The following is a 112,633-nucleotide window of genomic DNA, read 5'->3' as shown; positions in this document are numbered from 1 at the left end:
GGCCGTGACCTGGGCCTTGTCCGAGGTCGAGCCCTTGTCCGCCTTGGTGGTGGCCCACGCGGGCCTGGTCCCGGCCAGCGGGTCACGGGTGGGGCTCTGCGCGGCGTGCGCCGCGGGTATGCCGAGCGCCAGCGCGCCGGCGATCATGGGCAATGTCGCTGCCATGCTCGCTCCGGCGCGCAGCGCGGCGCGGTTGGATCTCATAGGACCCCCTGTATGTGGCCTGTGTGTTTCGACGCGAGAAGATCACTCGACGTCCGGCCACTCTTGCGATGAACCGTTCATGCCAGGGGAATGCGAACGCCAAGAAGACCCCAAGTTACCGCTTACTGGGGTGATTTGACGGATACGTCCATGAAATCGAGGGAAAACCCTATGGGTTGGCCTAGTTGGCCTCCGGCACGGCTATGGCTTGGCCCCTCGTGCTTTCAACATGCCTGTCATCAGGTCGATTTCCGACTGCTGCGCATCGACCATGCCCTGGGCCAGTCGCTTCTCCACGGCCACCGTGCACTTCTGCACACAGCCCTCGGCCATATGGATGCCGCCCTTGTGGTGGGCGGTCATGAGCTGCAGGAAGAACACCTCGGCCGCCTTGCCGTTCAGCGTCCCGAGTTTCTTCAGTTCCGTGTTGGTGGCCATCCCGGGCATGAGCGCGCCGTCCTCGCCGTCGCTCATCGCGCCCATCCCCATCCAGGTCATGGGTCCGTCGGCCGACACCTTCGGCAGCGCCCACAGATCCAGCCACCCGAGCAGCATGCCGCGCTGGTTGGCCTGGGTCTGCGCGATGTCGTACGCGAGCCGGCGCACCTCCTCGTCGGTCGTGCGGTCCCGCACGATGTACGACATCTCGACGGCCTGCTGGTGGTGCACCGCCATGTCCCGGGCGAACCCCGCGTCGGCGGAGTCGGCGGCGGGGGGCGTGACGCCCGACCCGCCCTCCCCGGCGACGGAGTAGGTGACGGCCCCGGCGGCGACGAGCACTCCGGCGACGGCGACCGCCACTCCCGCGTACCTCACTGCGGCAGGCCGCCCGTGCAGGCCGCGCCCGGCTCGGGCGTCTGCTCGCCCTGCACGAACTTCGCGAAGAACGCGTCGACGTTCGCGTCGCTCGCGCTCGTCACCGTGCGCTGGTTGCCCCACGCGGTGAGCATGATCGGATCGGCCTGGGCGTCGTTCGGGCTCATGAAGGTGTACGGCGTCTTCTTGACCTTGGCGGCGAGGGCGGCGACGTCGGCCTCGCTCGCCTTGCTGTTGTACGACACCCAGACCGCGCCGTGCTCGAGCGAGTGCACGGCGTTCATGTTGTTCAGCGCCTTGGTGTAGACGTCGCCGTTGCAGTTCATCCACACCTGGTTGTGATCGCCGCCGACGGGAGGCTCGGTCGGGTACTTCACCGTCTTGGCGACGTGCGTGCGGCCCAGGGTCCCCTTCCACGTCTTGACCCCGTCCGAGCCGGTGACGAACTTCCCGGAGGACTTGGAGTCGGCGGCGGCAGCGGTGTCGTCGTCGCCGGACTGCGCCTGGACGACGAACACGCCACCGGCGACCAGCGCGACGACGGCGACGACGCTGCCCCCGATCGCGAGAAACCGGTTACGCCGCTCACGGGCCTGCTCGGCCCGCCGCATCTCCTCTATCCGCGCCTTGCGCGTCGCGTTGCTGGTCTGGTCGGCGGAACCCATGAGGCCTGTCCTTCTGGGGAAAGGGGCGGGACGGTGGAGGCGTAAGGGCATACGGGCATACGAGTCCGCTGATCGTAATGGGGGAGGCGGGGTATTTCGTAGGCCGGTCACGGCCAAGGGGTGGCCGAGGGTCGGCGCAGAGATAATTTGAAGTACAGATGTGTATTATCTACCCTTCACCTTATGCGGCTCCTACGATCCACCGACCTCGCCCTGCGCATCCTGATGAGACTCGCCGCAGCCGGCGACTCCCCGGAGATCATTCCGACGACCCGTGATGTGGCCGCCGCGATGGTGGTCCCCTATACGCACGCGGCCAAAGTCGTGGCCGAGCTCCAGCACATGGGCCTGCTGGAGGCCCGCCGCGGCCGGGGCGGCGGCCTGGCGGTCACGGAGAAGGGCCGCACGGCGTCCGTGGGCGGCATCGTCCGCGCCTTCGAGGGCGAGGGCGACGTCGTCGAATGCGAGGGGGCCAACCCGTGCCCCCTGAACTCGGCCTGCCGTCTGCGGGGCGCGCTGCGCCGTGCCCAGGAGGCGTTCTTCGCCTACCTGGACCCGATCACCCTCACGGACGTCGTGGCGTCGCCGACGGGACCCCTGCTGCTGGGCCTTCCTAGCGTTTCCGGGCCCGGTAGTGCTTCAGCAGGGCGGTGATCCGCTCCGGGTCCGCCCGGCCGTTGAGCTCGTCCAGCAGGCCGTCCGGGCACAGCTCGTAGAGGTCCCCCCACCACCGACGCCCCCGGTTGTCCCAGATCCGGTACCCCCCGGGCACGCCTCTGGCGACGTAACGTCTCCTGCTCATCGTCCCGTTCCCCCCGAGATGTCTTGGCATCGCCATTGATCGCAGCCGGTGGGCCGGATTGGATGCCCCTATGGAACGCATCGAAGCAGAGCTGTTCACCGACGGCGGCAACAACGCCGTGGTCCGACTGCCGCATCGGCGGTTTCCCGGGGTTCTGGTGCAGGGGGACTCGCTGTACATCCTCCGCACCGACGTGGCCGAGCTGGTGGAGGCCTGCGAGCGCGGCGACCTGGCCGACGCCCGCGACGGCGCGGGACTGCTCCTGGCCGGCCTGGACGCGCTGCTGGACCGCTACGCGACGGCGCTGGCCGAGCACGAGATGGCGCGACCGTACTGAGTCGTCGGGACGGATCGTCCGAATCGGCTGGCCGACGCCCAGGAGGTTGCCGTCGATCTCGGCGATGCCGTCGACGGTCCGGAGACCGGGGACGTCGACCTCCTCGAACTCCACGCCAAGCAACCGGAGTTCGGACATCGTGGCCTCGAAGGCGATTCGAGCTCATACGTCCACTGTGCCGGGCACGGCGGCCGGAGCGGCGGAGGCGGGTTGTCGGTGGGCCGGGGCATCATCGGGCGGATGCGCTACCTACGTTGGACATCCGACCGCGTGTTCGTCTCGTACTGCCAGTACTACCTTCAGGGCGACGAGTTCCTCACCGAGTACGACGACTCCGACACCGTCGAGCGGATCTTCGCGGGCAACAGCCTGGCGGCCGGCGGACCGGAGCACCTCACGCTGTTTGCCGGGACGCACACCGGACGGATTCGGCTGACGACCGAACAGTGCGTGCAGGAGCCGCCGTCGGCCGGTGACGCGGAGTGGGAGACCGTTGTCGACGTGAGCGTCTGCAGCACCAGCGGGGCGCTGTGGCTGTGCCGGTGGGGCGGGGACGTCGAGGCGGACGCGGGGAACTTCGCCACCGCCGGAGCCGGGTGGTACCGGGTCCGCGCCCGGGCGCGGGGGCGGGACGCGGGCGCGCACCCGAGTGAGGACCCGGGTGACGAGCCCGTCGAGGAGCACTTCCTGAGCGTGTGGCCCGCCCCGCCCGGGCCGGACGTCGTCCACCGCGCGGACGACGCCTTCGCCCGCGCCCACTACGATCCAGCCCGGCCGCCGGGCCTGCCCATCGAGCCCTGAGTGCGGCCGGGTCTGGAGGGAGCCTGGCTCAGGCCTTCGCCAGCCAGAGGTCCGGGCCGAACACCTCGTAGTGCACGTCGGCCGGGGCGACGCCCTTCTCGATCAGCTGGGCCCGCACCGCCCGCATGAACGGCAGCGGACCGCACAGGTACGCGCGCGTGCCGGGCGCGACGGGGACGTCGGTGAGGTCGGTCCGTCCCGCGCGGGCGTGCTCGGGGGCCTCCTGCTCGTACCAGAGGTGCAGGGAGGCGTCCGGCAGCTTCTCCGCGTAGGTCTCGTGGTCGGCGCGCAGGGCGTGGGCCGCGGGGGAGCGGTCCGCGTGGACGACCGTGACCGGAGCCTGGTGGCCCGTCGCCGCAAGGTGCGCCAGCATCGCGACCATCGGCGTCACGCCGATGCCGGCCGAGGCCAGCAGCAGCGGCGTGCTCTCGCTGCTGTCGAGCACCAGATCGCCGTACGGCTCGGAGACCTCCAGGACGCTGCCCACGTCCACGCGCGCGTGGAGGTGGTTGGAGACTTCGCCCTGCGGGGTCGTCGGGCCGCCGGGCTCCCGCTTGACGCTGATCTGGCGCACGCCCGAACCCGGTGCGCCGGAGATGCTGTACTGGCGGGTCTGGCGGGCGCCGTCCGGGAGTTCGACGCGGACGGACACGTACTGGCCCGCGCGGAAGTCCCGGACCGGGGAGCCGTCGAGCGGGCGCAGCCGGAAGGTGACGACGTCCGGGGTCTCCTGGATGCGTTCCACGACCTCCCACTCACGCCGGGTGCCGTCGCTGCCGCTCTCCTCGTACAGCCGCTTCTCGATCGCGATCAGCGCGTTCGCCATCAGCCAGTAGACCTCGGTCCAGGCGGCCGCCACCTCGGGCGTCACCGCGTCGCCGAGCACCGCCACGATGCCGCCGAAGAGGTACTTGTAGACGATGGCGTACTGATCGGGGGTGATGCCCAGGGAGGCGTGCTTGTGGGCGATGCGGCCGAGCATCGCGTCGGGCCGGTCGTCCGGGTGGTCCACGATGTAGGCCGCGAAGGCGGCGATGGATCCCGCGAGGGCCTGGCTCTGCGCGCCGGAGGCCTGGTTGCCGCGGTTGAAGACGTCGCGCAGCAGCTCCGGGTGGGCGGCGAACAGGTCGCCGTAGAAGCGTTCCGTGATCTCGCCGATCGCGCCGCCCACGGCGGGGAGCGTGGCGCGGACGGTGGCTGCGGACTGCTCGGACAGCATCAAGGCCTCCTCTGGCATCGCCGGCCTGGTCTGGGCTGCCGGCGCTCTGTGCAGGACACTAGCTAAAGTTGCATCTGAGATGCAAATTAAGTGGGCGGGGTGAGACGGAGGGGGTCGGGCATTACGGATGTCGGTCCGAGCAGGCAAGATGGGCGGCAGAGCAGTACACCTGCCCGACGCGAGGCGTTCAGGCCCCGGTCGCCGAGGCGATCATGGTCGGCAACGCGCACGAAATGGTGTTGTGGTGTGATGCTCGGGTGCCCGACCGCCGCTCCGTGGGACGCGAGACAGGCGGCCTGACCAGCAAGGATGGGGAAGCGGAAGATGGACAAGCAGCAGGAGTTCGTGCTCCGGACGTTGGAGGAGCGCGACATCCGGTTCGTACGGCTGTGGTTCACGGACGTCCTGGGCTTCCTCAAGTCCGTCGCCGTGGCCCCGGCCGAGCTCGAGCAGGCGTTCGACGAGGGTATCGGCTTCGACGGCTCCGCGATCGAGGGCTTCGCCCGGGTCTACGAGTCCGACATGATCGCCAAGCCGGACCCGTCCACCTTCCAGGTGCTGCCCTGGCGCGCCGAGGCCCCCGGCACCGCCCGCATGTTCTGCGACATCCTCATGCCGGACGGCTCCCCGTCCTTCGCGGACCCGCGCTACGTCCTCAAGCGGGCCCTCGCCCGCGCCTCCGACCTGGGCTTCACCTTCTACACCCACCCGGAGATCGAGTTCTTCCTGCTGAAGGACAAGCCGACCGACGGCTCCCGCCCCACCCCGGCCGACAACTCCGGCTACTTCGACCACACTCCGCACAACGTCGGCATGGACTTCCGCCGCCAGGCGATCACCATGCTCGAGTCCATGGGCATCTCGGTCGAGTTCTCCCACCACGAGGGCGCCCCCGGCCAGCAGGAGATCGACCTGCGCTACGCCGACGCGCTCTCCACGGCCGACAACATCATGACGTTCCGCCTGGTCATGAAGCAGGTCGCACTGGAGCAGGGCGTCCAGGCGACGTTCATGCCCAAGCCGTTCAGCGAGCACCCCGGCAGCGGAATGCACACCCACCTCTCGCTCTTCGAGGGCGACCGGAACGCGTTCTACGAGTCGGGCTCGGAGTACCAGCTGTCGAAGGTCGGCCGGTCGTTCATCGCCGGTCTGCTGAAGCACGCCGCCGAGATCGCCGCCGTCACCAACCAGTGGGTCAACTCCTACAAGCGCATCTGGGGCGGCTCCGAGCGCACGGCCGGCGCGGGCGGCGAGGCGCCGTCCTACATCTGCTGGGGCCACAACAACCGCTCGGCCCTGGTCCGCGTCCCCATGTACAAGCCCGGCAAGACCGGCTCCGCGCGCATCGAGGTCCGCTCGCTCGACTCCGGCGCCAACCCGTACCTGGCCTACGCCATGCTGCTCGCCGCCGGCCTCAAGGGCGTCGAGGAGGGCTACGAGCTTCCGCCGGGCGCCGAGGACGACGTCTGGGCGCTGTCGGACGCGGAGCGCCGCGCCATGGGCATCGAGCCGCTGCCGCAGAACCTCGGCGAGGCGCTGACGCTGATGGAGCGCAGCGACCTCGTCGCCGAGACGCTCGGCGAGCACGTCTTCGACTTCTTCCTGCGCAACAAGCGCGCGGAGTGGCACGAGTACCGGTCCGAGGTGACCGCGTTCGAACTGCGGAAGAATCTGCCGGTGTTGTAGTTGTAGTTGTAGGGGTGCGTTGGGGCGGGGGGCCCGATGACGCAGTTCCCGGGGCCGACGGTTGTGGATCGTCGGCCCCGTGGTGTTCGAAGCGGGGGTTCGGGGTTGCGTCGGTCGGTTGACTGCGTCGATCTGTCACCGATGTACTTGCGGGCATGTCAGGGACGGATGACGGTCAGTCGCTCGAAGCTCACCCCGCTGTCTCCCGGTCTGTCGCCGCGGCGCAGGACTACGTGGAGGGAAGGCTGGACCAGTACCAGAAGTGGTACGACAGGAAGGCCGTCAAGACGAAGGCGATGCATCTTCGGATGCGGACGATCTCCGTCGTCGGGGGAGCCTTGGTCCCTGTGCTGGTCAACCTCGACCTGTCCTTCGCGAAACTCACCGCCACGGTGCTCAGTCTGATCGTCGTCGGCTCCGTCTCACTGGAGAGCGTGTACCGCTACCGGGAGCAGTGGAAGAACTACCGGTCGACCGAACAGCTCCTCGGGCACGAACGCATCTACTTCGAGACCAAGGTGGGGCCCTACGCGGGGCTCTCGGAGAGCGAAGCGTTCACCACCTTGGTCGCTCGTACGGAGAGCGCCATCGCCAACGAGAACTCCGCGACCCTCAACGTGATGACCCTGGGCGGGCAGGTGAGCGCTGATGTGCAGACGCCGCCGGGTATTCCCGGCGCCCGGCGCGAGTCTCGGTAGGAGCCAGGAGGACCTTCGCGTGGGAGCTACTGGGCTGCCAGGTTGGCGAGCAGTTGGTGCAGGGGCTCGGTCTCCCTGCGCTTGTACTCCTGGATCGCCCAGCCGTTGCCGTCCGGGTCCTTGAAGTACATGAAGGTCGCTCCGTCCTGGGGCGAGAACTGCTGGGGTTCGGTGACCTCCAGGCCGCGGGCCGTCAGCTCCTCGTACGCCGCCTTCGCGTCCGTCACGCAGAGTTGCATGCCGTGGTACGTGCCCGGCCGCGGGGTGCCCGTCGGGACCTCCAGGCCGTCCACCAGGGCGATCGAACAGCCCGATCCCGGCGGGGTGAGCTGCACGATCCGTACGCCCTCCATCACCTCGCCGTCGAGATCGACGTGGAAGCCGACCTTGTCCCGGTAGAACTCCTTGGCGCGGTCCACGTCCGACACCGGCAGCAGGATCACTTCGAGGGTCATGTTCATGGCGTTCTTGGGGCTCATGCGGGACTCCTTCGTGGCGAACTGCGCGTACTCAGCCCACAGAACCCGAAGCCGGCCCGGCGCGCCACCCTGAGGTGCGGGTTACGCTCGACCGGACGACCTTGATCGCACGAGGAGGCCTGTGATGATGGCGCCGGGGCGCAGGAGCAGCACCTTCACCCGACTGCTGCGGCACGGCTTCACCGACCCCTCCGCCGCCGAGCGGCTCCTGGACGGGCCCGAACTGTCCCCGGTGCGCGACGATCCGTTTCTGCTGGAGGCCCTGGGGGGCACCGCCGATCCCGACCTCGCGCTGCACGGCCTGGTCCGGCTGCTGGAGGCGCAGACGGGGCCCACCGCCCGGCGGGAACTGCTCGACACGTTGATAGCGGCCAAGCCGCTGCGGGACCGGCTGCTGGGGGTCCTGGGGGCGTCCGCCGCGCTCGCCGACCACCTGGCCCGGCATCCGAGGGACTGGGAGGCACTGGTCACCTACGAGCCCCGGGATCTGCATCCCGGGGTCGAGGAGTTCGAGCGGGGCCTCGCCGAGGCCACCGATCCGGTGCTGCTGCGGGTCGCCTACCGGCGCTGCCTGCTGTCCATCGCGGCCCGTGATGTGTGCGGGACCACCGATCTCGCCGAGACCGCCGCCGAGCTCGCCGACCTCGCCACGGCGACCCTGCGGGCCGCCCTCGGTCTGGCGCAGGCCGCCGCTCCCGACGACGCCGCCTTGTGCCGGCTCGCCGTCATCGCGATGGGCAAGTGCGGGGGCCATGAGCTCAACTATGTCTCCGACGTCGATGTCATCTTCGTGGGGGAGTCCGTGGACGGGGCCGACGAGGGCAAGGCGCTGCGGGCCGCCACGAAGCTCGCCTCGCACATGATGCGGATCTGCTCCGAGACCACCGTGGAAGGGTCCATCTGGCCCGTCGACGCCAACCTGCGGCCCGAGGGGCGCAACGGGCCGCTCGTGCGGACGCTCAGCAGCCATCTCGTCTACTACCAGCGCTGGGCCAAGACCTGGGAGTTCCAGGCATTGTTGAAGGCGCGGCCGGTGGCCGGGGACCTGGAGCTGGGGGCCGCGTACGTCGCCGCCGTCGAGCCCCTGGTGTGGAAGGCCGCCGAGCGGGAGAACTTCGTCGTCGACGTGCAGCGGATGCGGCGGCGCGTCGTCGAGAACATCCCGGCCGCCGAGGTCGAGCGGGAACTGAAGCTCGGGCCCGGGGGGTTGCGGGACGTCGAGTTCGCCGTGCAGCTGTTGCAGCTCGTGCACGGGCGGGCCGACGTCTCGTTGCGGAGCGGTACGACGCTGGACGCGTTGCAGGCGCTGGCCTCGGGTGGGTATGTGGGGCGTGCTGACGCCGAACAGCTCGACGTCGCCTACCGGTTTCTGCGGTCCATGGAGCACCGGATCCAGCTGTACCGGCTGCGGCGCACCCATCTCGTTCCGGAGGGCGAGAGCGACCTGCGGCGGCTCGGCCGCTCTCTCGGGCTGCGCACCGATCCGGTCGTCGAGCTGACCCGGGAGTGGAAGCGGCATGCGGCGGTCGTGCGGCGGCTGCACGAGAAGCTCTTCTACCGGCCGTTGCTCGATGCGGTCGCCCAACTCGCGCCCGGGGAAGTTCGGTTGAGTCCGGAGGCTGCCAGGGAGCGGCTCGTGGCTCTTGGGTACGCCGATCCTGCTGCTGCGTTGCGGCATATTGAAGCGCTTGCCTCCGGCGTCACGCGGAAGGCCGCCATCCAACGCACCCTGCTGCCTGTGCTGTTGGGCTGGTTCGCGGACTCCGCCGATCCGGACGCGGGGCTTCTGAATTTTCGGAAGGTGTCCGACGCGCTCGGCAAGACGCCTTGGTATCTGCGGTTGTTGAGGGACGAAGGGGCTGCCGCGGAGAACCTTGCGCGCGTGCTGTCCGCCGGGCGGCTCGCCCCTGATCTGCTGATGCGCGCTCCGGAGGCCGTTGCGCTGCTCGGTGACGGTGACGGCGGGGGGCTGGAGCCTCGCGGGCGGGAGCAGTTGGAGCAGGAGACACTTGCTGCGGTGGGGCGGGCCGAGGGTGTGGTGCAGGCCGTCACCGCTGCACGCGGGGTTCGTCGGCGTGAGTTGTTCCGTACCGCTGCCGCGGACATCGTCGCCTCCTACGGGACCGAGGCGCATCCGGTCGAGGCCGATCAGGGTGCGCTGGTGGATCTGGTGGGGGGCGCGGTCTCCGATCTCACGGCCGCTACGCTGGCCGGCACGTTGCGGGCTGTGGTGCGGGACGGGTGGGGGGACACCCTGCCCACGCGGTTCGCGGTGGTGGGGATGGGGCGGTTCGGTGGTCATGAGCTGGGCTACGGGTCCGATGCGGATGTGCTGTTCGTGCATGAGCCCCGGGACGGGGTCGATGAACGGGAGGCCTCCGAGGCCGCCAACAAGGTCGTCTCCGAGATGCGACGGTTGCTGCAGATTCCCAGCGCCGATCCGCCGCTGCTGGTCGATGCCGACCTGCGTCCGGAGGGGAAGTCCGGGCCGCTCGTACGGACGTTGAACTCCTACGAGGCCTACTACCGGCGGTGGTCGCTGGTCTGGGAGTCGCAGGCGCTGCTGCGGGCCGAAGTCGTCGCTGGTGACGAGGAGTTGGGGCGGCGGTTCATTGCCGTCGTCGATCCGCTGCGGTATCCGGCGGACGGGCTCTCCGAGGACGCCGTGCGGGAGATCCGGCGGCTGAAGGCCCGGATGGAGTCGGAGCGGCTGCCCCGGGGGGCCGATCCCAAGCTGCATACGAAGCTCGGGCCGGGTGGGCTGTCCGATGTGGAGTGGACCGTTCAGCTCGTTCAGATGCGGTACGGCGCGACGCATCCGGGGCTGCGGACCACCCGGACCCGTGACGCGCTGGCCGCTGCGCGGGCGGCCGGGCTCATCGGGGAGGAGGAGGCCGCGATCCTGGACGAGGCGTGGGTGCTGGCCACTCGGGTGCGCAACGCGGTGATGCTGGTGCGGGGGCGGGCCGGGGACACGTTTCCGTCCGGCGCGCGTGAACTCGTCGCGGTGGGGCGGTACTTGGGGTATGGGCCGGGGCGGGTGGGGGACATGCTCGATGACTATCGGCGTACCGCTCGGCGGGCTCGGGGGGTTGTCGACGAGCTCTTCTATGGGGGGTAGCTCGGGTTTCGTGGCTGGCTCGCGTTGTTCGGCTTACGCGGCGGAGGGCAGTGGGGGGTCGGGGCCGTGGCGGTGCGTCGAGCCCGTCGCGTGTTGGGCGTACTGCTGCCCGCTGCCACAGTCGGACTTGGCTGTGACGAGCTAAGCGACGGGCTGCGACGCACCGCCACGGCCCGCTCCCGTTGCTTTGCCGGTGAGCGTCGTAGGGGGTGACTCCTTGCGGTCCCTTGTGCGGGTCAGGGCCACTCCCAGTAGTACTACCGCCATGCCTGCCATGACTCGGGGGCCGATGTGTTCGTCCAGGATCGCTGCGCCCAGGGCTATGGAGACCACCGGGAGGAGGTAGCCGACCGTTGCCGCTGTGGTGGGGCCCTCGTCCGCTATCAGGCGGTAGTTGAGGTAGAAGGTGAGTCCTGTGCCCAGCACGCCCAGGGCCGTGACCGTCAGGAGCGCGATGACGTCGGGGTGGAAGGCGGTGGCCGTGGGGAGGGCCAGGGTGGTCCAGGCTGTGGCGGCGAGGAGTTGGGCTGCCGACATGGCCAGGGGGGCGTCCTGGGTCGTCAGATGGCGGGCCATGTAGGCGAAGGCCACCGCGTAGCTGGCCGCCGCGGCCAGCAGGGCCAGGGCGGGCCAGGTGAGCAGGCCCTCGTGGTGCCAGGGGGCGAAGATCAGGACCGTGCCGGCGAAGCCCAGGAAGAGGCCGGTCAGGCGGGCGGGGTGGGTGGTGCGGTCCGTGCCCAGGGTGATGCCGATGAGCAGGGACCAGAGGGGGGTCGTGGCGTTCAGGACGCCGGCCAGGCCTGAGTCCACGTGTTGCTCGCCGAGGGCGAAGAGGGTGAAGGGGATCGCGTTGCAGAACAGGGCGGCCACCGTCAGGTGGCGCCAGGTGGTTCTGGAGCGGGGGAGTCGTTGGCCTGCGCGGTGGGCCAGGAGGAGGAGTACGGCTGTGCCCAGGGCGCAGCGGATGATCGTGATCTGGGCGGGGGTCAGGCCGTGGGTCAGGGCAACCTTGATCCAGAGGAAGCCGGAGCCCCAGAAGAGGGCCAGCGCTGCCATGCGGAGGGCGGAGGACATGCTCTCTACGGTGGGCTGCGCGATGTGTGAGGACAAGTGAAATGTTCTTGATGGTTCGTTAAGCTGGGCTGCATGCTTGATGTGCGGCGGATGCAGGTGTTGCGGGCGGTCGTGGGGAGTGGGTCCGTCACGGGGGCCGCGGGTGTGCTGGGGTATACGCCGTCCGCCGTCAGTCAGCAGATCGCTGCCCTGGAGAAGGAAGCCGGGGCTGTGTTGTTGGAGCGGGTGGGGCGGGGGGTTCGGCCCACCGCCGCCGGGTTGTTGCTCACCGAGTACGCGGACTCCATCGGGCGGCAGGTCGCCGAGGCCGAGGCCGCGCTCGCGGATCTGCTGGCCGGGCGTACCGGGCGGCTCTCTGTGCGGTACTTCGCCACGGCGGGGGCCGGGCTGGTCGCGCCGGCCCTGGCCCGGTTGCGGGCGGGGCATCCCGGGGTGCAGATCGATCTGAAGCTGACCGGCGACCCCGCGGACTCGCTGGCCGCGGTGCGGGAGGGACGGGCCGATCTGGCCCTGCTGGTGAAGGGGGAGGGCGGGGTGGGGAGCGGCCTGCGCGTCGTTCCGCTGCTGGACGATCCCTACCTCGCCGTGCTGCCTCGCGGGCATCGGCTTGCCGGGCGGCGGAGTCTGCGGCTGGTCGAGTTGGCCGCCGAGGCGTTCGTCGGGAGCGAGTGGCCCGGGCCCTGTCTCGACGCCCAGCTCGACGCCTGTGCCGCTGTCGGGTTCCGGCCCCGGTTCGTCGTCGAGAGCGAGGACTACGTGACCGCCCAGGGGTTCGTCGCCGCGGGGCTGGGCGTGAGTCTCGTGCCTCGGCTGGGGCTGGGGAGTCGGCATCCGGGGGTGGTCGTGCGGGAGGTGCGTGATCCGGTGCCGGTGCGGGGCATCTGTGCGGTGGTTCGGGAGACGGCACCTGAACAGGCCGCCCTGGATGCGTTCATCGATGCGTTGCGGGTTGCCTCCCATTCCGATTCCGGTTCGGGTTCGGGTTCGGGGTCCGGTTCCGGTTCCGGATCTGGCTTCGGCTCCACCTCCGGTTCGGGTTCGGGTTCCACCTCCGCCTCCGGTTCGGGTTCGGGTTCCACCTCCGCCTCCGGTTCGGGTTCGGGTTCCACCTCCGCCTCCGGTTCGGGTTCCATCTCCGGTTCCACCTCCGGCTTCGGTTCCACCTCCGGCTCCGGCTGCACCTCCGGCTCTGGCTCCGGCTGCACCTCCGGCTATGGCTCCGGCTCCGGCTCCGCGTCTGCTGGTGCGTTGTTTGACGGCTGACGTCGTCAGTCGTCGCCGCCGTGCTGCTGGCCGGTGCGATAGGGCTCGTCGTCACCCATATCGACCTGTTCACCGGGGCCTCCGACGCCGTGAACACGCTGCTGATCGTCCTTGCGCCCGTCGTTTTTGTTGTGGGGCTCGGGCTGGCCTGGTGGCTGCGCCTCACGCGGCCCCTCGTGTACGCGAACTTCGCCGCCGAGCCTGTGGAGCCGGCGGATTCCGTCGAGCCCGCCGAACCCGTAGAGGAGCTCACCTCGTGACCGTCCCCGACCTGATCCTCGTCGGCGCCCACGTGCGCACGCTCGATCCCGCCCGGCCGTACGCCACCGCCGTCGCCGTGCGCGACGGGGTGATCGCGGCCGTCGGCGACGAGAACGACGTACGCGACTGGCGCGGGTCGGGCACCGAGGTCGTGCCCCTGACGGGCGCCCATCTCGTGCCGGGGCTCGTCGACGCGCACAGTCACCCCGTGTGGGGGCTGGACCTGGCGACCGGCGTGGATCTGTCGGGGGTGGCCGATCTCGCGGGGCTGCGGCAGGCCCTGGCCGGCGCCGAGCGGATCGACGGGTGGGTCGTCGGGTTCGGGCTCGATCACAACGCGTTCGAGGGGCGGGCCGTCGACCGGGCGCTCGTGGAGGACGTCCTCGGCGGCGCGCCGGCCTTTGTGCGGCTGTACGACGGGCACTCCGCGCTGGTCAGCGGCGCGGCGCTGACCGCGGCGGGCGTGACCGGGGCCCGGGACTTCGCGCAGCGGTCGGAGGTGGTCTGCGACGGAGATGGGCGGCCCACCGGGCATCTCGTCGAGCACGCCGCCGTGGAGCTGGTGGCGCGGGTCGCGCCCCGGCCTTCGTACGCGGCCCGGCGGGAGCGGCTCGTCTCGCTGCTCTCCGCGATGGCGGCCACCGGGCTGACCGGGGCGCATGTCATGGACGCGGGGGATCCGGAGCTGGTCGCGGAGGTGGCCCGGGAGACCGTGCTGCCGGTGCGGCTGCGGTTCGCGCCCTGGTGCATGCCGGGCGTGGACGCGGCCGGGCTGGCGGAGCTGGTGGCCCAGCAGGGGCGGGGCGGACGGCACTGGGTCGTCGACGGGGTGAAGTTCTTCATGGACGGGACCGTGGAGGGGGGAACCGCGTGGCTGGAGCATGCCGACTGCCACGGACAGGGGACCGCCGCGTTCTGGCCGGATCCCGGGGCCTATGCCGAGGCGGTGCGGTCGCTGCACGCGCGCGGGGTGCGTACCGCCACCCATGCCATCGGGGACGCGGCCGTGCGGCATGTGCTCGATGTGGTGGCCGGGCTGGGGGCCGGGGCCCGGGGGCGGCACCGGGTCGAGCACATCGAGAGCGTGCCCGACGCGGTGCTGCCGCGGTTCGCCGAGCTGGGGGTGGCGGCCTCGATGCAGCCGCCGCACACCGCCTACACGCGGGCCGACGGCACCGACGAGTGGTCCCGGCGGCTCGGCGCCGAGCGGGCCGGGCGCGCCTGGCGGCTACGGGATCTGCGGGACGCCGGCGCGACGGTCGCCCTCGGCTCGGACTGGCCCATCGCCCCCTACGACGTACGCGGCGTGCTGGCCGACGCCCGGGCGCCGCGCGGCGCCGCTGCGGCGCGGGCGGGGCTGACAGGTCTGGAGGCGCTGGAGGGGTGCACCACGCATGCCGCTCGGGCCGCGGGGGAGAGCGAGGTCGCGGGGCGCGTCGCCGTCGGTCTGCGGGCCGACCTCACCGCGCTGGGACTGGACCCTGTCGAGGCTCCCGCGGACGAGCTGGCGCAGGCGCCGGTGCGGCTGACGGTGACCGGGGGGTGTGTGGTGCATCGAGGGGACGGTTGAGGTTCGGGCTGTGGCGGGCGGCGGCGGTGGGGCCCCGTCGTCTGCGGGCCTACCTGAGGGTGACTGGGGGTGCGCGGTGGCTGAGGCTTATGCCTTGGTCAGGGACAGCGGCTTGTTTCGTTTCTTCGGCGGAGCCAGTCGGGGCAGGGAGTACGGCAGGGCTCCGTACCAGACACTGGCCACCGTGAAGCCGAAGGCCAGGCAGACGACGCCGCCGACCGCGTCCAGCCAGAAGTGGTTGGCGGTGGCGACGATGACCACCAGGGTCGCCGCCGGGTACAGCAGGCCCAGGACCCGTACCCACGGGACCGACGCGAGCGCGAAGATCGTCAGACCGCACCACAGGGACCAGCCGATGTGCATGGAGGGCATCGCCGCGTACTGGTTCGACATGTGCTTGAGGTCGCCGGAGGCCATCGAGCCCCACGTCTGGTGGACCATCACCGTGTCGATGAAGTCGCCGCCCGGCATCAGGCGCGGCGGCGCGAGCGGGTACAGGTAGTAGCCGACCAGGGCCACCGCCGTGGTGGCGAAGAGCACCAGGCGCGTCGCCGCGTAGCGGCCCGGATGGCTGCGGTAGAGCCAGACCAGGACGGTCAGGGTCACGATGAAGTGCAGCGTCGCGTAGTAGTAGTTCATGCCCACGATGAGCCAGGTCACCGAGTTCACCGCGTGGTTGACGGACTCCTCCACGGCCAGGCCGAGATGGTGCTCCATCCGCCAGATCCAGTCCGCGTTGCGCAGCGCCTCGGCCCGTTGCTCGGGGACCGCGTTGCGCACCAGTGAGTACGTCCAGTAACTCACCGCGACGAGCAGGATCTCGAACCAGAGGCGAGGGCGGCGGGGGGTGCGCAGGCGGTCCAGCCGCCGGGGCCGGGTCCCGGCCGTGACGGGCTGCGGAACGGCCTGGTCACGGCCTTCCAGTGGCGTCACAGTCGATTCACCCATGGACATAAAGTCTGCCAGATAAGCCCCCTCGGCCGATCATCCCTCGGTCGGGTTCGCCGCGCACGTTCTACGGCGGGAGGATGCCTTCGTCTGCTACCGACGCATTGGGGGAGACCCCGACGTCTCCGCCTTACGGACGATTCCGGTCCCCGGGGGCCGAAGCCGTCGAACCGCGCACCACCAGTTCCGGCATGAACACGAACTCGCTGTGGGGCGCGGGAGTCCCGCCGATCTCCTCCAGGAGCGTGCGGACGGCGGCCTGGCCCATCGCCGGGACCGGCTTGCGGACGGTCGTCAGCGGCGGGTCGGTGAAGGCGATCAGCGGAGAGTCGTCGAAGCCGACCACCGAGACGTCCTGCGGGACCGCGAGGCCGCGCTGGCGGGCCGCCCGTATCGCGCCGAGGGCCATCATGTCGCTCGCGCAGACGACGGCCGTGCAGCCCCGGTCGATCAGGGCCGTGGCCGCCGCCTGGCCGCCCTCCAGGGTGTAGAGGGAGTGCTGGACCAGCTCGGTCTCGATCGTCTCCGGGCTCAGCCGCAGCTGCTCCTGCATCGCCCGCACGAAGCCCTCGATCTTGCGCTGGACCGGCACGAACCGCTTCGGGCCGAGGGCCAGTCCGATCCGGGTGTGGCCGAGCGAGACGAGGTGGGTGACCGCCAGGGTCATCGCCGCCCGGTCGTCGGGGGAGATGAACGGCGCCTGGACCTTCGGGGAGAAGCCGTCCACCAGGACGAACGGCACGCCCTGCGCCCGCAGCTGCTCGTAGCGCTGCATGTCGGCCGTGGTGTCCGCGTGCAGCCCGGAGACGTAGATGATGCCGGCCACCCCACGGTCGACCAGCATCTCGGTCAGCTCGTCCTCCGTGGAGCCGCCCGGGGTCTGGGTGGCGAGCACCGGGGTGTAGCCCTGGCGGGTCAGCGCCTGGCCGATGACCTGGGCCAGGGCCGGGAATATCGGGTTCTCCAGCTCCGGCGTGATCAGGCCGACCAGACCCGCGCTGCGCTGACGCAACCGGACCGGGCGCTCGTAGCCCAGGACGTCCAGAGCGGCGAGCACGGACTGACGGGTGGTGGCGGCGACGCCAGGCTTGCCGTTGAGGACGCGGCTGACGGTCGCTTCGCTCACCCCCGCCTGCGCAGCGATGTCGGCAAGCCGTGTGGTCACAGGGGTGGACTGTACCGGTCGGGTGCCTGCTTGCACACCGACGGGACGCCGCGGACGACCTGGTGAACGACTCGCGCCGGGCTGCTGCGTCATCGAGCTCCCTCGTGAAAGTGATGGCAAGAGCTTGCAGAGTCTTGCACAGCAGCCGTGTGCCCTGCCGCAAGGCCGTTCAACCGCGACAACAACGGTCTCACGGCGGTCGAGGGGAGGTTACGCAGGGGTCACGTGCGGATAACTTCGGGGGTGTCTTGCACTTTTTTGCTGCAAGGTCTTTCGTGCCGCTTACATCGCTGTTACGTTCACGTCGCCCGGCTGCGTCCCCCACTCTCGAACCGACTCGAGCGGGAGGGGCCCCCATCGGCGCGGTCGGCAAGTCGGCAAGGCGGCAGGGCTGCGGACGGGACCGCTTCCTGTGGCTCATACGGGCTTTCACCCTCAAGGAGAAACTCATGCGGCGTGGCATAGCGGCCACCGCGCTGGTGGCGTCCTTCGCCCTCGCGGCGACGGCCTGCGGCGGGGACGACAGCGGCAGCGACAACTCGTCCGGGCCGGTCACCATCACCTGGTGGGACACCTCCAACGCCACCAATGAGGCGCCGACGTACCAGGCCCTGGTCAAGCAGTTCGAGGCCGCCAACAAGGACGTCAAGGTCAAGTACGTCAACGTGCCCTTCGACCAGGCGCAGAACAAGTTCGACACCGCCGCCGGCGCGTCCGGCGCCCCGGACGTGCTGCGCTCCGAGGTCGGCTGGACCCCCGCCTTCGCCAAGAAGGGCTACTTCCTGCCCCTGGACGGCACCGACGCCCTCAAGGACCAGGCCGAGTTCAAGCCGAACCTGATCGAGCAGGCCAAGTACGAGGGCAAGACGTACGGCGTGCCGATCGTCACCGACACCCTCGCGCTGGTCTACAACAAGGCCCTCTTCACCAAGGCCGGCATCACCGAGGCCCCCAAGACCTGGGACGAGCTGAAGACCGCCGCCGCCACCATCAAGGACAAGACCGGCGTCGACGGCTACTGGGGCTCCACCCAGGCCTACTACGCCCAGTCCTTCCTCTACGGCGAGGGCGCAGACACCGTCGACGCCGACGCCAAGAAGATCACCGTGAACTCGGCGGCGGCGAAGAAGGCGTACGGCACCTGGCTCGGCCTCTTCGACGGCAAGGGCCTGCACAAGGCCGACACCACCGCCGACGCCTACGCCCACATCCAGGACGCCTTCGTCAACGGCAAGGTCGCCGCGATCGTCCAGGGCCCGTGGGAGATCACGAACTTCTACAAGGGCAGCGCCTTCACCGACAAGGCCAACCTCGGCATCGCCACCGTCCCGGCCGGCTCCACCGGCACGGCGGGCGCCCCGACCGGCGGCCACAACCTCTCGGTCTACGCCGGCTCCGACAAGGCCCACCAGGCCGCCGCGCTGAAGTTCCTCAACTTCATGACCTCCGCGAGCTCCCAGGCCACCATCGCGCAGAAGAACTCCACGCTGCCGACGCGCGACGACGCCTACACCGCCGCCGTCAAGGCCGACCCGGGCATCGCCGGCTACCAGACCGTCCTGTCCGCCGCCCAGCCGCGCCCGGCCCTGCCGGAGTACAGCTCCCTGTGGGGCCCGCTGGACACCGAACTGCCCAAGATCGCGGGCGGCAAGGAGACCCTCGACAAGGGCCTGAGCAACGCTGAACTCGCCATCGCCAAGCTGGTGCCGGACTTCAGCAAGTGAGCCCCGCGTGGCCGCCGGATCTCCCACGGACAGCGGGGGGAGAGATCCGGCGGCCACCGGCCTGTACGCCGTACGCCCCATCGAAGACGCAGCGTGAAGATCCAGAAGGTGTCGAACCATGACAGTCGCCATCGACCGCGCCACCGGCAAGCGCCGCGGTGACCGTGAGCCAGGACCCGGCCGCGCCGGACGCCTCAAGCGCGGCTATCAGAAACACTGGTACGCCTACGCCATGATCGCCCCGGTGGCGGTCGTCCTCGGCGTCCTCGTGCTCTACCCCCTGGCGTACGGCCTCTACCTCACCCTCACCGACGCCAACAGCCTCAACACCGCGCGCACGATCGGCGTCAACCACATCGACGCCACCTACACGTTCATCGGCCTCGACAACTACGCCGACATCCTGTGGGGCCCGACCGCCTACGACCGCTTCTGGTCGCACTTCATCTGGACGATCGTCTGGACGGCGTCCTGCGTCGCCCTGCACTACGGCATCGGCCTCGGCCTCGCCCTGCTCCTCAACCAGAAGCTGCGCGGGCGCACCCTGTACCGGCTGATCCTGGTCCTCCCATGGGCGGTGCCCACGTTCGTCACCGTGTTCGGCTGGCGTTTCATGCTCGCGGACGGCGGCATCATCAACTCCGGGCTCGACCTCCTCCATCTGCCCACGCCGCTCTGGCTGGAGGACACCTTCTGGCAGCGGTTCGCCGCGATCATGGTCAACACCTGGTGCGGTGTGCCGTTCATGATGATCTCGCTGCTCGGCGGCCTGCAGGCGATCGACGGCTCCCTCTACGAGGCCGCCGAGATGGACGGCGCGAGCGCCTGGCAGCGTTTCCGCTACGTCACCCTGCCGGGCCTGAGGTCGGTCAGCTCCACCGTCGTCCTGCTCGGCATCATCTGGACGTTCAACCAGTTCGCCGTGATCTTCCTGCTGTTCGGCACCACCGCCCCGGACGCGCAGATCCTCGTCACCTGGGCGTACTACCTCGGCTTCGGACAACAGCCGCGTGACTTCGCCCAGTCGGCCGCGTACGGCATCCTGCTGCTGGCCATCCTGATCGTCTTCACCTCGTTCTACCGCCGCTGGCTGAACCGCAACGAGCAGCAGCTCGCGATCTGAGGCAGGAGTTCCCATGAGCACCACCACCGCAGAGACCTCCGCCCAGGTCGTCGGAGAGCAGAGCCGTCCGAAGGCCCCGCGCCGGGCCCGCAGGCGCGGCGAGATCAGCCTCGCCGGCTCGCTCGGCTCGCACGCCGTCCTGATCGTCGCGAGCGTGATCGCGCTCTTCCCGATCGGCTGGCTCGTCTATCTGTCCCTCGGCCCGGACAAGGACGACTATCTGCACCCGGGCGGCATCTGGGGCAAGATGACGTTCGACAACTACACGTTCGTCCTCGAACACACCAAGTTCTTCGACTGGTTGAAGAGCTCGCTCATCGTCACGCTCGGCACCACCGCCATCGGCGTGCTCATCGCCGCCACCACCGGTTACGCCGTCTCCCGCATGCGCTTTCCCGGCTACAAGAAGTTCATGTGGGTGCTGCTGGTCACCCAGATGTTCCCGGTCGCCGTGCTGATGGTGCCGATGTACCAGATCCTGTCCGACCTTCAGCTCATCGACAACTACTTCGGCCTGATCCTCGTCTACTGCACGACGGTCATCCCGTACAGCGCCTGGCTGCTCAAGGGGTACTTCGACACCATCCCCTTCGAGATCGACGAGGCCGGACGCGTCGACGGACTCACCCCCTTCGGCACCTTCTTCCGGCTGATCCTCCCGCTCGCCAAGCCCGGCCTCGCGGTAGCCGCCTTCTACAACTTCCTCACCGCCTTCAGCGAGGTCGCGTTCGCTTCGACGTTCATGCTCAGCGACGACAAGTACACGCTTGCCGTGGGCCTGCAGTCGTTCGTCAGCGAGCACGACGCCCAGCGCAACCTGATGGCCGCGACGGCGGTGCTCATCGCGATACCGGCCGCGCTGTTCTTCTACCTCGTGCAGAAGAACCTCGTGACCGGGCTTACCGCGGGCGGCACGAAGGGCTGACCGCCAGTTCGGCGTCGTGGGCCGTCTTTTGTCTGCGGCTTTCGTCGTGGCTGGTCGCGCCCGCGCGGCGGAGCCGCATATCAGATACAGCCTCGCGCCCCTTAAGCGCCCCGCACACTCGAGGTGGTCGCGGTGTCCTCCCCCAGAGGGGGGACCCCCAGACCCCGCCGGCATCGCGGCCGCCTCGTCCTCCCTCTCCTCCGTCCCCTACTTCACCTGATCCCATGACCCCGTTAGGTACCAAGGACGCCATGAGCCAGCAGCCCTCCGCAGCCCCGGCCCCCTCCGCCACCTCGGCCGTCGCCACCGTCGCCAAGCGCCGTGACTGGTGGCGCGACGCGGTGATCTACCAGGTGTACCCGCGCAGCTTCGCCGACAGCAACGGCGACGGCATGGGCGACCTGGAAGGCGTACGCTCCCGCCTGCCGTACCTGCGCGACCTCGGCGTGGACGCCGTGTGGCTCAGCCCCTTCTACGCCTCCCCGCAGGCCGACGCCGGCTACGACGTCGCCGACTACCGCGCCGTCGACCCCATGTTCGGCAACCTGCTGGACGCCGACGCGCTCATCCGCGAGGCCCGTGAACTCGGGCTGCGGATCATCGTCGACCTCGTCCCGAACCATTCCTCCGACCAGCACGAGTGGTTCAAGCGGGCGGTGGCGGAGGGCCCCGGCTCGCCGCTGCGCGACCGCTACCACTTCCGCCCGGGCAAGGGCGAGAACGGCGAACTCCCGCCCAACGACTGGGAGTCCATCTTCGGCGGCCCGGCCTGGACGAGGGTCGCGGACGGCGACTGGTACCTCCACCTCTTCGCGCCCGAGCAGCCCGACTTCAACTGGGAACACCCGGCCGTCGGCGACGAGTTCCGCTCGATCCTGCGCTTCTGGCTCGACATGGGCGTCGACGGCTTCCGCATCGACGTCGCCCACGGCCTGGTCAAGGCGGAGGGCCTCCCCGACCTCGGCTCGCACGAACAACTCAAGCTGCTGGGCAACGATGTCATGCCGTTCTTCGACCAGGACGGCGTCCACGAGATCTACCGACAGTGGCGGTTGATCCTCGACGAGTACTCCGGTGAGCGCATTTTTGTGGCGGAAGCCTGGACGCCGACCGTCGAGCGGACCGCCAACTACGTCCGCCCCGACGAGCTCCACCAGGCCTTCAACTTCCAGTACCTGGCCACCGAGTGGGACGCGGCGGAGCTGCGCGAGGTCATCGACCGCACGCTGGAGTCGATGCGCCCGGTCGGCGCCCCCGCCACCTGGGTGCTGTCCAACCACGACGTGACCCGGCACAGCACCCGCTTCGCCAACCCGCCCGGCCTCGGCACCCAGATCCGCACCGCCGGCGATCGCGCCCTCGGCCTGCGCCGGGCGCGCGCCGCCACCCTGCTGATGCTGGCGCTCCCCGGCTCGGCGTACGTCTATCAGGGCGAGGAGCTCGGCCTCCCGGACGTCGTCGACCTGCCCGACGAGGTGCGCCAGGACCCGGCGTACTTCCGCGGCGCGGGCCAGGACGGCTTCCGCGACGGCTGCCGGGTGCCGATCCCATGGACCCGCGAGGGTTCGTCGTACGGCTTCGGCGACGGCGGCAGCTGGCTGCCGCAGCCCGCAGGCTGGGGCGAGCTGAGCGTGGAGGCGCAGACCGGCGTGGCCGGTTCGACGCTGGAGCTCTACCGCTCCGCCCTCGGCATCCGGCGCTCCCAGTCCGACCTGGGCGCCGGCGACTCGGTGGAGTGGCTGAAGGCCCCGGAGGGCGTACTCGCCTTCCGCCGCGGGGAGTTCGTGTGCGTCGCGAACACGACGGGGGAGTCGGTGACGACTCCCGCGTACGGGCGGGTGCTGCTCGCGAGCGGTGAGGTGACCGAGACCGACGGCGGCGAGGCGAAGCTGCCGGCGGACACGACGGTGTGGTTCACGACCGCCTGACGTTCTTCCCCGTCACCGGGCCCGTCACCGGGCCCGTCACCGGGCCCGTCACCGGGCCCGTCACCGGGCCCGTCACCGGGCCCGTCACCGGGCCCGTCACCTGGCCCGTCGCTCCGGCTCTTCGGCTGAGCGGCGGGCCTTCGTGGGTGTTCTCAGGGAGCCTTCCAGAGGGTCAACTCCAGTGTGTAGTCACGGGCCTTGTAGCCGGACGAGTCCTCCTGGACGACGACGTCCTTGATCTTGAGCATCGCCAGGTTGCCCTTGTCGGTGACCGTGCACAGCAGCGTGTCCTTGGTCAGTTCCTTCTCCTGGCCCTCGTCGGCGAGCTCGGAGGGGAGCGCGTTCGTCGCCGCGCCCTCGGCGCACTGCTCGGGGGTGGCGCCCGCGCTCTTGCCCACGGTCGTCACCAAGCGCAGGGTGTACCTGCCGCCGAACTCCTCGTACTGCAGCTCCGCCCCCGTCGTCGAGCTGGAGGCGTGCGTGTCGATCTCCGGCGCGTCCAGGTCGACGTTGGTGTACGAGCTGCGGCCCGTGGTGAACTGCGCCCGCAGGGTGAGCGGCTTGTCCTTGAAGACCTCTGCGTAGCCCCCGCCGCCGCCCGGCGTGCTCGCCGTGGACGGGGCGGTGCTGTCCGACGACGGGCTCGACGGGGTGCCGACGGGGGCCTGGGCGTCCCCGGTCGCCGTCGAGGACGCTGTTGCGCCGCTGCCCTGGGCCTCGGAGTCCTTGTCCTTGTCGTCGCCCTTGGTGAAGATCCAGGCGGCTGCCGCGATCACCACCACGGCGAGCGCGACGGCGCCGACCCCCAGCGGGGTCCGGCGGCGGGCGGCCGGTGTTCCCGGAGGGGCGGGGGTGGTGGATCCGGTCGGCGGCGCAGACGGGGCCGGAGCGTACTGCGACTGCTGCGACTGCTGCGACTGCTGCGACTGCTGGAGTGGCTGGAGTGGCTGCGGTGGCTGGGGGTGGTGGGTCGGTTCGTCGGGGCGGGGGACGTGGGTGGGCGGGTGTCCGCCGGCTCCTGTGGCGCTCGGCGGCACGGTCGCGGCGTCCGCTCTGGGCTCGGGGGCGGGCTCGGTTTCGGGCCACTGCTGGGCGAGCTGCTCCCGGTGGGTGATGTCCGCCGCGACCGGCTCGGGCAGCCAGCCGGTGAAGTCCCGCGCCTGCCGCTCGCCCAACTCCTGGCATATTGCCGCAAGTTCGGACGGTGTGGGGCGGGCCGTGGGGTCGGTGGCCAGGCAGCGTTCCAGGACAGTGCGCAGCGGCTCGGGATACGTGGTCAGGTCCGGCGGGCGGAACTCGCTGTTGGCGATCCTGGTGGCCAGGGTGATGGCCCCGGAGTCGCCGTAGGGGTGGCGTCCGGTCGCGGCGACGGCGGCGATCAGGCCGAGCGAGAAGATGTCGGTCGCCGGGGTGAGGTCGCCGCCGTTGGCGTGCTCCGGCGACATGAACTGCGGGGTGCCGATGAGACCGCCGCTACGGGTGAGCTGGGTGGCGTCGGCGGCCCGCGCGATGCCGAAGTCGATGATCCATGGGCCCTCGGAGCCGATGAGGATGTTGCTCGGCTTCATGTCACGGTGGATCACGCCCGCCTTGTGCACGGCGTTCAGCGCCTCCGCGGCGCAGCCGGTGAGCTGGAGCACCGAGGACACCGGAAGCGGCCCGTGCCCGGTCAGGACCTGGTCCAGGGCGAGGCCGGGGACGTAGGCGGTGGCCAGCCACGGCTGGGGACCGGTGGTGTCGTGGTCGACCACGGGCACGACGTGGTAGCCCTGCACCCGGCGAGCGGAGGTCGCTTCCTGCTCGAAGCGGCGGCGGAACTCTTCGTCCTGGGCGTAGTCCCGGCGGATCAGCTTCAGGGCGACCGGCTGGTTGCCGCGCGTCCGGGAGAGGTAGACGGACCCCATGCCGCCCTCGCCGATCCGGGCGAGCAGCCGGTAACCGGCCACCTCCCGCGGGTCGTCGTCGCTCAGTGGTCTCAGCGGGTCGCCGGTTCCAGCACTGTTCAAGTCTTCAACCTTCCGCTCGCCGAGGCGTGAGCTTACCGGGGCATCCCGGTGGAAACACGGGAGTTGACGGGACTTTTCCCGATGGCACGGCCCCGGCGGGCGGCCGTATCGTGAGGGCCCCCGGCCCCCCGGCCCCCCGGAACCCCGGCCCCCGGCTCTCGGCCGCCGGACAGCCCGGACAGCCCGGACAACACGGACAGTGAGGCGTTCATGGAACATCATCTGGCCGCGTCCGCGGAGCGCGCCGACTATCTGGTCGAGCTGTCCAACGTCGTGCGCCAGACCTCCATCGGCCCGCGCGGACCCCGGTCCCTGCGCCGCCTGGGGCTCGTCCTGCGGGCCCTGATGGAACTCACCGGCGACCCCGACGTGTCCGTGTACTTGGTCGCCGACACCAGTCTGCTGGGCGGGCACCGGGAGTTCGGCGACCCGGACGAGGTCCGCCGGCTGCGCCGCTGGGTCGCCGACGGCCTGGTGGAGGAGGTGGGCGACGCCGACGAGCGGATCCTCGAACTGGCCCGGATGACCGGCACCCGGGTCGTCACCGGCGACCAGTACGTCGACCATCGTGGCGAACACCCGTGGATCCAGGGCAACACCTGGCAGTTCCTGCGCCCCGAGCCCCGCTCCGACCAGAGGGTCACGCTCGTGCCGATGGACATGGGGGTGCGCACGGAGGCCGAGATCTCCCGTCGGATGGAGCTGGCGGCCCTGAAGAAGCAGGGGCTCCTCGGCCCGTCCCGGACCCCGCTGACCGACGTCATCATGCGGGCCTGGAGCTGCCCGGAACCCCGCTGCACGCTCTACGACCTCCACCGGGGCGACCGGATCCTGCTGCCCCGCATCCGCCGCGGCGTCCCCACCTGCGAGCTCCACGGCGCCCGGCTCACGGAGGTCGGCGAGCGGCCGGCCTGTGCCCAGCTCAAGGTGGTCATCGACGGCGCCTGCGTGGCCCGGTACACCCTCGACGAGGGTTCCGAGGCGTCCGTCGGACGCTTTCCCGGCCCGGAGGGCATCGCCCTGCACAGTCTGCTGTCCCCGGAGATCGCCGCGCGGGTCAGCCGCAGGCATGTGGCCGTCTCCGCGCGCGGCGGCACGGTTCTGTGCCGTGACGTCAGCAGCTATGGGACCCGGATGCGGCACGCCGGCCGCCGGGGCGGACCCGGCCCCTGGGAGAAGCTGCCGCCGGGCGCCGACCGGCCGTTCCGCCCGGGTGACGAACTCGAACTCGCCCCCGGTGCAGTCCTCACCCGCAGCGGTCGGCGCTTCCCGGCCGAGCTCGCCGACGCCTGGCGCGCCGAGGCCGCCCGAACACCGGTCCCGCCGACCGCCGCGGCGCCCACCCGCCGGGTCTGACCCCACAGGTCCTGTTCCGCCTCCCAAGTTTCCGCATCAACTTCACACGGCCCGCCGCCCTTTGGGGCAGCGGGCCTTTAACATCTGCGTCACCGCAAGTTTGCTGAAATATTTCAGCAAGAGCCTTCAATGGAGAAGGACACCCCACATGGCAAGCAGCAGCCCCCTTTCAGGCGCCCTCGCCCTGGCCGCCGCGGCCGCCGTCATGGCCCCCACCGCCGCGTCCGCCACCCCGCCCGGCGCCAAGGACGTCACCGCCGTCCTCTTCGAGTGGAACTTCGCCTCGGTCGCCAAGGAGTGCACCGACACGCTGGGCCCGGCCGGCTACGGCTACGTGCAGGTCTCCCCGCCCGCCGAGCACATACAGGGCTCGCAGTGGTGGACGTCGTACCAGCCGGTCAGTTACAAGATCGCGGGTCGGCTCGGCGACCGGACGGCCTTCCAGAGCATGGTGAACACCTGCCATACGGCGGGCGTGAAGGTCGTCGTCGACACCGTCGTCAACCACATGTCGGCGGGCTCCGGCACCGGCACCGGCGGCTCCTCGTACACGAAGTACGAGTACCCCGGCCTCTACTCCTCCTCCGACTTCGACGACTGCACGAGCCAGGTCACGAACTACAGCGACCGCTGGAACGTCCAGCACTGCGAACTCGTCGGCCTCGCCGACCTGGACACCGGCGAGGAGTACGTCCGCAAGACCATCGCCGGGTACCTGAACGACCTCCTCACCCTCGGCGTCGACGGCTTCCGCATCGACGCGGCCAAGCACATCGACACGGCCGACCTCGCCAACATCAAGTCGCGCCTCAGCAACCCCTCCGCGTACTGGAAGCAGGAGGTCATCCACGGCAGCGGCGAGGCCGTCCAGCCCACCGAGTACACGGGCAACGGGGACGTCCAGGAGTTCCGCTACGCCTACGACCTCAAGCGCGTCCTCAACAACGAGAACCTCGCCTACCTGAAGAACTACGGCGAGGGCTGGGGGTACCTGAGCAGCTCGGTCGCGGGCGTGTTCGTCGACAACCATGACACCGAGCGCAACGGCTCGACACTCAACTACAAGGACGGCGCGAACTACACGCTCGCCAACGTCTTCATGCTCGCCCACCCGTACGGCGCCCCGGACGTCAACTCCGGCTACGAATGGTCGGACGCGGACGCCGGACCGCCCAAGAGCGGTGCTGTGACCGCCTGTTGGCAGGACGGCTGGAAGTGCCAGCACGCCTGGCCGGAGATCCTGCGCATGGTCGCCTTCCGTAACGCCACCCGCGGCGCGTCGATGACCGACTGGTGGGACAACGGCGCCGACGCGATCGCCTTCGGGAGGGGCGCGAAGGGCTATGTGGCGATCAACCACGAGTCGAGCAGCCTGAGCCGGACGTACCAGACCTCCCTGCCCGCGGGCACGTACTGCAACGTCCAGAGCAACACGAGCGTGGCGGTGAACTCCGGTGGGCAGTTCACCGCCACGCTCGCCGCCGACACGGCGCTGGCGATCTACGCCGGCAAGAGCAGCTGCTGAGTCGCGCCTACTTCCAGGTGTCGCTCGCGGAGTATCCGGACGAACTGCCCGTCGTGTACGAGCGGTTCGCGCCGGACTCCCAGGTCACGTTCCCGGAGCCGTCCTTCTTGATGTACTTGTACTCGAACGCCGTGCTCTTCGGGACGATCACCGACCTGCTCCAGGTCGGATAGGAGGCCGACGACAGCGGGATCGCGTCGGTCGGACTCCAGGAGCCGAGGGAGGCGATCGAGCCGACGACGTAGACGTTCGTGCCCACGGTCGTCGTCGCGTTGACGTTGAAGGTGACGTCGGTGGCGCTCGCGTTCGCGACGTTCCAGGAGTTGTTCAGGGCGAGCGCCGACGTCGTGGTCGCCGCCGTTCTGTTGGCGTTGGACTCCCAGGTCACGTTCCCGGAGGCGTCCTTCTTGATGTACTTGAACTCGAACGACGTGTTGATCGGCAGGCTCACCTGGCCCGACCAGATCGGGTACCCGGACGACGACAGCGCGACCGCCTTGGACGTGTCCCAGCTGCCCAGCGCCGCGATGGAGCCGACGACGTAGACGTTCGTGCCGGTGCTGGTGGCCGCGTACGCGTTGAAGGTCGCCGTCACCGTCGAGCCGGGGTCGTCGTCCCCGCCGCCCTCGCAGGTCGTGCACGGGATGAACTCGCCGTCGTAGAAGGCGATCGCGCTCTTCGCCGGGACGGTGAGCGTGGCGGTGCCGCCGGACACCGTCACCGTCGTCGAGCCGTTGTCGACGACGTTCGCGTACGTGCCGTCGGCCATGCCCGTCGCGAACGTGTGAGTGGCCGCGGAGGAGCCGTTGTTGAGCGCGATGTAGCCGCCCGTGCCGCGGCCGAAGCCGATCACGCTCGACGACTTCGTGGACCAGTTGGCCACGGCTGCCGAGCCCACCGCGTTGTGCCACTTCACCATGCCGGTGATCGCGGTGTCGCGCTGCAGGCAGTACCAGCCGCCGGAGCAGTTCGTGTCCGTCACGAAGCCGCCCGAGTTCGGCGGCGCCTGGTCGGAGGACGACCACTCGAAGCCCGAGTAGATCGTCGGCGTCGACCACTTGTAGGCCAGCTCGAAGACGTTGGCGAGCCGGTAGGTGTCGCCGTCCTTGTAGCTCATGTGCAGGCCGTTGCGCTCGGTGTCGTGGTTGGTCACGAAGGACACCGCGTTCGCGGGGGTGAGGATCCCGGAGGAGGACAGGGAGGCGAGGTCGCTCACGTTGCCCTGGAACGCGGACTTCAGCCTGCTCGCGTAGGTGAAGTCCAGCACGTCGCCCGAGGCGTAGTAGTCGGAGGCGGCCGGGGTCGAGCCCGGGTACACCTCCTGGAAGATGTACGGATCCGCGCCCGAGGACGTGTCGGAGAGCTTCGCCCAGATCGCGTTCAGGTCCGCGACCGGGATGTGCTTGGCGGCGTCGATGCGGAAGCCGTCCACGCCCAGGGCGATCTGCTGGTTGAGGAAGGCGGCGATGCCCGAGCGGACGTCGTCGTCCTCGGTCTCCAGGTCGGGCAGGCCCAGCAGTTCGCAGTTCTGGATCTCGTTGAGGTTGGACCAGTCGTCGATGATCAGGTCGGAGTCGCTGCACTCCGCCGACGTGTGGAAGTCGTCCGGGTCCCAGTCGGCCGTGTCGTACTTGTTGGTGAGCGTGGTCCCGTTGTAGCCGACGCCGGTCTGCGCCGCGGTGTGGTTGATCACCGCGTCCGTGTAGACCTTGACGCCGGCCGCGTGGCAGGCCGTGACCATCGACGCGAACTGGGCCGCCGTCCCGAAGCGGCCGTTCAGGCGGTAGGAGTACGGCTGGTAGACGTCCCACCAGTAGTAGTTGGACTGCTTCAGGGACTCCGACGGCGGGGCGACCCACACCGCGCCGTAGCCGTTCGGGCCGAGGACGTCGGTGCACTCGGACGCGACCGAATTCCAGTTGTACTCCCACAGGTTGGCGATCACATCGCCGGATGCCGTGGCGTCCGCCCGGGCGGGGGCGGCGGGGAGGGCGATCGCCCCGGCGAGGGCGAGCGCGGCGGCCGCCACGGTGGTGGCGGTGCGGCGCAGGACGCCCGGGGGGCGGGGGCGGTGTCTGGCAGTCATGTGCGGCTCCGGAGGGGGTTGCGGGGTTCAACAACCCGTGAGCGTGGGGCAGTTGAGAAGGGCCGTCAAGGTCTGGGTGAAAGTTCTTTCCATGAATTGCAAGACTCTTGCTGTAAAGCTTTCGTTAGCGATACGGTCGCGCGGGGTCGGACCCAAGTAAGCCGTAAGCGCAAGGAGTTCCCGCCTGTGACCACCAGATGGCCGGCGCCCCCGGCGAACCGCACCGCGCAGAGCAGACGCACGGCGCAGCGCAAACGCACCGCGCAGGGCAGACGGATCGCGGCCGTCACCGTGACCGCCTTGGCGGCAGCCCTCGTGCAGCCCCTCGCGGCCCACGCCGACAGCCCGCCCCCGCCGCCGTCCGACGCCAAGCTCGCCGCCGCGCCCGCCCGGCACGACGACACCCGCGAGCAGTTCTACTTCGTCCTGCCGGACCGCTTCGCCAACGGCAGCACCGCCAACGACCGTGGCGGGCTCACGGGCTCCCGGTTGAGCACCGGCTACGACCCCACCGACAAGGGCTTCTACCAGGGCGGCGACCTCAAGGGCCTGACCCAGCGCCTCGACTACATCAAGGGCCTCGGCACCACCTCCATCTGGATGGCCCCGATCTTCAAGAACCAGCCCGTGCAGGGGACGGGGAGCAACGCGTCCGCCGGCTACCACGGCTACTGGATCACCGACTTCACCCAGGTCGACCCGCACTTCGGCAGCAACAAGGACCTGGAGACCCTGATCTCCAAGGCGCACGCCAAGGGCATGAAGGTCTTCTTCGACGTCATCACCAACCACACCGCGGACGTCGTCGACTACGAGGAGAAGTCCTACGACTATCTCTCCAAGGGCGCCTTCCCCTATCTGACCGAGGACGGCGAGCCCTTCGACGACGCCGACCACGCGAACGGCACGAAGAAGTTCCCGGCGGTCTCCGCCGCCTCCTTCCCGCGCACGCCGACCGTGCCGTCCGAGAAGAAGAACGCCAAGGTCCCGTCCTGGCTCAACGACCCGACGATGTACCACAACCGCGGCGACTCGACCTTCGCCGGCGAGAACTCCACCTACGGTGACTTCTCCGGGCTCGACGACCTGTGGACCGAGCGTCCCGAGGTCGTCAGCGGCATGGAGAAGATCTATCAGCGGTGGGTCAGGGACTTCGACATCGACGGCTTCCGGATCGACACCGTGAAGCACGTGAACATGGAGTTCTGGACGCAGTGGGCCACGGCCCTCGACGCCTACGCGGCCGAGCACGGCCGGGACGACTTCTTCATGTTCGGCGAGGTCTACTCCGCCGACACGTCGATCACCTCCCCGTACGTCACCCAGGGCCGCCTCGACGCCACCCTCGACTTCCCCTTCCAGGAGGCGGCCCGGCAGTACGCCTCCCAGGGCGGCAGCGCGCAGACGCTCTCGAAGGTCTTCGGCGACGACTACAAGTACACGACCTACAAGGCCAACGCGTACGAGCAGGTCACGTTCCTCGGCAACCACGACATGGGCCGCATCGGCCACTTCCTGAACCAGGACAACCCGAACGCGACCGACGCCGAACTCCTCGCCAAGGACAAGCTTGCAGGCGAGCTGATGTTCCTCAGCCGAGGCAACCCGGTCGTCTACTACGGCGACGAGCAGGGCTTCACCGGCTCCGGCGGCGACAAGGACGCCCGCCAGACGATGTTCGCCTCCCGCACGGCCGACTACCTCGACGACGACGAGATCGGCACCGACCGCACGCATGCGAGCGACGCCTACGACACGAGCGCGCCGCTGTACCGGCAGATCGCCGCGCTGGCCGAGCTCCGCAAGGCCAACCCCGCCCTCACCGACGGCGTCCAGACCGAGCGCTACGCGGCCGACGGCGCCGGCGTCTACGCCTTCTCCCGCAACGGGACCGGCAAGGACACGACCGAGTACGTCGTCGCCTTCAACAACGCCGGTGAGGCGAAGTCGGCGACCTTCGCGACCGGCTCGGCCGACATGAAGTTCTCCGGCATTTACGGGACTTCGGGCACGGTGACGTCCGGCGGCGACAAGAAGATCACCGTCACCGTCCCGGCTGGCTCCGCGGTCGTCCTCAAGGCGGCCGGCAAGCTCGCCGAGCCCGCCACCGCGCCGACGCTCACCCTCAAGGCCCCCGCCACCGGCGCCACCGGCACGGTCGAGATCAGCGCCGACGTCGAGGGCGGACAGCTGAACCGGGTCGTCTTCGCCGCGCAGGTCGGCAACGGCAAGTGGCAGACGCTCGGCTCCGCCGACCACGCCCCCTACAGGGTCACCCAGACCATCGGGGACGACGTGGCGGCCGGAACCGCCCTGCGCTACAAGGCGGTTGTGATCGACTCGGCCGGCCGCACCGCGAGCACGACAGCGGCCTCCACCACGGGCACCCCGCCCGCCGAGGAGATCCCCACCGTCTCCTCCCGCGACTACGCGATCGTCCACTACCAGCGCACCGACGGCGACTACGCGAACTGGGGCCTGTACGCCTGGGGCGATCTCGCCGACGGCGAGTCCACGACCTGGCCGGAAAGCCACCCCTTCATCGGCCGCGACGCCTACGGAGCCTTCGCCTACGTCAAGTTGAAGCCGGGCGCCTCCGGTGTCGGCTTCCTCGTCATCGACAAGGACGGCAACAAGGACGTCTCCGCCGACCGCACGATCGACGTCACCAAGACCGGCGAGATCTGGATCGAGCAGGGCAAGGCGGACGTCCGCACCGAGCGGCCGGAGTACCCGGCGCAGGACAAGACCAAGGCCGTCCTGCACTACCACCGGGCCGACGGGAACTACGACGGCTGGGGGCTGCACGTCTGGACCGGCGCGGCGAACCCCACCGACTGGTCGAAGCCCCTGGAACCGGTGCGGACCGATGCCTATGGCGCGGTCTTCGAGGTACCGCTCAGCGCCGGAGCCACCAGTCTCAGCTACATCCTCCACAAGGGCGACGAGAAGGACCTGCCCAGCGATCAGTCGCTCGACCTCACGGCGAACGGCCACGAGGTGTGGCTGCTGAACGGCCAGGAGAAGTACCTGCTCCCGCAGCCCGCGGGGTCGGCGGCCGCCCTCGACCTGACCACCTCCAAGGCGGTCTGGATCGACCGGAACACGGTCGCCTGGAACGGCTCCGCGACGGCCGCCTCCACCCAGCTGCTGTACAGCCGCGACGGCTCGATCGTCGCGCAGGACGGCGCGCTGACCAGCGACGACGGACGCTGGCTCCGCCTGTCCAAGACCACCCTCACCGACGCTCAGAAGGCGAAGTTCCCGCACCTGAAGGACTACACCGCCTGGTCCGTCGACCCGCGCGACCGCGATCGGGTCCGCGAGGCCCTCACCGGGCAGGTCGTCGCCTCCCAGCGGGCCGCGAACGGCGCCGTGCTCGCGGCGACCGGCGTACAGATCGCCGGCGTGCTCGACGATCTCCACCCGGCCGCCACGAAGGCCGACCTCGGGCCGACGTTCGACAGGAGCGGCCGTCCGACGCTGGGCGTCTGGGCGCCGACCGCGCAGAGCGTGTCGTTGGAGCTCGACGGCTCCACGGTGAAGATGAAGCGGAACGCCACCACCGGCGTCTGGTCCGTCACCGGCCCCAGGTCCTGGAAGGGCAAGGAGTACCGGTACGTGGTGAAGGTCTGGGCGCCCAGCGTCCGGAAGATCGTCACCAACAAGGTCACCGACCCCTACTCGGTCGCCCTGACCACCGACTCCGAGCGCAGCCTCGTCGTCGACCTGGACGACAAGTCCCTCGCCCCGAGCGGCTGGTCGACCTACCCCAAGCCCAAGGCCGTGCCGCTGAAGGACGCGCAGATCCAGGAGCTGCACATCCGGGACTTCTCCGTCGCCGACAAGACGGCCACCGACCCCGGTACGTACCTCGCCTTCACCGACAAGGACAGTGACGGCTCCCGGCACCTCAAGGAGCTTGCCAAGTCGGGCACGTCGTACGTGCACCTGCTGCCCGCCTTCGACATCGCCACCATCCCCGAGAAGAAGTCCGACCAGGCGACCACCGACTGCGACCTCGCCTCCTACGCGGCCGACTCCGACCAGCAGCAGGAATGCGTGGCCGCGATCGCCGCGAAGGACGCCTACAACTGGGGGTACGACCCGTACCACTACACGGTCCCGGAGGGCTCGTACGCCACGGACCCCGACGGCACGGCCCGTACGGTCGAGTTCCGCCAGATGGTCAAGTCCCTGAACGAGGACGGCCTTCGGGTCGTCATGGACGTCGTCTACAACCACACGACGTCCAGCGGCCAGGCGGCGACGAGCGTCCTGGACCGGATCGTGCCCGGCTACTACCAGCGGCTGCTGGCCGACGGCTCGGTGGCGAACAGCACCTGCTGCTCCAACACCGCGCCTGAGAACGCCATGATGGGCAAGCTGGTCGTCGACTCGATCGTCACCTGGGCCAAGGAGTACAAGGTCGACGGCTTCCGCTTCGACCTCATGGGCCACCACCCGAAGGCCAACATCCTCGCCGTGCGCAAGGCCCTGGACGCGCTGACCCTCGCCGAGGACGGCGTCGACGGCAAGAAGATCATCCTGTACGGCGAGGGCTGGAACTTCGGCGAGGTCGCCGACGACGCCCGTTTCGTCCAGGCCACGCAGAAGAACATGGCGGGCACCGGCATCGCGACCTTCTCCGACCGTGCGCGCGACGCCGTCCGCGGCGGCGGGCCGTTCGACGAGGACCCCGGCGTCCAGGGCTTCGCCTCCGGTCTGTACACCGACCCCAACTCCTCCACGAACAATGGCACTTCGGCCGAGCAGAAGGCCCGGCTGCTGCACTACCAGGACCTCATCAAGGTCGGCCTGTCCGGGAACCTCGCCGCGTACCGCTTCACCGACACGGGCGGCAAGGAGGTCACCGGCGCCGAGGTCGACTACAACGGCGTCCCCGCCGGCTACGCGGACGCGCCCGGCGACGCCCTCGCCTACGCCGACGCGCACGACAACGAGTCGCTGTTCGACGCGCTGACGTACAAGCTGCCCGCCACGACCGGCGCGGACGACCGGGCCCGGATGCAGGTCCTCGCCCTGGCGACCGCGACCCTCTCCCAGGGCCCGGCGCTCTCCCAGGCGGGCGCCGACCGCTTGCGTTCCAAGTCCCTGGACCGCAACTCCTACGACAGCGGCGACTGGTTCAACGGGATCCACTGGAACTGCTCGGCCGGCAACGGCTTCGGGCGCGGGCTGCCGCCGGCCGCCGACAACGCGGCCAAGTGGCCTTATGCCAAGCTCCTGTTGACCACGGCGACGGCGGGCGTGGGCTGCCCGCAGATCACCGCGGCTGGCGCCGCCTACCAGGACCTGCTGAAGATCCGTACGACGGAGAAGGCGTTCTCCCTCGGGACGGCCGCGCAGGTGCAGTCGGCGCTGTCCTTCCCGCTGTCCGGCAAGGAGGAGACGCCCGGGGTGATCACCATGGAACTCGGTGACCTGGTCGTCGTCTTCAACGCGACGCCGACCGCCCAGCGGCAGACGCTCTCCGCGCTCGCCGGGACCGGATACCGGCTGCACCCCGTGCAGGCGGCGGGGAAGGACGCCACCGTGAAGTCCGCCTCCTACGCGTCGGCGTCCGGCACGTTCGCCGTCCCGGCCCGGACCGTGGCGGTGTTCGCCCGCACGACGCGCTGACGGAGACGCTCTGGACAGGGGCACTACCTTGGTGGAGCAGGCCTCGAACTCGGTCTGCTCCACCGGGGAGTCCGAGGGTTGACACATGAGCGTCAACGGCAGGCGGACGGACCTGACCGTGTTGGTCGTGGACCACACGGCGGCCGGCCGGTTCGCCCTGGGCGGCGTGCTGCGGCGCGCCGGTCACCAGGTCGTCGCGGTCGGCACCGGCAACGAGGCACTCGTCGAGCTGGACGTACGGCTGCGCAAGGGCACCCTGCCGGACGTGGCCCTCGTCGACGTGGAGCTGCCGGACATGACCGGCTTCGAGCTGTGCCGTCGGCTCAAGGCCCGGCCGCACATGTCCGGGCTGCCCGTCGTGCACTTCTCGGCGGCCGAAGCCGCCCCGGGCGACCTCGGCCAGGGGCTGGAAGCGGGCGGCGAGTCCCATCTCGCGCTGCCGGCCGAGCCCGAGGAGATCGACGCGGTGGTCCGGGCGGCCGTCCGGGCCGCGCGGCTGCGGGCCGACGACCAGGCGGCGGCGCGGCGGCTGACGCTGCTGTCGGAGGCGATCGTCACCATCCAGTCGGCGCGTTCCCCGCAGGAGCTGGCCGACGCGGCGGCCGAGGGCACCGCGCGGCTCACCGGCGTCACCGCCGCCGTCTTCGTCCTCGGACCGGACGACGAGCTCTACCGCGGCACCTCACGCAACCGCACCTCGCTGGCGCTGCCGGACGCGGGCGCCCATCGGACCGTGACCGCGCTGCTGCGGCGGCTCGCCCACGGTCAGGCGGGGGTGCGGATCACCACCGTGCCCGCGCCGCTGTGGCCCGCCGGGTTCTTCCGACCCGGTGTGCAGCACGACGCCCGGCTGGTGCTGATGCCCACCCAGGACGGCCGGGCGGCGGTGTGTCTGGCCACCCCCACCCGCGGGGTGCGCAGGGTGGACCCGGCGAACGAGTCGCTGCTGGCCCGGCTCGCCCAGGCCACCGTGCTGGCCGCCGAGCCGCTGCTGATGTACCAGATCGAGCGGCACGTCGCCCTCACCCTGCAGCACAGCTTCCTGCCGCAGCCGCACCGGCTGCCCGAGCTGCCGGGCGTCGACGTCGTCGTCCGCTATGTGCCCGCGTCCCGGGAGACGGAGATCGGCGGCGACTTCTACGCGGCCCTGCGCACCGGGGAAGGCGTGCTGGCCGTCGTCGGCGACGTGGTCGGGCACTCGCTGGAGGCGGCCACCGTGATGGTCGAGATCCGGCATGCGCTGCGCGCCTACTGCGTCGACGAGAGCGACCCGGCGGTGCTCGCCGGACGCCTCGACCGGATGCTCCAGCTCTACCATCCCGAGGTCACGGCGACGGTCTGCCTGGCCCTGATCGACCCCGGCACCGGACGCACCCGGATCGCCAACGCGGGGCACATCCCGCCGCTGATCGTCCGGGACACGCGCAGCGCCGACTACGTCAAGGCGGCCGGCCCGCTGCTCGGCCTGGGCGTGCCGCACCCCGCGCCGACCGAGCTGTTCCTCGAACCCACCGACCGGCTCCTCATGGTCACCGACGGGCTGATCGAGACCCGGGGCGTCGACCTCGCCGTCTCGATGGAGCAGCTGCGCGCGGCGGCCATCGGCGCGATGCCGGGCCTGGACGCCCTGTGCGACACGCTCCTCACCTGCTTCGACCACGACCGGGACGACGACATCGCGATGCTGGCGCTGCGGCTCGACGGGGATGCGGCGACTAGGGTGAGCGCTGAGACCTAGAACAGGAGTACCCATGCCGCAGATCACCGTCGAACGTTCCCCGGCGCTCGACCACGTCGACTGGAACGCGTTCGCGCTCGCGCTGCACCCGGTGGTGGTCGAGGTGGCGGCCGCGCGACTCGAAGGCTGCAAGACGCGGGTCCTGCGGACCGAGGACGAAGTGGTGGGAGACGTGCGGGGAGCGACGGAGCAGGGCGGGCCCGCCATCGTGCACGTCACCCTCGCCCTGCTCGCCGGCCGCTCCGACGAGACGAAGGCCCGGCTCACCGAAGCCGTACTGGACCTGCTGCGCAAGCACATCGGGCCCGCCGACGGCGTCTCGGCGGTGCACGCCTCCGCCGAGGTCCGCGACCTGGACCCGTCCTACCGCAAGTACGAGGGCTAGGCGCTCCGCTGGGGGTGCCGCGATGTGCCGTCGTTCCGCTGCGGAGCCGTCGTGGCTGGTCGCTCCCCCACTCTCGGCTGCGCTCGAGCGGGGGGACCCCCATCGCGGCGGAGCCGCAGATGTCAGCGCCCCGCGCCCCTTCAGGGGCGCTGCCGAACCGCTTAGGCCCTAGGACGCGAGTGCGATGAGGCGGGTGACCAGGTTGCCGAAGGGGCCGTCGGCCGGTTCGCCGCCCAGTACGGGCCGCAGCAGGGTGCGCAGCTCGTCGTCGTAGGCCGCGCTGACGGCCGTCAGCGCGGCGAAGTCGTGCACGAGCTGGAGCTCCAGCTCCTCGCGCGGGATGCGCCGCCCGTCCAGCCAGATCAGCGCGGTCGACTCGGCGAGCGAGATCCAGGACCGGACGATCAGTTCCAGCCGCGGCGGCGGATCGGTGATGTCCAGATGCGACAGGATCTGTTCGTAGGCGACCTGACGTACGGAGTCGACGAGCGCGTTGGTGGTCGAAGAACCGACCGCCGGGCCGCCGCGCATCAGCGCGGAGAAACCCGGGCCGTGCGCGTCGACGAAGTCGAAGAACCTGCGCATCACGCGCAGCAGCCGGGCGCCCAGCGGGCCGTCGCGCGGCTCGGCGAACCGACCTGCGAGATCCTCCGACGCCCGCTTCAACGCGGCCTCGTACAGGCTGAGTTTGCCGGGGAAGTAGTGATAGACGAGGGGGCGTGAGATCCCCGCGGCCGCGGCTATCTCGTCGATGGAGACCTCGTCCGGCGAGCGTTGGGCGAACAGTTCGAGGGCGACGCCGATCAACTGCTGCCGACGCTCCTCGACTCCCATTCTGCGACGAACCCCGGTAGTCATACGAACACCTTACCGATCGGATCCGGACTCCAACGGACCGGATCGGCCGTGGTGTTCACCCCGATCGGACGTGCATCGGACGGGCATCGGACGGGCAGTCGATCAGCGCAGGCCGTTGATCGGGCGGCCGTCCGTCAGTTCGCCCTCCAGGCCGGCCTGGGCGCCCTGCTTCGCCGGCACCGTCAGCAGGTTGCCCTGCCCGGAGCCGGTCACCCCGCCCGTCGAGCGGATGGACGCCGTGTCCTTGTCGCCGGCGGCGAGGAGGTACCAGTCGCCGCCCTTCGACTTCCACAGCACCCCGGCCAGCACATGCGGATCGCGCGCCCCGCACGCCGGCACGTCCCCGGCCTTCGCCACGGCCGCCCCGAACGGCCCGCCCGGCGTGTGGAACTGGGCCAGCACCCGGTTGCCGTCGCCCCGCCAGGTCTCGGCCCGGGTGCACACCCAGGCCGCCGAGCCGCTCGCGTCGGGCAGCTGCTGCCGGGTGTAGCCCCAGGCGTTGACCGTCCGTACGCCCTGTCCGCGCGCGTCGGCCAGCGAGCAGGCGAACGGCGCCCAGGTCCGCAGCGCCTCCGCGCCCGTGGCCTCGGCGGGCGAGGTCGGGCGGCCCGCGGTGAGCCGGGCCGGGACGAGTTCGCCGAGGTCGCTGAGGAGTTGGCTGCCCGAGGCGTCGGTGAGCTGGAGGACGTTCCAGCTCGTGCAGGTCCCGGTCCGGGTGGCCGGGCTGGACAGCGGCGAGGTGATCCCGTCGTTCAGAGTCAGCTCCAACATCCCCGCGCCCGGCTTCGACAGATCCCGCTCGCCGGCCTTCGTCACCCAGGGGGCCGTCAGATAGCGGACGTTGCCGTCGGAGCGGCCGAGGACCAGTGCGCCCGCCTCGGCGCGGGTCGCGCCGTCGACCCGCGCGAAGTCGAGGGCCGCCCCCTCCGTGCCGTCCTTCGGTTCGGCGTAGCGGGCGATGCGCAGACCGTCGTAGAGGATCACCACGCGGGCGGCGTCGACCTCGCCCGCGTAGAGCAGCTGCGGCGGTCCGGCCGGGCCGCCGGTGGGGGTGTCCGGGGTGGCGGAGACCCGGACCGTCTCGCCGGGGCGGGCCCAGACGGCGAGCGCGCGGCGCAGCAGCGCGGTGTCGCGGGTGAGCGGGCCGCGCGCGGGCCAGACCGAGAAGTCGGTGCGGGCGGAGGTCTTCCAGGCGGCTGGGGGGAGCTTCACCAGCCGCCCGGGGTCGAGGGCGGCCTCGGCGGCCGGGTTCTGCGCGTACGCCGGGGCGGCCGCGCCGTCGGGTCCCCAGCCGCCGCCGGGCAGCGCGACGAGGACGCCGCACACGGCGAGCGCGGCCGCGGCGGCCAGCGCGGCCCTGGTGTGCCGGCGGCGGTGCATCAGATCGGTGGGCCGGGCCTGCAGCGAGCAGGCGTCGAACTCGGGGGAGTCGAGCAGCGCGTACTGCGCGGTGGGGAGCTCACCGGCCTCGCGCAGGGCCGCCGCGACGTCCTCGACGCCGGACGCGGTCAGCACCTCGCGCACATCGCCGTCGGGGAGCTTCTCCAGACCGCGCAGGACGTAGGCGGCGCGGGCCGGGCCCGAGAGGGCGGCGAGCCGCTGGTCGAGGGCGAGTTCCTCGGCGCCGCCGGAGCGGGGGAAGAGCCGCAGGCCCCACACCTGGGGGAGCGGCGGCGGGAGCTGGGCCCGCTTGGGCCAGGCCCGCAGCCGCAGCGGCAGCCCCGCCTCCAGCGCCATGCGGACCACCTGGAGGCGGATGTAGGCGTACCCGGGGTCGCCGTCCCGGCCGGTGGACTGGGCCGGGATGACGGGTGCGCAGGCGCGGCCGCGGGGCAGGGCGCGTTGGGCGAGCGCGTGTGCGGTCAGGACCCGCCGACCGCGGCCGAGGCCGGGTGGCAGCACCAGATAGGCGAGCCGGACGAGACGCGGGTAGTGCTCGACGAGCGCGGCTTCGGCCTGCTCGACGTCGACGATCCGGTCGGCGGAGGATCCGGCTGCGGGGCGCGGGGCGACATCCTGTGACTGCACGTCCAGGCAAACGAGTGAGACGGTGGATGGTCACCGCCGTCACCACCGGTACCACCGCTGCCACCGTCATTGCCGTCGCCGCCGTCACGACCGCCGTGTGGTCAGTCCTTCGGTCCGTCCGCGACGAGCGCTCGCGCATAGTTGGCCATCGATCGCTGGTAGCGCGGCAGATGAGGGGCGAGCGCGCCGAGGACGAGGGACAGGCCCTCGCGGTCGCGGCCCAGGCTCGACAGACACAGGGCCAGGGTCGCGCGTACGGCGTCGTCCAACTCGTCGGACGGGCCGTCCAGTTCGGGGGTCAGCAGTTGGACGCCCTCCTCGGCCCGCCCGACGTTGCGCAGCGAGCTGGCCAGTTGGATCCTGGCGCGTCGGGCCTTGTAGCCGCTCACCTGGCCGAGGCCGCGCGCGAGGGCGTCCTGGTAGAGCGGGGCGGCCCGGTCCGAGTGGCCGGTCGAGTCCCAGGCGCAGGCCTGCTCGAACAGGCCGAGCGGACTGCCCTCGGGGAGTTCGGCGACGAGCGCGTCGATCACGGCCCGGAAGTCCGCCGCCGCCTCCTGCGGATACTCGTCGAAGGTCGCCCAGGCGGCGGTCACGCGGTCTTCCCAGTCCTCGGTCACCGGCTCACTCTCGCACGGGTGCGCCCGCCGGGGCGCCGGTATTTTGAGCGCACCGCGCGTGGGAGCCGTATCCAGGGCGAGGCTCTTGCAGGGAGGAACAGATGAAGGTGACCCGACCGATGCTCGCGGCGGCCGCCGCCGCGGCGGCGCTGGTGCTGACGGGCTGTGGTTCCGGCGAGGCCACGAAGGCCGCCGCGACCGTGCCGGTGGCCGCGACCGGCAGCCTGGAACAACTGGCCGCCAAGGTGAAGTGCACGCCCGACATGCAGACCGACGCCGACGAACTCCGGCAGGCCATCTGCAAGGTCGCCGCCGGCAAGTTCATCCTGGTGACCTTCGCGACCGACCGCGGTCAGCGCGAGTGGATCAACGGGGCCAAGGACTACGGCGGCCACTACCTGGTCGGCCGCAAGTGGGTGGCCGTGGGCGAGGAGACCAGCACCGTCGACGCGTTGCGCAAGACGCTCGGCGGTGACATCGAGGAGGGCACCGACCACTCCGCGCACGTCGAGGGCGAGCCCTCCGACGGCGCGACCCACTCCGGCTCCAGCCACTGACCGAGCTGCGCACCACGCAGCGGCTGCACACCACTCCACACAACTTCATGCACACGAAAGAGCCGGCGGTGAGGAATCCTCACCGCCGGCTCTTTCAGTCGACCCTACTCAGTGGATCACTGCCTGGGTCACTTGCACTTCTTGCCGGTGTTGATGCAGTTGACCATCTGGTTCATCACGTTCGTGGAGAAGAAGTTGATGAAGTCGTTGTGGTCGGTGATCGGCTTGTGCAGGTTCTCCGGGAAGGTGTCCACCGCGTACGGGTTCACGACCGTCCCGTTCTGCAGCTTCGGGGCCGGGACGTTGTAGACGAGCCGGACCTGGAGCTGGGGGATCGCCTTGAAACCGTTGGCGCAGGTGCCGTCGGCCTGGACGAACGACACGTGCGTGCGGTGGTTGGCCGAGTCGATGTTCTGGCCGTCCCAGCAGCTCTGGAAGTTCGACAGGCGGACCACCTGGCTGCCCTGCGGGCAGATCGGGTACTTGTCCTTCAGCTGCACCTTGTTCTCGAAGCCGGTGCAGCTCCAGTTCACGTTGGCGTTGGCGTTGCCGTTGACGAAGGCCTTCGCGTCACCGGTGATGATGCGCAGGGCCGTCGGCATGGCGACGACGTTGCCCTTCTTGTTGCCGACGAACTTGAGCTGCGCCTGGGCGGGCTGCAGGATCTTGCCGACGTTGCCTTCCTTGCCACCGCCGTCGTTGTTCTGGTCGAAGTCCTGCGTGCCGTCCTGGAGACGCAGCACCGGCCAGAAGTACGAGGACTTGTCGCCCTGGTTCTGGCAGCTGGTGCCGGCACCGGCCAGTTCCTGGTCGCTCGCGAAGGCGTCGTTGTTCTGGTTGCCCACGTAGTCGTGCAGGTGGTGGGCGCCGTTGGTGACACCGGGGGCGACGATCACGTTGTCCGTGTTGTGGTTGTCGTTCCCGTTGGTGCCGCAGCTGGAGGTGAAGGTGCCCCTCGAACCGCTGTTGCCGTTCGCGGCGAGACCGTTCTGGCCGACGCCCAGCGCGGCGTTGCCCTGGACCTTCGTGATGTCCACGAAGTCCGCGGCGACGGGTCCGTTGCCGCCCTGACCGTTCTGGCCGCCGTTGTTCCCGCCGTTGTTGCCGCCCTGGCCGCCGTTCTGGCCACCGGCGTTGCCCTGGCCGGCGTTGGCGTTGCCCTGGCCGCCGTTCTGCTGGCCGCCGTTGTTGCCGTTCTGGCCGCCGTTCTGCTGGCCGCCGTTCTGGCCACCGTTGTTGCCGTTGCCGTTGCCCTGGCCGGCGTTGGTGTTGTTCCCCTGCGTGGTGCAGGCCGCGAGCTGGCTCAACGCGTTGTCGAACTGGCCACCGGAGCGCGTGATGTTGATGCGGATCCGGTCGATCGTCGCGGCGCGCTTTTCCTTGAGGGGGCCGGTGATCGAGTTCGTGACGAAGTTGGCGTCACCCGCCTGGGCCTGGCGGGTCGAAGCGAGCCGGGTGTACGCCTCGGTGATCTGCTTGTCGAGGTTGGCCAGCTCGGTCGCGACGCCTTGCTTCGCCCCCTTGGGCACGTTCGTCAGCTTCTGCCCCACATCCGGGCAGGAGATGGTGGCCACCTGCGCGGCTGCGTTGGCGGCCTTCGTCTGGTTCTGGCCCGAGCTGTTCGACTCGTGCGCCGAAGCGTAGAAGTTCGCCCAGATCAGCCCGCCCCCACCGAGCGCTAGGGCCGCCGATGCTGCCACGGCCTTCGTGGCCATCGACGAACGGCGTTTACGTATGTTGCGTCCCATGGAACTCCTCTGACTTCCTTGCGGGGCAGCATCGAGGCGCCCGACAGGAGTGAAGCTGCCCCCTCACTTACGCACGCCGCCCCGGAGGTGTTCAGCGTCCTCAGAAATTGATGAGAGCTCCGTACGACAAAACAACCACAACACCCCCACATGGCCCAGTAGTTGGGGTGTTCACCGATCTCGGTCCAGATAGGCCAGCACCGCCAGTACCCTGCGGTTGTCGTCGCCGGCGACCTCCAAACCCAGCTTCACGAAAATGTTCGCGGTGTGTTTGGCGACCGCCCGCTCGGTGACGACCAGTTTGGCGGCGATGGCCGTGTTCGACCGGCCCTGCGCCATCAGCTCCAGAACCTCCCGTTCGCGCGGAGTGAGCCGGTCCACCGGCCCCTGTCCGTCGCCGGAGCGCCGGGCCAGCAGTTGCTGGATCACCTGTGGATCCATCGCCGTGCCGCCCGCCGCGACCCGCCGTACGGCGTCCACGAACTGGTCCGCGTCGAACACCCGGTCCTTCAGCAGATAGCCGATCCCGCCGCTGCCGTCGGCGAGCAGTTCGCGCGCGTACAACTGTTCGACATGCTGGGAGAGGACGAGCACCGGCAGCCCCGGCTTCGCACGGCGGGCTTCGAGCGCGCACTGCAGCCCCTCGTCCGTGTGCGTAGGAGGGAGCCGGACGTCGACCACGGCGACGTCCGGCTCCAGTTCGGCGAGCGCCCGGGACAGCTCGGGCCCGGTCTCGACCGCCGCGGCGATCTCGAAGTCATAGGCCTCCAGCAGCCGGACGAGACCGTCGCGCAGCAGGAAGAGGTCTTCGGCTAGGACAACACGCAAGGGATCTCCATGGTCACCATGGTGGGACCGCCCACTGGAGAGCTGACGGCCAGGACGCCGTCGAATGTACCCAGCCGCCGCTCGACCCCGGCCAGGCCCGACCCGGCGCCGGTGCTCGCGCCGCCCTGCCCGTTGTCGGTGACGGAGATCTGCAGCCGGCCGTCGCCGTGGTGCAGATCGACCCAGATCCGGTCGGCGCCGGAGTGCTTGATCGCGTTGGTCAGCACCTCGCTCACCGCGAAGTAGGCCGCCGACTCCACGGGCGCGTCCGCGCGGCCGCCCTCCAGTTCGACGCTCACCTCGGTGGCCAGCGGCAGGCGCAGCGCCAACGCCCTTACGGCGTCGCCCAGTCCGCGCTCGGCCAGCACCGGCGGATGGATGCCGCGCACCAGATCGCGCAGCTCGGAGAGCGCCTCGGCGGACGACCGGCGCGTCTGCGCCAGCAACGCCCGGGCTTTCGCCGGGTCCTTGTCGAGCAGCATCTCGACGGTGCCGAGGTCCATGCCCATGGCCACCAGCCGGGCCTGGGCGCCGTCGTGCAGATCCCGCTCGATGCGCCGCAGTTCGGCGGCCGAGGTGTCCACCGCGTCCCGCCGGGTCTGCGTCAACACCCGGACCCGCTCGGCCAGTTCGGCCTGACTGGGCGTCAACATCGCCCGGGTGAGCAGGAAGTGGACCTGGAAGACGCGCACGGCGTATCGGTGGGCGACGAAGAGCAGGACCGCGCCCAGGGCCCCGGCGCCGAAGGCGGACGTCTGGTCGCTGACCGGCACGAAGAGGTACCAGTACGCGCCGTCCTCCGCCCGCGTGTACACCCGCCACAGCCCGGCCGGCAGCGCCAGCCCCTCCAGCGGCGAGAAGACCAGGACGGCGGGCAGCAGGGCGGTCGCGAACCCGGCCGGCAGGTCCACCAGCAGCCACAGCAGGTCCCGCCAGGTCGCCGGGTCGCGCAGCAGCGCGTAGGTGCGCCGGAACGGGTTGGCGGTGGCGGGGGCCGGCCGGTACGCCGACGGGATGCGCACCCCGCCCCACCGCTCGGCGAGCGCCCGCCGCCGGTCGGCGTAGGCACGCACCCCCTTCACCGCATAGGGCGTGGTGAGGGCCCCGACCCCGAGGGGTATCAGGGCCAGGGACACGAGGGAGAGGCACAGGGCCAGGATGCTGAGCGGCAGCGACACGACGGCCAGCGCGAGCCCCCGCCCGGCCGCGAGCACCATCCCGCGTGCCCTCGAACCGCCGTCGCCGCTCTTCGTGTTGGTGTTCATGGCGTCAGTCTGACCGAGGCGCGGGCCGGCGGTCACTGGCCCGAGGCCCCCGGTCAGGGGGTGGTGCCAGCTACACCCCCCGACCCCGCCAGTACCTTCGCCTCGACCTCCGGATCCAGGCCGATCGGCGGGCGGTCCGGGCGTTGCGGCGCTGTCCCGCCGATCGACGTGAGCCAGCTCCAGGTGTCGGCGACGGTCTCCCGGACCGGCCGGCAGGACAGCCCCGTCGCCACCGCCCGCCACACGTCGGCCGCGTGCAGGGCGTCGTGCAGGTCGCTGCCCGGCGGCACCCACACCGGCAGCTGGGTCCACGGCTCGATGCCCGCGTCGAGGACGATCTCCGGTGCGGTCCAGCGCAGTTCGGCGGCCGAGCCGGTGGCCCACACACAGGCCTCCAGCAGCTCGCCCATCGTGGCGTGCCCCTGCGGGCTGATCAGGTTGTACGGGCCGCTCAGCTCCCGCTCGGCCGCCCCGAGGATCCACGCGGCGAGGTCGCGGGCGTCGATGTACTGCAGGGGCAGCCCGCGTGGGCCCGGCGCGAGGACCGGGCCGCCGCGCGCGATCCGGGCCAGCCACCAGGGCAGCCGGCCGACGTTCTCGTAGGGACCGAGGATCAGCCCGGCCCGGACGAGGACGGAGGCGTCCGCGCCGAAGGCGTCCACCGCGGCCAGCTCGCCGCCGCGCTTGTCCCGGGCGTAGTCGGTTCGGCCGGCGTCGGCTTCGGCGCCCTCGACGACCGGCGCGTCCTCGGCGAACCCGGCGGGCGGGGCCCAGGCGTACACCGAGCAGCTCGACACGTACACATACCGGCGGGCGCGGCCCCGCAGCAGGCGCGCCGCCTCGTGCACGGCGCGGGGCGCCGCCGACCAGGTGTCGACGACGGCGTCCCAGTCGTCCCCGCTCTTCGCCAGCGCGTCGAGGCCCCCGGGCGCGGTGCGGTCGCCGGACAGCGACCGCGTGCCGGGGACGGGCGCGTGCCGTCCCCGGTTCAGGACCGTCACCTCCCAGCCGCGCCCGAGAGCCGCCTCGACGACGGCCCGTCCCACGAACTCCGTACCGCCCAGCACCAGAAGTCTCATACCGGTGACTGTGCCCCGTGCGGACGCGGGAGGGAACCGCGCTCTGCCGTCGGCAGAGCGCCGGGTCAACGGCCGGTCGGCGGGGTGTACTTGTAGCCGACCCGGCGCACCGTCTGGATCGACTGGCGGTGCCGGACGCCCAGCTTGCGGCGCAGCCGCGCGATGTGGACGTCGACCGTGCGGCCGTCGCCCACATGCCCGTAGCCCCACACCGTGGTGACGAGCTGGTCGCGGGTGTGCACCCGGTTCGGGTGCGCCACCAGATGGGCGAGCAGCTCGAACTCCAGGTAGGTGAGGTCGAGTTGCTGACCGTCGACCGCGGCGGTGCGCTGCGCGGAGTCGATCCGCACGAGCGGTTCGCCGGCCGCCTCGGCCCGGTCGGCGGCCGGCTGGTCGGGCACCGCCACGGGCAGGAACGGCGGCTGCTGGTCGGCCGGCACGAGGACCAGGTAGCCGATCATCGGCGGCTGCCCCGGCAGCGTGGGCAGGGTGTGCTGGGGAGCGGGCAGCCAGGTCGCGCCCGGCGGCAGCAGGTCCGCGACGTCCACCACCTCGTCCCGGTCCACGGCGCGCAGCCGGTGCCGGGGCGGGCCCGAAGGGGCGGTCGGGGCGGGTGCGTTGAGGGAGGGAGCGGAGGACAGAGAACGGGTGGTCGCCATGAGAGGTCAGCTCTTTCGCGCGAGGGGTTCGTCATCGAGGGACGTACGTCGTGCGCGCTGGCCGAAGGCCGGGGTGTACGGCTTTAGAGGGCCTGCGCGTTCACCGCGCGGCAACACACCCGGTCGAAGTCGTGGTGCTGACGGGACGGCCAGAAGGGCTCGAGGTCGTGGCGACCTGTCGCGGTGTACTTCTGGAAGCTGGCCATGGCCCCATTGAAGCAGACACCGGCCCGTTGCAGGAGCCTCCTCTCACAGCTTGGACGGATCCTTGACGGGTGGCCGAAAGACGAGGTGGCCGAAAGGCGAGGCCGGCGTCAGTCGACGACTGCGGCGGTCGCCAGCAGCGTGCGTACGGCGGCGCGCACCACGTCGTCCGGGTGCGGTCCGTCGCCGTGCATGTGGTCGGTGATGATCCGGCGCGGTGACTCGGCGCCCTCGCGCAGCGGGGCCTCGGCGAAGCGGGGGAGGAAGCCCATCTCGGTGAGCGTGAGCACCGGGTGCTGCGGGTCGGGGTAGATCTTGTTCCACTCGAGCGCCTGCCGGGCCAGGGGTTCCACGGTGTCCTCGGTCCGGCCCGTGATGCGCCACACGGCCAGCGCGGCCGTGGCCCGGGTGCCCGAGAAGGGGCTCGGAGCGAGGAGCGGCTCGATGAGCGGCAGCAGCGGTGCGGCGGCGGGGCCGAGCCGGGCCGCGACGATCGTCGTCCAGGCCGACGCCCCGGCGATCATCTCCCCCCGCAGGAGGGACAGCGCCGGCTCGGGGTCGCCTGCGACGGCGTGGAGCGCCATCGCGGCCTCCACCGTGACCGAGGAGTGGCCGCTCGTGGCCACGCAGTCGCGCAGCGCCCGTTCGGCCACGTCGCCCGCGGCGGGCCCCAGCCCGGCGAGCACGGCGACCGCGGCCGACGGGTAGCCGGTGCCGGTGCGTGTCAACAGCTCCGAGAGCTGTTCGACGGCGTCCTCGGCCGTCGCGGGGAACAGGGAGAGCGCCTTGACCAGTTCCGCACGGACGTTCTCCAGCCGGCGGGCCACCGCTCGCCCCACGGGCAGCGCGGCGGCCCCGAACTCCTCGGCCACCGCCTGGACGGCGCGCACGGTGTCGTACGCCCCCGGCGTCTCCTCGGCGAGCCGCACCGCCTCCTCGACCGCCACCGGCACGCGCGCGCGGGCCAGCACGGTGACCGCCTTCGCCCGCACCGCCGGGTCGTCGTCCGCGAGCGACGGCAGCACCTGCTCGGCCACGCGCGCGTGCAGCTCCGACGGCAGCGCGCAGGTCAACTGCGCCAGCTGGTACAGGTCCCAGTTCTCGCCGAACGCCTCGTGCAGGGCCCAGGGCAGCACGTCGGTCTCGCGGTCCCGCCAGTGCGCGGTGATCTCGAAGGCGAGCGGTATGCCACCGGAGAGGGCCCGCAGCGCGGCCTCGGGCTCCGCCAGGAGCCGTTCCTTGAACGTCCGGTGGGACTCCGGCCACAGATGGCTCTCCGTCTCGGATGCCTCCCGCTCGTCCGGCGGCTGCGCGCTGTACGCGGCCGCGCAGGCGTCGACCAGTGCGTCCGGCAGCGGCGCTTCGGTCGTGCGCAGCAGGTCCTCGGCGGCGGCGAGCGCGACCCGGGGCTCGGGGTCGGTCAGCAGGGCGCGCCGCCAGTCGCCGTCGGCCGGCTCCAGCAGGCCGAGCGCGGTCACGATCCGGGCGCGCACCAGGGGGTGGGTCTCCGCCGCCAGCCGGTCCCGCAGCAGCGGCGTGGGCGCCGGGGCGTCCTGCTGTCCGCAGGCGGCGATCAGCACCGCCATCGCCTCGCGGACGGCCGGGTCGGCGTCCCGCGTCAGCTGCAGCAGGGACGGCAGCGACTGCGCCGTGGTCCGCCGGCACCGCTCCTGTTCGTCCGTCGGCCCGGCCCAGTTCGCGAGGTTCGCGAGCAGTTCGAGCAGCTCGGCCCGATGGCCGGGGCCGTGCAGGGCGAGCCGGATCAGCGGCGGCACCGCGGGTGAGGTGCGCGTCTCGTCCCGGTAGCACAGCAGGGAGTGCAGCCAGGCCATCGCCTCCTCGCGCACCGCCTCGTCCGTGGACTCCATCGCGCGCAGCACTCCGGGCACGTCCCCCGCCAGGCCGTACGGGCGCACCGGTCCCGTCGAGCCGTTCTCCATCCCCATGAGGGCGCACGATATGCGCAAGGGGCGCCCACCGGAAAGGCGGGCGCCCCTTGCGTGCGAACTGGTCGGACGGACGGATCAGACCCGTCGGATCAGACCTGCCGGATCAGACCTGGCCGGCCTTCTCCAGCGCCGAGCAGCAGGTGTCCACGATCAGGCGGGTCACCAGGTACGGGTCGACGTTGGCGTTCGGACGGCGGTCCTCGATGTAGCCCTTGCCGTCCTTCTCGACCTGCCACGGGATACGGACCGACGCGCCGCGGTTGGAGACGCCGTAGGAGTACTCGTTCCACGGGGCGGTCTCGTGCAGGCCCGTCAGACGGTCGTCGATGCCCGCGCCGTAGTTCTTGACGTGGTCGAGCGGCTTGGAGCCCTCACCGAGGGACTCGGCGGCGGTGATGATCGCCTCGTACGTCTCGCGCATCGCCTTGGTGGAGAAGTTGGTGTGCGCGCCGGCGCCGTTCCAGTCGCCCTTGACCGGCTTCGGGTCGAGGGTGGCGGAGATGCCGAAGTCCTCGGCGGTGCGGTAGAGCAGCCAGCGGGCCACCCACAGGTGGTCGGAGACCTCCAGCGGGGAGACCGGGCCGACCTGGAACTCCCACTGGCCGGGCATGACCTCGGCGTTGATGCCGGAGATGGCGAGACCGGCGGCGAGGCAGTTGTCGAGGTGCGCCTCGACGACCTCACGGCCGAAGATCTCGTCCGCGCCGACGCCGCAGTAGTAGCCGCCCTGCGGGGCCGGGAAGCCGCCCTTGGGGAAGCCGAGCGGGTAGCCGTCCTGGAAGAACGTGTACTCCTGCTCGATGCCGAAGATCGGCTCCTGCGCGGCGAACTTCTCGGCGACCTCGGTGAGCGCGGCACGGGTGTTGGACTCGTGCGGCGTCATGTCGATGTCGAGGACCTCGCACAGGACGAGGATGTCGTCGCCGCCGCGGATCGGGTCGGGGCAGGTGAAGACCGGCTTGAGGACACGGTCCGAGGAGTGGCCCTCGGCCTGGTTCGTGGAGGACCCGTCGAAGCCCCAGATCGGCAGCGCGTCCAGACCGGCGGGCTCACCCGCGATGATCTTGGTCTTGGAGCGGAGCTTGGCGGTCGGCTGGGTGCCGTCGATCCAGATGTACTCAGCCTTGAAGGTCACGGGCCACTTCCTTCGGGGGTGTGTCTGACGCACTTTGCGGGTGCTGCGGCGCTGCGGCACTGGGGCGCCGCCTGTTTGCCCGGAAGCTTGTCAACAGGCGATTTCCCGATCATTGCTCGAATGTGAACCCCGTGTTACCTGGTGGTTCTGTGGCGCGGCTCACGGTGTGAGCCCGGAAAGTACGGTGCCGGCCCCGGTGAATGCGGTGTCGCCCCCGGAAATACGGCGGTCCTGCCGCTCGTGGCCGCGAGCGACAGGACCGGTGACACGTACGTGGGTTCTCGGCAGCCGAGCGTCACCCCACCTTCTCGATCAGGGCCCGGCGGATCAGGAACTTGCCGGGCTCACGGACCAGTTCGAACGCGGCGTTGTTCAACAGCGCGCAGCTGCCGGAGGGGCCGGTCACCTCGACGGTCGTGGACTTGTTGTTGTCCAGGTTGGTCACCTTGAGCTTGGTCCCCACCGGGAACTGATTGCTGGAGGCGGCCGGGGCGCCGGCCTCCCCGGAGAGGGTGACCGTGGAGCCGTTGCAGACCTGCTGACCGGAGCCGCCGCCGTTGCCGGGGTTCTGGGCCGGAGCCGAAGCGGCCGGGGCCGAGGGCGCGGGCGCCGATGCGGCGGGTGCCGAGGGGGCCTGCGAGGGCTGCGTCGGCTGGGAGCCCTGAGCCGACTCCCCCACCACGCACCCCGACGCCTGCTGCTGCACCTTGATCTGCGCGATGACGGCCTCGCGGTTGGCGATCCGGGCCTCCGACTGCGCGTCCGGAGCGGCCCGCTGGTCGGCGATGAACTTCTGGGTCTCGCCGAGCGCGGTGGCGAACCCCTGGCAGGCCGTCGAGTTCGCCGCGGACAGCGTGTTCGCGTTGTGCGCCGGCTGGGAGGCGTTCGAGGTGGTCGCCATGACGAACGCGCCACCGCCCGCCACCGCCGCCGCGCTGACGAGCAGCGCGATCTTCTTCTTCGTGCCGACTGTTCTTCTGCGCGACATGCGCGCCTCCTGGAACCTAGGGGAGCGTACGCCGGTATGTACGAGATTCCGAACGCGGTTACTCAGGGGTTTCGGCGGCCGTTCGGTGTGACGCGCGTCACGGCATCGCGTACGGCCTCGTCGGTGCGGGCCACCACCGCCGTGCCGTCGTCCGCGGTGATGATCGGGCGCTGGATGAGCTTGGGATGCTCGGCCAGCGCGCCGATCCAGCGCTCGCGTGAACCGGCGTCCCGCGCCCACTCCTTGAGGCCGAGCTCCTTGGCGACCGCTTCCGCGGTGCGGGTGATGTCCCAGGGCTCCAGACCGAGGCGGTCGAGGACGTCCCTGATCTTGTCCCGGCTCGGCACGTCCTCCAGATAGCGGCGGACGGTGTAGTCGGCCCCCTCGGCGTCGAGGAGCGTGAGGGCGCTGCGGCACTTGGAACAGGCGGGGTTGATCCAGATCTCCATGCCCGTCACGGTAGCGCCAAAGCGACCCGAAAGCCCTTGTGATCAGGGGCGATTGTCAGTGGTCGGCAGTAGAATAGAAGCAGTGTTCGAGGGTCCGCCGGAGGTTCCGGGTCGGGCCCTGACCGCGACAGGAGGATGCCTGTGCCCGCTGCCGCACTGAAGCCGAAGCCGTCCGCGACCCAGTCCACCGCGAAGCGTTCCGTCCAGCTCGATCTGCCCTATGTGCCCGTCCAGAAGCGGCCGTTGCCGCCCGGGCGGCCGCGCGACTGGTACGTCATGCACAACCGTCGTCTCAAGGCCATGCGTCTGGCCATCGCGCTGCTCGACCTGGGCGTGTATCTGCCGAACCAGGCCCGCAACGAGAAGATCCGCAGCACGGCGGAGCTGATCGGCGTGCATCCGCCGTCGGACACGACGTGCCACATGGTGCGGGCACTGCTGCGCTACTCGCGCTGAACGCTCGGCGCTGAGCGCTGAGCCATGGCGCCGGGGTGCCGGGCGCCGTTCGTATGCGACGGCGCCCGGCGTCGGGGCGGAGCTGATCGGCGTCCATCCGTCGTCGGACACGAGGTGCCGCATGGTGCGGGCACTGCTGCGCTACTCGCGCTGAACGCTCGGCGCTGAGCCGTGGCGCAGGGTGCCGGGGTGCCGGGTGCCGTTCGTTTGCGACGGTGCCTGGCGTCGGGGCGGAGCTGATCGGCGTCCATCCGTCGTCGGACACGAGGTGCCGCATGGTGCGGGCACTGCTGCGTTACTCGCGCTGAGCGCCTAGCGCTGAGCCATGGTGCCGGGTGCCGGGTGCCGGGTGCCGGGTGCCGGGTGCCGGGTGCTGTGGGGCTGGCGGGCCGGGGTGCCGTGGTGCCGGGTGCCGTTCGTATGCGACGGCGCCAGCGTCGGGGCGGACGCTTCCCTTCCGCCCCCCTTGCCTCTCGCCCCCTCGGAGCTCAGCTCGCCAGCTCCTTTTCCACCGGTGTGCGGAACCTCGGCGTCACCCGCGTCTCTCCGACCCACGCCCCCAGCCGCTCCGCCGCCGCCTCGATCGCCGCCTTCGCCTCGCCGCCGACCCCCTCCCCGTCCAGGATCCGCCAGACGATCTCCCCGTCGGCGCGCTGGGCCCAGCTGCCCACCACCCGGCCGTCCCACCACACCGTCGGCCCGACGTTCCCGCTGTAGTCGAACAGGGCGGGGCGCAGCTCCGGGGCCAGATACCAGTCCCGGCCCTGCCAGCCCATCGCCGTCGGGTCCAGGGCGGGCAGCAGGGCCGCCCACGGCTCCTCGGGGCCGGGCACGGGATCCACATCGCCGTCGACGACGTATCCCGTGCCCTCGTCCAGCGTCACCGCCCGCGCCCCGATCGCGGTCAGCGCCCGCCGGACGTCCGTCACCCGCCAGCCCGTCCACCACTTCAGGTCGGCCTCCGTGGCCGGGCCGCAGGCCCGCAGCCAGTGCCGCAGCAGGTCCGACTGGGCGTCCGCCGCGGGCAGTTCGGGGTGCTCGGGGGCGAGCGCCCAGCGGAACTGGCTCGACGTCCACGAGCCCAGCGGACGCCCTCTGACCACCTTGCCCTCCACGCCCAGCACCTTCAGCAGCCGGGTCACGACGGTGTGGACGCCCTCGTAGGACTTCCCGGCCGCGTACACGAACTGCTCCCGCAGCCGCGGCTCCTCGCGGGCCAGCTCGGCCGCCGTCGCCTGGCCGAGCCGGGCCAGCGCGGCCAGCGCCGACTCCTCGACCTCCTTCAGCCAGACCGCGTCCGGGGCGCCGGCCTTCGCCATGTCCTTCACCAGCGTGGCCCTCTCCCGCGCGGCGACCGCGAGACCGGTCGAGGCGTGCACGACGGCCGTCGACGCCGTCGGGAACACGAAGACGGTGTGCCGCATCCCGTGCATGCGGACGAGGGTCCGGTCCGCGTACAGCGCCCGGTCGGTCTCCGGGACGGTCACCGCCGGGTCGGCGAGCCGGGCGCCGATCGCCAGATACACCGTCGCCGGGTCCGAGCCGTGCAGGGCGAGCAGCGAGTCCGCCACCGCCTCGGGCGTCGCGGCCCGTGCCTGCGGCGCCAGCCGGTGCCGCAGCGCCAGCCTGGCCCGCCGCTCCGCGACCCCCACGTATCGCAGTCCGTCACCCATGCAAGCCTCTCCGCCCCTCGTCCGCCTCGTCGTCTCTCCGCCCTTTGCATCCTCCCCGACACCACTGACAACGGGGCCCCCGGACCTCACCTGTTTGCCGTACCCGGCATGCGGCCACCCCCGTCCGGGCCTTCACTGCGAACAGGAGGCCGCACGGATCGCAGAGAACGCTGGGATCGCAGGGAACGCAGAGAATGCAGGGAGTGCTGGGAACAGAGGGAACAGAGGGAGCACAGGGAGCACAGGGAGCACAGGGAGCACAGGGAGCACAGGGAACGCCGGGAGTGCCGTGGAACGGGAGGCGGACGTGGTGCGAAGGCGACGCGGATGACCACCCCCGCCGAACGGGCCGCGCGCGGCAAGCACGCCCGCAGACGCGTCCCCCGGTCCGCCCACGCCGGCTGGCTCCCGCCCGTCGACCGGCCCGACCCCGTCGCCGTCCTGGAACGGCAGGGCCGGGACCGGCTGCCCGAGCTGCTGCCGATCCGGTACGGGAGGATGACCGCCTCGCCGTTCGCCTTCCTGCGCGGCGCGGCCGCCGTCATGGCCGCCGATCTGGCGTCGCAGCCGCACACCGGACTGACCGTCCAGCTGTGCGGCGACGCCCACCTGCTGAACTTCGGGGTCTACGCCTCCCCGGAGCGGGCCCTGCTCTTCGACCTGAACGACTTCGACGAGACGTTCCCCGGCCCCTTCGAGTGGGACGTCAAACGGCTCGCCGCCTCCGTGGCCGTGGCCGCCCGCGAGAACGGACACGTCGAGCCCCGGGTGCACCGCGCCGCCCTGGAGACCGTCGCCGCCTACCGCACCGCCATGCGGCGGCTGTCCCGGCTCGGCGAACTCGCCGTCTGGCACGACCGCATCGACGCGGAACGGCTCCTGCCCCTGCTGCGCTCCGCCCGGCGCCGCGGACAGGCCGGGGCCAGCCTCACCCGCGCCCGCCGCCGCACCAGCCTCCAGGCCCTCGGCAAGCTCACCGAGGTCGTCGACGGACGCCCCCGCATCGTCCACGACCCACCGCTGCTCGAACCCGCCGGCGTCTCCGACAGCGCGGCCCTGCGCAAGATCTTCTGCGACTACCGCTCCACCCTCGCCGAGGAGCGCCGGGTGCTCCTGGACCGCTACCGGTTCGTCGACGTCGCCCGCAAGGTCGTCGGCGTCGGCAGCGTCGGCACCCGCTGCTTCATCGTGCTGCTCGCCGGGCGGGACACCGACGATCCGCTGTTCCTGCAGATCAAGGAGGCCCGCGCGTCCGTCCTGGAGGCGCACCTGCCGAACGGCCCCTATGCCCATCCCGGCCACCGGGTCGTCGCCGGACAGCGGCTGCTGCAGGCCGCCGGCGACGTCTTCCTCGGCTGGATGACCGGGCCCCAGGGGCGCGCCTTCTACTGGCGCCAGCTGCGCGACACGAAGGGCTCCGCCGACGTCGCCGGCATGTCCCCGGCCGAGCTCCTCGCCTACGCCCGGCTCTGCGGCACCGCCCTGGCCCGCGCCCACGCCCGGTCCGGCGACCGGTTCGCCATCGCCGGCTACCTCGGCGGCGCCGACACCTTCGAACGGGCCGTCGCCGACTTCGCCCTCGCCTACGCGGACCGGACCGCCGCCGACCACGCGACCCTGGGCAGAGCGGTCGCGGCCGGAGTGGTGACGGCGGCGCCGGGCGTCTGACAGCCGAGCTCTCCGAAAAAGCAGCTGCACGTTGAGTGACGGTTTCCGTACGCTGGAGGCATCAACCGGCCCCAACCGCTACGCACAGTCACTCATCTCTGCCCAGGAAGGAGGCACGCCATGGGCACCGTCGTTCTCTCCGGGACCGTCGTCCTGGTGGTCCTGGGATTCGGAAACCCGCTCTACTGGCTCGCCGCCGTCGCCGTGCTCTTCCTGTACGTGCGCTACGGACTCGACGCGTCCTCGACGTCCTCGGCGTCGTCGTCGCCGTCCGTCCCCGGCCCCGCCCAGGGTGCGGGACCCGCGCCGACCACGTACAAGGCGTACCGCAAGCGCCGTGACACGCAGGCCAAGTGGGAGCGGCGTTACCGTCGCGAGCGCCCCCTGGAGTACCGCCGTCAGGAGCGCGAGCGCAGCAAGCAGCCGTAACGGGCCTACGGTCTCACGGACCTACGGTCTTACGGGCCCATGGTTATGGGCCCATGGTCTTGCGGGCCCCCGGTCTCACGGGCCGGGGAGCCCTACAGACCCGGGGCTCCCCACACCGGGAACCAGCGGCTCAGGTCCTGTTCGAGCCGCAGGTCGTTCCCGAGAGCGGCCTTCACCTGCAACTCCAGCGCGTTGTCGCGCCGTTGCCCCGCACCGGGCAGCGGCGCGAACGGATAGAACGTGCCGCGCTTGTAGAGGTACACGAGCGCCAGCCGTCTGGCGCCCGTGTCCTCGAACCCGGCGAGGGAGCACAGCAGCTGTGGCCCGAAGCCGTTGACCTCCATCGCGCTGTTGACCGCGTGCAGGTCGTTGACCAGCAGCGACAGCTGGTCGGGGGTGCGTTCGGAGACCAGCCAGGAGTAGCCGAAGTCGTCCCGCTGGAGTCGCACCGGGGGACCGGTGCGCTCGGTGTCCGCGTCGAGGAGCGCCTGGACCTCACGGTGCGTCTGTTCGAAGGCCGAGCCCTCGACGGTCGCGAAACACACGGCGCCCTGCCCGGTCGGGGTGAACCCGGCCGCCGCCTCCAGCGTCACCGCCGCCGAGGGCAGCGCGAACAGCTGATCGAGGTCCGGCACGACCGGCTTCGTCCGGCCGAGCAGGATGTCCAGCAGCCCCATGTCCGTCAGCCCGCCTTCCCGGGCGTGGCCGCCTCGCCCAGTTCGGCGGAGATCCGCCCCAGCTGGTCGAGCCGCTGCTCCAGGCTCGGGTGGGTGGAGAAGTACTGCTCGAGGCCGGGCTCCTTGCCGGTCGCGGGGGTGAAGTAGAAGGCGTTGAAGGCCTGCGCGGTCCGCAGGTCCTTGTTGGGGATCCGGGCGATGTCGCCGGAGACCTTCGTCAGCGCGGAAGCCAGCGCCGAGGGGCGGCCGGTCAGGTGCGCCGCGGCCCGGTCCGCCGCCAGCTCCCGGTACCGGGAGAGGGCCCGGATGAGGAGGAAGCTGATCGCGTATACGGCCGCCGAGACACCCATCACGGCGGCGAAGACGACCGCGGTGTTCTGGTCCCTGCGCCCGCCGCCGAACAGCTGCGAGTAGAACGCGAACCGCACGATCAGCCCCGCGATGACGCCCAGGAACGAGGCGATCGTGATCACGGCCACGTCCTTGTGCGCGACATGCGACAGCTCGTGCGCGAGCACGCCCTCCAGCTCGGCCGGCTCCAGCCGCCCCAGCAGGCCCGTCGTCACGCACACCACCGCGTGCTCAGGACTGCGCCCGGTCGCGAACGCGTTCGGCATGCCCAGGTCGGAGACGGCGACCACCGGCTTGGGCATGTCCGCCAGGGCACACAGCCGGTCGACCACCGCGTGCAGCTCGGGATACTCCTCGCGCTCGACGACCCGCCCGCGCATCGCGAACATGGCGATCCGGTCCGAGAACCAGAACTGCGCGACGAACATCGCCGCCATCAGCACGACGACCAGCACCCACGATTTCAGCAACACGATCAACGCGGCGACGAACGCCACGTACAGCAGCCCGAGCAGGAACAACGTGACCGTCATCCGCACGGTCAGTCGCCGGTCGCTCCGGAAACGGCTCTGCATCTGCATCACCCCGCAGTCAGGCACTCGCCCCACTGCCAGTGTGCACCGCCCCAGCCCCATGGAGTGGTCCGTAACGACCCTAGACGGAGCAAAAGGTCCCTGTGCGGTGCGGCGGGACCCGCCTAGTACGGCGCACGGAACCGTATGTACCCCAGCAAAAGGATCAACGCGGCCACGCCCGCCAGTACGAGCGTCGTCGACATCCACGACGAACGAGTCCGCGCCACCGGCCGCGGATCGCTCCGGAACGGGACCGCCTCCGGCGGATTCTCCTTCCACCGCGCGGCCAACATCCGGGCCCGAGCCGAGGGCTCCTTGTATGCGGCGTCATCCGCCCACTTGATGTCGAACTCCCGCTCGACGTCGTCCTGACCGCGCTCGGTCATCGCTGGTCCACCCCCGTGTGCCTGATCCCGTTGAATAGAACATACGCCCGTACGCATTCGTCCTGCACGACAGGATCAGCTTTCGCCCCGGCTGCCGTCGGACCCGGAGTGATTCCGAGCGCCTGGCTCGGCACCACCGTTCAGCTCGTTCCGGACCTGCCGCCACGCGCGGATGATCTGCGGCAGCCGAGACAGCACCTCGCTGATCTGGGTCAGCAGCAGCGTCAGGCAGCCGAACGTGGCGAGGATCACCAGGGTCACATCGTCCCACTTCACAGCACGTCCCCAGGGGTGGGACGGTATCCGGCGAACAGCGCCTGACGGGAGATCCAGTCGAGCGCCTCCGCGCCCAACTCGTCAGGCGCTTCGAGCAGCGCCGTCTCCACGGCCGTGAGATCGGCCAGCGTCCCCGGTGCGTCCGACCGGTCCAGTGCGGCGAGCCGCTGCATCGCGGTGCGCACCGCGCCGGGCCAGCCCGGCAGGCCGAAATGGTGGGGTGCGCGGAGCGCGGCCGTAAGAGCTCTGTGCAGCAGTGCCGCGCGCCAGCCCTGCTCCCGCATCACCTCGGTGGTGAACCAGACCCGGTCGTCGACCTGCTGGACGAACTCGGCCAGGGGCGCGGGCGCGGACCCGGCCCGCAGGGTGAAGGCCCATCATCAGATCTTCGGCTATCTCATCAAGTCGTTCGGCCCGGTGGGCAGATTCGGGCTACCGCCCGACCAGCGCTTCCGCTTCGTCTGGCGCGTCCCCGAACCCCCCGCCGACTAGAACCGCCCGACTCACGCACGGCCCCGCCCGCACGGCGAAGGCCGCCACCCCGATGGGGCGGCGGCCTTCGCCATGCGGGGAATCCGCGGATCACACGTCGAAGTACAGCTCGAACTCGTGCGGGTGCGGGCGCAGCTGCAGCGGGGCGATTTCGTTCGCGCGCTTGTAGTCGATCCACGTCTCGATCAGGTCGGACGTGAAGACGTCGCCGGCGAGCAGGAACTCGTGGTCCGACTCCAGGCGGTCCAGGACGGCCGGGAGGGAGGTCGGGACCTGGGCGACGCCCGCGTGCTCCTCGGGGGCCAGCTCGTAGAGGTCCTTGTCGATCGGCTCGGCCGGCTCGATCTTGTTCTTGATGCCGTCCAGGCCCGCCAGGAGGAGGGCGGAGAAGGCGAGGTACGGGTTGCCGGAGGAGTCGGGCGCGCGGAACTCGACGCGCTTGGCCTTCGGGTTGGAGCCCGTGATCGGGATACGCATGGCCGCGGAGCGGTTGCGCTGCGAGTAGACCAGGTTGACCGGCGCCTCGAAGCCCGGGACCAGACGGTGGTAGGAGTTCACCGTCGGGTTGGTGAAGGCCAGCAGCGACGGGGCGTGCTTGAGGATGCCGCCGATGTAGTAGCGGGCCATGTCCGACAGGCCCGCGTACCCGGCCTCGTCGTAGAACAGCGGGGAGCCGCCCGACCACAGCGACTGGTGGACGTGCATGCCCGAGCCGTTGTCGCCGAAGATCGGCTTCGGCATGAAGGTCGCGGTCTTGCCGTTGCGCCAGGCCACGTTCTTCACGATGTACTTGAAGAGCTGGAGGTCGTCGGCCGCGGCGAGCAGCGTGTTGAACTTGTAGTTGATCTCGGCCTGGCCGGCCGTGCCCACCTCGTGGTGCTGGCGCTCGACCTGGAGGCCGGACGCGGCCAGCTCCAGGGAGATCTCGGCACGCAGGTCGGCGAAGTGGTCCACCGGCGGGGTCGGGAAGTAGCCGCCCTTGTAGCGGACCTTGTAACCGCGGTTGTTCTCGACCGCGCCGGTGTTCCAGGCACCGGCCTCGGAGTCGATGTGGTAGAAGGACTCGTTCGCGGAGGTCTGGAAGCGCACGCTGTCGAACACGTAGAACTCGGCCTCGGGGCCGAAGTACGCGGTGTCGGCGATACCGGTCGACGCCAGGTACGCCTCCGCCTTCTTCGCCACGTTGCGCGGGTCACGGGAGTACTGCTCGCCCGTGATCGGGTCGTGGATGAAGAAGTTGATGTTGAGCGTCTTGTCCCGGCGGAACGGGTCGACACGGGCCGTCGACAGGTCGGCGCGCAGGGCCATGTCGGACTCGTGGATGGCCTGGAAACCGCGGATCGACGAGCCGTCGAACGCGAGCTCCTCGTCCGGGTCGAACGCCTCGACGGGCAGCGTGAAGTGCTGCATGACGCCCGGCAGGTCGCAGAATCGGACGTCGACGAACTTGACGTCCTTGTCCGCGATGAACTTCTTGGCCTCGTCGGCGTTCTGGAACATCCAGCTCCTCCTACTCCCGACCGTCGAGCCGGGGTGGTAGTTCGTTCGTGCGGCCAGTGCGGTGGCACACGCTGTCGACGACCCTAGGGACGGGTGATTTCTCGGGCGTGACCCATTTGTTTCGCACAAGTTAACCGGCCCATCGTCCACCGTAGCCCGGACACACCAGGTCGCCACCCCCACCCGTCACCGGTCATATGGGTGCGCAGTACCGTGGACGGGTGGACAACAGGCAAGCACTCGGATCCTGGCTCTCCGGACCCCGTCAGGCCATGGAAGACGCCGGTGCCGACTTCGGGTACCGCGGCGAGCAACTCGGTCTGCCGGAGGAGGGGCCGGGCTCGATCGCCCGCCCCGGCCGCCGGCTCGGCGCCCTGGCCCTGGACTGGGGCCTCTGCGTTCTGATCGCATACAGCTTGATCACGGACGGCTACCGGCCCGCGACCAGCAACTGGGCCCTGCTCATCTTCCTCGTGCTGGGCGTCCTGACGGTCGGCACGGTCGGCTCCACCCCGGGCAAGCGCCTCTTCGGCCTGCGCGTGGTCTCCGTCGAGACCGGCGCCGTCAACCCGCTGCGCTCCGTGCTGCGCACGGTCCTGCTCTGCCTGGCTCTCCCGGCCCTGATCTGGGACCGCGACGGCCGAGGCCTGCACGACCGACTGGCCCGCACGGTGGAAGTACGGATCTGAGCCTGAGCGGCTGAACGAACGGCTGAATACGTCGATGGGGCGCCCGGAGTGATCCGGGCGCCCCATCGACGTGAATGCTGAAGATCAGCAGAGGTGAAGATCAGCGGGACTTCGGGCTGCCGCCCTTCGGCAGGCGCATGCCCTTCGGCATCGGCCCCTTCGGCAGGGGCATGTTGCTCATCAGGTCGCCCATGGCGCGCAGCCGGTCGTTGGTGGCGGTCACCTGGGGGCCGGCCAGCACTCGCGGGAGCTTCAGCATGGTGGTGCGCAGCTTCTTCAGCGCGACCTGGCCCTCGCCCGTGCCGACGATCACGTCATGCACCGGGACGTCCGCGACGATGCGGTTCATCTTCTTCTTCTCGGCGGCCAGCAGGGACTTCACCCGGTTCGGGTTGCCCTCGGCGACCAGGACGATGCCGGCCTTGCCGACGGCCCGGTGCACCACGTCCTGGCTGCGGTTGATCGCCACGGCGGGGGTCGTCGTCCAGCCACGGCCGATGTTGTCGAGGACGGCCGCGGCGGCGCCGGGCTGTCCCTCCATCTGACCGAAGGCGGCCCGCTCGGCCCGGCGTCCGAACACGATCGCCGTCGCGAGGAAGGCGAGCAGGAAGCCGAGGATGCCCAGGTAGACCGGGTGGTCGATCAGGAAACCGATCGCGAGAAAGACGCCGAAGGTGAGGAGGAAGACACCCGCGAGCACGAGGCCGATCGTTTTGTCGGCCTTGCGGGTCATCTTGTACGTCAGGGCGATCTGCTTCAGTCGCCCGGGGTTAGCGGCGTCCGCCGCGCTGTCACTTCTCGCCATGCCACGAAGTCTACGTGGCCTCGGAAGCGCCTTCGACGGCAGGAGGGGAGGTGCGGGGGCGCGTACGGGGTACGCAGCGGCGGGTGGGTCAGGAACGGGCGGAGGTGACCTCTTCGAGGACGCGCTGCGCCTCGAACCGGTCCTTGGCACGACGACGGTCCTCCAGCACGGAGGTCCAGGCGTTGCGGCGGGCGGTGCGCTGGCCGCTGCTCAGGAGCAGTGACTCGACGGCGCGCAGTGCGTTGGTGAAGGTCGGGATCGCGGTGGCGTGAACGGGCGCGGCCTGCATGGTGAACGTCCCCCTCGTAGGGCTTCGGCATGGTTCTACGTGGTGTGATACGAGTGTCACTGATTGGTGTTACCAGTGCGTGACCGACCGGTCAAACGCGAATGAAGCCTTGATGCGGGGGGCCGAAACGCTGACGCGGCCCTGACGCACGCCCTCATCTGCGAGGACGGTCGGGGCCGCGTCGTTTCGGTCACTACTGGCGAGTAGGAACTTGTGCGCGAATTCACACACTCGGCTTGCGGCCGTACGGCGCAAGGCGGGTGACGTCGTGTCAGACGGCCTGGGTGGCGATGAACGAACCGCGCTTCTCGACGGCCATCTGATACAGGCGTCCGGCGCGGTAGGAGGACCGTACCAGCGGACCCGACATCACGCCGGAGAAGCCGATCTGCTCGGCCTCCTCCTTGAGCTCGACGAACTCGTGCGGCTTGACCCAGCGCTCCACGGGGTGGTGGCGCACGGAGGGCCGCAGGTACTGCGTGATGGTGACCAGCTCGCAGCCCGCCTCGTGCAGCTGCCGCAGCGCCTCGCTGACCTCCTCGCGCGTCTCGCCCATGCCGAGGATCAGGTTCGACTTGGTGACCAGCCCGTAGTCGCGGGCGGCCGTGATGACGTTCAGCGAACGCTCGTAACGGAAGCCGGGCCGGATCCGCTTGAAGATCCGCGGGACGGTCTCGACGTTGTGCGCGAAGACCTCGGGCCGCGAGGAGAACACCTCCGCGAGCTGCTCCGGGACCGCGTTGAAGTCGGGGGCGAGCAGCTCCACCTTCGTGCGCCCGGCCTCGCGCCCGGCGGTCTGGAGGTGGATCTGCCGGACGGTCTCGGCGTACAGCCACGCCCCGCCGTCCGCCAGGTCGTCCCGCGCCACGCCGGTGATGGTGGCGTAGTTCAGGTCCATCGTGACGACGGACTCGCCGACCCGGCGCGGCTCGTCGCGGTCCAGCGCCTCGGGCTTGCCGGTGTCGATCTGGCAGAAGTCGCAGCGCCGGGTGCACTGGTCGCCGCCGATGAGGAAGGTCGCCTCACGGTCCTCCCAGCACTCGTAGATGTTGGGACAGCCGGCTTCCTGGCAGACGGTGTGCAGCCCCTCGCTCTTCACGAGGTTCTGCATCTTCGTGTACTCGGGACCCATTTTCGCGCGGGTCTTGATCCAGTCGGGCTTGCGCTCGATGGGGGTCTGGGCGTTGCGGACCTCAAGGCGCAGCATCTTGCGTCCGTCGGGGGCGACTGCGGACAAGACCGGCTCCCTAGCGATTGATTCTTCGGCGTCCTCAAGGGTACGCCCGTCGATCTGAAACCCGACGCTGGTGCTCGCCTGCGCCGGACGGGCTGCTCAGGCCGGCGTCGTCTCGATCGCCCGCGGCTTGAGCTCCGCGTTCTCGAGGACGTCCGTCAGCTGCCGTTCCACCACGGGCAGCACCTCGGCGATGGTCACGTCCCGGCCCAGCTCGCCCGCGAGCGAGGCGACGCCCGCGTCCCGGATCCCGCAGGGGATGATCCGGTCGAACCACTTGTTGTCCGGGTTCACGTTGAGCGCGAAGCCGTGCATCGTGACGCCCTTGGCGACCCGGATGCCGATCGCCGCGATCTTGCGGTCCTCGCGCCGCTGACCCGCGTTCGAAGGGGCGTACTCCGGGCCGTTCAGCCGCGGGTCGAACTCGTCGTCCGTCAGCCGGGGGTCGAAGTCCAGCGCCAGGCCGCCGAGCGAGGGGCGCCGCTCCAGCGGATCGCCGAGCACCCACACCCCACTGCGGCCCTCGACCCGGGAGGTCTCCAGGCCGAATTCCGCGCAGGTCCGGATCAGGGCGTCCTCCAGCCGTCGCACATGGGCGACGACGTCCACCGGGCGCGGCAGCTTGAGGATCGGGTAGCCCACCAGCTGGCCGGGGCCGTGCCAGGTGATCTTGCCGCCGCGGTCCACGTCCACGACCGGGGTGCCGTCCAGCGGGCGCTCGTCGTCGGCCGTGCGCCGGCCCGCCGTGTAGACCGGCGGGTGTTCCAGGAGCAGCACGGTGTCCGGGACCTCGTCGGCGAACCGGGCCGCGTGCACCCGGCGTTGCTCGTCCCACGCCTCCTGGTACTCGACGGCGTCCTCGCCGAACCCCATCCGCACGAACCGCAGCTCGCTCACGGCAAGCGCCTCCCTGGAAAGTCGTCAGGCGCGTCGCACGCCCAAGCCACTGTACGTCCGCGCGTTCCGCGTCAGCCGCACGGCCAATCCTCACACGATCGGATGAATGAACGTGGAGATATGCGACCGAGTGGCTACGCTCCGCTACATTCGCGCCGTTCACGAGGCCAAAAGGGCTGCTCACACCCACCACGGCACTTCAACCGGGCACGTCAGACGCCCGGAAGGCAGGAGACCGCACCGCAGATGACGGAACGACCCGCGCAGCGCAATCCCAACCGCCAGCTCGCCGCGCTCATCGCAGAAGCGGGCTTCTCCAACGCGGGACTGGCCCGTCGCGTCGATCAGCTCGGCCTCGAGCACGGGCTGGATCTCAGATACGACAAGACGTCCGTCACCCGGTGGCTGCGCGGGCAGCAGCCCCGGGGTACCACCCCCGCCCTGATCGCCGAGGTCTTCACCCGGCGCCTGGGCCGTCGCCTCACCGCCCAGGACCTCGGCCTGGACGCCTGTGCCCCCGTCTACGCGGGCCTGGAGTTCGCCGGCACCCCCGAGGAGGCCATCGACATCGTCGGCGGGCTCTGGCGCAAGGACTCGGGCAGCCACGCCGAGCTCCGCAAGATCGCCTTCACCCCGGCCGGGCTCGTGGTGCCGAGCCGCGACTGGCTGATCGGGCGGGCCGACGAGAAGGTCGCCCGCAGCGAACCGCCCGCCCGGGTGCCCGTCCAGACCCGCCCGGCGGCCAGGCCCGCCGTACCCCAGCAGCCGGCGTCGCCCCCGCCCGCGACGGCGCCCGCCCAGGTGATGCCAGGGCTCGCGGCCGTACCCCGGCAGCGCGGCCAGGGCAGCGAGCGCGGCCCCGGCCAGCGGGTCACCGGCGGCGACATCTCCGCGCTCCGCTCGGTCGGCGAGCTGTTCCGCACCCTCGACGACCGGTACGGCGGCGGCCATGCCCGCCAGGCCCTCGTGCGCTACCTGGAGCACGAGTGCGAGCCGATGCTGCGCGGCGCCTACGGCGAACAGACCGGCCGCCGCCTCTTCGGCGCGGCCGCCGATCTGACCCGCCTGGCCGGCTGGACGTCCTTCGACATCGCCGCGCACGGCCTGGCCCAGCGCTACTTCGTCCAGGCCCTGCGCCTGTCCCAGGCGGCCGCGGACCGGGCGTACGGCTCGTTCGTGCTCGTCACCATGAGCCGCCAGGCCGTCTATCTCGGGCACGGCCGTGAGGCGGTACAGCTCGCGCGGGTGGCCCAGCAGGGCGTCGGCACGGGCGCGCCGCCGGTCGTGCAGGCGCTGCTGCACTCGGCGGAGGCGCGCGGGCACGGGGTGCTCGGCGAGGTGCGGGCCTCCACGGCCGCGCTCGTGCGGGCCGAACGCGCGCTGGAGGCGGCCAAGGCCGGCGACGAGGTGCCGCACTGGGCGCGCTTCTTCGACGAGGCGCAGCTCGCCGACGAGTTCGGGCACTGCCACCGCGACCTCCAGCAGTTCCGGGCGGCCGCGCAACATGCGGAACGCTCGCTGCAGCTGCGTCCCGCGGCGCATGCCCGGAGCCGGCTGTTCTGCCGCGTCGTGCTCGCCTCGGCCCGGCTCGGCCTCGGCGAGCTCGACCAGGCGTGCCAGCTTGCCGCGGAGGCCGCCGGGCAGGCGGCGGAGATGCGGTCGGTGCGGGCGCTGGAGTACGTCCGGGACTTCGAGCGCAGGCTGGAGCCGTACCGCGACGCGGCCCCGGCCCGCACGTACCGCGACAAGGTATCGGCCTTGGGCTGACCGCGGCCCCCTGGGGGCTGCCGCCCCCAGACCCCCGCTTCGGCCCTGAACGGGCCTCGTCCTCAATCGCCGGACGGGCTGAGATGCCTGGCCCTCGCCTTTCGACTCACCGAGTCGGGCGGTGGGTGGGCATAGGCCGGGGGTCTGGGGGCGGAGCCCCCAGGGGCGGGTGGGTCACGCGGCTGCCTGCTGCTGACGGGCCGTCGGCAACGGCTCCGCCGGGTGCAGCGAACCCGCGGCGCGCAGGTCGGAGACGATCGCCGAAGCGGCCCGCCGAGCCGAGTGCAACGCCCCCTGCACCGTGCTCGTGTCCCGGTGGTCGCCGCACACGTACAGCCCCGCCAGCAACCGCACCGGGCGCCGCAGATCGTGCGGCGCCCGCATCGCGGGCACGGCCTCGGCGGTGTGATGCACGGCCAGCGTCTCCCACCGCGCGGTCGACATGCCGTACAGCCGCGACAGATGCATCCGCACGGCCGTGTCCACGCCCGGCGGCGGGGTGCCCAGCACCGTGGACGAGATCAGCGCGCGGCCCGCGGGCGCCCGGGTCGGATCGACCTCGCTGACCACCGCCGTGTGCGCGACCGGCCCGCCCCGGTCGGCGTCCAGCAGCAGCGAGGCGCCGGTCCCCGGCGGCTCGTCCGTGGTGTGGTGGACGACCGTCACCGGGTGGAAGTCCGGCACCCGCAGCCCGGGCAGCAGCTCCGCCGCGGTACGCGCGTCCGTGGCCACCAGGACGGCGCGGCAGCGGAACTCGCCGTGCCCCGCGGTGGTCACCGAGGTGGTGGAGACCGAGGTGACCCGCACCCCGGTGTGCACGGTGCCCGGCGGCAGCGTCCCCGCGAGCAACTCCGGCAGCACCTCCGCCCCGCCCTCCGGCAGCGACAGCCGGCCCGAGGCGAAGGCGCGCAGCGCGAGGTCCGCGCACCGGCTGGACGTGGTGAGGTCCGGGTCGCAGAGCAGCGCGGCGAGCAGCGGTCGCAGGAACCCGTCGACCGTGCGGGCCGGCAGACCGCGGGTCGCGAGGGCCTGGGCGGCCGGCAGCTCCGGGCGGCGCAGCAGCCGTTCGGCCGGGGTGGTCGCGAGCCGGGTGAGCGCGGCGCCCAGCCGGGCCTGGTCGACGGCGGTGCCCAGCGGCGCGCCCGCCCGGACCCTGGGCGGGGCCGTCGGACGGCCCGGTGCGGGCAGGGAGCCGCCCGCGCGCGGCCTGGGCAGCCCGCCCGGCCGGGGAGTGCTCGCGAGGGCGCGTACGGCGTGCAGTGCGCCCCTTGCGCTCCCCGCGCCCGCCTGCGCGCCCGCGCGGTGATGTCGCCCGTCGCTGTGCAGCAGGACCCCCGGCGCGAACGGACGCATGACGAACGCGTCCAGCCCCGGTGTCAGGGCCAGTTCGGGATACGCCGTGGACAGCAGTTGTCCGATGCGGTCGAGCCGGAACCCGTCGATCTTCTCCGTCGCCATGCGGCCGCCCACGCAAGGGGCGGCCTCCAGGACTGCGGTCGTTACTCCTGCGCTGGTCAGCCGGTGCGCGGCGGAGAGTCCGGCGACTCCGGCTCCCACCACGACGACGTCTGCCTGGTACGCGGGCTCTAGCACGTGCCCCTCCTCGAGGTTGCGCGGCCGGTGGAGACGTCATGCCCCCGACGGCCGTCCCGGATACCCGAGTTCGGATCGAGGGTAGGGCCGTGATCGGTCAGGAACAGTCGCGCATGAGCAGGGCACGGTCGCACGGCGGTCGCATGCGGTCACGCGGAGGATCAGGCTGCCCGGATCGCATCCTCGATCCCGGGGAACGCGAAGGTGAACCCGGACTCCAGCAGCCGCTTCGGCACCACCCGCGCACTGCCCAGCACATCCCCGGCCATCTCGCCCAGCACCGTCCGCAGCACCGGCGCCGGCACGGCGAACAGCGTCGGCCGGTGCAGCACCCGGCCCATGGCCGCGGTGATCTCACGGTTCGTCAGCGGTTCGGGCGCGGTCAGGTTGAACGGCCCCGACAGGTCGTCACGGTCGAGGAGATGCCGGATCGCCGCCACCTCGTCGTGCAGCGAGACGAACGACCAGTACTGCCGGCCGTCGCCCATCCGGCCCCCGAGCCCGGCCTTGAACAGCGGGAACAGCCTGCCCCAGGCCCCGCCGCCGCGCGCCACGACCAGCCCGGTCCGGGTGAAGACCGTCCGCACGCCCGCGTCCTGGGCCGGCGCCGCCGCCCGCTCCCACTCCACGCACAGCTCCGGCAGGAAACCGCTGCCGGCGGGCGCGCTCTCGTCCACGACCCGCTCGCCCGTCTCGCCGTACCGGCCGATGGCGCTGCCGTTCACGAACACCCGCGGCCGTTCGTCGAGCGAGGCGACCGCCTTCGCCAGCGCCGTCGTGCCGTGCACCCGGCTGTCGTGGATCCGCCGCTTGTACGCCTCGCTCCAGCGCCGGTCGCCGACCCCCGCCCCGGCCAGATTGACCACGGCTCCGCACCCGGCCAGCCCCGCCGTGTCCACCTGCCCCTTCTCGGGGTCCCAGCGCACCTCGTCCGCGCTGCGGGGCGCGTGCCGCACCATCCGGACCACCTCGTGCCCGTCGGCCGTCAGAGACCGCACCAGGGCGCTGCCGATCAGACCGGACGCGCCGGCCACCGCGATTCGCGTACGTTCCATGCCGTCATCCTGCCCGTCGTCCGGATAAAACCCCGGTCAGACGGGCGCGTCCGAGCCATAGGGTGACGGCCATGCCCGAGCCCTCCACGCTTCGCATACGCACCGCGCTGCCCGCCGACGACGAGGCGCTCGCCCTCGTCGACCGGCTGACCTGGTCGCAGCTGCACGCGGTCATGCCGCGTCCGCAGCCGCCCTACGCCCCCTTCTTCGACGAACGCCACGCCCCCGAGGACCACTTGGTCGCCGAGACCGAGACCGACGTCGGCAGCGGCGCCGGGAGCGGTGCCCGCGTCGTGGGCTATATCCGCCTCGGCTTCCCCACCTCGCTCGCCTGCAATGCGCACGTCCGGCAGATCCAGGGCCTCGCCGTGGCCGAGGAGGCGCGCGGCCGGGGCGTGGGGCGCGCGCTGGTCCGCGCGGCCGTCGAGGAGGCCCGCCGCCGCGGCGCCCGCCGCCTCACCCTGCGCGTCCTCGGCCACAACGCGCCCGCCCGGGCGCTCTACGCGGCCGAGGGGTTCACCGTGGAGGGCGTCCTCCCGCAGGAGTTCCTGCTGGGCGGCGAGTACGTGGACGACGTCTTCATGGGCCGCCCGCTGTAGCCCTGCGGCGGGGGCTCACGAGCTGACCAGGTCTCCCGTGTCCACGGCCTGCGTCGCCTTCGCCGCCCGCTCGGCGTCGGCGGCCACCTCGGCCGCCGTCAGCACGTACCCCGTCTCGTCGTCGGAGGTGGAGCGGGCGAACACCACGCCGTAGACCCGGCCGTCGGTGGTGAGCAGCGGGCCGCCGGAGTTGCCGGGGCGCACGGTCGAGCGGATCGAGTAGATCTCGCGGGTGACGATCTCGTCGTTGTAGATGTTGCGGCCGGTCGCCTTCACCCGGTTCGCGACCGTGGCCGCCTGGAGGTTCAGATCGCCGTCCTGCGGATAGCCGGCGACGACCGCGGAGTCCCCGCGCGAGGCGTCGTCGTCGAAGTTCAGGACCGGCGCCTTCAGCTCCGGCACGTACAGCACCGCCACGTCCTTGGCCGGGTCGAACAGCACCACGCGCGCGTCGTACGACTCGCCCACCCCGCCGATCCGGACGGTCGGGTCGTCGATGCCCGCCACCACGTGCGCGTTCGTCATCACATGCTCGCTCGCGTAGACGAAACCGCTGCCCTCGCGGCCCTGGGTGCCGACGGAGCCCTCGATCTTCACCGTGCTCAGCTTGGCCGCGCTGGTCGCGCTCGCCGTGACGCTGTCACCGGTGGGCTTGGCGACCTCCGCCGTCGACTCGCTCTCGAAGGGGTTGAAGACCTGCGGGAAGCCCGCCTCGGTCAGCGCCGACGTGGCCCGTGAGAACCAGGTGGGCGTGGTGTCCGGCATCGCGTCCTGCACGGCCCCCAGCAGCCGGGAGTCCCGTATCGACGAGGTGACCACCGGCGACGAGGACGCGCCCAGCACGCTCGCCGCCACCCACGCCACGATCAGCACCGCCACCGCGTTCGCCGCCGCCCCGCCGATGCCGTCCGCCACCCTGAGCGGCCCGCGGTCCAGCTCTCTGCGCAGCCGCAGCGCCAGCCGCCCGGCCAGCTCGTGCCCGACCACCGCCGGCGTCAGGACCGTGAGGATCGCGGTCACGGTGGCCGCCGTGGTCCCCGGCGTCACCAGATCCATCAGCCACGGCAGGACCCACACGCCGATCGCCGCGCCGCCCACGAACCCGGCCAGCGAGACACAGCCGGCCACCAGCCCACGCCGGTAGCCGGAACCGGCGTAGGCCAGGATCACCAGCGCCAGCAGGATGTCGAGCAGGTCCACACGGCCCCCTTTCTCTCGGATCCCCTAGTACGCGCGGGAAGGGCCCAGTGATCAGCTACCCATGGATCACGCGCGCGAGTGCGACCAGAACCGGCCACGCACACGCGTACCTCGAAAAACGTCATGGACCGGGAGGATGGTTCCACCAGGTGGCACAGCACACATCGCGCCCGGCGCGGAACCGGCCGAGAGTGGGTACATGTGCGCCCTCCGAGCGGCCTCCCGCGGTCCGCGGGGAACGCGGGGCCGGCTCCCGGCGGGGACACCGGGCCCGCTCCTCGTGCTCCTGGGCTGCCTGCCGGGGCTCGCCGCCGTCGCCTCCCTCGGGCTGTGCGCGAACGGCGTCGAGAACGCCGTCTCGGCCGAGGCCGCCCCGCGCGCGGTCGCCCGTCCCGCCGTCGCGCACCAGGCGGCCCGGCCTCCGGTCGTGCCCCGCGCCGCCTGGCTCGACGCCAGCGCCCGGCGCGAGCAGCCGCCCCCGCGCTACGACGACAAGGTCGTCGCCGTCTTCGTCCACCACACCGACTCGCCCAACGGCTACGACTGCGCGGACGCGCCCCGCATCATCCGCGACCTGTACACGGGCCAGACCGGCGCCCGGGACTGGGACGACATCGGCTACAACTTCCTCGTCGACCGCTGCGGCACGATCTACGAGGGCCGCGCGGGCGGTGTCGACCGCCCCGTCACCGGCGCCCACACCCAGGGCTTCAACCACCGCACCACCGGCATCGCCGCCGTCGGCACGTTCACCCACGGCGTCCCGGTGCCGCAGCCGGTCGTCGACGCCATCGCCGCCGTGACCGCCTGGAAACTCGGCCTGTCCGACATCGACCCGCGCACGACCGTCCGGCTCGTCTCCAGCAACAGCCGCAGCCGGTACGCCACCGGCACCGCCGCTGCCCTCCCCGCCCTGGCCGGCCACCGGGACGGCTTCATGACCAGCTGCCCCGGCGCCGCGCTCACCGCGCGCCTCCCCGAGATCCGGGAGAGTGCCGCCCGCCTCCAGGGCAGATCGGCCGCCCAGGCACTCACAGGAACGCCTTAGGCGGCGTTCAGGGTTCTCCCATTCCCGCGTCCTACGGTCGTGCACAACACAAGCGAAGCAGCAGACCGGCGAACAACCGGCGGACGAGCAGACCAGAGGCGGGGATCATGAACAGCAGTCGTACGCGGTCCACGGAGACCACCCGGACCACCGAGCAGGGCGCGGGCTGGACGAAGGCCGCCCGCAGCCCCTGGACCGTGCTCTGCGCCGTCGCGGCGGTCGTCCTGGGCCCGGCCGCGGCCACCGCGTCGGCCCTGGAGCAGGCCAACAGCGCGCCGATGCACCACCACCACGCCGTGCGGATCGACCAGACGCAGGCCTACCTGCCGACGGACACCACCCGTCGCAAGCTCGCCGTCTGACGACGGCCGGATCTATTCCTTGAAGCGCTGCCACAGCCGGGGGTACCGCTCGGCCAGCGCCCCCTCGTTCTCGAAGTCGACGGGCGAGCCCTCGGGTTCGGACGGCGGGGGCGGAATGCCCAGGTCCGGGGCGACGGTCCCGGTGAGCTGCTCGTAGGCCTCGTCGGCCGCGTAACCGAGCTCCTCGCCGTCCCCGTCGATCTCCTCGTCGAAGTCGTCCAGCAGGTCGGCGAGCGAGTCCGGGTCGGCGTGCAGGGCGCCCTCGAAGACCTCCCGGCCCTGGCCGATCAGCCAGCACCGGAAGAAGTCGAACGCGTCGTCGCTCGCCCCGTCCAGGAGCAGCCAGGCGGCGCCCCACAGGTCCCAGCGGTACGCGCGGTTGTAGCGGGACTCGAAGTGCCGGGCGAAGTCGAGCACGGACTCCGGGTCCAGCCGGAGCAGCCGCTCCACGAGCAGGTCGGCCTGCTCCTCGGGGTCACCCTCCGCGGCCTCGCGGGAGGCGTCGACCAGCTCCCAGAACTCCGTCTCGTCCATCACGCGTCCAGCATCGTGCCTCAAGGTGCGGGACGCACCCGGAGTGGCGGGTATTCCAGGGCGTTCGACGGGAATGTGGCCGATATGTCGCCGGAGGGCACCGGAAGGTCATCCCTCCCGGGAACCGTACAGCGCCGTCAGCCGCATCGCGTCCGCGGCGAACCGCTCCCTGAGCGTGGCCGGGGAGAGCACCTCGGCCTCCGGCCCGAGCGCGGTGAGCTGCGTGTACGCCACGTCCTCGGACTCGACCCGCAAGGTGACGGTGGTCCGCCCGCGCTCGTCCGGCTCCTCGGCCGCGGCCAGCGCGTCCCGCGCGGCGACCGGGTCCACGGCGTGGGGCAGCGCGCGCACGCCGGCCGCCGAGAGCCGCACGACCGCCTCGGCCCGCAGGATGGAGCGGGCGAACCGCTCCGCCTGCTCGGCCCAGAACCCGGGCAGATCGAAGTCCACCTCCCGGCTGAAACGATCCTTCAGATCCCCGACCGCCCCGGCTGCCCCGGCTGCCTCGACGGCTTTGATGGCTTCGACGGTGACGAACCGGTCGATGCGATACGTGCGGAACACCCCGGCCTCCCGGACCCGGGCGCACAGGTACCAGACCCCCGCCTTGAGCACGAGCCCGTACGGCTCCAACTCCCGCTCGACCTCGCCGTCCCCGCGCCGATAGCGCGCCCGGACGCAGCGGTCGTCCCACACCGCGTCCGCGATCACCGTCAGCAGCGCGGGCGCCTCCGGCTCTCGGAACCAGGCGGGCGCGTCCAGGTGGAACCGCTGCGCCGCCGCGCGCGGGGCGTCCCGCAGGGAGGGCAGCAGGGCCGCCGACAGCTTCAGCCGCGCGGCCGAGGCGATGTCCTCCAGGCCCATCTCGCGCAGCGCCCCCGGCACCCCGCTCAGGAACAGCGCCTCGGCCTCGCCGCGGGCCAGCCCGGTCAGCCGGGTCCGGTACCCGCCGAGGAGCCGGTACCCGCCGGCCCGCCCGCGCTCGGCGTACACCGGCACGCCCGCCTCCGACAGCGCCTGCGCGTCCCGCGTGACCGTACGCTCCGACACCTCCAACTCCCGAGCGAGCTCGGCGCCGGTCATGGTCGGCCGGTTCTGGAGCAGCAACACCATTTTGATGAGACGGGCAGCGCGCATGGGTTCATCTTGCCGGGTGATCGGGTGCGGCTGCGTGGGGGCCGATCGCGCAGTTCCCCGCGCCCCTGAAAAGACCGGTCCGCTGAGGCGTGCCCCGTCAGGCGCGCGGGGAACTGCGCGACCAGCCACAACCGGGCCGCAGGTTTCGCACGGCCAAAAGACGCTGGAGGGGGACGGCCGCGACCGTCCCCCTCCAGCGCCGATATACACGGGCTGGGCTTACAGCCCGTACTTCTCCCGGGCTTCCTTCACCGCCGTCGCCTTGACCTCGCCGCGGCGGGCCAGCTGGGCGAGGGCCGCGACGACGATCGACTGCGCGTCGACCCCGAAGTGGCGGCGGGCCGCCTCGCGGGTGTCGGAGAGGCCGAAGCCGTCCGCGCCCAGCGAGGACCAGTCCTGCTCGACCCACTGCGCGATCTGGTCCGGGACCTGGCGCATGTAGTCGGAGACCGCGAGGACCGGGCCCTCGGCGCCCTGCAGCGCCTGCCGGACGTACGGCACCCGCTCCTCGCCCCGCAGCAGGGCCGCGTCGGCCTCCAGCGCGTCGCGCCGCAGCTCCGTCCACGACGTCGCCGACCACACGTCGGCGGCGACGCCCCACTCCTCGGCGAGCAGCCGCTGCGCCTCCAGGGCCCAGTGGATCGCCGTGCCCGAGCCGAGCAGCTGGATCCGCGGGGCGTTGGCCGCCGCCACGTTCACGCCCGCCGACTCCGCCGTGTTGAAGCGGTACAGGCCCTTGACGATGCCCTCGTCGACACCGGCGGCCGACGGCTTCGCGGGCTGCGGGATCGGCTCGTTGTAGACGGTCAGGTAGTAGAAGACGTCCGGGTCCTCACCCGGGGCCGCCTCGCCGTACATCCGGCGCAGACCGTCCTTGACGATCGCCGCGATCTCGTAGGCGAACGCCGGGTCGTAGGACAGGGCGGCGGGGTTGGTCGCGGCGATGACCGGGGAGTGGCCGTCGGCGTGCTGGAGGCCCTCGCCCGTCAGGGTCGTCCGGCCGGCCGTCGCGCCGACGAGGAAGCCGCGGCCGAGCTGGTCGCCGAGCTGCCACATCTGGTCGGCCGTGCGCTGCCAGCCGAACATCGAGTAGAAGATGTAGAACGGGATCATCGCCTCGCCGTGCGTGGAGTACGCGGTGGAAGCGGCGATGAAGTCGGCCATCGAACCGGCCTCGGTGATCCCCTCGTTGAGGATCTGGCCGTTCTTGGCCTCCTTGTAGTACATCAGCTGGTCGCGGTCGACCGGCTCGTACGTCTGGCCCTTGGGGGAGTAGATCCCGAGGGAGGGGAACAGGCTCTCCATGCCGAAGGTGCGCGCCTCGTCCGGGACGATCGGCACCCACCGCTTGCCGGTCTCCTTGTCGCGGACCAGGTCCTTGACGAGCCGGACGAAGGCCATGGTCGTCGCCATCTTCTGCGCGCCGGAGCCCTTGTCGAAGGCGGCGAACGACTTCTCGGCCGGGGCGGGCAGCGGGGCCAGCGCGTGCGTACGGCGGGCCGGGGCCGGGCCGCCGAGCGCGGCGCGGCGCTCCTGGAGGTAGCGGACCTCGGCGGAGTCGGCGCCGGGGTGGCCGTAGGGCACCACGTCGTCGACGAAGTCGCTGTCCTTGATCGGCAGCTCCAGCAGGTCGCGCATCGACTTGAACTCGTCCACCGTCAGCTTCTTCATCTGGTGGTTGGCGTTCTTCGACGCGAAGCCCGGGCCGAGGGTGTGACCCTTGACCGTCTGCGCCAGGATGACGGTCGGCGCGCCCTTGAACTCGACCGCGGCCTTGTAGGCGGCGTACACCTTGCTCGCCTCGTGGCCGCCGCGGGAGAGGTGGAAGCACTCGAGGATCTTGTCGTCGCTCAGCAGCTTCGCCATCTCGACGAGCGCCGGGTCCTTGCCGAAGAAGTCCTCGCGGATGTAGGCCGCGTCACGCGTCTGGTACGTCTGCACCTGGGCGTCGGGCACCTCGCGCAGCCGTCGTACCAGCGCGCCGGTGACGTCGAGCGCGAACAGCTCGTCCCACGCACCGCCCCACAGCGTCTTGATGACGTTCCAGCCGGCTCCGCGGAACTGGGCCTCCAGCTCCTGCACGATCTTGAAGTTGGCGCGGACCGGGCCGTCGAGGCGCTGCAGGTTGCAGTTGATGACGAAGGTCAGGTTGTCCAGGCCCTCGCGGGAGGCGAGCGCCAGGGCCGCCGTCGACTCGGGCTCGTCCATCTCGCCGTCGCCGAGGAACGCCCAGACGTGGGACGCCGAGACGTCCTTGATGGCGCGGTTGGTGAGATAGCGGTTGAAGCGCGCCTGGTAGATGGCCGACAGCGGGCCGAGGCCCATCGACACCGTCGGGAACTCCCACAGCCAGGGCAGGCGGCGGGGGTGCGGGTACGACGGGAGGCCGTTGCCGCCCGCCTCCTGACGGAAGTTGTCGAGGTGCTGCTCGGTCAGCCGGCCGTCGAGGAAGGCGCGGGCGTAGATGCCGGGGGAGGCGTGGCCCTGGATGTAGAGCTGGTCGCCCGAGCCGTCGGCCTCCTTGCCCTTGAAGAAGTGGTTGAAGCCGGTCTCGTAGAGCCAGGCGGCCGAGGCGAAGGTGGCGATGTGGCCGCCGACGCCGTGTTTGCTGCCGCGGGTCACCATCGCGGCCGCGTTCCAGCGGTTCCACGCGGTGATCTTCCGCTCCAGCTCCGCGTCACCGGGCTCGGCGGGCTCGGCGGCGGTCGGGATGGTGTTGACGTAGTCCGTCTCGAGCAGCTTGGGCAGCGCGATGCCGTTGCCCTCGGCACGCTCCAGCGTGCGGCGCATCAGGTATGCCGCGCGGTGCGGCCCGGCCGCCTTGGCGACCGCGTCCAGCGAGGCCTGCCATTCGGCGGTCTCCTCCGGGTCCCGGTCGGGGAGCTGGTCGAGCGCGCTCGGCTGGATGGCGTTGGGGTCGGTCATGTCGCCGCCTCCCTCAGTCGAAGGGGGTTCCCTCAGGGGTTCAAGGGTTCGGGGGTTGCCCTAGGTCTTTGGCAGGACAGGGCGTGGGGCTTCGGTGCGGTGCCGTGATGACGGCTCCGCCGTGCGGCCCATCGGCGACAATAACTCCCTGATCGATGATCGATCAAAGGGTTCAAGGCAAAACTTCTCGATTGCGAGAAAGTAGGCACGGGGTGCCTTTTGGGTGGGCACGGGGTGCCGCGTATTCGGGCCGTTTTCGCAGGTGAGCGGGGGAGCGCTCGGGGGAGTGCACGGGGAGCGCCCGGGGAGTGCTCAAGGCGTTTTCGGGGAGTCCGCGAGGAGTGCTCGGGGAGTACGCGACTGCGTCACGCCCTCGGTGCGCACCCCAGAACGTGTGCCTTCACCAGCTCGGCGATCCGGGGATCACGCCGCTTGAACGCCGCCACCAGCTCCTCGTGCTCCTCGGCGTACGACTGCTGACGCGTCCCCAGCCAGCGGATCGACAGCGCCGTGAACACCTCGATGCCGAGCCCCTCCCAGGTGTGCAGCAGCACCGAGTTGCCGGCCGCCCGCACCAGCTCCCGGTGGAAGCCCACCGTGTGCCGCACCTGGGCCGTGCCGTCCGCCGCGCGGTCCGCCTCGTACAGCGCCGCGACATGCGGCTCCAGCGCCGAGCAGTCCTCGGCGAGCGCCTGGGCCGCCAGCTCCGCGGCGATCGCCTCCAGACCGGCCCGGACCGGATAGCTCTCCTCCAGGTCGGCCGCGGTCAGGTTCCGCACCCGCACGCCCTTGTTCGGCGCGGACTCGATCAGCCGCAGCGACTCCAGCTCGCGCAGCGCCTCGCGCACCGGCGTCTGGCTGACCTCCAGCTCGGTGGCGATCCGCCGCTCCACGATCCGCTCGCCCGGCTTCCAGCGCCCGCTGACGATCCCCTCCACGATGTGCTCGCGGATCTGCTCGCGCAGCGAGTGGACGACGGGCGCGGTCATGAGGGCTCCTTAAGGAGGGGCCGCCCATGGGCCCCGGGGCGTTTGACGTTTAGACAATACGGCCGTGAGCGCTTTCTGCAGGGGCGCGCGGGTTGGCTTTTACGCAGGTGAGACGAGACTTACATGCTCCGGACGGAGCGCGCCTCGCAACCTGCTCCGTCCTGCCGCGGGGCGGCGCCTACGGAGTGTCGCCCTCCCCTTCGAGGTCCGGTCGGCCGACGCGAAAAACAAGCGCCCCCGTCCGGAACGCTCCGGGCGGGGGTGCCTGTTTGCTGAAACCTGGGGTTACAGGCCGAGTTCGACCTCGAACTCGCCGGCTTCCAGGATGGCCTTGACCGCGGTCAGGTAGCGGGCCGCGTCGGCGCCGTCGACCAGACGGTGGTCGTAGGACAGGGTCAGGTACGTCATGTCGCGGACGCCGATGACCGTGCCCTCCTCCGTCTCGATGACGGCCGGACGCTTGACCGTGGCGCCGATGCCGAGGATCGCGACCTGGTTCGGCGGCACGATGATCGTGTCGAAGAGCGCGCCGCGCGAACCGGTGTTGGAGATGGTGAAGGTCGCGCCGGACAGCTCGTCCGGGGTGATCTTGTTGGCGCGGACCTTGCCCGCCAGATCGGCCGTGGCCTTGGCGATGCCGGCGATGTTCAGGTCGCCCGCGTGCTTGATGACCGGGGTCATCAGGCCCTTCTCCGAGTCCACCGCGATACCGATGCTCTCGGTGTCGAAGTAGGTGATCGTGCCCTCTTCGACGTTGATCCGGGCGTTGACGGCCGGGTGGGCCTTCAGCGCCTGGGCCGCAGCCTTCACGAAGAACGGCATCGGGGAGAGCTTGACGCCCTCACGCGCCGCGAAGGAGTCCTTCGCCTGCGCGCGCAGCCGCATCAGCCGGGTGATGTCGACCTCGACGACCGAGGACAGCTGCGCCTGCTCGTGCAGCGCCTTGACCATGTTGTCGCCGATGACCTTGCGGATGCGGGGCATCTTGACGGTCTGGCCACGCAGCGGAGAGACCTCGAGCTTCGGGGTCTTCTTCGCGGCAGCCGGCGCGGCGGCGGCCGGAGCCGGGGCAGCGACGGCGGCCTTCGCGGCCTCGGCGGCGGCGAGGACGTCCTGCTTGCGGATGCGGCCGCCGACGCCGGTGCCCTTGACGGAGCCCAGGTTCACACCGTTCTCCGCAGCGAGCTTGCGCACCAGCGGGGTGACGTACGCACCCTCGTCGGTGTCCTGCGCGGCGGGCGCGGGCGTGACCGGAGCGGCCGGGGCGACCGGAGCCGGAGCGACCGGCGCGGGGGCCGGAGCGACCGGGGCGGCGGCGACCGGGGCGGGCGCCGGAGCCGGAGCGGCCGGAGCCGGCGCCGGGGCAGCGGCGACGGGGGCCGGCGCCGGGGCAGCGGCGACGGGGGCCGGCGCCGGGGCAGCGGCGACGGGCGCCGGAGCCGGGGCGGCGGGGGCCGGAGCAGCCGCCGGAGCGGCGCCCGGGGCGCCGATGACGGCGAGCTTGGCGCCGACCTCGGCGGTCTCGTCCTCGGCGACCGCGATCTCGAGCAGCACACCGGAGATGGGCGCCGGGATCTCGGTGTCGACCTTGTCCGTGGAGACCTCGAGCAGCGGCTCGTCGGCCTCGACGCTGTCGCCGACCGACTTCAGCCAGCGGGTGACGGTGCCCTCGGTGACGGACTCGCCGAGCGCGGGCAGGACCACGTCCGTGCCGGACGCGGCGCCCGCGGGGGCGGCGGCCGGAGCCGGAGCGGCGGGGGCGGCCGGGGCAGGCGCGGCGGGCGCCTCGGCCACGGGAGCCGGGGCCGGGGCCGGAGCCGCGACGGGCTCGGCCGCCGGGGCGGGGGCGGCAGCGGGGGCCCCGCTGCCGTCGTCGATGAGGGCCAGCTCGGCGCCGACCTCAACGGTCTCGTCCTCGGCGACCTTGATGGAGGCGAGGATGCCGGAGACGGGCGAGGGGATCTCGGTGTCGACCTTGTCGGTCGACACCTCGAGCAGCGGCTCGTCGGCCTCTACGCGCTCACCCTCGGCCTTCAGCCAGCGGGTGACAGTGCCCTCGGTGACGCTCTCGCCGAGCGCCGGAAGGGTTACGGAAACCGCCATGGTTTCGGTTGCTCCTAACGAATTGCGGAAGTCTGAGTCGTCGCTTCGTCGACCGAGGGTCAGTCGTGCGAGTGCAGCGGCTTGCCCGCCAGGGCCAGGTGGGCCTCGCCGAGCGCCTCGTTCTGCGTCGGGTGGGCGTGGATGAGCTGCGCGACCTCGGCAGGCAGCGCCTCCCAGTTGTAGATCAGCTGGGCTTCGCCGACCTGCTCGCCCATGCGGTCGCCGACCATGTGGACGCCGACCACGGCGCCGTCCTTCACCTGGACGAGCTTGATCTCGCCCGCGGTGTTCAGGATCCGGCTCTTGCCGTTGCCCGCGAGGTTGTACTTCAGAGCGACGACCTTGTCCGCGCCGTAGATCTCCTTGGCCTTGGCCTCGGTGATGCCCACGGAGGCGACCTCGGGGTGGCAGTACGTCACCCGGGGGACGCCGTCGTAGTCGATCGGGACGACCTTCAGACCGGCCAGACGCTCCGCTACCAGCATGCCCTCGGCGAAGCCGACGTGCGCGAGCTGGAGCGTCGGGACCAGGTCGCCGACGGCGGAGACGGTCGGGATGTTCGTCCGCATGTACTCGTCGACCAGGACGTAGCCGCGGTCCGTCGCGACGCCCTGCTCCTCGTAGCCCAGACCGGCGGAGACGGGCCCGCGGCCCACCGCGACCAGCAGGACCTCGGCGTCGAACTCCTTGCCGTCGGCCAGGGTGACCTTGACGCCGTCGGCGGTGTACTCGGCCTTCGAGAAGAAGGTGCCCAGGTTGAACTTGATGCCGCGCTTGCGGAACGCGCGCTCAAGAAGCTTGGAGGAGTTCTCGTCCTCGACCGGCACGAGGTGCTTCAGGCCCTCGATCACGGTCACGTCGGTGCCGAAGGACTTCCACGCCGAGGCGAACTCGACGCCGATCACACCGCCACCGAGGACGATCGCGGACTTCGGCACCCGGTCCAGCACGAGGGCGTGGTCGGAGGAGATGATCCGGTTGCCGTCGATCTCCAGGCCCGGCAGCGACTTCGGCACGGAGCCGGTCGCCAGCAGGACATGGCGGCCCTGGATCCGCTGCCCGTTCACGTCGACGGAGGTGGGGGAGGACAGTCGGCCCTCACCCTCGATGTACGTCACCTTGCGGGACGCGATGAGCCCCTGCAGACCCTTGTACAGGCCGGCGATGACACCGTCCTTGTACTTGTGGACGGCGGGGACGTCGATTCCCTCGAAGGTGGCCTTGACGCCGAACTGCTCGCTCTCGCGGGCCTGGTCGGCGATCTCGCCCGCGTGCAGCAGGGCCTTGGTGGGGATGCAACCCCGGTGCAGGCAGGTGCCGCCGACCTTGTCCTTCTCGATCAGGGCGACGTCAAGCCCCAGCTGGGCCCCGCGCAGCGCCGCGGCGTAACCGCCACTGCCACCGCCGAGGATCACTAGGTCGAAAACGGTGCTGGCGTCGTTCGCCACGTCACGTCCTCCATGCATGTGCGCCGTACGCCGGTCGTCGCTGACCGGGCGGCGGCTGGTGTCCGGCCGCTCTTTCTTCGGCCCTGTGGTGGGGGCCCTGTCCTGCCGAGCCCCATCTTCGCACTTGCAGAAGACGAACGAGACGCGGGGCCGGGGTGTGAGACGTCCCACGTTCACTTGTGACGCACGTGAGGGGACGTGCCTCAGGGGCGCGGGGAACTGCGCGACCAGCCACACACGGCCCGCACCCGCCACACGACGGATGGACCCGAGTGATCAGGCGCACAGTCCCCGCACCCACCGCGACTAACCGAGATCGCCCGCCGCGGTCAGCTCGGCAAGCCGCACCAGCGTCCGCACAGCCGTCCCCGTCCCGCCCTTGGGCGTGTACCCGAACGGCCCGCCCTCGTTGAACGCGGGCCCGGCGATGTCCAGATGCGCCCAGGTGACCCCCTCGCCCACGAACTCGCGCAGGAAGAGCCCGGCCACCAGCCCGCCGCCCATCCGCTCGCCCATGTTCGCGATGTCCGCGACGGTCGAGTCCATGCCCTTGCGCAGGTGCTCCGGCAGCGGCATCGGCCACGCGGGCTCGCCGACCTCCTCGGCGGCCTCGTGCAGCGCCGTGCGGAACGCGTCGTCGTTCGCCATGATCCCGAAGGTCCGGCTGCCCAGCGCCAGCATCATCGCGCCGGTCAGGGTTGCGACGTCCACGATCGCGTCCGGCTTCTCCTGGGAGGCCGCCCACAGCGCGTCCGCCAGGACCAGCCGGCCCTCGGCGTCGGTGTTGAGGACCTCGACCGTCTTGCCGCTGTACATGCGCAGCACGTCGCCCGGCCGCGTGGCGGAGCCCGACGGCATGTTCTCGGCCAGCGCCAGCCACCCGGTGACGTTCACCTCGAGGCCGAGCCGCGCGGCGGCGACGACCGCGGCGAAGACCGCCGCCGCGCCGCTCATGTCGCACTTCATCGTCTCGTTGTGCCCGGCAGGCTTCAGCGAGATGCCGCCCGAGTCGTAGGTGATGCCCTTGCCGACGAGGGCGAGGTGCTTGGTCGCCTTGGCGGACGTGTACGACAGCTTCACCAGGCGCGGGGCCGAAGCCGAGCCGGCGCCGACGCCGAGGATGCCGCCGTAGCCGCCCTTGGCGAGCGCCTTCTCGTCGAGCACCTGCACCTTGAGGCCGTGCTCCTTGGCCGCGGTCTGGGCCAGCGCGGCGAACGCCTCGGGGTTGAGGTCGTTCGGCGGCATGTTGATCAGGTCGCGGGCGCGGTTGAGCTCCTCGCCGACGGCGGTGGCACGCAGCACGGCGGCCTTGTGGGCGGCGTCGCGCGGCTTGCCGCCGAGCAGGGCGGCCTCGGCGAGCGGCGCCTTGCCGTTCTTGGCCTTGGCATCGTTGCCGTTCTGCTTGTAGGCGTCGAAGGCGTACGCGCCGAGCACCACGCCCTCGCCGATCGCGCCGATGTCCCCGGCGTCGGTCACCGGCAGGGCGAACGCGGCCTTCTTGGCGCCGGTGAGGGCGCGGGCGGCCACACCGGCCGCCCGGCGCAGCGCCTCGCCGTCGAACGAGGCGTCCTTCTCGGGCTCGGCTCCGAGGCCCACCGCGAGCACGAGCGGCGCCTTGAAACCGGCCGGGGCGGGCAGCTTCGTCAGCTCGCCCTCGGCGCCGGCGGCGCCGAGGGTGTCCAGGACTGCGGCGAGCCGGCCGTCATAGGCCTGCTCGACGGCTTCGGCGCCTGGGGCAACGATCGGGCCCTTCGCGCCCTTGGCGACACCGATCACGATCGCGTCGGCCCGGAGGCCGGGCGCCGCGGCGGTGCTGAGAGTGAGAGCAGTCACGGTGGTGAAATCTCGCTTCCGATGTGGAGTTGCTGTGGCCGGAGTGTGTGGGTCGACCGGGCCCGACAGCCGACCCTAGATCCGGGTCGTGGGTGCGGTCGCATCCGGGGGTCTGCCTCACCGGCGCGGCGAACCGGCTTGGCGAATCCCGGAATGAGCGTACGCGTGCGTGTGCGTTCGCCCATGCACGCGCGTGTTCACCTGTCGGTGGCGTCGTAGCCACTTCTGGATCCTCGCACTCCATGAACTGGGTCACACGCGCCGGGTCCGCCATGGGCGATCATGCTGGGGTCCGTTGCCGCACCCCCTGGAGCCCCTCCGGTGAGACGCCCGACCCTGCTGCTGCCCCTCCTCGCCCTGCTGTTCGCGGGCTGCACGGCCGCCGCACCGGACGACGACGAGGCAGGCGAAGCGGGTCGCTGGCAGCCGGCCCCCGGCATCGGCTGGCAGTGGCAGCTCAGCGGACGCCTGGACACCTCCGTCGACGTCCCGGTCTACGACATCGACGGCTTCGACCAGACCGAGGCCACGGTCGCCGGCCTGCACAAGGACGGCCGCAAGGTCATCTGTTACCTGTCCACCGGCGCCTGGGAGGACTGGCGGCCCGACGCCGACGACTTCCCCGAGTCGGTGATCGGCGAGGGCAACGGCTGGGAGGGCGAACGCTGGCTCGACATCCGCCGGGTCGACCTCCTCGAACCGCTCATGGCGGCCCGCCTCGACATGTGCCGCGACAAGGGCTTCGACGCCGTCGAGCCGGACAACATGGACGGCTACAAGAACACCACCGGCTTCCCCCTCAAGGCCGCCGACCAGCTGCGCTACAACCGCCTCATCGCCGAACTCGCCCACGACCGGGGCCTGTCGGTCGGCCTGAAGAACGACCTCGACCAGATCCCCGAGCTCGTCGACGACTTCGACTTCGCGGTCAACGAACAGTGCGCCCAGTACGAGGAGTGCGAGGACCTGACGCCCTTCATCGAAGCGGGCAAGGCCGTCTTCCACGTCGAGTACGAACTGCCCACGAGCGAGTTCTGCGCCGACTCCCGCCGCCTGCGCCTGAGTTCGCTGCTGAAGAAGTACGAACTCGGCGTCTGGCGCGAGGCCTGTTAGCGCGAGGCCTGCTGGGCCGGGCGTCGGGCGTCGGGCGTCAGCCGAGCAGCGCCAGCGCCACGAGGGCGGTGGTCGCCGCCGTCTCCGCGAGGCCCCCGAACACATCACCGGTGACGCCGCCGAAGCGGCGGGTGCAGTGCCGCAGGAGCAGTTCGGCGGCGGCGAGCGCGGCAAGCACCGCGAGCGCCGGCCGGACGGCGTCGTACGGCTCGAAGCCCGGCCCCGCCGCGACCGGCCCGAGCACGGCGACGGCCCCGCCGCCGACGTCGTACGGCCCGAAGTACGCGCCCGCGCCCGCCGCCGCCAGGACGACGGCGGTCGCGACCAGCGCCGCGCCCCGCACCGGGACCACGCCGGCGACCGCCGCCCCCAGCCCCTCCGGCCGCGCGGCCGGCACCCCGGCGCGGGCCGCCAGGGTCAGCGCGAGCCGGGCGGCGGCCGCCGAGACGACGACGGCCACCGCGCCCAGCGCCCAGGACTCGTCGTAGAGCTGCGCCAGCGCCGCCACCTGTGCGAGCAGCACGAACACGAGCGTGAGCACGCCGAACGGCCCGATGTCCGACTGCTTCATGATCCGCAGAGCGTCCTCGGCGGGCTTGCCGCTGCCCAGACCGTCCGCGGTGTCCGCCAGCCCGTCGAGGTGCAGACCGCGGGTGAGGACGGCGGGCACGGCGGCGGAGGCGACGGCGGCCAGCAGCGGGCTCGCGCCCAGGCGCAGCATGAGCAGTCCCAGCCCGGCCGCGCAGCCGCCGACGACCAGCCCCACCAGGGGGGCGGCCAGCATGCCCCCGCGCGCGGCCGGACGGTCCCAGCGGGTCACCCGGACCGGGAACACGCTCAGGGTGCCGAAGGCGAAGCGGAGGCCGTCGAGAGACGAGGTCGTGGACACCGCGGCAGAGTAGCCCGGACGCCCCGCCCGCCGGGCAGCCCACCCTCGGCCCCGGAAGACTGTCGACATGGGCGACTGGCTGCAGCGCAACATCGTCGAACCGGGCAAGGTCCCGCTGCTCATTGCGCTGGCCGCGTTCGTGCTCACCTTCCTGATCACCCGGATCATCACCCGGCTCATCCGCGCGGGCAAGGGGCCCTTCGGCAACATCAGCAGCGCGGGCGGGGTGCACATCCACCATGTGGTCCCGGGCGTCGTGCTGACCGTCACGGGCGGCTTCGGCGCGGTGGCGAGCGGCCGGCACGGCTTCGGGGCGAACGCCTTCGCGGTGGTCTTCGGCATCGGCACCGGCCTCGTCCTGGACGAGTTCGCGCTGATCCTGCATCTCGACGACGTGTACTGGACGGAGGCGGGCCGCAAGAGCGTGGAGGCCGTGGTCCTGACGGCGGCGCTGGTCGGACTGCTGCTGGTGGGCTTCTCGCCGTTCGGCGTCAACGACATGAGCCAGGACGAGCTCCAGGACCGGGGCAGCGTCATCTCGACGGTCGTGGTCAACTTCCTGTTCTCGCTGGCCGTGCTGAGCAAGGGCAAGGCCCAGATGGCCGTCTTCAGCGTGTTCATCCCGTTCCTCGGCCTCGTGGGCCTGGTGCGGCTGGCCCGGCCCGACTCGCCCTGGGCCCGGCGCTTCTACCGCAGGCGGCCACGCGCGCGTGCGAGGGCGCTGCTGCGGGCCTACCGGCACGACCGACGCTGGATCGGCCCACGCCGGGTGGTGGGGGACTGGCTGGGCGGGAAGACGACCGCGGAACTAGCCCGTTCCACAGGTCCCACGGAGCCCGCCGACCGCAAGTGAGAACGGCCCCCCGCCCCGTCCCGACGGCGCCTGAGCGCCCTCAAGGGGCGCGGGGAACTGCGCGACCGACCACGACGGCGCCGCAGCGGAACGACGACACATCGCGGCACACGCGTCCCGACGGTGCCTCGCCGGCGTCCCGGCCCGCCTCCGCGGCGTCCGGCGGCGTCTCGGCGGTGCCTCGGCGGCGTCCCTGTTGTGCCTTTGCGGTGCCTGGACCGCGTCCCGGTGGGCCTCTCGACGGCGTCCGGAACGGCGTCCCGATGGTGTCTCGGCGGTGTCTCGGCGGCGTCCCCGCGGTGCTCAGCGGTGTCTCAGCGAGGGGTGCGGAGGCGTCCGACTCCGGACCGCCCGCACCCGCCCCGCGACCGCGCACAGCGCCAGCACCGCCGCGATCGCCGCCAGGTGCTCCTTGCCCGCCAGGTTGTTCTTCAGCAGGACCTCCACCACCATCGCGACGATCACCGCCGCCGCCGTCGCGTAGGCGCGATACCGCCAGCCCAGGAAGACCGCGAGGCCGACGACGGCCGCCGAGGGGCCGGTGTCCACCACCAGGGCGTCGGAGGCGGGCAGCCAGCCCAGGGCGATGCCCACGCGCGCGTACAGCGTGCCCGCGAGAGTGGCGGCGTAGGCGATGACGAGCGTGCGCCACCGGCCCAGGCAGAGCTCCGCGATCCCGAACACCAGCAGGATCTGCGCGAGGGCGCCCCAGACCGGCAGGTCCGGCGCGGGCACGAACAGCGACAGCGGGGTGCGCAAAAGGGCGAGCCACAGGGGGTCCTCGGCCCGTACCGCCCCGAGGTCCTGGACCGGCTGCCGGCCCCACGACCGGTTCTGCACGATCTGCGTCACCCAGGTCAGACCCACCGCCCCGAGCGTCATCGGGATCGCCCGCCACCGCCGCTCCGCCAGGGGTTCGCGTACGGCCTCGTACAGCGGCCCCCATTCGGCGCGGGCCCGGCGGGCGATCCGGCTCACGGCAGGAAACCCTCCGCGCGCGCCGAGGCGATGCCGATGCGGGGCAGGTCCGCGCTCTTCTCGAAGAGCAGGAACCGGGGTTCCCAGACGGGCCGGTACTTGGCGTTGGCACGGTACAGCGACTCGATCTGCCACCAGCGCGAGAAGAAGCTGAGCAGCGACCGCCACAGCCTCAGCACCGGCCCGGCGCCCAAGCGCGCGCCCCGCTCGAAGACCGAGCGGAACACCGCGAAGTTCAGCGAGACCTGCGTGATCGCCTCCTGGCCGTCCCGGCCGTCCTGGCCGTCCCGGCCGTGCCGGTCGTGCTGGTTGTTTCGGGCTTCCCGGGCGCTCAGCAGCAGTTCGATGACCATGAACTCCATCAGGCCGTTGTCGCAGTCCCGGTCCCGCCGCATCAGGTCCAGCGAGAGCCCGCGCGGGCCCCACGGCACGAAGGAGAGCAGCGCGCGCAGCTCACCGTCCGCGTCGTGGCACTCCAGCAGCACGCAACGCCCGTCCCGCGGGTCCCCGAGCCGGCCCAGCGCCATGCTGAAGCCGCGCTCGGCGGCCCCGTCGCGCCAGTCGTCGGCGCGCCGCACCAGGTACGCCATCTCGTCGGCGGAGACGTCCTCGTGGCGTCGGACGCGCACCGTGTACCCGGCCCGCCGGACCCGGTTGTACGCCTGCCGGACGGTCCGCATGGCGCGTCCCTCCAGGGTGAACTCGGCGACCTCGACGATCGCCTCGTCCCCGAGCTCCAGCGCGTCGAGCCCGTGCCGGGCGTAGACGGTCCCGGCCTCCTCGCTCGCGCCCATCACCGCCGGGATCCACCCGTGCGCCCGCGCCTCGGCGAGCCACGGCCCGATCGCCCCCGGCCAGGCCTCCGGATCCCCGAGCGGATCCCCGGAGGCCAGCGACACCCCGCCGACGACGCGGTAGGCGACGGCGGCCTTCCCGGTCGGCGACCAGCAGACGCTCTTCTCCCGCCGCAGCGCGAAGTAGCCGAGCGAGTCCCGTTCGCCGTGCCGGTCGAGGAGCTCCCGCAGCCGTTTCTCGTCGTCGTCGGTGAGCGGGTCGACGGCCCGCCGGGAGCGGAACGCGGCGTACAGGACGGCGAGGACGAGCGCGGTGCTCAGCACGTTCACGGCCACGTCGACCCAGTTCGGCGTGGTGATGCCGGAGGCGCGGAAGTCGGAGATCGAGACCAGCTGGAGGGTTCCGTACCGCCAGCGCTCGGCGAACGTGGAGTGGCCCCGGGCCTGGTCGGTGAGCGTCACCAGCACCGCGGCGAACAGCGAGGCGACGAGCAGCCCGCCGACGCCGACGACGGCGGCGAGCCTCGGATTGGCCCGGTCACCCTTGGCGTAGAACTCCCGCCGCCCGAGCACCAGCGCCCCCACGAAGGAGGCGGTCAGCGCCAGCGAGACCCAGTTCTGCGGGTGCCGCCGGATCTCCGGGAACACCATCGCGAAGGCGAGCAGCGCGAGGAACGCCCCGCCGAGCCCGAGGTTGAGGATCCAGGCGGCGTGCTTGCGACGCCGCATGGTGATCGCCAGAAACGCGGTGAACACGCCGGAGGCGAAGCCGGCGGTCAGGAGATACGGCGTGAACAGATCCTCCTGGTTGTGCCGCCGCACGTCCTGTCCCAGGGACACCCACACCGCGCTGAGGAGGTTGACGAAGGCGACGGCACGCAGATACCAGACGGCGAATCGGGCATATCCCATAAGGTTTGATCATATGGGCCCATACCTTTCCCTCCCCGTAACGCCGCCCAGTACCCCCCGCTCGCGCGGACTACTCCACTTCCTGCGCCACGTCCTGCTCCTCGCCCTGCTCCTCTTCCTGCTTCTCCTCCGGCTCCTCGGCGGCCGGCTTCCGCTCGGGAAGTTCCGCGGCGAGGGCGGCCGCGGCCTGGACCAGCGGCAGCGCCAGCAGCGCGCCCGCGCCCTCGCCGACCTTCACGCCCTGGTCGAGGAGCGGTTCCAGCGCCATCCGGTCGAGCGCCTTGGCCTGGCCAGGCTCACCGCTCTTGTGCGCGGCCAGCCACCAGTCCGGCGCCCGGAACGCGATCCGCTGCGCGACGAGCGCACAGGCGGCCACCACGACGCCGTCCAGCACGACGGGCAACTTCCGTACCGCGCACTGGAGCAGAAAGCCCGTCATGGCCGCGAGGTCGGCCCCGCCCACGGTCGCCAGCAGCTGCAACTGCTCCCCGAGCACCGGCCGGGCCCGTCGCAGCGCGTCCCGGATGGCGGCGCACTTGCGCATCCACGCCAGGTCGTCGATCGCCTCCCCGCCCCGTCCGGTCACCACGGACGCGTCGGTCCCGCACAGCGCGGCCACCAGCACCCCGGCGGCCGTCGTCCCGCCGACGCTCACATCGCCGAGCACGACCAGATCCGTACCGGAGTCGGCCTCCTCGTCGGCGACGGCCATCCCCGCCCTGAAGGCCGCCTCGGCCTCCTCCACGGTCAGCGCGTCCTCGACGTCGATCCGCCCGCTGCCGCGCCGCACCCGGTGCCGCACGACGTCCTCGGGGAAGGTCTCCGGATCGCAGTCCAGGGCCATGTCCACGATCCGCACGGGCACATCGAGGCGGCGGGCGAGCACGGAGACCGGACGGCCCCCCTCCAGCACCTCGCGCACCAACTCCGCGGCGCTGCCCGCGGGTCGGGCGGAGACGCCGAGCTCGGCGATGCCGTGGTCGCCGGCGAACAGCACCACCCGCGGCCGCTCGACCGGTCGCACGGGCGACGAGCCCTGCGCCGCCGCCAGCCACTCACCCAGGTCGTCCAGGCGCCCCAGCGATCCGGGCGGCACGATCTGACGTTCCCGGCGGGCCTCCGCGTCACGGCGGACGCCGCCGTCCGGGCGCTCGATCAGATCGGTGAAGTCGTCGAGATTAAGCGAGCTCATTCGCCGAACAGTACCGGCACCGATCGAACAGTTCCGCGCCCCGTCGCCACCACACCCGCGTGACGTCATTGCGCCCAAGATCGGGATCCCATACGTTCCATTTTGCTGCAGATTGTCGTCCGCTCGTCCGCTCGCCCTCGCACCCCTCCCCGCCCTCCCCGGAGCCGCTCATGCCCCCCAGGCCCGTCCACGAGCCGCGCCGCGACGACTGCCCCTGGTGCGGCTCCAAGCGGCTGCGCACCCGGCTGCGCGCACCCGATCTGCGCCACCGCAGGCCGGGCACCTTCGTGGTCGACGAGTGCCTGGACTGCGCACACGCCTTCCAGAACCCGCGCCTGACCGTCGAAGGACTGGAGCTGTACCCGACGGACGGGGACCGACGCGCCGTCGCCCGCAGACAGCTCAGGGCGACGGCCCGGGCGATGCTGCCCTTCCCCGAGCCGGAGAGCTGGCTGGACGTCGGAACGGGGGACGCGCCCTTCCCGGAGGCGGCGAAGGAACTGTTCGCCTACACGGCGTTCGACGGGCTGGACCCGACCTCGCGCGTGGAGCGGGCGCAGGCGGCCGGCCGGCTCGACGAGGCCCATGTCGGCCGGTTGACGGCCCCCGAGGTCCTGTCCCGGCTGCGCGGCCGCTACGACGTCGTCAGCATGCTCCATCACCTGGAGCACACCCGGGACCCGAGAGCGGAACTCGCGGCGGCGCTGACCGCCCTGCGGCCGGGCGGGCATCTCCTGCTGGAACTCCCCGACCCCGCGAGCGCGTCCGCGGCCGTCCTCGGCAAGTGGTGGCACTCCTACGACCAGCCGCGCCATCTGCACCTGATCCCGCCGGCCAACCTCCGGGCGGAACTTCAGGCCCAGGGCTGCGAGATCGTCGTGACGGATCGCCAGGCCGCCCACACCCCCCACGACCTGGCCGCGGCCGTCTCCCTCTACGCCGACCGAAGCCGCCTGCGCCCGGCGGCCAGGCCGCTCACCGCCCTGGCCGCGGCCCTCGACCACCTGCTGGCCCCGGCCCTGCGCCGCACCCGCTTCTCGAACGCCTACCGAATCATCGCGCAACACCCCTGACGACCCCCGAATCCCCCGCAGCCGGCGCCTGCCCCGCCACCACCAGCACGACTTGCCCGCGCAGGCCCGCGGCCGGCCGTCCTCAGTCGCGACTTGCCCGCACTCGCCCGCGACCTGCGGCTCTCAGCCGCGACCTGCCCCCGCTCGCCCGCGGCGGGCCGCTCTCAGCCGCACTGCACCAGCGCCTGCCCCGCCACCACCAGCACGACTTGCCCGCGCTCGCCCGCAGCAGGCCGCTTTCAGCCGCGCAGCACTTGTGCCTGGCCTGCCACCACCAGTACGACCTGTTCGCATTCGGCTGCGATCGCTGCGTTCAGTCGGCCCAGCTCGTCGCGGTACCGTCGGCCCGACGCGGTGGACGGGACGATTCCAGAGCCCACCTCGTTGGACACCAGTACGACGGTCCGCCGCGCCGACCGCACCGCCGCCGCCAACTCCGCCACCCGCAAGCGCAGCGCCCGCTCGCCGCCGTCCGCCCACACCGCGTCGTCCCATGCCCCGACCGAGTCCATGACGTCCGTCAGCCACAGCGACAGACAGTCGATCAGCAGCGGCGGCCCGTCCTGTGCCGGCAGCGGCGCCAGATCACAGGTCTCCGTCGTGCGCCACGACCCCGGCCGGCGCTCCCGGTGCGCGGCGACCCGGGCCGCCCACTCGGTGTCGCCGCCCCGCGTCCCCCCGGTGGCCACGTACAGCACGTCCGGGAAGGACTCCAGCCGCCGCTCGGCCTCCACCGACTTCCCCGACCGGGCGCCGCCCAGCACCAGCGTCCGGCGCGGCACGTCCGGGACGTCCTCGTACACGCCCACGGTCAGCGTCGACCCGTCCGGCACCGCCCGCGCGCCCGCCGCCGCGAGCCGTCGCCGCAGCTCCGCGCCCGGCGGCACGTCATGGTCCAGGTGGACGGCGACCACATCGGTCGTCGGCCCGACCGCGCCGACCGCGCGCAGCTTGGCCAGCGCGTCCGGCCGCCCCACGACGTCCGCGAGGACCATGTCGTACCGCTCGACGGGCTCCGGCCCCTCCTCCAGGCCGGCCGGCGCGCCCCCCGGCGGCAGATACAGCAGCCGCTGCCCGTCCGGCCCGGTCACCGCGTACCCGGTGCCCGGCGCGTCCATCGCCACCGCCCGCACCCGATGCCCCGTCAGCAGCGCCGACTCCCGCCCGTCCGGCACCCGGCCGGGCTGCGGCAGCCCGGCCGGCACCTCCACCGGCGGCCCGTCGTGCGGATGCGTCAGCAGCACCTGCCCGACCCCGCCCAGCGAGTGCCCGGCCCGCGCGGCCGCGAACGCCGCACCCGGCGTCAGATCGAGCAACAGGGCCCCGTCCACGAGCAACGCGGTCGCCGCCCGCGCGTGCACCCCGAGCGAGACCGCGCACACGGCGCACGAACAGTGGGGGCGGGGCAGCCCCGCGGGGGCGCCGGTTCCGAGCAGAGTGACTTCCACGATGCCGATTTTCGCGCGTCCGACCTGGTCTTGCGCACCCGACTGAGCGGGTCGGGCGAAGTCGGCGGCGGTTCGGCAGCGCCCTGAAGGGGCGCGAGGAACTGCGCGACCGGCCACGATGGCGCCGCAGCTGAACGACGGCCCATCGCGGCACTTCCAGCGGAGCGCTTAGGCTGAGCGCAGAAGCCGGACCTTGATCCGGCTTCTGCTCTGCACGTGGTCACAGCTGGGAGGCGTACATGGCGGCATGGACGTGGCGGTTCGAGAAGGCCGACGGGACGGAGGTCGAACCCGCGGTGCAGCCCGAGGAGTTCACCACGCAGGGGGACGCCGAGTCGTGGATCGGGGAGATCTGGAAGGACCTCGTCGAAGGCGGCGCGGACCAGGTGCGGCTCTTCGAGGACTCCACCGAGATCTACGGCCCGATGAACCTGCACGCGAACGAGTCGTAACCGCTCGCACCGTCGCGTCGGGGTGGCCGCGGCCCGGTCACCCCGACCGCCGGGCCTCTCCACCCCGTCCGCCCCTCACCCGAACGAGTGAACAACGGGAACGAGGCAGGCTCAGCCGCGCACTCCGCACAGATGCAGCAGCGCCGCCACCTGCCGGTAGGGGTCCGTCCGCCCGGCCCGCTCCTCGGCGGACAGCAGGGTCTCGACGTCGTCCGGGATCTCCGCGTCGTCCGCCGCCGTGTCCGTGAAGACCCGCACGCCGTACCAGGCCTGCAGCGGCGCCCCGATCCCGGCGAGCGCGCCGGTCAGCGTCGCCAGCCGGTCCGCGCGCACATCGAGCCCCAGCCGGTTGACATAGGCCGTGGTGTCGAAGGCGCCCAGCGCGCCCGCCCAGTCCCCGGACAGGCCCGGCCGCATGGCCAGCGCGTCCGCGTTGCGCACCAGCAGCGACAGCAGTCCGCCCGGCGCCAGCATCCGCGCGAGCCCCGCCAGCAGCGCGTCCGGCTCCTCGACGTACATGAGCACGCCGTGGCACAGCACCACGTCGAAGCTGCCGGGCAGGAAGTGCACCCCGGTGTCGCGGCCGTCGCCCTCGATGATCCGCACCCGCTCCCGGATGCCGTCGGGCTCGCCGGCCAGGGCCGTACGGGCCGCGGCGACCATCGCCGCCTCCTGCTCCAGACCCGTCACCTGATGGCCGAGCCGGGCCAGCCGCAGCGCCTGCGTGCCCTGCCCCATGCCGACGTCGAGCACCCGCAGCCGCTGCCCGACCGGGTAGCGCCCCGCTATCTGCTCGTCGAGCTGCCGGGCCACCAGCTCCTGCCGTACGACGTCACGCAGCCCGCCCAGCCTGTTCAGCCAGGCCTCGGCCGCTCCCCCGGAGAAGGCCGCAGCGCTCAGGGCCGCGCTCCACGCTTGATCTGCGGCTTGGGCAGCCGGAGGCGACGCATCTGGAGCGAGCGCATCAGCGCGTACGCCACCGCGCCCCGCCGGTTCTGCCCGTCGAAGCGCTCGGCGAGCTGCTTGCGCAGCCGGAACGCGGTGACGAACGAGTCCAGCACGATCAGCACGATCACGACCAGCCACAGCAGCAGCGCGATGGTCTGCAGCGAGCCCACCCGCACCATGCTCAGCACGAGGATGATCACGGCCATCGGCAGGAAGAACTCCGCCACGTTGAACCGCGAGTCGATGAAGTCACGAGCGAACTTGCGCACGGGACCCTTGTCACGGGCCGGCAGATACCGCTCGTCGCCCCCGGCCAGCGCCTGGCGCTGCCGGTCCAGCTGGGCGCGGCGCTCCTCGCGCTGACGCTTGGCGGCGTCCTTGCGCGACGTCGTCGTGTTGGCGACGCTGCGGCGCTGGGGCTGGGCCTCACTGCGCTTGGGCGTGGGCCGACCCTTCTTCGCCTGAGGGTCACGGGTCTGCTTGGAGTCGGTCGCCACCGCGTCGGCGGGGGCCTTCTCTTCCTTGGCACGGCTACGGAACACAAAACCCAAGGGTAAGCGCTCCGGGGCATGGACCCCAGCCCGGAGGGGAACGATCCGGCAACACCAGTCGTCTCCAGAGGGGACAGACCGGCCAAGAGCGCGGGAGAAGGGACACACAGTGACCTGACGCTCACCCTGAAGGTCACCTACTCCCTACGCCGGAGCAAGGGCTTGGTCAGTCGTCCTTGGGGATGAGCGCATCCGTCCCCGAACAGTGCGTCAATGGATGCAGGGCCCGTACTGTGGGTTCTGTCGCAAGGCTGGACCGGAGTCCGTCAGAAGGGGGCGCGCGAAGCCCATGAGCGGTGTCATGAAGCGTATGGGGATGATCTTCCGCGCGAAGGCGAACAAGGCCCTTGACCGGGCCGAGGACCCGCGCGAAACCCTCGATTACTCGTACCAGAAGCAGCTGGAGCTGCTCCAGAAGGTCCGCCGTGGCGTCGCCGACGTGGCGACCTCGCGCAAGCGCCTCGAACTCCAGCTCAACCAGTTGCAGTCGCAGTCCACCAAGCTGGAGGACCAGGGCCGCAAGGCGCTCGCGCTCGGCCGCGAGGACCTCGCCCGCGAGGCGCTCTCCCGTCGCGCCGCCCTCCAGCAGCAGGTCACCGATCTGGAGACGCAGCACTCGACGCTCCAGGGCGAGGAGGAGAAGCTCACCCTCGCGGCCCAGCGCCTCCAGGCCAAGGTCGACGCCTTCCGCACCAAGAAGGAGACGATCAAGGCCACCTACACCGCCGCCCAGGCCCAGACCCGCATCGGCGAGGCCTTCTCGGGCATCTCCGAGGAGATGGGCGACGTCGGCCTGGCCATCCAGCGCGCCGAGGACAAGACGGCCCAGCTCCAGGCCCGCGCCGGCGCCCTCGACGAGCTCATGGCCTCCGGCGCCCTGGACGACCCGACGGGCATCGCGAAGGACGACCTCCAGGCCGAGCTGGACCGGCTCTCCGGTGGTACGGATGTAGAGCTGGAGCTGCAGCGCATGAAGGCCGAACTCGCCGGGGGAAGCTCCTCCGGCCAGCAGGCCATCGAAGGTGGCACGAGCCAGTCGCAGCCCCAGCAGCAGCCGCAGGACACCCCGCGCTTCGACAAGCAGTAGCCCGGCGCCGGGGCCCGGAGCCGAGGAGGGCGACATGATCGTACGGATCATGGGGGAGGGCCAGTGGACGCTGGCCGACTCCCACTTCGTCGAACTGAACAAGCTGGACGACGAGCTGCTGGCCGAGATGGAGAGCGGCGACGAGGAAGGCTTCCACCGCACCCTCGGCGCCCTCCTGGACGCCGTCCGCCGCCTGGGCGCCCCGCTGCCCGACGACGCCCTGGAACCCTCGGAGCTCATCCTCCCGGCCCCGGACGCACGTCTGGAAGAGGTCCGCGAGATGCTGAGCGACGACGGCTTGATCCCCGGCTGACGGCAGGCCGACCAGCGGGGGATCCGGGGGCGGCAGCCCCGGCTACGGCACGGAAAGCGACGGTAACCGAAGCAGTGACCCTCCTCGCCCGCGCCGAGTGCCGGCTCAAGGCCCACCCCCTGGCCCTGGACGCGACCCTCGCCGCCGCGGTCCTCCTGTGCATGCTGGTCGGCTCCTTCGTCGACCCGCACGGCGGGCGCAGCGTCAGCTGGAGCCTGCACAGCCCGGCGCCGTTCAGCCTCCTGCTGATGACCTTCGGCGCCGCTGTCCTCGTCTTCCGCCGCAGGGCCCCCATGACGGTCCTCGTCCTCACCGGCGCCGCCTCCGTGCTCGAGTCGATCACCGGCGACCCCCGCGCCCCGGTCGCCATGTCCGCCGTCGTCGCCCTGTTCACCGTCGCCGCCGTCACCGACCGCGTCACCACCGCGCGGGCCGGGCTGCTCACCATGGCGGTCCTCACCGGCGCGGCCATGCTCGCCGGACCGCTGCCCTGGTACGCCCAGGAGAACCTCGCGATCCTCGCCTGGACCGGCATCGGCGCCACCGCCGGGGACGCGGTGCGCAGCCGCCGGGCCTTCATCCGGGCCATCCGGGACCGCGCCGAACGCGCGGAACACAACCGGGAGGAGGAGGCCCGCCGCCGGGTCGCCGAGGAGCGCCTGCGCATCGCCCGCGACCTGCACGACGTGGTCGCCCACCACATCGCCCTGGTCAACGTCCAGGCCGGAGTCGCCGCACACGTCATGGACAAGCGGCCCGACCAGGCCAAGGAGGCCCTCGCGCACGTCCGGGAGGCCAGCCGCTCCGCGCTGAACGAACTGCGGGCCACCGTCGGCCTGCTGCGCCAGTCCGGCGACCCCGAGGCCCCCACCGAACCCGCCCCCGGCCTGGACCGGCTCGACGAGCTCGCGGGCACCTTCCGCAGCGCCGGTCTGCACGTCGAAGTGGCCCGCACCGACCACGGGACCAAGCTCCCGGCCGCCGTCGACCTGGCCGCCTACCGGGTCATCCAGGAAGCCCTCACCAACGTCCAAAAGCATGCCGGAACCGAGGCGAAGGCCGAGGTCAGCGTGGTGTCCGTGGGGCCGAACATCGAGGTCATGGTCCTCGACAACGGGCGCCCGGCGTGCGACGAGCGGCCGGCGAGCGAAGGCGGCCACGGGCTGCTCGGGATGCGCGAACGCGTCACCGCCCTGCGCGGCACCCTCACCACCGGCCCCCGCTACGGCGGCGGTTTCCGCGTTCATGCCATCCTGCCGGTGAAGACCCGCACCGCCACCATGGGAGACAGTGCATGACCATCCGCGTCCTGCTCGCCGACGACCAGGCGCTGCTGCGCAGCGCGTTCCGTGTGCTCGTCGACTCCGAGCCCGACATGGAGGTGATCGGCGAGGCGTCGGAGGGCGCGGCGGCGGTGCGGCTGGCGAAGGAGCTGCGCGCCGACGTCGTCCTGATGGACATCCGCATGCCCGGCGTGGACGGTCTCGCCGCGACCCGGCTGATCAGCGCCGACCACTCCCTCGCACACGTGCGGGTGGTCATCCTGACGACCTTCGAGGTGGACGACTACGTCGTGCAGTCGCTGCGGGCGGGCGCCTCCGGCTTCCTCGGCAAGGGCAGCGAGCCGGAGGAGCTGCTCAGCGCGATCCGGGTCGCCGCGGGCGGGGAGGCGCTGCTCTCGCCGACCGCCACCAAGGGCCTGATCGCCCGCTTCCTCGCCCAGGGCGGCACGGCCGACGACCACGACCCCACCCGCTCGGCCCGGCTGGACGCGCTCACCGTGCGCGAACGCGAGGTCCTCGTACAGGTCGCCGGCGGCCACTCCAACGACGAGATAGCCGAGCGCCTGGAGGTCAGCCCGCTCACCGTGAAAACACACGTCAACCGGGCCATGGCCAAACTGGGCGCCCGCGACCGCGCCCAACTCGTCGTCATCGCGTACGAATCGGGGCTGGTCCGGCCACGGGTGGAGTGAGCCCGAACCGCACCCGGCACGATGGAACCGCCGGCACCGCCAGGCCGTTTCATATGCTGGTGGCTCGAACTGCTCAGGACACTCGGGGGAAGGGGATCGGGGCGGTGCCTCTGCACAAGGACGACCCGAAGGCGCTGGGCGGTTACCGGATCGTCGACCGGCTCGGGTCCGGCGGCATGGGCGTGGTGTATCTGGGCCGGGCGCGCTCGGGGCGTGAGGTCGCCGTCAAGGTGGTGCACTCCCAGTACGCCGAGGACGCGGTCTTCCGCGCCCGCTTCCGGCAGGAGATCGAGGCCGTCCGCAAGGTGAGCGGAGCGTTCACCGCCCCGGTCGTGGACGCCGACCCGGAGGCCGTACGGCCCTGGATGGCCACCCAGTACGTGCCCGGCCCCACGCTCTCCGCCCGGATCCGCGAGCAGGGCCCGCTGCGCGGCGCGGAACTGCGCCGGCTCGCCCTGGGCCTGGTGGAGGCGCTGCGCGAGATCCACCGCGCCGAGGTCGTGCACCGCGACCTCAAGCCCGGCAACGTCCTGATGGCCCCGGACGGCCCGCGCGTCATCGACTTCGGGATCTCCCGGGCGGCGGAGAACCAGACGCTCACCGAGACGGGGAAGGCGATCGGCACCCCGCCGTTCATGTCGCCGGAGCAGTTCACGGACGCCCGTTCGGTCGGGCCCGCCTCGGACGTCTTCTCGCTGGGCGCGCTGCTGGTGTTCGCCGTGGCCGGACGCGGCCCCTTCGACGCGGACAGCCCGTATCTGACGGCGTGGCGGGTGATGCACGAGGAACCGAAGGTGGACGCGGTCGCCGAGCCGCTGCGCGCGATCCTGGCCCGCTGTCTGGCCAAGGACGCCGCCGACCGGCCCGGACTCGACGTACTGGCCGGGGAGTTCGCCGAGGCGCTGCCCGAACCCGCGGAGGGCGACCCGGAGACGGTGATCCTGCGTCCGCCGCCCGCACCCGCGCCCGCGCCCCCGGCGGGCGAGGAGCCGGGACCCGCCGCGGCGCCGCCGCGCACGGGCCGCCGCTCCCGGCTGCGCCGGTGGCCGGCCCTGGCCGGGGTGGCGGGCGTCCTGGCCCTGGCGCTCACCGGTTTCCTGCTCGACGTCGGGCCGTTCGACAGGAACGGGGCGTCGGCGTCGGAGGAGAAGTCGGACGGCACCAGCACTGGCACCGACACCGGGTCCGTCGCCTGGGACCCCCTGCCGAACGGCTGGCAGCCGTGGCGGACCTCGGTGTTCGGGACCGCCGTGAGCGGGGTGAAGAAGCCGCTGGGCGGCGGGCCCTACGGCAGCCTCGGCATCAGATCGTCCTGCGCCATGGGGGAGGACGCCCTGTACTGCGGCGGCAACGGCACCCTCCCGGTCCGCGTCGACGGGGCGACGGGCCGGCTCGCCTGGCGGGCCGACTCCCTGCCCTCGGGCGTGGCACGGGAGGCGTACGACAGCATGGTCCTCGGGGTGCGCGACGGCGTGCTGCTGGTCTCCCAGTCGGTCCTGAACAGCGCGAAGAACGACCAGATCAGGACCGTCGTCGCCCTCGACTCCGCCACCGGCAAGCTGCTCTGGTCGCACCCGATGAGCGGGAGCGGCGTCACCCCGGCCCTCGTGGGCGATCTGCTGATGATCCCGGAGGGCGGCAAGCGGGTGACCGCCCGCGACCCCCGAGACGGCACCGCGCGCTGGACGGCCACCCTGCCCGCCGGGCCCACCTACAGCTGCGACTTCTACGACGTCGACGGCGTCCCGTACGCCGGCTGCGGCGACGCGGGTACACCGTCGCGCACCGTGTTCTACGCCGTCGGCCCGGCCGACGGCTCGACCCGGAAGGTGAGTGTGCCGGACGGCGACCTCGTCCACGTCGGCGCTGTCGGCGGCGATCTGGCCTTCGTGATGTCCACCCCGCAGGACACCGACAGTTCCGCGGAGTCGTCGTACGCCGAGGTCCTGCTGATCGACCCGGGCACCGGCGCCGTGCGCAGGACGAAGCTGGCGGGCGGCCCGCGCGGTGAGGCGGCGCTGGTGGGCGGAGTGCTCTGCTTCGTCTCCTCCGCGGGGCAGTTGGTCGCCCACTCGCCCGAGACGGGCGAGCGGCTGTGGCAGACCTCGACTACCCTTCAGCAGCCCGGTACTCCCGTCGCCGACGAGAGCGGACAGGTGGTGTTCACGGCCAGCGCCTCCGGCCGGGTCGCCGCCCTCGGCATCGAGACGGGCACCCTGCTGTGGGAGTCCCCCGCGCGGGCCGAGCAGGTCGTCGGGAGCGGTTATGCCGCGGGCCGGGTGTTCCTCGACCAGGGAGCCCTGGTGGTGCTGACCCCCGACGGCACCGTCTTCAGCCTGGACCCGGCCCACCCCGACCGGACACCGGCGGCGGAGTGAGCCGGGGCCGGGGCCCACGAGGGGCCACGGCGGCGCGGGGCTACGGCAGCGCGAGCATGCGCTCCAGGGCCAGCTTCGCGAACGCCTCGGTCTCCTTGTCGACCGTGATGCGGTTGACGAGCTTGCCGTCGGCGAGCGACTCCAGGGTCCAGACCAGGTGGGGGAGGTCGATCCGGTTCATCGTCGAGCAGAAGCAGACCGTCTTGTCGAGGAAGACGATCTCCTTGCCCTCGGGCGCGAAACGGTTCGCCAGCCGGCGGACCAGGTTCAGCTCGGTCCCGATGGCCCACTTCGAGCCGGCCGGGGCGGCCTCCAGCGCCTTGATGATGTACTCGGTCGAGCCGACGTAGTCCGCCGCGGCCACGACCTCGTGCCGGCACTCGGGGTGCACGAGCACGTTCACCCCGGGGATCCGGGCACGGACGTCCTCGACCGAGTCCAGGCTGAAGCGGCCGTGCACCGAGCAGTGGCCGCGCCACAGGATCATCTTCGCGTCCCGCAGCTGCTCGACGGTCAGCCCGCCGTTCGGCTTGTGCGGGTTGTAGAGGACGCAGTCCTCCAGGGACAGGCCCATGTCCCGTACGGCGGTGTTGCGGCCGAGGTGCTGGTCCGGCAGGAAGAGGATCTTCTCGCCCTGCTGGAAGGCCCACTCCAGGGCCCGCTGGGCGTTGGAGGAGGTGCAGATCGTGCCGCCGTGCTTGCCCGTGAACGCCTTGATGTCCGCGGACGAGTTCATGTACGAGACGGGCACGACCTGCTCGGCTATGCCGGCCTCGGTCAGCACGTCCCAGCACTCGGCGACCTGCTCGGCGGTGGCCATGTCGGCCATCGAGCAGCCGGCGGCGAGGTCGGGCAGGACCACCTTCTGGTCGTCCGACGTCAGGATGTCGGCGGACTCGGCCATGAAGTGCACACCGCAGAAGACGATGTACTCGGCCTCCGGGCGGGCGGCCGCGTCCTTGGCCAGCTTGAAGGAGTCGCCCGTGACGTCGGCGAACTGGATGACCTCGTCGCGCTGGTAGTGGTGGCCGAGGACGAACACCTTGTCGCCGAGCTTCTCCTTGGCGGCACGGGCCCGCTCGACAAGGTCCGGGTCGGAGGGCGAGGGCAGGTCGCCGGGACACTCGACGCCTCGCTCGCTCTTCGGGTCGGCCTCACGGCCGAGCAGCAACAGGGCGAGCGGAGACGGCTGTACGTCGAGCTCCGTGGTCTGGGCGGTGGTCACGACACGCACCCTTTCTACTTTTCGTCGATCTGACGTTATCTATGATAACCCGCATAACGTCACTTTGACGATGGTCATTGCGTCGATGTGACGTGAATCCCGATGAGGCGTTTTCCGCCCGCAGGCGCATGTGCGAGCATGAAGGAGGCGTCGAAAACCCGACGCCCGGCCCGGAATGAATCCGCGGCCTTGCCGGTTGCACCAGTCGGCAAGCAGTCTCCGTACAACCCGGGAGAGATGTAGATGTCCGTATCGGACGAGACCAGCACCGTCACCGACGGCATCATCCTGTCCGACGCCGCCGCGGCGAAGGTCAAGGCCCTGCTCGACCAGGAAGGCCGCGACGACCTGGCCCTGCGCGTCGCCGTTCAGCCCGGCGGCTGCTCCGGCCTGCGCTACCAGCTCTTCTTCGACGAGCGCTCCCTCGACGGCGACGTCGTCAAGGACTTCGACGGCGTCAAGGTCGTCACCGACCGCATGAGCGCCCCGTACCTGGGCGGCGCGTCCATCGACTTCGTCGACACCATCGAGAAGCAGGGCTTCACGATCGACAACCCGAACGCGACGGGCTCCTGCGCCTGCGGCGACTCCTTCAACTAAAGCCTTTCCGGACGACATGAAGGCGGCGGCCCCCTCCAACGGGGCCGCCGCCTTCGTGCTGTGCGGGTGCGGTCGGCGCGCTACTGGACCTGCGGCAGCCGGGCGCCGGGCTTCTCCAGCGGGATGGCCTTGCCGTCCGAGCCGACCACCTTCCGGCTGCCGAGCGATTCCTCCAGCTGCACACTCTGCTGGTACTGCTTGGCGATCATGATGCAGACCTTGTCCGGCCAGGGCGTCTCGGTCACGGTGACCTTCACCTCGTCGCCGCTCTCCACCGCCTTCGCCTTGTAGTCGGCGCACACCCCGCCGTAGAAGCTCACGGTCAGCGTGTCGCCCTCGACGGTGTAGCCGTCCACCTGCACATCACGCGTCGCCGAGCCGCCCGAGGGCGTCGGGGCGGGCGTCGGCGTCGCCGCGGACTTCAGATACGCCGGCTCGACGGCCGGCTGCGTCACGGTGTAGCCGGCCGCGGCCCCCGCCGCCTTCACGTCGAACAGCCAGGACGGCACGAGCACCTGCTGCCCGCCCGAAGTGTGCGGGGCGAGCCCGAGCACCGCGTCCTCGACGGTCGCCGTCTGCGCCCGCGTCTGCTCGGTCGTCGTGGTCGACGCACCGCACGGACTCTCCAGCCGGTCCTTCAGCGGCACCGGGGTGGCACAGCCGCCGATGCCCATCCGGGGGCCGCTCCCCTGCGCCGCGTTCAGCGCGTCCAGCGCCTCCCGCGCACTCAGCAGGGGATACGTGTCGCCCTTCGTCGGAGGTTCCAGCTGTCCGTTCCCGCCGACGATCTCGCCCTGCGCGCCGACACTGATCCCGGTCGTCCAGGAATAGGTGGGCAGCCCCCCGATCACCGGATCGGCGTTGACCACCCGCTGGGCGCCCGTGACCTGGCTCGCGTCCACCTTGGCGGCGTCCTGGCCGACCGCCTTCAGGACCGGTGCCGCCGCCTTCTTCGCGGCCGCCTCGGTCACCGGGTCGCCGACCGGGGTCGCGGGGGTCAGGGTGCACTTGACGGTGCCGCCCGAGCAGTCGTCCGTGCCGGGCGCGTACCGGGTGAACGTCCACATCCCCGGCGCCTGCCGGTTCACCCGCAGCACCGGCCCCGAGCCGTCGTTCCCGGCGCCGACCTTCCAGGCCTCGCCGTCGACGACCGGCGTCCCGGCCACGCCCAGCGCCTTCGCCAGCCCGGCCACCTCGTCCTTGGTGACCTCGCCCTTCGCCCAGTACACGGGCGCCGAGCCGGGGCCCGCGGGCAGGGTCCCGGCGGCGCTGTAGGTCACCCCGTAGGGGTTGGGCTCGCCGGGCGCGATGCCGTTCGTGCCGCCCTCGGGGGTACCCGTACCTGCGGAGTAGTCGTCCAGCAGGAGCGCCGCGGGGCTGCCGTCCGCGGAGGGCGATCCGGAGCCGGAGCCCCCGCCCGAGCCGCCCGCAGTGGTCGAGGTCAGATAGGCCCCGCCACCGCCCACCAGCAACACGGCGGCGGCGACGGAGGCGATGAGCACGGGCGAGCGGCGCCGGGCGCCCCCGGCGGCCTCGCCGCCACCGGCCGCGGGAGTGACGACGGGCTCGTCGACGTCACCGTCGGGCGCGCCGGACGCGGCGGCGGCCTCCTCGGGAGTGGCGGCGGCCTCCTCGGGAGCGGTGGGGGCCTCCTCCGGAGCCGCGGCCGGCTCGGCCTCAGCCGCTGAAGCCTCCGAGGCTTCCGGAGCTTCCGAGGCCTCCGAGGTTTCCGAGGTTTCCGAGGTTTCCGAAACCTTCGAGGTCTCAGAGGTCTCAGAGGCCTCGGAGACCTCAGAAACCTCAGCCTCTACGCTTTCGGCCTTTTTTTCGGCCGTTACCTCTTCAGGCTTCGCGGAACCCGTCTCCTCCGGCTCGCGCGCGGCGTCGTCGTTCTCGGGTCGCTCGGTGTTCACCGCATCGCTCCTTCGGCAGCCCTGCTGTCGTACCCCACATCCCCTTTACGAGGGACGCCGATGGGACGCGGCGGGGGAGCGCACGGTTCCCTTCCGAGCGCCGTACCGAAGAAAACCCTGAAAACCCTAGTTGCCGTACTCCGACATCGCCTCCAGCAGCCGGGCGGACTTCGCCGGTACGGTCACGCCATGGATGAGTGACGGGGAGACCGGACGGGAAGCGATCTTCTCCGGGACCGCCCAGTACGGAGCCATCCGGGCGCAGTCACCGCGCAGCGACGCCAGGTCGCCGTCGAGATCGGCCGGAACGGGGGCGTGGACCTTGAGGTTCGTCATAACCGAACCGTAGGCACGCTGGAGCCCGCGAAGAAAGATCTACTATCGGGTAGTTTCAGCTGCTTCAACGCCCCGGGGCGACCCGGTAGCGTGAACTGTCAATCCCGCTCCCCACAGGAGAGTCCACGCCGTGCGCATCGCAGTCTCCGGCTCCATCGCAACCGACCACCTCATGACGTTCCCCGGCCGCTTCGCCGATCAGCTCGTCGCGGACCAGCTGCACACGGTCTCGCTCTCCTTCCTGGTCGACAACCTGGACGTGCGCCGAGGCGGCGTGGGCGCGAACATCGCCTTCGGGATGGGCCAGCTCGGGACCCGCCCGATCCTGGTCGGCGCCGCGGGCGCGGACTTCGACGAGTACCGGGCCTGGCTGGACCGGCACGGCGTCGACACCGAATCGGTCCGGATCTCCGAGACGCTGCACACGGCCCGCTTCGTGTGCACGACCGACGCCGACCACAACCAGATCGGCTCGTTCTACACCGGCGCGATGAGCGAGGCCCGCCTCATCGAGCTGAAGACCGTCGCCGACCGGGTGGGCGGCCTCGACCTGGTCCTGATCGGCGCCGACGACCCGGAGGCGATGCTCCGGCACACCGAGGAGTGCCGCTCCCGCTCGATCCCCTTCGCGGCCGACTTCTCCCAGCAGATCGCCCGGATGAGCGGCGACGAGATCGGGACGCTGCTGGACGGCGCCACGTACCTGTTCTCCAACGAGTACGAGAAGGGCCTGATCGAGTCCAAGACGGGCTGGTCGGACAAGGAGATCCTCGCCAAGGTCGGCCACCGCGTCACCACCCTCGGCTCGCGCGGCGTCCGCATCGAGAGCGCCGGCGAGGACCCGATCGAGGTCGGCTGCCCGGAGGAGGAGCGCAAGCTCGAGCCCACCGGCGTCGGCGACGCCTTCCGGGCCGGCTTCCTCTCCGGCCTGGCCTGGGGCGTCTCCCACGAGCGCGCCGCCCAGATCGGCTGCATGCTCGCCACCCTCGTCATCGAGACGGTCGGCACCCAGGAGTACCAGCTGCGCCGCCTCCACTTCATGGACCGCTTCACCAAGGCCTACGGCGAAGAGGCCGCCACCGAGGTCCGCGGTCACCTCGCCTGAGGCCCTGGGCCCTGAGGTCCTGGGCCCTGAGGCCCTGAGGCCTGTCTAGGACACCCGGCGGACCACGTAGACCGCACCGCGGTCCGCCGGCTCCTCGCCGACGTACTCCTGACCTCGCATCTCGCACCAGGCGGGGATGTCGAGCCGGGCCGCCTCGTCGTCGGACAGCACCCGCACGAGGCCCCCGACCGGGACGTCCCCGAAGACCTTCGCCAGCTCGATGACGGGGATCGGGCACCGCTTGCCGAGCGCGTCCACGACGAGCACGTCACCGCGGGTCTCGGTGGCCGGCGCGGGCGCCCCGAGCTTCTCCCGCACCCCGGCCACAGCCCCCGGCAGCACGGCGAGGAACCGTTCCACGTCCGCCTCGGCCGCGCCCGCCGGCAGCGAGACCCGCACGTTCCCCTCGCTGAGCACGCCCATCGCCTTCAGCACATGGCTGGGCGTCAGCGTGCTGCTCGTGCAGGACGAACCGGACGACACGGAGAAGCCCGCCCGGTCCAACTCGTGCAGCAGCGCCTCCCCGTCGACGTAGAGGCAGGAGAAGGTGACGATCCCGGGCAGCCGGCGCTCCGGATCCCCGACCACCTCCACATCCGGCACGACCGCCGCCACCCGGGCCCGGATCCGCGCCGTCAGCTCCCGCAGCCGTACCGCCTCGGCCGCGGCCTCCGCCCGCACCGCCCGCAGCGAGGCCGCCGCCGCCACCACGGCCGGAATGTTCTCGAACCCGGCGGCCCGCCCCGACTCCCGCTCGTCCACGGGGCCTTGGACGGCGAAGCGCACCCCCTTGCGCACCACGAGCAGCCCCACCCCCGGCGGCCCGCCCCATTTGTGCGCGCTACCGGTCAGTACGGACCAGGGCCCCTCCACCGCCTCCCAGCCGAGCGACTGAGCGGCGTCCACCAGCAACGGCACCCCCGCCGCCCGGCAGACCTCGGCCACCTCGGCCACCGGCTGCCGGGTCCCCACCTCGTGGTTGGCCGACTGCAGACAGGCCAGCGCGGTGTCGGACCGCAGGGCGTCGGCGTACGACCGGACGGCCACCGCACCCGTCCGCGCCACCGGCACCCGGGTCACCTGACCGCCGTCCGCCTCGAACGTCTCGGCCGAATGGAGTACCGAGGAGTGTTCGACGGCTGACACGATCAGGTGACGTCCGGCGCGCCGCCGCCCGGCGAGTGCCCCCGCCGTACCGGCGTGCACGGCCCGCGTCCCGGACGAGGTGAACACGATCTCGTCGGCCCGGCACCCGACGGCCTCGGCCGTCGCCTCGCGGGCCGCGTCGAGCAGCATCCGCGCCCGCCGCCCCTCCCGGTACAACCGGGCGGGGTCGGCCCAGCCTTCGTCGAGCGAGGCCGACAGCGCCTGCCGGGCAACGGGATGAAGGGGAGCGGCGGAAGCGGCATCAAAGTAGGACACAGGGCAACGTTAGAACGCCGGTGAGCTTCATCGGGGGCGCGGGGAACTGCACGATCAGCCACAACAGGCCTGCACACGCCACACAACCGAACGTTTCGAGCTATTCGGCGCCCCCGACCAACCGTCAGAAGTAGCCCCCGGCGCGTTGGGGACCCTCCCCGCGCGACCCCAAATCGCGTCCAGTAGGGTTTGGTCCGCATAAACATCCAAACCCCTGCCCGACGCAGGGCGGCGACCGACCAGCGAGAAGTCAGGCCGCAGCCGACCGCGCGGGCGAGACTCTCGGGAAGGCGCTACGTGAGTCCCAACGGCTCCGACCGCTCGCCGCGGCGCCCGATGCGGCGGAAGCTGCTGCAGGCAATGACCGCGGGCCTGGTCCTGGCGACCGCCACCGGTTGCACATACAAGGACTTCCCCCGCCTTGGTATGCCCACCCCGGTCACGGAAGAGGCTCCGCGGATCCTCTCCCTGTGGCAGGGCTCCTGGGCAGCCGCGCTGGCCACCGGCGTGCTGGTGTGGGGCCTGATCCTGTGGAGTGCTTTCTTCCACCGGCGCAGCCGCACAAAGGTCGAAGTTCCTCCGCAGACCCGGTACAACATGCCCATCGAGGCGCTGTACACGGTGGTTCCGATCATCATCGTCTCGGTTCTGTTCTACTTCACCGCTCGCGACGAGTCGAAGCTGCTCAGCCTCGACAAGAAGCCCGACGTCACGATCAACGTCGTCGGCTTCCAGTGGAGCTGGTGCTTCAACTACATCGAGAACGTCGAAGGTTCCGAGGGGAACGCGAAGACCGACGAGAACCTGGCCGCGATCCCGGACCGGTTCAAGAAGGAATTCCCGGACAACGCCGGCGGCGTGTACGCCTGCGGCACCCCCGGTGAGCGGAACCCGCAGACCAACAACCCGGGCCCGACCCTGGTGCTCCCCGAGGGCAAGACGGTTCGTTTCGTCCTGACCTCGCGTGACGTCATCCACTCCTTCTGGGTGGTGCCGTTCCTCATGAAGCAGGACGTCATCCCGGGCCACACCAACTCCTTCCAGGTGACTCCCAACAAGGAGGGCACCTTCCTGGGCAAGTGCGCCGAACTCTGCGGCGTCGACCACTCCCGGATGCTGTTCAACGTGAAGGTCGTCTCTCAGGAGCGCTACGAGCAGCACCTCAAGGACCTCGTAGAGAAGGGGCAGACCGGTTACGTTCCCGCGGGCATCGAGCAGACGAGCCACGAGAAGAACCGGGAGACGAACAACCTGTGAGCATCCTCAACGAACCCCAGGGTGCCTCCGCAGCTGAGGACTCGTACGAGAACGAGCTGCCGGTCAGGCGCAAACAGCCCGGCAACGTCGTGGTGAAGTGGCTGACGACCACCGACCACAAGACCATCGGTACGTTGTACCTGGTCACGTCGTTCGCGTTTTTCTGCATCGGTGGCGTCATGGCGCTCTTCATGCGCGCCGAGCTGGCCCGTCCGGGTCTGCAGATCATGTCGAACGAGCAGTTCAACCAGGCGTTCACGATGCACGGCACGATCATGCTGCTGATGTTCGCGACGCCGCTGTTCGCCGGCTTCACGAACTGGATCATGCCGCTCCAGATCGGCGCGCCGGACGTCGCCTTCCCGCGACTGAACATGTTCGCCTACTGGCTGTACCTGTTCGGCTCGCTCATCGCGGTCGGTGGCTTCCTCACCCCGCAGGGCGCGGCCGACTTCGGCTGGTTCGCCTACAGCCCGCTCTCGGACGCCGTCCGCTCCCCGGGCATCGGCGCCGACCTGTGGATCATGGGCCTGGCCTTCTCCGGCTTCGGCACCATCCTCGGCTCGGTCAACTTCATCACCACCATCATCTGCATGCGCGCCCCGGGCATGACGATGTTCCGCATGCCGATCTTCGTCTGGAACGTCCTGCTGACCGGTGTCCTGGTCCTGCTGGCCTTCCCGGTCCTCGCGGCCGCGCTGTTCGCCCTGGAGGCGGACCGCAAGTTCGGCGCCCATATCTTCGACGCGGCCAACGGCGGCGCGTTGCTATGGCAACACCTCTTCTGGTTCTTCGGCCATCCAGAGGTGTACATCATCGCCCTACCGTTCTTCGGCATCATCTCCGAAGTGATCCCGGTGTTCTCCCGAAAGCCGATGTTCGGCTACATGGGCCTGATCGCCGCGACCATCTCCATCGCCGGTCTCTCCGTGACGGTGTGGGCGCACCACATGTACGTCACCGGCGGCGTCCTCCTACCGTTCTTCTCCTTCATGACGTTCCTGATCGCCGTGCCAACAGGCGTGAAGTTCTTCAACTGGATCGGAACGATGTGGAAGGGCTCACTGTCCTTCGAGACACCGATGCTGTGGGCGACGGGCTTCCTCATCACCTTCACCTTCGGCGGTCTGACCGGCGTCATCCTGGCCTCGCCGCCGATGGACTTCCACGTGTCCGACTCGTACTTCGTGGTGGCGCACTTCCACTACGTCGTCTTCGGCACCGTCGTCTTCGCGATGTTCTCCGGCTTCCACTTCTGGTGGCCGAAGTTCACCGGCAAGATGCTGGACGAACGCCTCGGCAAGATCACCTTCTGGACGCTGTTCATCGGCTTCCACGGCACCTTCCTGGTCCAGCACTGGCTCGGAGCCGAGGGCATGCCGCGTCGCTACGCCGACTATCTGGCGCAGGACGGCTTCACCGCCCTGAACACGATCTCGACGATCAGCTCGTTCGTCCTCGGCCTCTCCGTCCTGCCGTTCTTCTACAACGTGTGGAAGACCGCCAAGTACGGCAAGCCGGTCGGCGTCGACGACCCGTGGGGCTACGGCCGCTCGCTCGAGTGGGCGACCTCCTGCCCGCCGCCGCGCCACAACTTCCTCACCCTGCCGCGGATCCGCAGTGAATCCCCGGCGTTCGACCTGCACCACCCGGAGATCGCCGCGCTCGAGCAGCTGGAACACAGCGGTCACGGCGCGAGTGCCATCGCAGGCGGCAAGGAGGCCGGCAAGTGAAGGTCCAAGGATGGATGTTCACGTGGCTGAGCGTGTTCATCCTCATCATGGCGATCGTCTATGGCGTGTGGTCGAAGGAGCCGGCCGGTACCACGGCCCTCTTCCTGGCCTTCGGCCTGGCCATCATGATCGGCTTCTACCTGGGCTTCACGGCCAAGCGGGTCGACGTGGGCGCGCAGGACAACAAGGAAGCGGACGTCGCGGACGACGCCGGCGAGCTGGGCTTCTTCAGCCCGCACAGCTGGCAGCCGCTGGCGCTCGGCTTCGGCGGCGCGCTGGCCTTCCTGGGCGTGGCGATCGGCTGGTGGGTGCTGTACTTCTCCCTCCCGGTGATCATGATCGGCCTGTTCGGCTGGGTCTTCGAGTACTACCACGGTGAGAACCGCACCCAGTAGCACGCGCTGAACGCGGCGAGAGCCCGGACACTCCGTCAGGAGGGTCCGGGCTCACGCTTTTGCCGTAGCCGCGCTGCTCCGTCCGTGTCACTCAGCGCGCCGCCGCCGACCCGGCTCCCTAGCGTGAAGTCATGAGCCACCAACCACGCCCCCGCACCGTCGTCGGCTGCACCCTGCTGGTGATCGCCCTGGGCGCGGTCGCGAGCGCCTGCGGCTCGGACGGCAACCCACTGTCCGCGCGCCCCTACGACGCGACGGACCAGATCTCCTTCAACGGCGCCGCGGAAGACGGGAAGAAGACCGACCCGGACAAGCCCCTGGAGGTCACGGCGCAGGACGACGACCGGATCACGGACGTCACCGCCGTGGACGGCACAGGCCGCTATGTGCCGGGCGAACTCTCCGCCGACGGCAGCCGCTGGCACAGCACCGAGCCGCTGGCCGCAGGCGCCCACTACACGGTCCGCGTGAGCACCGAGGACGACGACGGCGCACCCGGCCGCCGGGTCCTCACCTTCGACACCGGCAAGCCCACCAGCAAGAAGCGGCTGGCGGTCACGTTCGGCCCCGACGCCGGCGAGTACGGCGTCGGCCAGCCCGTCACCGCCAAGCTGGACCAGCCCGTCAAGGACCCCGCCCAGCGGGCCGTCGTCGAACGCGCCCTCAAGGTCGACTCCACGCCCTCCGTGCAGGGCGGCTGGCACTGGGTGGACGACAAGGAGCTCCACTACCGGCCCAAGGACTACTGGCCCGCCCACGCGACCGTCCGCGTCCACAGCAACCTGGACGGCATCAAGATCGGCGACCGGCTGTGGGGCGGCCCCGCGAAGGACCTCAAGCTCACCATCGGCGACCGGGTCGTCGCCGTGACGGACGCGTCGTCGCACTCCATGACGGTCTTCAAGAACGACGAGCAGATCAACCAGATCCCCGTCACCACCGGAAAGCCCGGCTTCGAGACCCGCAACGGCGTCAAGGTCGTCCTGGGCAAGGAGTACTTCGTACGGATGCGCGGCACCACCGTCGGCATCGCGGAGGGCTCCTCCGAGTCGTACGACCTGCCCGTCTACTACGCCACCCGGGTGACCTGGAGCGGCGAGTACGTGCACGCCGCGCCCTGGTCCGTGGGCTCCCAGGGCTACGCCAACGTCAGCCACGGCTGCACCGGGATGAGCACGTCCAACGCCGAGTGGTTCTTCGACAACGTCCGCGCGGGCGACGTCGTCCAGGTCGTCAACAGCTACGGCGACACGATGGAGACCTTCGGCAACGGCTTCGGCGACTGGAACCTGGACTGGCCGAAGTGGACCGAGGGCAGCGCCCTGACCGGCGGCAAGCAGGACACCCAGCGGGCGACGTCAAGACTGCAGCCCACAGCGGTGTGAGCGCCTCTCGGGGGCGCGACCGGCCACGACGGACCCGCGGTCGCAGGACGGCCCGCGCCCCCGGAGGGTCACGCGCTGTGCTGAAGGTTCTTCCGCCGCAGCAGGGAAGCCAGCGCCGAGGCGAACTCGACCGGGTCCACCGGCAGCGTCACCGCCGCCTCCGCCCGGCTCCAGGTGGCCAGCCAGGCATCCTGCGGCCGCCCGATCAGCAACAGCACCGGCGGGCACTGGAAGACCTCGTCCTTGACCTGCCGGCACAGCCCCATGCCGCCCATCGGCACGGCCTCGCCGTCGAAGACGCAGACGTCGATCCCGCCCTTGTCCAACTCCGTGAGCACCGCCGCCGGCGTCGCGCACTCGAGGAACTCCACGAGCGGCGCGTCGGGGGCGGGCCGGCGGCCGGTGGCCAACCGCACCTGCTCGCGGGTGTTGGAGTCGTCGCTGTAGACCAGCACCGTGGCGGTCGCCTGCATGCTTCCTCCGTGACATCAGCGTCGTACGGACAGAACCGATGCGGCGGATGCTACTCCCTTGAACACCCCGTCAACACCGGTTGGAACGCCACTTCGATGGGCCATACGGGCAGTACACACGGTGTGAACACTCCGAACGGCACCCCCGGGAGTGAGGGCTGGATAAGGGACCGACATAATGTCGGTCGTGGCGACAGCAACGACAGTAGAAACCGGGCACGCGCACCCGTCGGTCAATCGGCCGAACCTCACCAGCGTCGGAACCATCATCTGGCTGAGCTCCGAGCTGATGTTCTTCGCGGCCCTCTTCGCGATGTACTTCACCCTGCGATCGGTGACCGGGCCGGATCACTGGAAGGAAATGGCCGAGAGCCTGAACTTCCCGTTCTCGGCCACGAACACCACGATCCTGGTGCTCTCCTCCCTCACCTGCCAGCTCGGCGTCTTCGCCGCCGAGCGCGGGGACGTGAAGAAGCTCAGGATGTGGTTCATCGTCACCTTCATCATGGGTGCGATCTTCATCGGAGGTCAGGTCTTCGAGTACACGGAGCTGGTGAAGAAGGACGGGCTCTCGCTCTCCTCCGACCCGTACGGCTCGGTGTTCTACCTGACCACCGGCTTCCACGGCATGCACGTGACGGGCGGCCTCATCGCCTTCCTGTTCGTCCTCGGCCGCACCTACGCGGCCAAGAGGTTCACCCACGAGCAGGCGACCGCGGCCATCGTCGTGTCCTACTACTGGCACTTCGTCGATGTCGTCTGGATCGGCCTCTTCGCCACGATCTACATGATCAAGTAGCCGGGGCCCGCTCCCGCACATCCGTAACGCATCGACGCAGAAGATCCTGACACCGGGGTAATCCGTGAAAAAGCTCTCCGCACGACGACGCCATCCGCTGGCGGCGCTCGTCGTCCTACTCCTCGCGCTGGC

The 112,633-nt window shown here is 71.2% G+C and carries 101 protein-coding genes and 1 pseudogene (2 of these 102 running past the window's edge); 45 read left to right on the top strand and 57 right to left on the bottom strand.

What is annotated here, in order from left to right; translation table 11 throughout:
* From ACWCPF_RS17340 to ACWCPF_RS17330, 3 genes are all read right to left on the bottom strand, one after another.
* A protein-coding gene (locus ACWCPF_RS17340) for a S53 family peptidase (RefSeq protein WP_451045867.1) crosses the window boundary here: on the bottom strand, window positions 1–204 show its 5' end (the start). Its footprint begins 1,746 nt before the window's first position; 204 of the gene's 1,950 nt are visible here — the first part of the coding sequence; its start codon is at window positions 202–204; the stop codon falls past the left edge of the window.
* Window positions 205–405: 201 nt separating this feature from the next.
* Window positions 406–1,005, bottom strand: a complete 600-nt coding sequence (locus ACWCPF_RS17335) for a DUF305 domain-containing protein (protein ID WP_451045866.1) — start codon at window positions 1,003–1,005, stop codon at window positions 406–408.
* An 11-nt stretch (window positions 1,006–1,016) separates the two neighbouring features.
* A complete protein-coding gene (locus ACWCPF_RS17330) occupies window positions 1,017–1,685 on the bottom strand; it encodes a DUF3105 domain-containing protein (RefSeq protein WP_451045865.1) in 669 nt (222 codons plus the stop codon).
* Between the two features lie 183 nt (window positions 1,686–1,868).
* Here ACWCPF_RS17330 and ACWCPF_RS17325 point away from each other — a divergent pair, with 183 nt between their 5' ends.
* Window positions 1,869–2,339, top strand: a complete 471-nt coding sequence (locus ACWCPF_RS17325) for an RrF2 family transcriptional regulator (protein ID WP_451045864.1) — start codon at window positions 1,869–1,871, stop codon at window positions 2,337–2,339.
* Here the strand turns inward: ACWCPF_RS17325 and ACWCPF_RS17320 are convergent.
* On the bottom strand, window positions 2,299–2,487 hold the full coding sequence (locus ACWCPF_RS17320) for a hypothetical protein (protein ID WP_451045863.1): 189 nt from the start codon (window positions 2,485–2,487) through the stop codon (window positions 2,299–2,301). The two genes, ACWCPF_RS17325 and ACWCPF_RS17320, sit on opposite strands and share 41 nt — an antisense overlap.
* Window positions 2,488–2,557: 70 nt before the next feature.
* Between ACWCPF_RS17320 and ACWCPF_RS17315 the strand changes: the two genes are divergently transcribed.
* Together ACWCPF_RS17315 and ACWCPF_RS17310 are read left to right on the top strand one after the other, a co-directional pair.
* A complete protein-coding gene (locus tag ACWCPF_RS17315; RefSeq protein WP_451045862.1) occupies window positions 2,558–2,824 on the top strand; it encodes a DUF6959 family protein in 267 nt (88 codons plus the stop codon).
* A 240-nt stretch (window positions 2,825–3,064) separates the two neighbouring features.
* Entirely contained in the window at window positions 3,065–3,625 is a 561-nt protein-coding gene (locus ACWCPF_RS17310) for a hypothetical protein (RefSeq protein ID WP_451045861.1), read from the top strand.
* Window positions 3,626–3,653: 28 nt separating this feature from the next.
* Here the strand turns inward: ACWCPF_RS17310 and ACWCPF_RS17305 are convergent, their stop codons facing one another.
* A complete protein-coding gene (locus ACWCPF_RS17305; RefSeq protein ID WP_451045860.1) occupies window positions 3,654–4,844 on the bottom strand; it encodes a globin domain-containing protein in 1,191 nt (396 codons plus the stop codon).
* Window positions 4,845–5,168: 324 nt separating this feature from the next.
* On the opposite strand from ACWCPF_RS17305, the gene ACWCPF_RS17300 reads away from it, so the two are divergent.
* Both ACWCPF_RS17300 and ACWCPF_RS17295 read left to right on the top strand, forming a co-directional pair.
* Window positions 5,169–6,530 carry a glutamine synthetase family protein gene (locus ACWCPF_RS17300; RefSeq protein ID WP_351916609.1) on the top strand — a complete coding sequence of 454 codons (1,362 nt, stop codon included), beginning with the start codon at window positions 5,169–5,171 and terminating at the stop codon, window positions 6,528–6,530.
* A 155-nt stretch (window positions 6,531–6,685) separates the two neighbouring features.
* A complete protein-coding gene (locus ACWCPF_RS17295) occupies window positions 6,686–7,228 on the top strand; it encodes a DUF4231 domain-containing protein (RefSeq protein ID WP_451045859.1) in 543 nt (180 codons plus the stop codon).
* Between the two features lie 26 nt (window positions 7,229–7,254).
* On the opposite strand, the gene ACWCPF_RS17290 is transcribed toward ACWCPF_RS17295, so the two are convergent.
* Complete coding sequence (locus ACWCPF_RS17290) at window positions 7,255–7,689, bottom strand: VOC family protein (protein ID WP_451045978.1); 435 nt, start codon at window positions 7,687–7,689, stop codon at window positions 7,255–7,257.
* A 142-nt stretch (window positions 7,690–7,831) separates the two neighbouring features.
* Between ACWCPF_RS17290 and ACWCPF_RS17285 the strand changes: the two genes are divergently transcribed.
* Window positions 7,832–10,828, top strand: a complete 2,997-nt coding sequence (locus ACWCPF_RS17285) for a bifunctional [glutamine synthetase] adenylyltransferase/[glutamine synthetase]-adenylyl-L-tyrosine phosphorylase (RefSeq protein WP_451045858.1) — start codon at window positions 7,832–7,834, stop codon at window positions 10,826–10,828.
* Window positions 10,829–10,969: 141 nt separating this feature from the next.
* Here ACWCPF_RS17285 and ACWCPF_RS17280 read toward each other — a convergent pair whose 3' ends face one another.
* Window positions 10,970–11,902, bottom strand: coding sequence for a DMT family transporter (locus ACWCPF_RS17280; protein WP_451045857.1), 933 nt, complete (start codon window positions 11,900–11,902; stop codon window positions 10,970–10,972).
* 90 nt (window positions 11,903–11,992) lie between these two features.
* Here ACWCPF_RS17280 and ACWCPF_RS17275 point away from each other — a divergent pair.
* From ACWCPF_RS17275 to ACWCPF_RS17265, 3 genes and pseudogenes are all read left to right on the top strand, one after another.
* Window positions 11,993–12,880, top strand: a pseudogene (locus tag ACWCPF_RS17275) (LysR family transcriptional regulator); the annotation flags it as partial.
* Window positions 12,881–13,185: 305 nt separating this feature from the next.
* Window positions 13,186–13,425, top strand: a complete 240-nt coding sequence (locus tag ACWCPF_RS17270) for a hypothetical protein (protein WP_451045856.1) — start codon at window positions 13,186–13,188, stop codon at window positions 13,423–13,425.
* Entirely contained in the window at window positions 13,422–14,996 is a 1,575-nt protein-coding gene (locus ACWCPF_RS17265) for an amidohydrolase (protein ID WP_451045855.1), read from the top strand. The genes ACWCPF_RS17270 and ACWCPF_RS17265 overlap by 4 nt, the downstream gene beginning before the upstream one ends.
* Before the next feature lie 87 nt (window positions 14,997–15,083).
* On the opposite strand, the gene ACWCPF_RS17260 is transcribed toward ACWCPF_RS17265, so the two are convergent.
* The gene (locus ACWCPF_RS17260) at window positions 15,084–15,944 is read right to left on the bottom strand and encodes a phosphatase PAP2 family protein (protein ID WP_451045854.1); all 861 of its coding nucleotides are present in this window, start codon (window positions 15,942–15,944) and stop codon (window positions 15,084–15,086) included.
* A 130-nt stretch (window positions 15,945–16,074) separates the two neighbouring features.
* The gene (locus tag ACWCPF_RS17255) at window positions 16,075–17,109 is read right to left on the bottom strand and encodes a LacI family DNA-binding transcriptional regulator (RefSeq protein ID WP_451045853.1); all 1,035 of its coding nucleotides are present in this window, start codon (window positions 17,107–17,109) and stop codon (window positions 16,075–16,077) included.
* 449 nt (window positions 17,110–17,558) lie between these two features.
* Here ACWCPF_RS17255 and ACWCPF_RS17250 point away from each other — a divergent pair, with 449 nt between their 5' ends.
* The 4 genes from ACWCPF_RS17250 to ACWCPF_RS17235 all read left to right on the top strand — a co-directional run bounded on the left by ACWCPF_RS17250 (window position 17,559) and on the right by ACWCPF_RS17235 (window position 22,809).
* On the top strand, window positions 17,559–18,833 hold the full coding sequence (locus ACWCPF_RS17250; RefSeq protein WP_451045852.1) for an extracellular solute-binding protein: 1,275 nt from the start codon (window positions 17,559–17,561) through the stop codon (window positions 18,831–18,833).
* A 118-nt stretch (window positions 18,834–18,951) separates the two neighbouring features.
* Window positions 18,952–19,956 carry a carbohydrate ABC transporter permease gene (locus tag ACWCPF_RS17245; RefSeq protein ID WP_451045851.1) on the top strand — a complete coding sequence of 335 codons (1,005 nt, stop codon included), beginning with the start codon at window positions 18,952–18,954 and terminating at the stop codon, window positions 19,954–19,956.
* Between the two features lie 13 nt (window positions 19,957–19,969).
* Window positions 19,970–20,881, top strand: coding sequence for a sugar ABC transporter permease (locus ACWCPF_RS17240; protein WP_451045850.1), 912 nt, complete (start codon window positions 19,970–19,972; stop codon window positions 20,879–20,881).
* Window positions 20,882–21,132: 251 nt separating this feature from the next.
* A complete protein-coding gene (locus ACWCPF_RS17235; protein WP_451045849.1) occupies window positions 21,133–22,809 on the top strand; it encodes a glycoside hydrolase family 13 protein in 1,677 nt (558 codons plus the stop codon).
* Window positions 22,810–22,961: 152 nt separating this feature from the next.
* Here ACWCPF_RS17235 and ACWCPF_RS17230 read toward each other — a convergent pair whose 3' ends face one another.
* Window positions 22,962–24,815, bottom strand: coding sequence for a protein kinase domain-containing protein (locus ACWCPF_RS17230; protein ID WP_451045848.1), 1,854 nt, complete (start codon window positions 24,813–24,815; stop codon window positions 22,962–22,964).
* 210 nt (window positions 24,816–25,025) lie between these two features.
* On the opposite strand from ACWCPF_RS17230, the gene ACWCPF_RS17225 reads away from it, so the two are divergent.
* Together ACWCPF_RS17225 and ACWCPF_RS17220 are read left to right on the top strand one after the other, a co-directional pair.
* A complete protein-coding gene (locus ACWCPF_RS17225; protein WP_451045847.1) occupies window positions 25,026–26,171 on the top strand; it encodes an FHA domain-containing protein in 1,146 nt (381 codons plus the stop codon).
* 148 nt (window positions 26,172–26,319) lie between these two features.
* Entirely contained in the window at window positions 26,320–27,696 is a 1,377-nt protein-coding gene (locus ACWCPF_RS17220) for an alpha-amylase (protein ID WP_451045846.1), read from the top strand.
* A 7-nt stretch (window positions 27,697–27,703) separates the two neighbouring features.
* Here the strand turns inward: ACWCPF_RS17220 and ACWCPF_RS17215 are convergent, their stop codons facing one another.
* Window positions 27,704–29,782 carry a carbohydrate-binding module family 20 domain-containing protein gene (locus tag ACWCPF_RS17215; protein WP_451045845.1) on the bottom strand — a complete coding sequence of 693 codons (2,079 nt, stop codon included), beginning with the start codon at window positions 29,780–29,782 and terminating at the stop codon, window positions 27,704–27,706.
* Window positions 29,783–29,968: 186 nt separating this feature from the next.
* Here ACWCPF_RS17215 and pulA point away from each other — a divergent pair, with 186 nt between their 5' ends.
* The 3 genes from pulA to ACWCPF_RS17200 all read left to right on the top strand — a co-directional run bounded on the left by pulA (window position 29,969) and on the right by ACWCPF_RS17200 (window position 37,548).
* Entirely contained in the window at window positions 29,969–35,425 is a 5,457-nt protein-coding gene (gene pulA / locus ACWCPF_RS17210) for a pullulanase-type alpha-1,6-glucosidase (protein ID WP_451045844.1), read from the top strand.
* An 85-nt stretch (window positions 35,426–35,510) separates the two neighbouring features.
* The gene (locus ACWCPF_RS17205; RefSeq protein WP_451045843.1) at window positions 35,511–37,163 is read left to right on the top strand and encodes a SpoIIE family protein phosphatase; all 1,653 of its coding nucleotides are present in this window, start codon (window positions 35,511–35,513) and stop codon (window positions 37,161–37,163) included.
* Window positions 37,164–37,176: 13 nt separating this feature from the next.
* Window positions 37,177–37,548 (top strand): 5-carboxymethyl-2-hydroxymuconate Delta-isomerase, encoded by a 372-nt coding sequence (locus ACWCPF_RS17200; protein ID WP_451045842.1) that lies wholly within the window; start codon window positions 37,177–37,179, stop codon window positions 37,546–37,548.
* Window positions 37,549–37,716: 168 nt separating this feature from the next.
* Here ACWCPF_RS17200 and ACWCPF_RS17195 read toward each other — a convergent pair whose 3' ends face one another.
* The 3 genes from ACWCPF_RS17195 to ACWCPF_RS17185 all read right to left on the bottom strand — a co-directional run bounded on the left by ACWCPF_RS17195 (window position 37,717) and on the right by ACWCPF_RS17185 (window position 41,051).
* Window positions 37,717–38,406, bottom strand: a complete 690-nt coding sequence (locus ACWCPF_RS17195; RefSeq protein ID WP_451045841.1) for a TetR/AcrR family transcriptional regulator — start codon at window positions 38,404–38,406, stop codon at window positions 37,717–37,719.
* A 102-nt stretch (window positions 38,407–38,508) separates the two neighbouring features.
* Window positions 38,509–40,434, bottom strand: a complete 1,926-nt coding sequence (locus ACWCPF_RS17190) for a hypothetical protein (RefSeq protein ID WP_451045840.1) — start codon at window positions 40,432–40,434, stop codon at window positions 38,509–38,511.
* 101 nt (window positions 40,435–40,535) lie between these two features.
* On the bottom strand, window positions 40,536–41,051 hold the full coding sequence (locus ACWCPF_RS17185) for a tetratricopeptide repeat protein (protein WP_451045839.1): 516 nt from the start codon (window positions 41,049–41,051) through the stop codon (window positions 40,536–40,538).
* Window positions 41,052–41,152: 101 nt separating this feature from the next.
* Between ACWCPF_RS17185 and ACWCPF_RS17180 the strand changes: the two genes are divergently transcribed.
* The gene (locus tag ACWCPF_RS17180) at window positions 41,153–41,608 is read left to right on the top strand and encodes a hypothetical protein (RefSeq protein ID WP_451045838.1); all 456 of its coding nucleotides are present in this window, start codon (window positions 41,153–41,155) and stop codon (window positions 41,606–41,608) included.
* 128 nt (window positions 41,609–41,736) lie between these two features.
* Here ACWCPF_RS17180 and ACWCPF_RS17175 read toward each other — a convergent pair whose 3' ends face one another.
* From ACWCPF_RS17175 to ACWCPF_RS17130, 10 genes are all read right to left on the bottom strand, one after another.
* Window positions 41,737–43,356, bottom strand: a complete 1,620-nt coding sequence (locus ACWCPF_RS17175) for a DUF1996 domain-containing protein (RefSeq protein WP_451045837.1) — start codon at window positions 43,354–43,356, stop codon at window positions 41,737–41,739.
* A gap of 171 nt (window positions 43,357–43,527) precedes the next feature.
* Window positions 43,528–44,184, bottom strand: a complete 657-nt coding sequence (locus ACWCPF_RS17170; RefSeq protein WP_451045836.1) for a LuxR C-terminal-related transcriptional regulator — start codon at window positions 44,182–44,184, stop codon at window positions 43,528–43,530.
* Window positions 44,169–45,449, bottom strand: a complete 1,281-nt coding sequence (locus tag ACWCPF_RS17165) for a sensor histidine kinase (protein ID WP_451045835.1) — start codon at window positions 45,447–45,449, stop codon at window positions 44,169–44,171. The genes ACWCPF_RS17170 and ACWCPF_RS17165 overlap by 16 nt, the downstream gene beginning before the upstream one ends.
* 53 nt (window positions 45,450–45,502) lie before the next feature.
* Complete coding sequence (locus ACWCPF_RS17160) at window positions 45,503–46,528, bottom strand: NAD-dependent epimerase/dehydratase family protein (RefSeq protein WP_451045834.1); 1,026 nt, start codon at window positions 46,526–46,528, stop codon at window positions 45,503–45,505.
* A gap of 65 nt (window positions 46,529–46,593) precedes the next feature.
* Complete coding sequence (locus ACWCPF_RS17155) at window positions 46,594–47,187, bottom strand: winged helix-turn-helix domain-containing protein (RefSeq protein ID WP_451045833.1); 594 nt, start codon at window positions 47,185–47,187, stop codon at window positions 46,594–46,596.
* An 83-nt stretch (window positions 47,188–47,270) separates the two neighbouring features.
* Complete coding sequence (locus ACWCPF_RS17150; protein ID WP_358807364.1) at window positions 47,271–47,393, bottom strand: hypothetical protein; 123 nt, start codon at window positions 47,391–47,393, stop codon at window positions 47,271–47,273.
* A 108-nt stretch (window positions 47,394–47,501) separates the two neighbouring features.
* Window positions 47,502–49,337, bottom strand: coding sequence for a hypothetical protein (locus tag ACWCPF_RS17145; RefSeq protein WP_451045832.1), 1,836 nt, complete (start codon window positions 49,335–49,337; stop codon window positions 47,502–47,504).
* A gap of 106 nt (window positions 49,338–49,443) precedes the next feature.
* Window positions 49,444–50,475 (bottom strand): glutamine synthetase, encoded by a 1,032-nt coding sequence (gene glnII / locus ACWCPF_RS17140; RefSeq protein ID WP_451045831.1) that lies wholly within the window; start codon window positions 50,473–50,475, stop codon window positions 49,444–49,446.
* A 295-nt stretch (window positions 50,476–50,770) separates the two neighbouring features.
* Window positions 50,771–51,463: a hypothetical protein gene (locus tag ACWCPF_RS17135; protein WP_451045830.1), complete on the bottom strand. Its 693-nt coding sequence runs from the start codon at window positions 51,461–51,463 to the stop codon at window positions 50,771–50,773.
* Window positions 51,464–51,525: 62 nt separating this feature from the next.
* Window positions 51,526–51,912: an arsenate reductase family protein gene (locus ACWCPF_RS17130; protein WP_451045829.1), complete on the bottom strand. Its 387-nt coding sequence runs from the start codon at window positions 51,910–51,912 to the stop codon at window positions 51,526–51,528.
* A gap of 141 nt (window positions 51,913–52,053) precedes the next feature.
* Here ACWCPF_RS17130 and ACWCPF_RS17125 point away from each other — a divergent pair, with 141 nt between their 5' ends.
* Window positions 52,054–52,368 carry a hypothetical protein gene (locus ACWCPF_RS17125; RefSeq protein WP_451045828.1) on the top strand — a complete coding sequence of 105 codons (315 nt, stop codon included), beginning with the start codon at window positions 52,054–52,056 and terminating at the stop codon, window positions 52,366–52,368.
* A 488-nt stretch (window positions 52,369–52,856) separates the two neighbouring features.
* On the opposite strand, the gene ACWCPF_RS17120 is transcribed toward ACWCPF_RS17125, so the two are convergent.
* Window positions 52,857–54,041: a winged helix DNA-binding domain-containing protein gene (locus tag ACWCPF_RS17120; RefSeq protein WP_451045827.1), complete on the bottom strand. Its 1,185-nt coding sequence runs from the start codon at window positions 54,039–54,041 to the stop codon at window positions 52,857–52,859.
* A gap of 327 nt (window positions 54,042–54,368) precedes the next feature.
* On the opposite strand from ACWCPF_RS17120, the gene ACWCPF_RS17115 reads away from it, so the two are divergent.
* Both ACWCPF_RS17115 and ACWCPF_RS17110 read left to right on the top strand, forming a co-directional pair.
* Complete coding sequence (locus tag ACWCPF_RS17115; RefSeq protein WP_451045826.1) at window positions 54,369–55,709, top strand: DUF2252 domain-containing protein; 1,341 nt, start codon at window positions 54,369–54,371, stop codon at window positions 55,707–55,709.
* A gap of 120 nt (window positions 55,710–55,829) precedes the next feature.
* On the top strand, window positions 55,830–56,138 hold the full coding sequence (locus ACWCPF_RS17110; RefSeq protein WP_451045825.1) for a hypothetical protein: 309 nt from the start codon (window positions 55,830–55,832) through the stop codon (window positions 56,136–56,138).
* 92 nt (window positions 56,139–56,230) lie between these two features.
* Here the strand turns inward: ACWCPF_RS17110 and pspAB are convergent, their stop codons facing one another.
* The 5 genes from pspAB to ACWCPF_RS17085 all read right to left on the bottom strand — a co-directional run bounded on the left by pspAB (window position 56,231) and on the right by ACWCPF_RS17085 (window position 58,687).
* A complete protein-coding gene (gene pspAB / locus ACWCPF_RS17105) occupies window positions 56,231–56,815 on the bottom strand; it encodes a PspA-associated protein PspAB (RefSeq protein WP_451045824.1) in 585 nt (194 codons plus the stop codon).
* Between the two features lie 5 nt (window positions 56,816–56,820).
* Window positions 56,821–57,741 carry a zinc metalloprotease HtpX gene (htpX, locus tag ACWCPF_RS17100; RefSeq protein WP_451045823.1) on the bottom strand — a complete coding sequence of 307 codons (921 nt, stop codon included), beginning with the start codon at window positions 57,739–57,741 and terminating at the stop codon, window positions 56,821–56,823.
* A 122-nt stretch (window positions 57,742–57,863) separates the two neighbouring features.
* Window positions 57,864–58,127, bottom strand: a complete 264-nt coding sequence (locus ACWCPF_RS17095; RefSeq protein ID WP_451045822.1) for an SCO2583/SCO2584 N-terminal domain-containing protein — start codon at window positions 58,125–58,127, stop codon at window positions 57,864–57,866.
* A gap of 75 nt (window positions 58,128–58,202) precedes the next feature.
* Complete coding sequence (locus ACWCPF_RS17090; protein ID WP_451045821.1) at window positions 58,203–58,388, bottom strand: hypothetical protein; 186 nt, start codon at window positions 58,386–58,388, stop codon at window positions 58,203–58,205.
* An 11-nt stretch (window positions 58,389–58,399) separates the two neighbouring features.
* Entirely contained in the window at window positions 58,400–58,687 is a 288-nt protein-coding gene (locus ACWCPF_RS17085) for a hypothetical protein (protein ID WP_451045820.1), read from the bottom strand.
* 10 nt (window positions 58,688–58,697) lie between these two features.
* Here ACWCPF_RS17085 and ACWCPF_RS17080 point away from each other — a divergent pair, with 10 nt between their 5' ends.
* The gene (locus tag ACWCPF_RS17080; protein WP_451045819.1) at window positions 58,698–58,895 is read left to right on the top strand and encodes a hypothetical protein; all 198 of its coding nucleotides are present in this window, start codon (window positions 58,698–58,700) and stop codon (window positions 58,893–58,895) included.
* 90 nt (window positions 58,896–58,985) lie between these two features.
* Here ACWCPF_RS17080 and glnA read toward each other — a convergent pair whose 3' ends face one another.
* Window positions 58,986–60,395 carry a type I glutamate--ammonia ligase gene (gene glnA, locus ACWCPF_RS17075; RefSeq protein ID WP_451045818.1) on the bottom strand — a complete coding sequence of 470 codons (1,410 nt, stop codon included), beginning with the start codon at window positions 60,393–60,395 and terminating at the stop codon, window positions 58,986–58,988.
* Window positions 60,396–60,616: 221 nt separating this feature from the next.
* Between glnA and ACWCPF_RS17070 the strand changes: the two genes are divergently transcribed.
* A complete protein-coding gene (locus ACWCPF_RS17070) occupies window positions 60,617–61,084 on the top strand; it encodes an RDD family protein (RefSeq protein WP_451045817.1) in 468 nt (155 codons plus the stop codon).
* Between the two features lie 100 nt (window positions 61,085–61,184).
* On the opposite strand, the gene ACWCPF_RS17065 is transcribed toward ACWCPF_RS17070, so the two are convergent.
* The 4 genes from ACWCPF_RS17065 to lipB all read right to left on the bottom strand — a co-directional run bounded on the left by ACWCPF_RS17065 (window position 61,185) and on the right by lipB (window position 64,309).
* Window positions 61,185–61,889 (bottom strand): DUF4191 domain-containing protein, encoded by a 705-nt coding sequence (locus tag ACWCPF_RS17065; RefSeq protein ID WP_451045816.1) that lies wholly within the window; start codon window positions 61,887–61,889, stop codon window positions 61,185–61,187.
* An 88-nt stretch (window positions 61,890–61,977) separates the two neighbouring features.
* Window positions 61,978–62,178: an SCO2195 family GlnR-regulated protein gene (locus tag ACWCPF_RS17060; protein ID WP_451045815.1), complete on the bottom strand. Its 201-nt coding sequence runs from the start codon at window positions 62,176–62,178 to the stop codon at window positions 61,978–61,980.
* A 271-nt stretch (window positions 62,179–62,449) separates the two neighbouring features.
* Entirely contained in the window at window positions 62,450–63,415 is a 966-nt protein-coding gene (lipA, locus tag ACWCPF_RS17055; protein ID WP_451045814.1) for a lipoyl synthase, read from the bottom strand.
* Between the two features lie 96 nt (window positions 63,416–63,511).
* Window positions 63,512–64,309: a lipoyl(octanoyl) transferase LipB gene (lipB, locus tag ACWCPF_RS17050; protein WP_451045813.1), complete on the bottom strand. Its 798-nt coding sequence runs from the start codon at window positions 64,307–64,309 to the stop codon at window positions 63,512–63,514.
* Between the two features lie 246 nt (window positions 64,310–64,555).
* Between lipB and ACWCPF_RS17045 the strand changes: the two genes are divergently transcribed.
* Window positions 64,556–66,076 (top strand): regulator, encoded by a 1,521-nt coding sequence (locus ACWCPF_RS17045; protein ID WP_451045812.1) that lies wholly within the window; start codon window positions 64,556–64,558, stop codon window positions 66,074–66,076.
* 174 nt (window positions 66,077–66,250) lie between these two features.
* Here the strand turns inward: ACWCPF_RS17045 and ACWCPF_RS17040 are convergent, their stop codons facing one another.
* On the bottom strand, window positions 66,251–67,669 hold the full coding sequence (locus ACWCPF_RS17040) for an NAD(P)/FAD-dependent oxidoreductase (RefSeq protein ID WP_451045811.1): 1,419 nt from the start codon (window positions 67,667–67,669) through the stop codon (window positions 66,251–66,253).
* A gap of 161 nt (window positions 67,670–67,830) precedes the next feature.
* Window positions 67,831–68,724 (bottom strand): TIGR01777 family oxidoreductase, encoded by an 894-nt coding sequence (locus ACWCPF_RS17035; protein ID WP_451045810.1) that lies wholly within the window; start codon window positions 68,722–68,724, stop codon window positions 67,831–67,833.
* Between the two features lie 71 nt (window positions 68,725–68,795).
* Between ACWCPF_RS17035 and ACWCPF_RS17030 the strand changes: the two genes are divergently transcribed.
* Entirely contained in the window at window positions 68,796–69,323 is a 528-nt protein-coding gene (locus tag ACWCPF_RS17030) for an N-acetyltransferase family protein (protein WP_451045809.1), read from the top strand.
* 15 nt (window positions 69,324–69,338) lie between these two features.
* Here ACWCPF_RS17030 and ACWCPF_RS17025 read toward each other — a convergent pair whose 3' ends face one another.
* Entirely contained in the window at window positions 69,339–70,523 is a 1,185-nt protein-coding gene (locus tag ACWCPF_RS17025) for a MarP family serine protease (RefSeq protein WP_451045808.1), read from the bottom strand.
* A gap of 199 nt (window positions 70,524–70,722) precedes the next feature.
* Between ACWCPF_RS17025 and ACWCPF_RS17020 the strand changes: the two genes are divergently transcribed.
* Together ACWCPF_RS17020 and ACWCPF_RS17015 are read left to right on the top strand one after the other, a co-directional pair.
* Complete coding sequence (locus ACWCPF_RS17020; RefSeq protein WP_451045807.1) at window positions 70,723–71,571, top strand: peptidoglycan recognition protein family protein; 849 nt, start codon at window positions 70,723–70,725, stop codon at window positions 71,569–71,571.
* 107 nt (window positions 71,572–71,678) lie between these two features.
* Window positions 71,679–71,933, top strand: coding sequence for a hypothetical protein (locus tag ACWCPF_RS17015; protein ID WP_451045806.1), 255 nt, complete (start codon window positions 71,679–71,681; stop codon window positions 71,931–71,933).
* 12 nt (window positions 71,934–71,945) lie between these two features.
* Here ACWCPF_RS17015 and ACWCPF_RS17010 read toward each other — a convergent pair whose 3' ends face one another.
* The 7 genes from ACWCPF_RS17010 to ACWCPF_RS16980 form a co-directional block, all read right to left on the bottom strand.
* The gene (locus ACWCPF_RS17010; protein WP_358807217.1) at window positions 71,946–72,467 is read right to left on the bottom strand and encodes a DUF4240 domain-containing protein; all 522 of its coding nucleotides are present in this window, start codon (window positions 72,465–72,467) and stop codon (window positions 71,946–71,948) included.
* A 108-nt stretch (window positions 72,468–72,575) separates the two neighbouring features.
* Complete coding sequence (locus ACWCPF_RS17005) at window positions 72,576–73,604, bottom strand: helix-turn-helix transcriptional regulator (protein ID WP_451045805.1); 1,029 nt, start codon at window positions 73,602–73,604, stop codon at window positions 72,576–72,578.
* A gap of 219 nt (window positions 73,605–73,823) precedes the next feature.
* A complete protein-coding gene (gene aceE / locus ACWCPF_RS17000; RefSeq protein WP_451045804.1) occupies window positions 73,824–76,529 on the bottom strand; it encodes a pyruvate dehydrogenase (acetyl-transferring), homodimeric type in 2,706 nt (901 codons plus the stop codon).
* 365 nt (window positions 76,530–76,894) lie between these two features.
* On the bottom strand, window positions 76,895–77,518 hold the full coding sequence (locus tag ACWCPF_RS16995; RefSeq protein WP_363168600.1) for a GntR family transcriptional regulator: 624 nt from the start codon (window positions 77,516–77,518) through the stop codon (window positions 76,895–76,897).
* A gap of 285 nt (window positions 77,519–77,803) precedes the next feature.
* Window positions 77,804–79,621, bottom strand: coding sequence for a 2-oxoglutarate dehydrogenase, E2 component, dihydrolipoamide succinyltransferase (sucB, locus tag ACWCPF_RS16990; protein ID WP_451045803.1), 1,818 nt, complete (start codon window positions 79,619–79,621; stop codon window positions 77,804–77,806).
* 59 nt (window positions 79,622–79,680) lie between these two features.
* A complete protein-coding gene (lpdA, locus tag ACWCPF_RS16985) occupies window positions 79,681–81,069 on the bottom strand; it encodes a dihydrolipoyl dehydrogenase (RefSeq protein WP_451045802.1) in 1,389 nt (462 codons plus the stop codon).
* Between the two features lie 306 nt (window positions 81,070–81,375).
* On the bottom strand, window positions 81,376–82,902 hold the full coding sequence (locus tag ACWCPF_RS16980) for a leucyl aminopeptidase (protein ID WP_451045801.1): 1,527 nt from the start codon (window positions 82,900–82,902) through the stop codon (window positions 81,376–81,378).
* Window positions 82,903–83,223: 321 nt separating this feature from the next.
* Here ACWCPF_RS16980 and ACWCPF_RS16975 point away from each other — a divergent pair, with 321 nt between their 5' ends.
* Window positions 83,224–84,015, top strand: coding sequence for an endo alpha-1,4 polygalactosaminidase (locus ACWCPF_RS16975; RefSeq protein WP_451045800.1), 792 nt, complete (start codon window positions 83,224–83,226; stop codon window positions 84,013–84,015).
* 37 nt (window positions 84,016–84,052) lie between these two features.
* On the opposite strand, the gene ACWCPF_RS16970 is transcribed toward ACWCPF_RS16975, so the two are convergent.
* Window positions 84,053–84,904 (bottom strand): adenosylcobinamide-GDP ribazoletransferase, encoded by an 852-nt coding sequence (locus ACWCPF_RS16970; protein ID WP_451045799.1) that lies wholly within the window; start codon window positions 84,902–84,904, stop codon window positions 84,053–84,055.
* Between the two features lie 67 nt (window positions 84,905–84,971).
* Here ACWCPF_RS16970 and ACWCPF_RS16965 point away from each other — a divergent pair, with 67 nt between their 5' ends.
* A complete protein-coding gene (locus ACWCPF_RS16965; RefSeq protein ID WP_451045798.1) occupies window positions 84,972–85,757 on the top strand; it encodes a hypothetical protein in 786 nt (261 codons plus the stop codon).
* A gap of 303 nt (window positions 85,758–86,060) precedes the next feature.
* Here the strand turns inward: ACWCPF_RS16965 and ACWCPF_RS16960 are convergent, their stop codons facing one another.
* The 3 genes from ACWCPF_RS16960 to cobT all read right to left on the bottom strand — a co-directional run bounded on the left by ACWCPF_RS16960 (window position 86,061) and on the right by cobT (window position 89,633).
* Window positions 86,061–86,735 (bottom strand): hypothetical protein, encoded by a 675-nt coding sequence (locus tag ACWCPF_RS16960; RefSeq protein ID WP_451045797.1) that lies wholly within the window; start codon window positions 86,733–86,735, stop codon window positions 86,061–86,063.
* On the bottom strand, window positions 86,732–88,441 hold the full coding sequence (locus ACWCPF_RS16955; protein WP_451045796.1) for a phosphatidylglycerol lysyltransferase domain-containing protein: 1,710 nt from the start codon (window positions 88,439–88,441) through the stop codon (window positions 86,732–86,734). Before ACWCPF_RS16955 ends, ACWCPF_RS16960 begins: the two co-directional genes overlap by 4 nt.
* A gap of 70 nt (window positions 88,442–88,511) precedes the next feature.
* Window positions 88,512–89,633 carry a nicotinate-nucleotide--dimethylbenzimidazole phosphoribosyltransferase gene (gene cobT / locus ACWCPF_RS16950; RefSeq protein WP_451045795.1) on the bottom strand — a complete coding sequence of 374 codons (1,122 nt, stop codon included), beginning with the start codon at window positions 89,631–89,633 and terminating at the stop codon, window positions 88,512–88,514.
* 170 nt (window positions 89,634–89,803) lie between these two features.
* Here cobT and ACWCPF_RS16945 point away from each other — a divergent pair, with 170 nt between their 5' ends.
* A complete protein-coding gene (locus ACWCPF_RS16945) occupies window positions 89,804–90,706 on the top strand; it encodes a class I SAM-dependent methyltransferase (protein ID WP_451045794.1) in 903 nt (300 codons plus the stop codon).
* Window positions 90,707–90,945: 239 nt separating this feature from the next.
* Here the strand turns inward: ACWCPF_RS16945 and ACWCPF_RS16940 are convergent, their stop codons facing one another.
* Window positions 90,946–92,154: a bifunctional adenosylcobinamide kinase/adenosylcobinamide-phosphate guanylyltransferase gene (locus tag ACWCPF_RS16940; RefSeq protein ID WP_451045793.1), complete on the bottom strand. Its 1,209-nt coding sequence runs from the start codon at window positions 92,152–92,154 to the stop codon at window positions 90,946–90,948.
* A 239-nt stretch (window positions 92,155–92,393) separates the two neighbouring features.
* On the opposite strand from ACWCPF_RS16940, the gene ACWCPF_RS16935 reads away from it, so the two are divergent.
* Entirely contained in the window at window positions 92,394–92,606 is a 213-nt protein-coding gene (locus ACWCPF_RS16935; protein WP_451045792.1) for a hypothetical protein, read from the top strand.
* A gap of 111 nt (window positions 92,607–92,717) precedes the next feature.
* Here the strand turns inward: ACWCPF_RS16935 and ACWCPF_RS16930 are convergent, their stop codons facing one another.
* Window positions 92,718–93,419 carry a methyltransferase domain-containing protein gene (locus ACWCPF_RS16930; protein ID WP_451045791.1) on the bottom strand — a complete coding sequence of 234 codons (702 nt, stop codon included), beginning with the start codon at window positions 93,417–93,419 and terminating at the stop codon, window positions 92,718–92,720.
* 83 nt (window positions 93,420–93,502) lie between these two features.
* Complete coding sequence (locus ACWCPF_RS16925) at window positions 93,503–94,096, bottom strand: DUF3043 domain-containing protein (protein ID WP_451045790.1); 594 nt, start codon at window positions 94,094–94,096, stop codon at window positions 93,503–93,505.
* A 325-nt stretch (window positions 94,097–94,421) separates the two neighbouring features.
* Between ACWCPF_RS16925 and ACWCPF_RS16920 the strand changes: the two genes are divergently transcribed.
* From ACWCPF_RS16920 to ACWCPF_RS16900, 5 genes are all read left to right on the top strand, one after another.
* Window positions 94,422–95,192 (top strand): PspA/IM30 family protein, encoded by a 771-nt coding sequence (locus ACWCPF_RS16920; RefSeq protein WP_451045977.1) that lies wholly within the window; start codon window positions 94,422–94,424, stop codon window positions 95,190–95,192.
* Between the two features lie 34 nt (window positions 95,193–95,226).
* Entirely contained in the window at window positions 95,227–95,505 is a 279-nt protein-coding gene (pspAA, locus tag ACWCPF_RS16915; RefSeq protein ID WP_451045789.1) for a PspA-associated protein PspAA, read from the top strand.
* Between the two features lie 74 nt (window positions 95,506–95,579).
* The gene (locus ACWCPF_RS16910; protein WP_451045788.1) at window positions 95,580–96,803 is read left to right on the top strand and encodes a sensor histidine kinase; all 1,224 of its coding nucleotides are present in this window, start codon (window positions 95,580–95,582) and stop codon (window positions 96,801–96,803) included.
* Entirely contained in the window at window positions 96,800–97,480 is a 681-nt protein-coding gene (locus ACWCPF_RS16905; RefSeq protein ID WP_451045787.1) for a response regulator, read from the top strand. The genes ACWCPF_RS16910 and ACWCPF_RS16905 overlap by 4 nt, the downstream gene beginning before the upstream one ends.
* Before the next feature lie 104 nt (window positions 97,481–97,584).
* Window positions 97,585–99,858 carry a protein kinase domain-containing protein gene (locus ACWCPF_RS16900; RefSeq protein WP_451045786.1) on the top strand — a complete coding sequence of 758 codons (2,274 nt, stop codon included), beginning with the start codon at window positions 97,585–97,587 and terminating at the stop codon, window positions 99,856–99,858.
* Window positions 99,859–99,898: 40 nt separating this feature from the next.
* Here ACWCPF_RS16900 and nadA read toward each other — a convergent pair whose 3' ends face one another.
* The gene (gene nadA / locus ACWCPF_RS16895) at window positions 99,899–101,083 is read right to left on the bottom strand and encodes a quinolinate synthase NadA (protein ID WP_451045785.1); all 1,185 of its coding nucleotides are present in this window, start codon (window positions 101,081–101,083) and stop codon (window positions 99,899–99,901) included.
* Window positions 101,084–101,326: 243 nt separating this feature from the next.
* On the opposite strand from nadA, the gene ACWCPF_RS16890 reads away from it, so the two are divergent.
* Window positions 101,327–101,683, top strand: coding sequence for a HesB/IscA family protein (locus ACWCPF_RS16890; protein ID WP_190147980.1), 357 nt, complete (start codon window positions 101,327–101,329; stop codon window positions 101,681–101,683).
* Window positions 101,684–101,763: 80 nt separating this feature from the next.
* Here ACWCPF_RS16890 and ACWCPF_RS16885 read toward each other — a convergent pair whose 3' ends face one another.
* Together ACWCPF_RS16885 and ACWCPF_RS16880 are read right to left on the bottom strand one after the other, a co-directional pair.
* A complete protein-coding gene (locus tag ACWCPF_RS16885; protein WP_451045784.1) occupies window positions 101,764–103,596 on the bottom strand; it encodes a hypothetical protein in 1,833 nt (610 codons plus the stop codon).
* Between the two features lie 126 nt (window positions 103,597–103,722).
* Window positions 103,723–103,932, bottom strand: coding sequence for a hypothetical protein (locus ACWCPF_RS16880; RefSeq protein ID WP_451045783.1), 210 nt, complete (start codon window positions 103,930–103,932; stop codon window positions 103,723–103,725).
* Window positions 103,933–104,062: 130 nt separating this feature from the next.
* Between ACWCPF_RS16880 and ACWCPF_RS16875 the strand changes: the two genes are divergently transcribed.
* Window positions 104,063–105,037, top strand: a complete 975-nt coding sequence (locus ACWCPF_RS16875; RefSeq protein ID WP_451045782.1) for a carbohydrate kinase family protein — start codon at window positions 104,063–104,065, stop codon at window positions 105,035–105,037.
* Window positions 105,038–105,082: 45 nt separating this feature from the next.
* Here ACWCPF_RS16875 and ACWCPF_RS16870 read toward each other — a convergent pair whose 3' ends face one another.
* Window positions 105,083–106,459, bottom strand: coding sequence for an aminotransferase class V-fold PLP-dependent enzyme (locus ACWCPF_RS16870; protein ID WP_451045781.1), 1,377 nt, complete (start codon window positions 106,457–106,459; stop codon window positions 105,083–105,085).
* Between the two features lie 297 nt (window positions 106,460–106,756).
* On the opposite strand from ACWCPF_RS16870, the gene ctaC reads away from it, so the two are divergent.
* The 4 genes from ctaC to ACWCPF_RS16850 all read left to right on the top strand — a co-directional run bounded on the left by ctaC (window position 106,757) and on the right by ACWCPF_RS16850 (window position 111,229).
* A complete protein-coding gene (ctaC, locus tag ACWCPF_RS16865; protein WP_451045780.1) occupies window positions 106,757–107,716 on the top strand; it encodes an aa3-type cytochrome oxidase subunit II in 960 nt (319 codons plus the stop codon).
* On the top strand, window positions 107,713–109,449 hold the full coding sequence (ctaD, locus tag ACWCPF_RS16860; protein WP_358807180.1) for an aa3-type cytochrome oxidase subunit I: 1,737 nt from the start codon (window positions 107,713–107,715) through the stop codon (window positions 109,447–109,449). Before ctaC ends, ctaD begins: the two co-directional genes overlap by 4 nt.
* Window positions 109,446–109,844 carry a cytochrome c oxidase subunit 4 gene (locus ACWCPF_RS16855; protein ID WP_451045779.1) on the top strand — a complete coding sequence of 133 codons (399 nt, stop codon included), beginning with the start codon at window positions 109,446–109,448 and terminating at the stop codon, window positions 109,842–109,844. Before ctaD ends, ACWCPF_RS16855 begins: the two co-directional genes overlap by 4 nt.
* A 131-nt stretch (window positions 109,845–109,975) precedes the next feature.
* On the top strand, window positions 109,976–111,229 hold the full coding sequence (locus ACWCPF_RS16850; RefSeq protein ID WP_451045778.1) for an Ig-like domain-containing protein: 1,254 nt from the start codon (window positions 109,976–109,978) through the stop codon (window positions 111,227–111,229).
* A 68-nt stretch (window positions 111,230–111,297) separates the two neighbouring features.
* Here the strand turns inward: ACWCPF_RS16850 and ACWCPF_RS16845 are convergent, their stop codons facing one another.
* Complete coding sequence (locus tag ACWCPF_RS16845; RefSeq protein WP_451045777.1) at window positions 111,298–111,702, bottom strand: hypothetical protein; 405 nt, start codon at window positions 111,700–111,702, stop codon at window positions 111,298–111,300.
* Between the two features lie 178 nt (window positions 111,703–111,880).
* Here ACWCPF_RS16845 and ctaE point away from each other — a divergent pair, with 178 nt between their 5' ends.
* Both ctaE and qcrC read left to right on the top strand, forming a co-directional pair.
* Complete coding sequence (ctaE, locus tag ACWCPF_RS16840; protein ID WP_451045776.1) at window positions 111,881–112,501, top strand: aa3-type cytochrome oxidase subunit III; 621 nt, start codon at window positions 111,881–111,883, stop codon at window positions 112,499–112,501.
* Between the two features lie 64 nt (window positions 112,502–112,565).
* Window positions 112,566–112,633 carry the start of a cytochrome bc1 complex diheme cytochrome c subunit gene (gene qcrC / locus ACWCPF_RS16835; RefSeq protein WP_451045775.1) on the top strand. 745 nt of this gene lie beyond the right edge of the window, so 68 of the gene's 813 nt are visible here — the first part of the coding sequence; its start codon is at window positions 112,566–112,568; the stop codon falls past the right edge of the window.

The organism is Streptomyces sp. NPDC001858 (assembly GCF_053594615.1).
The sequence above is the reverse complement of the archived record's forward strand: the minus strand, read 5'-3'. Positions and strand labels throughout refer to the sequence as shown.

What these genes read in the sequence shown, in the direction of transcription:
- ACWCPF_RS17330 (WP_451045865.1), bottom strand. Translation starts at nt 1,685, where the DNA reads ATGGGTTCCGCCGACCAGACCAGCAACGCGACGCGCAAGGCGCGGATA.
- ACWCPF_RS17325 (WP_451045864.1), top strand. Translation starts at nt 1,869, where the DNA reads ATGCGGCTCCTACGATCCACCGACCTCGCCCTGCGCATCCTGATGAGA.
- ACWCPF_RS17320 (WP_451045863.1), bottom strand. Translation starts at nt 2,487, where the DNA reads ATGAGCAGGAGACGTTACGTCGCCAGAGGCGTGCCCGGGGGGTACCGG.
- ACWCPF_RS17315 (WP_451045862.1), top strand. Translation starts at nt 2,558, where the DNA reads ATGGAACGCATCGAAGCAGAGCTGTTCACCGACGGCGGCAACAACGCC.
- ACWCPF_RS17310 (WP_451045861.1), top strand. Translation starts at nt 3,065, where the DNA reads ATGCGCTACCTACGTTGGACATCCGACCGCGTGTTCGTCTCGTACTGC.
- ACWCPF_RS17305 (WP_451045860.1), bottom strand. Translation starts at nt 4,844, where the DNA reads ATGCTGTCCGAGCAGTCCGCAGCCACCGTCCGCGCCACGCTCCCCGCC.
- ACWCPF_RS17300 (WP_351916609.1), top strand. Translation starts at nt 5,169, where the DNA reads ATGGACAAGCAGCAGGAGTTCGTGCTCCGGACGTTGGAGGAGCGCGAC.
- ACWCPF_RS17295 (WP_451045859.1), top strand. Translation starts at nt 6,686, where the DNA reads ATGTCAGGGACGGATGACGGTCAGTCGCTCGAAGCTCACCCCGCTGTC.
- ACWCPF_RS17290 (WP_451045978.1), bottom strand. Translation starts at nt 7,689, where the DNA reads ATGAACATGACCCTCGAAGTGATCCTGCTGCCGGTGTCGGACGTGGAC.
- ACWCPF_RS17285 (WP_451045858.1), top strand. Translation starts at nt 7,832, where the DNA reads ATGATGGCGCCGGGGCGCAGGAGCAGCACCTTCACCCGACTGCTGCGG.
- ACWCPF_RS17280 (WP_451045857.1), bottom strand. Translation starts at nt 11,902, where the DNA reads ATGTCCTCCGCCCTCCGCATGGCAGCGCTGGCCCTCTTCTGGGGCTCC.
- ACWCPF_RS17260 (WP_451045854.1), bottom strand. Translation starts at nt 15,944, where the DNA reads ATGGGTGAATCGACTGTGACGCCACTGGAAGGCCGTGACCAGGCCGTT.
- ACWCPF_RS17250 (WP_451045852.1), top strand. Translation starts at nt 17,559, where the DNA reads ATGCGGCGTGGCATAGCGGCCACCGCGCTGGTGGCGTCCTTCGCCCTC.
- ACWCPF_RS17245 (WP_451045851.1), top strand. Translation starts at nt 18,952, where the DNA reads ATGACAGTCGCCATCGACCGCGCCACCGGCAAGCGCCGCGGTGACCGT.
- ACWCPF_RS17240 (WP_451045850.1), top strand. Translation starts at nt 19,970, where the DNA reads ATGAGCACCACCACCGCAGAGACCTCCGCCCAGGTCGTCGGAGAGCAG.
- ACWCPF_RS17235 (WP_451045849.1), top strand. Translation starts at nt 21,133, where the DNA reads ATGAGCCAGCAGCCCTCCGCAGCCCCGGCCCCCTCCGCCACCTCGGCC.
- ACWCPF_RS17225 (WP_451045847.1), top strand. Translation starts at nt 25,026, where the DNA reads ATGGAACATCATCTGGCCGCGTCCGCGGAGCGCGCCGACTATCTGGTC.
- ACWCPF_RS17220 (WP_451045846.1), top strand. Translation starts at nt 26,320, where the DNA reads ATGGCAAGCAGCAGCCCCCTTTCAGGCGCCCTCGCCCTGGCCGCCGCG.
- ACWCPF_RS17215 (WP_451045845.1), bottom strand. Translation starts at nt 29,782, where the DNA reads ATGACTGCCAGACACCGCCCCCGCCCCCCGGGCGTCCTGCGCCGCACC.
- ACWCPF_RS17205 (WP_451045843.1), top strand. Translation starts at nt 35,511, where the DNA reads ATGAGCGTCAACGGCAGGCGGACGGACCTGACCGTGTTGGTCGTGGAC.
- ACWCPF_RS17200 (WP_451045842.1), top strand. Translation starts at nt 37,177, where the DNA reads ATGCCGCAGATCACCGTCGAACGTTCCCCGGCGCTCGACCACGTCGAC.
- ACWCPF_RS17195 (WP_451045841.1), bottom strand. Translation starts at nt 38,406, where the DNA reads ATGACTACCGGGGTTCGTCGCAGAATGGGAGTCGAGGAGCGTCGGCAG.
- ACWCPF_RS17180 (WP_451045838.1), top strand. Translation starts at nt 41,153, where the DNA reads ATGAAGGTGACCCGACCGATGCTCGCGGCGGCCGCCGCCGCGGCGGCG.
- ACWCPF_RS17175 (WP_451045837.1), bottom strand. Translation starts at nt 43,356, where the DNA reads ATGGGACGCAACATACGTAAACGCCGTTCGTCGATGGCCACGAAGGCC.
- ACWCPF_RS17165 (WP_451045835.1), bottom strand. Translation starts at nt 45,449, where the DNA reads ATGAACACCAACACGAAGAGCGGCGACGGCGGTTCGAGGGCACGCGGG.
- ACWCPF_RS17160 (WP_451045834.1), bottom strand. Translation starts at nt 46,528, where the DNA reads ATGAGACTTCTGGTGCTGGGCGGTACGGAGTTCGTGGGACGGGCCGTC.
- ACWCPF_RS17155 (WP_451045833.1), bottom strand. Translation starts at nt 47,187, where the DNA reads ATGGCGACCACCCGTTCTCTGTCCTCCGCTCCCTCCCTCAACGCACCC.
- ACWCPF_RS17150 (WP_358807364.1), bottom strand. Translation starts at nt 47,393, where the DNA reads ATGGCCAGCTTCCAGAAGTACACCGCGACAGGTCGCCACGACCTCGAG.
- ACWCPF_RS17145 (WP_451045832.1), bottom strand. Translation starts at nt 49,337, where the DNA reads ATGGGGATGGAGAACGGCTCGACGGGACCGGTGCGCCCGTACGGCCTG.
- ACWCPF_RS17135 (WP_451045830.1), bottom strand. Translation starts at nt 51,463, where the DNA reads ATGTCGCGCAGAAGAACAGTCGGCACGAAGAAGAAGATCGCGCTGCTC.
- ACWCPF_RS17130 (WP_451045829.1), bottom strand. Translation starts at nt 51,912, where the DNA reads ATGGAGATCTGGATCAACCCCGCCTGTTCCAAGTGCCGCAGCGCCCTC.
- ACWCPF_RS17120 (WP_451045827.1), bottom strand. Translation starts at nt 54,041, where the DNA reads ATGGGTGACGGACTGCGATACGTGGGGGTCGCGGAGCGGCGGGCCAGG.
- ACWCPF_RS17115 (WP_451045826.1), top strand. Translation starts at nt 54,369, where the DNA reads ATGACCACCCCCGCCGAACGGGCCGCGCGCGGCAAGCACGCCCGCAGA.
- ACWCPF_RS17110 (WP_451045825.1), top strand. Translation starts at nt 55,830, where the DNA reads ATGGGCACCGTCGTTCTCTCCGGGACCGTCGTCCTGGTGGTCCTGGGA.
- pspAB (WP_451045824.1), bottom strand. Translation starts at nt 56,815, where the DNA reads ATGGGGCTGCTGGACATCCTGCTCGGCCGGACGAAGCCGGTCGTGCCG.
- htpX (WP_451045823.1), bottom strand. Translation starts at nt 57,741, where the DNA reads ATGCAGAGCCGTTTCCGGAGCGACCGGCGACTGACCGTGCGGATGACG.
- ACWCPF_RS17095 (WP_451045822.1), bottom strand. Translation starts at nt 58,127, where the DNA reads ATGACCGAGCGCGGTCAGGACGACGTCGAGCGGGAGTTCGACATCAAG.
- ACWCPF_RS17085 (WP_451045820.1), bottom strand. Translation starts at nt 58,687, where the DNA reads ATGCGGGAGCAGGGCTGGCGCGCGGCACTGCTGCACAGAGCTCTTACG.
- glnA (WP_451045818.1), bottom strand. Translation starts at nt 60,395, where the DNA reads ATGTTCCAGAACGCCGACGAGGCCAAGAAGTTCATCGCGGACAAGGAC.
- ACWCPF_RS17065 (WP_451045816.1), bottom strand. Translation starts at nt 61,889, where the DNA reads ATGGCGAGAAGTGACAGCGCGGCGGACGCCGCTAACCCCGGGCGACTG.
- ACWCPF_RS17060 (WP_451045815.1), bottom strand. Translation starts at nt 62,178, where the DNA reads ATGCAGGCCGCGCCCGTTCACGCCACCGCGATCCCGACCTTCACCAAC.
- ACWCPF_RS17045 (WP_451045812.1), top strand. Translation starts at nt 64,556, where the DNA reads ATGACGGAACGACCCGCGCAGCGCAATCCCAACCGCCAGCTCGCCGCG.
- ACWCPF_RS17035 (WP_451045810.1), bottom strand. Translation starts at nt 68,724, where the DNA reads ATGGAACGTACGCGAATCGCGGTGGCCGGCGCGTCCGGTCTGATCGGC.
- ACWCPF_RS17030 (WP_451045809.1), top strand. Translation starts at nt 68,796, where the DNA reads ATGCCCGAGCCCTCCACGCTTCGCATACGCACCGCGCTGCCCGCCGAC.
- ACWCPF_RS17020 (WP_451045807.1), top strand. Translation starts at nt 70,723, where the DNA reads ATGTGCGCCCTCCGAGCGGCCTCCCGCGGTCCGCGGGGAACGCGGGGC.
- ACWCPF_RS17015 (WP_451045806.1), top strand. Translation starts at nt 71,679, where the DNA reads ATGAACAGCAGTCGTACGCGGTCCACGGAGACCACCCGGACCACCGAG.
- ACWCPF_RS17010 (WP_358807217.1), bottom strand. Translation starts at nt 72,467, where the DNA reads ATGGACGAGACGGAGTTCTGGGAGCTGGTCGACGCCTCCCGCGAGGCC.
- ACWCPF_RS17005 (WP_451045805.1), bottom strand. Translation starts at nt 73,604, where the DNA reads ATGCGCGCTGCCCGTCTCATCAAAATGGTGTTGCTGCTCCAGAACCGG.
- aceE (WP_451045804.1), bottom strand. Translation starts at nt 76,529, where the DNA reads ATGACCGACCCCAACGCCATCCAGCCGAGCGCGCTCGACCAGCTCCCC.
- ACWCPF_RS16995 (WP_363168600.1), bottom strand. Translation starts at nt 77,518, where the DNA reads ATGACCGCGCCCGTCGTCCACTCGCTGCGCGAGCAGATCCGCGAGCAC.
- sucB (WP_451045803.1), bottom strand. Translation starts at nt 79,621, where the DNA reads ATGGCGGTTTCCGTAACCCTTCCGGCGCTCGGCGAGAGCGTCACCGAG.
- ACWCPF_RS16965 (WP_451045798.1), top strand. Translation starts at nt 84,972, where the DNA reads ATGGGCGACTGGCTGCAGCGCAACATCGTCGAACCGGGCAAGGTCCCG.
- ACWCPF_RS16955 (WP_451045796.1), bottom strand. Translation starts at nt 88,441, where the DNA reads ATGGGATATGCCCGATTCGCCGTCTGGTATCTGCGTGCCGTCGCCTTC.
- cobT (WP_451045795.1), bottom strand. Translation starts at nt 89,633, where the DNA reads ATGAGCTCGCTTAATCTCGACGACTTCACCGATCTGATCGAGCGCCCG.
- ACWCPF_RS16945 (WP_451045794.1), top strand. Translation starts at nt 89,804, where the DNA reads ATGCCCCCCAGGCCCGTCCACGAGCCGCGCCGCGACGACTGCCCCTGG.
- ACWCPF_RS16935 (WP_451045792.1), top strand. Translation starts at nt 92,394, where the DNA reads ATGGCGGCATGGACGTGGCGGTTCGAGAAGGCCGACGGGACGGAGGTC.
- ACWCPF_RS16920 (WP_451045977.1), top strand. Translation starts at nt 94,422, where the DNA reads ATGATCTTCCGCGCGAAGGCGAACAAGGCCCTTGACCGGGCCGAGGAC.
- pspAA (WP_451045789.1), top strand. Translation starts at nt 95,227, where the DNA reads ATGATCGTACGGATCATGGGGGAGGGCCAGTGGACGCTGGCCGACTCC.
- ACWCPF_RS16905 (WP_451045787.1), top strand. Translation starts at nt 96,800, where the DNA reads ATGACCATCCGCGTCCTGCTCGCCGACGACCAGGCGCTGCTGCGCAGC.
- ACWCPF_RS16890 (WP_190147980.1), top strand. Translation starts at nt 101,327, where the DNA reads ATGTCCGTATCGGACGAGACCAGCACCGTCACCGACGGCATCATCCTG.
- ACWCPF_RS16880 (WP_451045783.1), bottom strand. Translation starts at nt 103,932, where the DNA reads ATGACGAACCTCAAGGTCCACGCCCCCGTTCCGGCCGATCTCGACGGC.
- ACWCPF_RS16850 (WP_451045778.1), top strand. Translation starts at nt 109,976, where the DNA reads ATGAGCCACCAACCACGCCCCCGCACCGTCGTCGGCTGCACCCTGCTG.
- ACWCPF_RS16845 (WP_451045777.1), bottom strand. Translation starts at nt 111,702, where the DNA reads ATGCAGGCGACCGCCACGGTGCTGGTCTACAGCGACGACTCCAACACC.
- ctaE (WP_451045776.1), top strand. Translation starts at nt 111,881, where the DNA reads ATGTCGGTCGTGGCGACAGCAACGACAGTAGAAACCGGGCACGCGCAC.